Genomic DNA, 113,740 nt, shown 5'->3' on the forward strand with positions numbered 1-113,740 from the left:
CGATGCTGGAAAGCGTGGCCGCGCATTACAGCTTCGACATCGACCTCGCCTTCGAAGATCTGCCGGACCAAGCCCGCCAGGTGCTCCTGCATGGCTCGGGCAGCGAAGACATCCAATTCAGCTACCAGGCCGAAACGGCGACTGGCAAGAAGCGCAGCGTCAAGCGCTCCCATCCCTTCGAAGGCATCCTGCCCAATCTGGCCCGGCGCTTCCGCGAAACCGACTCCAGCGCCGTGCGCGAAGACCTGGCCCGCTACCAGGCCGCCAAGCCCTGCCCGCACTGCGAAGGCTCGCGCCTGCGCCGCGAGGCGCGCCACGTGGTCCTGCAGCCTGCCGATGCCGCGCCGGGCTTCAAGGGCCGGCCGATCTACGACGTCGAGCACGCCACGCTGCGCGAATGCCTGGAGTATTTCGAAGGCCTGCAGCTGAAGGGCGCCAAGGCCGAGATCGGCGGCAAGGTGATCCGCGAGATCGCCTCGCGCCTGCGCTTCCTGAACGACGTGGGCCTCAATTACCTGAGCCTGGACCGCAGCGCCGACACACTCTCTGGCGGCGAAGCCCAGCGCATCCGCCTGGCCTCGCAGATCGGCTCTGGCCTGACCGGCGTTATGTATGTGCTCGACGAGCCCTCCATCGGCCTGCACCAGCGCGACAACGACCGCCTGATCGCCACGCTGCGCCGGCTGCGCGACCTGGGCAACTCGGTGCTGGTGGTCGAGCATGATGAAGACGCGATCCGAGCGGCCGACCATGTGTTGGACCTCGGCCCCGGCGCCGGCGTGCATGGTGGCCGCATCATGGCCCAGGGCACGCCAGCCGAAGTGGCGGCCAATCCCGAGTCGCTGACCGGCCGCTACCTCAGCGGCGTGGAGCGCATCGAAGTGCCGGCCGAGCGACACAAACCAGCGGAGGATGCGGGCAGGCTCAAGATCGTCAACGCGCGCGGCAACAACCTGAAGGGCGTGACGGTCGAGATCCCCATTGGCGTCCTGACCTGCGTCACCGGCGTTTCGGGTTCGGGCAAGAGCACGCTGGTGAACGACACGCTTTACGCGGCCGTGGCCAAAAAGCTCTATCAAAGCCACCAGGACCCGGCGGCGCACGACGAGATCGAAGGCATGGACGCTTTCGACAAGGTCATCAACGTCGACCAGTCGCCGATCGGCCGCACGCCGCGCTCGAACCCCGCAACGTACACCGGCCTGTTCACGCCGATCCGCGAGCTCTTCGCCGAGATGCCCACTGCCCGTGAGCGCGGCTACGGCCCCGGCCGCTTCAGCTTCAATGTCGCTGGCGGCCGCTGCGAGGCCTGCCAGGGCGACGGCGTGATCAAGGTGGAGATGCACTTCCTGCCCGACGTCTACGTTCCCTGCGACACCTGTCACGGCGCGCGCTACAACCGCGAGACACTGGAGGTGCTCTACAAGGGCAAGAACATCACCCAGGTGCTCGGCCTGACGGTGGAAGACGCCTATGCCTTCTTCAGCGCCGTGCCAACGCTGGCGCGCAAGCTGCAGACGCTGCTGGATGTGGGCCTAGGCTACGTGAAGCTGGGGCAGAGCGCCACGACGCTGTCTGGCGGTGAGGCGCAGCGCGTGAAGCTGGCGCTGGAGCTCTCCAAGCGCGACACCGGCCGCACGCTCTACATCCTGGACGAGCCGACCACCGGCCTGCATTTCGCCGACATCGCGCTGCTGCTCAAAGTCCTGCATCAGCTGCGCGACGCGGGCAACACCATCGTCGTGATCGAGCACAACCTGGACGTGATCAAGACGGCCGACTGGCTGATCGACATGGGCCCGGAAGGCGGCTCGGGCGGGGGCCAGCTCTTGCTGGCCGGCACGCCGGAACAGTTGGCCGACCACGAAGGCAGCCATACCGGGCGCTATCTGAAGCCGCTGCTCGGACGCTGACGCCAGCGGGCAAAAACCCCTGGCTGCACACCGGACACGAGCGGACTAGACTGGCTGCCCGCCTTTCCCTTGCAGGAAACCAGACCATGGCCTCGACCCTTTCGGTGGACTACTACTTCGCGCCCAACTCGCCCTGGACCTACCTCGGCCATCAGCGCTTTACCGAGATCGCCAAACGCCACGGTGCGGTGGTGAGGATCCTGCCCTGCGACCTCGGCGGCAAGGTCTTTCCGGTGTCCGGCGGCCTGCCGCTGGCCAAGCGGGCGCCGCAGCGCCAGGCCTATCGCCTGGTCGAGCTGCAGCGCTTCAGCGAATGGCTGGACGTGCCCCTGACCTTGAAGCCGCGCTACTTTCCGGTGCAACCGGACGATGCGGCCAAGCTGATCATCGCGGTGGACCTGCTCGACGGCGCCGAGGCCGCCATGAAGCTCGCTGGCGCCATCCTGCGGGCTGTCTGGGTGGAAGAGCTCAACATCGCCGACGAGCGCGTGCTGGCCGATCTCGTGGCTCGGCAAGGCCTGGCACCGCGTCGTATCGAGGACGGCCATTCGCAGGCCGCGGCCGAGCGCTACGACCTCAACACGCAGCAAGCCATCGACGCCGGCGTGTTCGGCGCGCCAACCTATGCGGTCGAAGGCGAGCTGTTCTGGGGCCAGGACCGGCTTGATTTTCTCGAGCGCCGCTTGCAGCGCTCGCGCTGATTCGGCCCGGCCCACGCAGAACGCTGCTACGCTCTGCGGCCATGCCCCGCGTCATCTACATCGAAGACGACCGCCTCAATATGGTGCTGATGGAAGAGGTGTTCCGCCTGCTGCCACCCGAGCAGCAATGGCAGCTCGATTGCGCGGAGACCGGTGCCGAGGGCCTGGCGTTGCTGGCCGCCTCGGGGGCGGACCTGATGCTCGTGGACATGAACCTGCCGGACATGAATGGCCTGGAACTGCTCTCGGCGCTGCGCGCGAATGCCGCGCTGCCGCAGCCGCCCTGCATTGCCTTGTCGGCCGATGCGCTGGATGAGCACATCGCCGCCGCGCGAAAGGCCGGCTTTGTCGACTACTGGCTCAAGCCCATTGATGTCTTGAAGCTGCTCGCCGCCCTGCGTCGTCAACTCGGCCTGCCCTGAAGCAAAGGCCTCGTGCACAGGTTGATGGCGCAGGCATAAAAAAACCCGGCCGGGGCCGGGTTTGTTGCTGCGGCGGCGCGGCTGCGAGAGCCGCGCCAGCGCTTCACTTCAAGTGGCTGTTGATCAGCTTGGTCATCTCGAACATATCGGCCTTGGCCTTGCCGAAGATTTCCTTCAGCTTGGCATCGGCGACGATGATGCGCTTCTGCACCGCGTCTTGCAGCTTGTTCTTCTTGATGTACTCCCAGACCTTCTTGGTCACGTCGGTACGCGGCAGCGGTGCCGAGCCGACGATGGCGGCCAGTGCAGCGGAAGGCGTCATGGCCTTCATGAATGCTGCATTGGGAGTCCGCTTCTTCGCGGGAGCAGCGGCCTTCTTGGCGGGTGCAGCCTTCTTCGCAGGAGCTGCTTTCTTCGCCGGAGCGGCCTTCTTGGCCGGAGCCGCCTTCTTGGCCGCCGGAGCGGCTTTCTTAGCCGGTGCCGCCTTCTTGGCGGGGGCGGCCTTCTTCGCAGTTGCCATTTCGATTCTCTCCATCAAAGGTTGTTGATGTGCCGGGTCCGGGGGAAGGTCTTGACCCTTCGTTTCTCTCTAGCACCCTGCGCAGCGAATGGTACTGCGCACCTCTCGCATTGAGAAGGCTCTCATAGAGGAACTTTGCGACAAGACACGATGAAATCGGCCTTGTTTACCCTTGGTTGTCGCTCGCGTGCATCATTCGTGCGCGCTCTGGAGCAACTGCGGCCCGATGTCGGAGCGCGTGCGGCAACCACAGAGGGCCATCGCGATCTCGTATTCATCGCGCAAAAGCCGGATCGCATGCGCCGCTCCATGCGCGCCCGCAGCGGCCAGCGCGAACACATAGGGACGGCCCAGCAGCACCGCATCGGCGCCCAGCGCGAGCGCCTTCAGAACGTCGGTGCCGCGGCGGATGCCGCCGTCCACCAGCAGCGGCACCTCCGGCCCGAGCGCCGCACGCATGCGGCGCAAGAGCGCGGCGGAAGGCGGCAAGGCATCGAGCGTGCGGCCGCCATGGTTGGACACGACAAAGCCTGCAACGCCGAGCGACAGCGCCTGCCGCGCGTCATCCGGGTGGTGGACACCCTTGAGCAGCAGCGGCAGCTTGCTGTGCTCGCGCAGCCATTGCACCTCCGCCCAAGTAGCGGCGCGGGCCATCAGGCCATCGAACATCAGGCTCTGGCCGGGCTGCAGATCGATGGCCTTCTTCAAGCCGCCGAGATTGACCGCGCGCACATCGGCCGGCAATGCGAAGCCGGCGCGGCGCTCGCGGTCCCGCGCGCCATGCACCGGTGCATCGACCGTCAGCACCAGGGCTTCATAGCCTGCGCGCTCGACCCGCTTCAGCAACTCGCGCATGAAGTCGCGGTCGTCTCGCCAATAGAGCTGGAACCACAGCGGCCCGCGTTGCGGCTCGCCGGCGAAGGCAGCGGCAATCGACTCCATCGGCATGCTGGACTGTGCGCTGAGGATCATGCCGGCAGCTTGCGCGGCTGCTGCATGCGCCACGCCGAGCTCGCCATCGGCATGGGCCATGCGCTGATAGGCAATCGGCGCCAGCAGGATCGGATGCGGCAGTTCGCGGCCAAGCAGCGTGACCCGCGTGTGGCCGCCGCTCAAGTCGCGCAGCACGCGCGGCTGCAAATGAATGGCATCCCAGGCAGCGTGGTTGGCGCGCAGCGTCAGCTCGTCCGCCGCACCGCCGCTGAAGTAGGCCCAGGCCTGCTCGCTCATCCGCGCCTGCGCATGCGCCTCGAAGTCGGTGAGGTTTACGACGCCCGCGGGGATGGGCTCCAGGCCTTGCTGCATCGCGTCGGCCATCAGGTGTCGGCCCACATGCGCAGCAGGTTGTGATAAGTGCCGGCCAGACGTGTGGTGGCCTCGCTGTCGCCATGCTCGGTGCGCAGCTGCATCAGGGCCTGGTCGAGCTCGAACAGCAGGCGGCGCTGCTCGTCGCTTCGCACCATGCTCTCGATCCAGAAGAAGCTCGCCAGGCGCGCACCGCGCGTGACCGGCTCGACGCAATGCACGCTGGTGCCGGGGTAGAGCACCGCGTCGCCGGCCTCGAGCTTGATGCGCTGCTCGCCGAAGGTGTCTGCTATCACCAGCTCGCCGCCCTCGTATTCATCGGGCCCGGCCAGGAACACGGTGCAGGAAACGTCGGTGCGCACGCGCTGCATGCCGCCGGGGATGTAGCGGATCGCCTGGTCCACGTGCTTGCCATAGCGGTTGTTCGCGCCGGCATAGCGGTTGAACATCGGCGGCAACACGCGCTTGGGCAGGGCCGCCGAGAAGAACAGCGTGCTGCGTTCCAGCGCGCCCAGCACCAGTTGCTGAAGCGTCTGGCTCTCGGCGCCGTCTCGCGGCAGCTGCTCATTGTGCTTGACCTGTGCGGCCTGGCTGCCGGCGGTCAAGGCGCCGTCGATCCAGCTGGCACCAGACAGCAGTTCGCGGGCCTGCCGCAGTTCGGCAGGGTTCAGGACTTGGGGAACTCGCAGCAGCATGGTTGCCACCTTAGCAAAGATTGGCCGGCACGCATTGATCCATCACAGCGTCAGCGTCCGGGCAGGCGACCCGAAAAGAAACGGCGCCGGCCGGAAGGTCCGACACGGCGCCCAACATCCCCTGAAGGACAGATCAGAACTTGAAGCTCGCAGTCAGCTGCAGCAGGCGGCCAGCACCCGGAATGTAGTGGCCGGTATAGAGCGAATCGGCGTAGAGCTTGTTGGTCACATTGCTCAGGTTGGCCTTGAAGACCAGCTTCTCCTGCACCATCGTGTACTCGGCCATCAGGTCACCGGTGATGAACTTGTCGGCGTAGAAGCCCGGGTTGCGATTGGGCTGCTGAGCGCTGCGGGCGTTCAGGCCGCCGCCCAGGCGCAGCTGCGGCGTGATCTGGTAGGTGGTCCAGAAGGTGCCGGAGTACTGCGGCGTAAGCGATGGGCGGGAGCCCTGGCCTTCAGCGCCGGGCGCCGCGATGTCGATCTTGGCGACCGGCATCCACATGAAGGACGAGAACACTTCCCAGCCCGGCGCGAGGCGGCCGGTGAAGTCGACTTCGAAGCCGGCAGCATGACGCTTGCCCGACAGCGTGACCAGGTCGACCAGTGGGTCGGTATTGCGCTCGTGCAGCTTGGTCGAGCGGAACAGGGCCAGGCGGGTGGTGAAGTTGCCATCCGAGGAATCGAGCTTGGCACCGAGTTCGATATTGACCGACTGTTCCGGCGGCGTGTTCTGGTTCGAAGCGCCGAGCGAGTAGGCATCGCCCGAGGTGTTGAAGGACGTGGCGCCGCCGAAGTGGAAGGACATCACGGCATTCGGCTGGAACAGCACGGCAGCGCGCTTGCTCCATTCCGAGACCTTCATGCGATAACTGGTCGTGGTGACCGGCGTGACCGCCGCATTGGGAATGCTGAAGGTGTTGTAGTCGCCCTTGAGCCAGTCGTAGCGCACGCCGGCCAGGACCTTCCATTGCGGTGCCAGCTGGATCAGGTCTTGCAGGTAAGCGCCGGCAGCGTTCGAGGTGTACTCGTTGGCGACGCGGAACTTGCGCAGGCTCTCGTCGATCGAGGCGCCGTCGCTCGGTTTGCCCACCGTGGTGCCCACCTTGGTCGGCGACACGCCGCCCTGGGCAGCGCTCAGCGCACCATAGACCTGCTTCTCTTCCTTCGAGTAGTCGACCCCGGCCTGCAGCGAGTGGCCGACACCCAGGGCATCGAACTTCGAGCTGAAGTCGCTCTGGGCCGACAGCGTCTGCAGGTCTTGCACCTTCAGCTGCGTGCCGCGCGTGATGACGGTGTTAGGGCCGAATGTCTCCAGCGAAACGCCCAGGCGGTCAGGCTGCGAAGTCGCGCCTGCGAATCGCACGGTGCCGGCGCGCTGGTCGCGGGTGTAGTCGGCCTTGCGAATCTTGGTGGTGACTTCGGTCCTGGGCGAGAAGCGGTGCGTGTGGCTCAGAAGAGCCCAGGCGGCACTGCCGGCATTGCGGTCACTGGCCATGCCGTAGAAGGCGCTCGGGTCCACCGGAATCGTCGTGGTCTCGCTGGTCGGCGCACTCAGCGTCGGCCGGATCCAGGGCATGCCGTAGTTCATGCCGTTGTCGTTGTCGAGGTAGTACAGCGTGGCGGCGAACTCGTCGACTTCGCCGATACCCAGGCGGTAGGTCGCGGCCAGGCCACGCTTGTCCAGCGAGCTGCCGGCGCCGTTGTTGTCGGCCTTGGTGACCATGGCGCCAATGCGCAGGGCCTCGCCATCGCCGGTCTTCATGTTGAAGTCGCCAACGACGCGGGCGTACTCATGGCTGCCCAGGGTGACATCGATCTGGTTTTCATTCAGCAGGCGAGGGCTCTTGCTGACCTGGTTGACCGCGCCGCCGGTGGAGCCGCGGCCGAACAGCATCGAGGCTGAGCCGCGCAGCAGTTCCAGGCGGTCGTAGAAGAAGGTGTCGCGCTCGTAGAAGGCCGGGTCGCGCATGCCGTCGATGAACACGTCGCCGGTCGCTTGCAGCGGAAAACCGCGCAGGCGGATGTCTTCTTCGCCGCCTTCGGCCGCCATGAACGTGATGCCGGCGGTGTTCTTCAGCACGTCCTTCATCGTGTCGAGGTTGCGGTCGTCGATCAGCTTCTCGGTCACGACCGTGATCGACTGAGGAATGTCGCGCAGTTCCTGCTTGCCCTTGCCGATCTGGGTCTCGGTGGCTTGATAGTCTTCCTTGCCGCTCTTCTCCACCGTGGCCTTGGCACGCACCACGGGCAGCGTGGTTTCAGCTGGCGTGGCCGGTGCGCTCGCTGGCTTGGAAGGTGCAGCCGGCGTCGTGGCCGTCTGGGCCAAGCTGGCCGAGGCCAGGCCGAAACCGGCGGCCAGCGCGCCCAGTGGCAGCAGCGCGTGCGGCATGGTCTTCTTGATCTTGTTGGACATGATGTCGGATCTCCTCAAATGAATTCAGGCAAAGCGCTGCCCAGGGTCGCCACACGGGCGGCCTTGTCAGCGGTGGATTACTGGGTCTGAGTGCGGCGGCGACTCAGCGCACGAGTTCGTAGGACAGCGGCGCGACCACTTCCCATTCGATCGGCTGACCGTTCTCGGTCTGCGGCACGAAGCGGGCGCTGCGCATGTCCTGCAGCGCCTGCTGATCGAGGCGGTCGAAGCCGCTGGATTTCTTCAAGCTGATTTCGCGCGGACGCCCGTTCACATCGACGATCACGCGCAGGTAGACGATGCCCTGCTCACCCAGCCTGCGCGACAGCGTCGGCACCAGCAGCCGCGGCTCGTTCAGGTAGCGCACCGCGCCGGCAGGAATGGTCTTGATGGCGGGCGGCGCGGGCGGCTGCGCGGGCGCTGTAACGGCGGTGGGCGCAGTCACTTGCGGCTGAATCGGCGCCGGCGGCGGTGGCGCCACGGTCACTTGCGGCGTGACAGCCGGCGCGGTGATCTGCACCTCGGGCACGGGCACGGTCAGGGCCGGAATCTGCATCTGCGGCAGCTGCGGCTGTGCCACCACGGCCACCTGCGGCTTGGGTAGCTCGCTGTCTGCAATCAGGCTGACCACGATGGGCTTGGCCTTCTGCACCACCTGGCTCACCAGCTCGTGCTGCAGCAATCCCCACAGGAAGAGCAGATGCAGCACCAGCACGCCCAGGGCCAGGCGGCGGCGTGGTGCCTCGGCGTAAGGCGCAGTGCCTGGAATGGCGGCACCGAAGTTGGCAGAGAGTGCGAGGGTCTGACTCATCACAAGGGTCAAGCTGGGTCGCGAGCGCATCGACTGGCCTCGCGTTGCCGAAGCTTAACACAAATGCGAACGATTCCTATTGCCATTCATATCTTGTCGCTTCGCGTCGCTTTCCTGCTCCAGCTCCCGATGCCGAGTGCCCGGGCGCGCCTGTATGCTCGGGCCATGAAGACCCTTGTGCGATGGTTCCTACTTGCCACGGCGCTGCTGCTGCTGGCGCACCTCTACCCGGGCGTCGAGGTCAAGAGCTTCGTCTCGGCGCTGATTGCGGCCCTGGTGCTGGGCCTCTTGAATACGCTGCTGCGGCCCATCCTCGTGCTGCTGACCCTGCCGGTCACGGTGCTGAGCCTGGGTCTCTTCCTGTTCGTGATCAACGCGCTGATGTTCTGGGCTGCGGCCAATCTGCTGGAAGGCTTTGCTGTCAGCGGCTTCTGGGCGGCGCTGATCGGCTCGCTGATCTACAGCCTGTGCGGCATGGTGATCGACGTGGCGATGGAGCGCCTGTTCCCGGCGGTTGAATAGCCTGGCTGTCAGGGCCGCTCGGCACCCGGCGGCACGCCGCGCGGGTACATCTCGGCCAGCAACTGGCGCTGCTCGTAGATCAAGGTGCGCAGACGCGCATCGATGACCGATGCTTCGATCTGGTCGGAGTCGCGGCTCCTTGACTGGCGCAGGCCGGAGCGCAGGCGGTCGATGGCGCCGCCCAAGTCACCCACGGCAGCCCGCGCCTCACCCTGCGCGCGCACCGCGCGCAGCGGCTGGTTCAAGCGCTCCCACAACTGCGCCAGCTGATTCCAGGCAGTGGCATCGCGGTTGTTGACGGCGACATAGGTTTGCAAGCCATCGGCAGCATCACGCGCCGTGGCCAGGTCGGGATCGGTCATCCCGATCTTGGCCCGCTCCAGCAGCATCACGCGGCTGCGCTCGCCATCGAGCTGACCCAGCGCCGTGAGTGCAGCTTGCGGACGACCGCGCGCCACCGCCAGTTCAGCGGCGAGATAGTGCAAGGCGCGCAAGCCGCGTGAGTCGGACCCCAGGCGCGCCAGCTCAAAGTAGGCAGCGCCCAAGGCGGCCTCGGCGCGATCAAAGTTGCGCATCTTTATCGAGGCCAGGGCGCTTGCATAGCGAGCGCCCAGCTGCTCGAAGCTCTTGCCATCGACCGTGCGCGCGCCGGCATCGAGGTTCTGCAGCTGCGCCCAGGATTCGGCACGCGGGTCCATCAGCACGCGCGAGCGCGCAGCCATCAGCACATGCTCGGCCGCACTGCGCGGCCGCTCCCAGCTGCCGGTGCCCAGGCGGGCGCGGGCATCGCCGATGCGCTCGCTGGTCAGCGGGTGGGTGCGCAGATAGGGATAGGCGCCGGAATCGTTCAGGTGATTGGCCTGCTCGAGCCGCTCGAACATCGCGTACATGCCGGTGCCGGCATAGCCCGCTTCCGTCAGCACGCCGAAGCCGACGCGGTCGGCCTCGCGCTCCATGTCGCGCGAGAAATTGAGGGAGGCCTGCTGGGCCGCCGCCTGGCCGCCGACCATGGCCGCGTTGGCCACGTCCGCGCTGCCGCCCTTCACTGCCACCAGCAGGCCCGCCAGCATCGCTGCCGTGGCGAGCAGGCTGTTGCGAGATTCCTGCGCCACAGAGCGCGCGATATGCCGCTGCGTGACGTGCGACAACTCATGCGCCAGCACCGAGGCAAGTTCATCGCGGGTGCCGGTCATCGCGATCAGGCCCAGATGCACACCGACATAGCCGCCGGGCAGTGCAAAGGCATTGACGCTGCGGTCCCGCACCAGGAAGGGCTCCCACGCGAAGCGCTCCTTGACGTCCTCACCCAGGTTGCCGGTTCGGGTTGCTGCGCCGACCAGCGGCTGCCAGAGATTGCTGATGTATTCGAACAGCAGCGGATCGTCGAGGTAGTCCGGGTCGAGCTTGATCGAGCGCATCACCTGGTCGCCGATACGGCGCTCGTTGCTGATGCTGAATTCGTCCGAGACCGCGTCGCCCAGCGAGGGCAGGTTGACCTGAGCGTGCAAGCGGGTTTGCGGGCCCAGCATCAGCAGCGCGCTGAGGCAAGCCACGGCCAGGCGGCTGGGTCGGTTCAGGGAACGGGACATGGCATCGGCACCGGGGAGCAAGGCCCCTATCATGGCAGAGACTGTGTCTCCGGATTGTTTCCAACCCATGAACTCGCCTCTGACCCATTTCGACGCTCAAGGCCAGGCCCATATGGTCGATGTGGCCGCCAAAGCCGAGACCCACCGGGTCGCGGTGGCGGCCGGCCGCATTCGCATGCTGCCGGCCACGCTGACGCTGATCCAGAGCGGCACGGCCAAGAAGGGCGACGTGCTGGGCGTGGCGCGCATCGCGGCCATCCAGGCAGCCAAGCGCACGGCGGAGCTGATTCCCCTGTGCCACCCATTGCCCATCACGCGGGTGGCCGTCGATTTCGAGATCGATGAACAAGCCCATGCCGTGAACTGCCGTGCCCAGGTCGAAACGCTGGGCCGCACCGGCGTCGAGATGGAAGCGCTCACCGCCGTGCACATCGGCCTGCTCACCATCTACGACATGTGCAAGGCCGCCGACCGCGGCATGGTCATGGAGCAGATCCGCGTGCTGGAAAAGCAGGGCGGCAAGTCGGGCGAGTGGCGCGCCGAGGTGTAGGCCCCGGCGCAGGCACACACACACTCGAGCGCTCAGCGCATTTCCTTGAAGCTGTAGACGCGGCTCGGTGGGTCGCACTGGAAGGGTCGCGCCGCCCCTTCGGCCAACGGCGCGGCGCACTCGGCCAGCCATTCCTCTGCCTGGGCATTGCGGAATTCTTTCAGGCGCTGCACCAGATAGCGGGCCCGGTCGTCGTCGCCGGTCGCATGCAGCGCCTGCGCCCAGGCCATCATCAGGCGCACATCGATCAGGTTATGCCCAGTGCGCCTGGCCGCATCCAGCGAAGCTTCGCTGACACCCAGGCTCGTTGCTGCCGCGTACTCGGCCTGAGGCGCGAAAAACAGGCTGGCCTGCCCGTCAGCAATGCGCTGCTGCAGCGGGCCGGCGTTTTCGGCCGGCGCATAGATGGCCACCACGGAGCGGTAGTCACGCAATGCAACAGCGCTCCCGAACACCATCAGCAGGCCGCCAAGCAAGAGTACATGGCTGCTGCGCGAGCCCTGTGACGACATGCTCGCCGGTGCCTGGGCCGGCATCAGGCACAGGCCAAAGGCATAGGCTGTCGGAAGCAGAAAGTAGGCATACCAGAGCGGGTACTCCAGCAGGCTGTGCAGGCCGATCATCAAGACCAGCATGAAGGCGCAACGCAGCATCGCCCCCTGCTCCCCGTGCTGGCGCTGCCCCGCCGCGAAGGCCCGCCAAAGCGACCAGAGCAGCAAGCCGAGCACTGCGCAAGCCAGCGGCACGCCCAGCTCGACGAGCAGCTGCATCACCAGGTTGTGCGTGTGATCGAAGAAGGCGATCGGACGGTCCGGGAACGGCGTCATCGTCCAGGCGAGATTGAACTCGCCCCAGCCCACGCCAGTGAGCGGATAGGCCAGGACCAGCGACCAGGCATTGCGCAACACGCCCAGGCGCGAGGGCGAGCCGGCACCTTCGGCGAGGCGCGACTCGGCGCCAAAGGCGTGGCCACCCGCATGGGCCCACGCGGCCATCAGCTCCCAGCTGGCCCACAGCATCAAGGGCGTGAGCAGCAGGGCGATGCGGCTGGTGCGGCTCAGCTTGCCGTCCAGCCAGTCCAGCAAACCCCAGAGCGCCAGCAGGCCGACGCCGATCATGCCGGTGCGGGAGGCCGTCAGCACCACGCAGAACACGAATGCGAAGAGAACCAGGGGCAGAAGCGCCATGCGCGAGCGGCGCCAGCTGCCATATCGTTCGGACAGGAACACGGCCGCGATGCAGGCCCACAGCAGCAGGCTGGCCAGATGGTTGGGCTGGCGCATATTGCCGACGGCACGGCCGGCAATGCCCGAGCGCGCGATCCAGCTGCCGTCCGCCCATTGCGGCGCGAACACCTGCACCAGTGACACCCCGACGCTGGCCAGGCCCGCCAGCAGCAGCGCCCAGGCCAGGCCCTCAAAGGCCCGCACCCTCAGTTCAGCGCTGGTGCCCGCCGCCGCCAGCAGGACCAGCAGCGCCGCGCCTACCAGCCCAAGTCCGCTCAGGGCCAGCGAGCTTGGCAAGCCGGTCCAGAACGGTGACGCGACGATGGCCGCCATCAGCAGGAACAAGGCCCAACCCGCTGCCGGCATGCGCGTCGCCAGGCGCTGCCCATTGGCCGCCAGCAGCGCCAGGACCACGCCCCAGGCGGCCAGCGAAGCCAGCTGATTGAACAGCGTGGCGGAAGGAGTGAGGTTGTAGGCCAGCAGGGGCGGGACGGCAGCGGCCAGCAAGATGACCAGCGCAGCCGGGTTCAAGGCATCAGGGCGTGTCGACGGTTGCATCCGGATCGCTTCAGCTCGGGGCGAAATGCTGAACTGTAGCGGCTGGGGCAGCATCACCATTGCCTATGGAACAAGCGGCTGGCTGTCGCACTGCTTGCCCGCCAGATCCTTGTCAAAATCGCCGAAATGGGTCACCAGGCGGCGCGCGCCGGATCCAGTCGCCAGGCCCAGGTCGGTGTGGGCATGCGGCGCGGCAATGTCAAAACCGGCAAGGCCCGTCAGGGTGGGGAAGACTGCCATCGCACTGACGGGCTCATGGCGGCGGCGCTCGAGCAGGTCCTTGCTGCCGGGCCGGTCGCGCTGCCAACGCTCAGACAACCACAGGAACATCGGCACACGGTAATTGACTGCAGCGGCAAAGCCATGGCCCGCCCGCTTGCAATTGCCGTCGTGGAGTGCCTCGCCGTGGTCGGCCGCATACATCAGGCTGGCGTGACCGCCGGTGCGCGCCAGCATCTCGATTGCCGCGTCGAGCACATGGTCGGTGTAGAGCACGCTGTTGTCGTAGGCATTGCGCATCTCCTCAACTTGCACGGGCCGCCAGATGTCGGGATTGTCCTGGTGAGACAAGGCCGGCTTGAACAGCTCAAAGGACAGTGGGTAGCGATGCGCGTAGTTCATGTGGCTACCCAGCGTGTGCAGCACTATGAACTGCTTGTCCTCGCCCTTGGCCAGGATTTTCTGCAGCAGAGGGAGCAGATCGCCATCCAGTGCACCAGCACCACGGTAGTCGACACCGTTCACGAAGTGCTGCTCATCGGCTTCTCGAGCCAGCACCGAGATCGGTGTTTCATGCGCACCCGCTGCGCCTTGCGTGCTGAGCCAGTAGGTCTTGAAGCCCGCCTGCTTGAAGGCACTCACCACGGACGCCTCGCTGGGTGGCGACAGCATCTGCTCTGGCGGGCGACGGGTGAGCATCAAGGGCACGGCCTCGCGCGTCGCGGAGGCACCGCTGACGGCGTCGTTGAACGTCACGATGCCGGCGCGTGCAGACAGCTTGGGCGTTGTGGCACGAGCAGCGCCGAACAGGTGCCAGCGATCCGGCCGGCCTGTTTCGCCGATGACGAGCACCACCAGCTGCCGCTGCGAGCTCTCCTGACCCGATCGCCAGCGAACGCCGAAGTCATGACGCGCTGCGGCTTCGCGGTGGGCCGCCAAGGCCTGCTGGTGCTCCCGGAAGTGCTGCCAACGCATCGGCAAACCCCAAGGAAAGCTTCGCTGCAAGTCCGGCACCAAGCCCGGGTTGAAGGTTGAAAGCGAATGCTGCAGATAGCCGTTGGGCAGCGCCGGCCTGATTGCCGTGTCTACCCTGTCGCTCGCCATGTCCAGAACGGCAAACAGCAACAACAGCATCATGCTGCCGCCCGTCAAAAGGAGGCGGGAGCGTCCCCGCCAGTACAGGTCAGCTCGATGGATCTGCCGGGCTGTCCAGGCGAGCGCTGCAAGCAGCAAGACCAGCCCAACCACCAGCGGCACTACCCAGGGGCCCAGCCAGCTGGAAGCCTCGGCGCCATCGGTGTCAGCAATCACACCGTACACGTGCGGGCCAGAGGGCAATCGGTACTGCAACAGGTAGAAAAACTCGAAAGGTGCGAGCGCGGCCGCGGGCACCAGGACCCACAGCGCCCGACGAACCCTGCCACACAACCCCAGCAAGAGGGCCAGCAGCAATCCATGCAGCAGCAAGGGCATCAATGCCATCCGCAAGGGTTCCTCGTGGCGGCCTGTCAGGACAAACCAGGAATCCAACAGGACCGGGATGCTAAGGAGCAGCAACAGCGCTCCCAGCAGCACTGCGGCAACAGCGCGCGTTGCCCTTGGCGGAAGCCGCAAATCGTTGTGGACAAGATCCATGGCGATGAAGAGACGCTGAAACGAGAAAAGGGGGCCGAAGCCCCCTCCCGATTCAAACAGCTTGCGCTGCCGAGATCTATGCCAGCTCAGGTGGTCGCCGAAGCTGCGTTGTTCTTCTTCAGCGCGTTCTGAACAGCCTCCGGCAAGCCCGACGAACCAGTGATGGCCCAAGCGACCGTTGCACCGCCCAGCGTGGGGGTCAGCTTGATGGTGGCGTCTGCGGAATTACCCATGGCATTGGCCGGAATGGTGGCGGTGATTTCGGCGCTGGTGGCGTCGACAGCGATGCCGCTGACCAACGATGTGGCGGTCCACGAAGGAATGCCGGCGGCCGAGTCATTGCAGGCAGCCAGCGTGCCCTTTTCCTGGGCGCAGATCGTGACTGCAGTCTTGACCGAATTCAGGCTGGCCAGGGCCGATGCGGCCTTGGACTTGGCCGTGTAGTCCTTGTACTGGGGAATGGCCACGGCGGCCAGGATGCCGATGATCGCAACGACGATCATCAGTTCGATCAGGGTGAAACCTTGTTGGATACGCTTCATGAGGAACTCCTACAGCAGGGATTGAGGGATAGAGACACTCCCAATGAATGCAGTTGCCGTGCCAGCCCCATGTCGGCCTGGATTCGTGAGCCTGGTCACGAACCGCCGCTTTCGCCGAGCCACGGGCTGACGGAAATTGTCATCAGCGCTGCCGCATTTGGGCTCACGGCACGTCAGCTGACATTTTTTGTCAGCCTGCAGGGCCCGGCTCTGAAATGAAAACGGCCGCCAGATCGGCGGCCGCGAGGCAGTTGGACCGAGGGTAATCACCAGGTCATCAACTGACCTGCGCTCAGGGCCCGGATGTGGTGAGGGCTTGCCTGAGCGCCGATCTCGCTCATCACGGCGTCCAGCTCGCCGGGCTTGATATGCGTGATGTGCACTTCGACGCTGCCGGCCAGCTGCGCCAGCTCGCGGCCCAGCTCCTGCGGGCAGAGATGCTGGCTGATGCGGGCCAGCTCGGATTCGTCGTCGCCGAAGGCGGTCTCGATCACCAGGTGCGCCAGCTTCATGGTGGCCAGGCGCTTCCACAGGGCCGCGTTGGGGCCGGTGTCGCCAGTAAAGACCCAATGGCTGCCCGACCCGTTGTCGACCGCAAAGCCGCAGGCCGGCACCGTGTGCTCGGCCTTCAGCACTTCGACCTCGCGGCCGGGGCCCAGGGTCAGCCGCTCGCCGATCTGGAAGGGATGAAAGCTCAGGACCGGCGCGTCGGGGCTGGGCAGGCGGCTGAAGTCAGGCCAGATCACGCCGTTGAAAATGTGACGGCGCAGCGCCTCGATGGTCTCGGGCAAGGCATGGACCTGAATCGGCGGCCGCCCGGCCTGGGCGCGCAGCCGCAGCACCGTGTCGGCCAGCAGGCCGATGGCCAGCACATGGTCCAGGTGCGAATGGCTGATCAGGATGTGGTCGATGCCGGCCAGCTCCTGCACCGTGAGGTCGCCCACGCCGGTGCCGGCGTCGATCAGGACGTCATCGTCAAGCAGGAAGGCTGTGGTCTTGTAACCAGCAGCGATGGCGCCGGAGCAGCCGAGAACGCGAATAGTCATGGATGAGGCTTGCGAGCTCCGCGTCCAGGGATTGGCACACGGGCAACAGGCCTTGAATTTACGCGCTGCAAGCGGCGCCGCCCACGCCCTAGTTCACACCGAATGAGCTGATGAACGAGGGCCGCGCGGTGCGGCACCCGCTCACGTGACTTGCTTCACGCGCTCTGGACGAACTGCATCCGGGTGCCGGCCAGCTCGATCACGTCGCCGCTTCGCAGCGCCACGGACTCGGCGGTCAGCGGTGCGCCATTGACGCTGGGGCGCTGGGCGCCTTCCACATGGGCGAACACATAGCCCGACGGACGCTTGGTGATCGACGCCACCTGCACGCCGGGCTTGCCCACCGTGGTGACGACCTTGGTCAGGCTGACTTCACGGCCGGCAGCCGCGCCAGTCAGCACCTTGATCACCGCCGGCACGGTACTGCTGGCCGGGGCCGACAGAGCGCCGAAGCTGGACGGCAGGCCGAAGCCGGTGGGCGCGTTCGCTCCCGGCTTCAGGATCATGGTCTTTTCGTAGTCGGCGCTGTCTTCGACCAGGTACTTGATCTTGTACTTGCCCACTTCGACGATGTCGTTGTTGGCCAGCAGCTGCTTCTTGATCGCCTTGCCGTTGATGTAGGTGCCGTTGGTCGAATTGAGGTCTTCGATGAAGACATCCGCACCCACCATCTGCAACACCGCATGCTCGCCGCTGACGGCGAGGTTGTCGATGACGATGTCGTTGTAGGGCCGACGCCCAAGCGTGGTCTTGTCCTTGGTGATCTGCACCTCCTTGATCACCACTCCGTCGAGCGAAACAACCAGCTTGCCCATTGTTGACCCCATAGTTATCTGCGGCGGACCGACGCCATTGCAGGGATGCTGCTACCGAAGCGCGAGACTTCAGCGTCGGCCAAATGGCCACCAGGTACGACCCGAGGGCCGAGCCCGGCCTTCGGCGCGGACCAAAACGACCGCAATATTATCCTTGCCGCCCATGTCATTGGCGGCATCGATCAGTGCCTGCGCCGCTTCCGACAGAGAAGGGTGGCTAATCAACAACTGTGCCAGCGCATCGTCGTCGAGCATATCGGACAGACCGTCCGAGCACATCAGGTAAACATCACCTGGTTGCACTTCATGCTGGTGCAGCTCCAGCATCACCGCATCTTCGACGCCGACGGCCCGGGTGACCAGATTCTTGTTGCTGGAGAAGACCGCCTCTTCGGGGGTCAGCAGGCCGGCATCGAGCTGCTCCTGCAGCAAGGAATGGTCGCGGGTGATCTGGCTGAACTGGCCATTGCGCAGGCGGTAGGCACGCGAATCGCCGACATGGCCCAGCAGCAGGCCCTCCTCGCGGAACACCGCCAGCACCAGGGTGGTGCCCATGCCGGCATAACGCGGGTTGGTATTGGCGGCATTGAAGATGGCGCGGTTGGCGTTGTCCACGCAGATGTCCATCGCGCGGCGCACATCGGTCGGCGCCACGCTGCTGCCCGATTCCTTCAGCCAGCGGCCCAGCTCGGCCTTGATGAAGGAGGTCAGCATGGAGCTGGCCACCTCACCGGCGTTGTAGCCGCCCATGCCGTCAGCCAGCACCGCCAGGCCCACGGCCTCGTCCATGGCCACCGAATCCTCGTTGTTGTCGCGCGCGCGGCCGACGTCAGTGGCGCTGAAGAACTCCAGGGTCATGGGCGTGAGCGGGCGCGGGTTGAGGTGAGATTGAGAATCGGCAAAGTTCAGGGATTCTGCCCTGGATCGGTCACATTCAGGCGCTGCGTTTGTGCGAAAGGATCCACGGTTTGCGCCGCGGCTTGCACTGAAGCAGGCTCGGCGACGGGCTCGGCTGGCAACTGCGGGAGCACCGCTTCCAGGTCCTGCGCCAGCTGCTCACCGCTGGCATAGCGCAGCTCGGGCCGCTTCTCGAGCGCCAAGGCCAGCACCAGGGCCAGCGACTCGGGCAGCTCCTTGCGGTGGTGGCGGGCGTCGGGGGCCGGCTCGTTGGCGATCCGGTACATCAGCTTGGCCATCGACTCCGACTGATGCGGCAGCTGGCCGGTCAGGAGCTGATAAAGCAGGGCACCGAGCGAATAGAGGTCGCTGCGGCCATCGACCTTCAGGCCCGCCAGCTGCTCTGGCGACATGAAGGACGGCGTTCCCAGCACCAGGCCGGTCCGGGTGCGGCTGCCGTCGGCAATGCGGGCGATGCCGAAGTCCATGATCTTCACGGCCGCGCTGGCGCGGTCCAGCATCACGTTGGCAGGCTTGATGTCGCGGTGCACCACGCCCTGGCTGTGGGCATAGGCCAGCGCACGGGCCAGGCGAATGCCCAGCTCCACGGTCTCGCGCAGGGGCAGCAGGTGGCCGGCGCGGGTGAAGTGGCTCAGGTCCTCGCCCGAGACCAGCTCCATGGCGATGAAGGCGTCCTGCTCGGCCTCGCCGGCATCGATTACCCGCAGGATGTCGGGATGCTGCAGATGGCCGGCGGCGCGGGCCTCGCGCATGAAGCGCTGGCGCACCTCGGCCAGGTCTTCGGAGGCGAACTCGCGCTGCAGTGCCAGGCGCTTGATGGCCAGCGTCTCGCCGCTTTGCTTGTCGGTGGCGCGGTAGACGACGGCCATTGCGCCGCGGCCTATCTCCTCGCCAATCTCGTAGCGCTGCAAGCCGGCCGGGGCGGCGCGCTCGGCTTCGCTGGCCTCGTTGCCAGCACCGCCCAATACGCGTTTCCAGAATCCGCCTCCGCTCATGCCCGCTCCCTAGGACTTGCGCCGTGCCAGCAGCTTACCAACCAACAGCACCAGCAGCGCGCCACCCACCGCACAAGCGTAGTGGAGGGCCGGCAGCACATCGGGTGCGCCGCCAGGCTTGGCCGCTGGCACGGTGGGCACCCAGGCCAGCAAGGCCGGATCGTCGATGGCCATACCACCAGCGATCCAGCCCAGCAGCATGCCGCCCAGCGTGATCACGAAAGGGAAGCGGTCCATCAGCTTGATCACCAGCTGGCTGCCGCCCACGATGATGGGAATGGACACCAGCAGGCCGAAGATCACCAGCGGCATCTGATGCTCGCCGCCGGCGCTTTCGGCCGCGCCGGCAATGGCCACGACATTGTCCAGGCTCATCACGAAGTCGGCCACGATGACGGTCTTGACGGCCGACCAGAGCTTGTCGCTGGCCTCGATGCCGGCATGCTCGTCATCGTCTTCGGGCACCAGCAGCTTGATGCCTATCCACAGCAGCAGCGCCGCGCCGATCAGCTTGAGGAAGGCGATCTTCAGCAGCGTCAGCGCAAAGAAGATCAGCACCACGCGCAGCAGGATCGCGCCGACGGTGCCCCAAAGGATGCCCTTGCGCCGCTGCGCATCCGGCAGCTTGCGGCAGGCCAGCGCAATCACCACGGCGTTGTCGCCACCCAGGAGGATGTCGATCATGATGATCTGGCCGACTGCCAGCCAGAACTCGGGGCTCAGGAAGTTGTCCATTGCTGATTCGTGTTTTGCCGGGCAACCCAGGTGCGGCCCACTATAGCGAAGGCCTCGCTGGATGCCGGCAGAAAAGAGAAAGGGGCCTTGCGGCCCCCTCGGTCTTGGCTGGTGCCAGAGCTTGCCTTACAGCAGGCCCTTGAGCAGCTTGCCCATCTCGGACGGATTGCGCGTGACCGTGAAGCCGCACTCTTCCATGATGGCGAGCTTGGCATCTGCCGTGTCGGCGCCGCCCGAGATCAGCGCGCCGGCGTGGCCCATGCGCTTGCCCGGAGGGGCGGTGACGCCAGCGATGAAGCCGACGACCGGCTTCTTCATGTTCAGCTTGCACCAACGGGCGGCCTCCGCCTCGTCCGGGCCGCCGATTTCGCCGATCATGATGACGGCGTCGGTGTCCGGATCGTCGTTGAAGGCCTTCATCACGTCGATGTGCTTCAGACCATTGATCGGGTCGCCACCGATGCCGACGGCCGACGATTGGCCCAGACCGATTTCGGTCAGCTGTGCCACGGCTTCATAGGTCAGCGTTCCCGAGCGCGAGACCACGCCGATGCGGCCCTTGCGGTGGATGTGGCCAGGCATGATGCCGATCTTGATTTCATCGGGCGTGATCAGGCCGGGGCAGTTGGGGCCCAGCAGCAGCGTGCGCTTGCCGCCGGCGGCTTCCTTGGCCTTCATCTTGTTGCGCACTTCCAGCATGTCCTTGACCGGGATGCCTTCGGTGATGCAGATGGCCAGGTCCAGGTCGGCTTCAACAGCTTCCCAGATCGCGGCAGCGGCGCCAGCGGGCGGCACGTAGATCACGGAAACGGTGGCGCCGGTCTGGCCGGCAGCTTCCTTGACGGTGGCGAAGATTGGGATGTCCGAGAACTTCTCGCCCGCCTTCTTGGGGTTCACGCCGGCGACGAAGGCGTTCTTGCCGTTCGCGTAGGCCTGGCAGCCCAGGGTGTGGAACTGACCGGTCTTGCCCGTGATGCCCTGGGTGATGACCTTGGTGTCTTTGTTGATGTAGATCGACATGGTTTCTTTTCCTTGCTGGGCTTAGGCAACGGCGGCAACGATCTTCGTCGCGGCTTCGGCCATCGAATCGGCGGCGATGATGGGCAGGCCGGATTCGGCCAGCATCTTCTTGCCCAGTTCTTCGTTGGTGCCCTTCATGCGGACGACCAGCGGCACAGACAGATTCACGGCCTTGCAGGCGGTGATCACGCCTTCGGCGATGGTGTCGCACTTCATGATGCCGCCGAAGATGTTCACGAGGATGCCCTTGACGGACTCGTTCTTCAGCATGATCTTGAAGGCCTCGGTGACCTTCTCGGCCGTGGCGCCACCGCCGACGTCCAGGAAGTTGGCCGGCTCGCCACCGAACAGCTTGATGGTGTCCATCGTGGCCATGGCCAGACCGGCGCCGTTCACGAGGCAGCCGATGTTGCCGTCCAGGCTGATGTAGGCCAGGTCGAACTTGGAGGCTTCGACTTCTGCCGGATCTTCTTCGTCCAGGTCGCGGTAGGCGACGATTTCCGGGTGACGGAACAGCGCGTTGGCGTCGAAGTTGAACTTCGCGTCCAGGGCCATCAGGTTGCCCTTGGAATCGCAGTTCAGCGGGTTGATTTCAACCAGCGACGCGTCCGTGTCCATGTAGCACTTGTAGAGCTTGGCGAAGATGTCGACGGCCTGGTCGATGGAGGCGCCGGTGAGGCCGATGGCCGCGGCGATCTTCTTGCTCTGATCGGCGGTCAGACCCACCAGCGGGTCGATCATCTCGGTGATGATTTTCTCGGGGGTCGAGTGGGCGACCTCTTCGATGTCCATGCCGCCCTCGCTGGAAGCGATGAAGGCCACCTTCTGGGTGCCGCGGTCGGTGACCAGCGAGACGTAGAGCTCGTTCTTGATGTCGGCGCCGTCTTCGATGTAGAGGCGGCGGACCTTCTGGCCTTCAGCGCCGGTCTGATGCGTGATCAGCTGCATGCCGAGGATCTTTTCGGCCAGGGCCTTCACGTCGTCCAGGGTCTTGGCGACCTTGACGCCACCGCCCTTGCCGCGACCGCCTGCATGGATCTGAGCCTTGACCACCCAGACCGGGCCGCCCAGCTTTTGCGCGGCTTCCACCGCTTCTTGCACGGTGAAGGCGGGAATGCCGCGCGGCACCGGCACACCGAACTGGCGCAGGATTTCCTTGCCCTGGTATTCATGAATCTTCATAGGGGTCTCGCTTAGAGGGAAAGATAGTCTTCAGGAAGTGCTTGCAGGCGCCACGGCCGGAGCGGCCGCGCGGGCCTCCCCTTGGCGGTACCAGCGCGGGTAATGGGCTTGCACGACTTCGCCATCGCGCCTCAGCGCATGGCAACGGTCGAGTTGGAAAGGGGGCTGGCCGTCGTCGCTGCCTTCCCGCGTGTCGATGACAACGCCGGCAAAGGCCTGGATCACGGCGGTAGGCAGGATCTGGCACAGCTCGGTCAGATGGGTGCAGCCTTGCACCCCGGAGAGCTGCTGCTTGACTGCGGCGCGGAAGCCCTTCAACAGGTTCAGGCCCTTCAGGCGTGCGTAGGCGTTGCCGTGACGGTCGCAATGTCCGGGGTAAGGCATTGCATGGGTGACCGAGCCGGCATCGATGATGTTCAGGTGCTTGTCGACGACGAGGTGCAAGAGCATGTCGTGAACCGGCTCGCCGGCCTTGCGAATGCCGGCCGAGAGCTGCATGTCGCGTGTCTTGATGTCGCGCAGTTCGGCTTCCACGTCGAACAGCCCGTCCTCGCGTGCATAGACCTGCACCAGCGTGGCGCGGCTGTGCATCAAACGACGCTCGGCAGAGGGGGCGTTCGGGGACATCGAGAGGTATTTGCAGGGTTCGCGACAAGACCGCGGGGCACGATGGAACATCGGTTGCCGCGGAGTTTGCGCAAGCCGGCAATGTAGCATGCTGCGCCGCATCAAGGCTTTCGCGGAACTGTCGGCGCGCCCCGTATTGGTGCCTGAAGCGGCCGCTCGGCGCTGCCTTTCCCTTGCTCTATCGAGCTGCCTTGAGCCAGGTCAGGACTCAGTCTCCGACTTGAGCGCGCGGCGGATCGTCTCGGGTGAGAAGCCCCGGGCCGCCAGAAACCTGCTCTGCCTGGCCCGGTCAGCCTGCGCCAGTGGCGCTGGCTCGCCGAACTTGCGGCGGCGCACTTCGCGTGCCCTGTCCAGCTCGCCCTCACGCAGGGCCTGCGCCTGCTCGGGCGAAAGAGCCAGCCCATGCTGGGCGAGCTCCTGCTTGATGCGCAGCCCGCCAAAGCGCTGCGAACGAACATGAACTCGCGATTCGATGAAGCGCTCTTCGTTCAGATAGCCTTGGCTTTGCAGCCAGACCAGCAGCTGCTCAACCTCGGCCGCGACCTCGGCCGCGTTCACCGCCGATTCTTCGTTGGGCTCGGCGAATGCCTCCCGCCTGGCCGCCGCTTCACCAGCTTGAGCAAGGGCAGCTGCTCGGTCACGATCCCGTGCAATACGCAGCAGCTTGCGCCGCAGCTCGGCGCTGCTGTGCTCGCGTTGAGCCAGCAGCGCGATCGCGCGGGCCTTCAGTGACAGCGGCTTGCCGGCCGCCATCGGCGCTTACTCCGCCCCGGGAACGCTGTTGATCAGTGCGATGCCGACCGACTCGCGGATCTTGTTCTCGATCTCGACGGCCACGTCGGGGTTCTCGCGCAGGAACTCGCGGGCGTTGTCCTTGCCCTGGCCGATCTTCTCGCCGTTGTAGGCGTACCAGGAGCCGGACTTCTCGACCACCTTGGCGTTCACACCCATATCGATGATTTCGCCCTCGCGGCTGATGCCTTCGCCATAGAGGATGTCGAACTCCGCCGTCTTGAACGGGGGCGAGACCTTGTTCTTGACGACCTTGACCTTGGTTTCAGAGCCAATGACTTCTTCGCCCTTCTTGATCGAGCCGATACGGCGGATGTCGAGGCGCACCGAGGCGTAGAACTTCAGGGCGTTGCCACCGGTGGTGGTTTCGGGGCTGCCGAACATCACGCCAATCTTCATGCGGATCTGGTTGATGAAGATGACCATGCAGTTGGTCTTCTTGATCGTGGCAGTGAGCTTGCGCAGAGCCTGGCTCATCAGGCGGGCTTGCAGGCCAGGCAGGCTGTCGCCCATTTCGCCTTCGAGTTCGGCCTTGGGCGTAAGCGCAGCGACCGAGTCGACCACGATCAGGTCCACCGAGCCGGAGCGCACCAGGGCGTCGACGATTTCGAGGGCCTGCTCGCCGGTGTCGGGCTGGCTGATCAGCAGCTCTTGCAAGTTGACGCCCAGCTTTTGCGCGTACTGGATGTCCAGCGCATGCTCGGCGTCGATGAAGGCGCAGGTGCCGGCGAGCTTTTGCATTTCGGCGATGACCTGAAGCGTGAGCGTGGTCTTGCCGGAGGACTCGGGGCCGTAGATTTCGACCACGCGGCCGCGCGGCAGGCCGCCAACGCCCAGGGCGATGTCCAGGCCCAGCGAGCCGGTGGAGACGACCTGGATGTCTTCGATCACCTCGCCTTCACCCAGGCGCATGATCGAACCCTTGCCGAACTGCTTTTCGATCTGGGCCAGTGCGGCTTGCAGAGCCTTGGCTTTTTCGGTGTTGAGGGCTTTGACCGGTGCGTCCATGTTTTCTCCTGTTGGGGGCTGAAGGCATTATCAGCCGAAATCTGTATATCCGTACAGTAGTTTAACCAGGGTCTGCTGCCAAGGTTTGTCAGCATGTATTGCTCCCTAGAATGGGGGAAACACGGAGACAGCCCATGCGGATACTGATCGCTGAAGACGACCAAGTGCTGGCCGATGGCCTGCTGCGCTCACTGCGCGCCTCGGGCTATGCGGTAGACCAGGTCGGCAGCGGCAGCGAAGCCGACGCCGCGCTGGCCTCCCATGAGTTCGACCTGCTGATCCTGGACCTGGGCCTGCCCAAGCTGCATGGGCTGGAGGTGCTGCGCAAGTTGCGCGGCCGTGGCTCCAGTGTGCCGGTGCTGATACTGACAGCGGCCGACAGCGTGGAGCAGCGCGTCAAAGGCCTGGACCTGGGCGCCGACGACTACATGGCCAAGCCCTTCTCGCTGCAGGAGCTGGAAGCGCGGGTGCGCGCCCTCACGCGTCGTGGCCTGGGCAGTGCATCCACGGTCATCAAGCACGGCCCCTTGTCCTTCGATGCCACGGGCCGCGTGGCCTACATCAACGAACAGATGATCGAACTGTCGGCGCGCGAGCTTTCGCTGCTCGAAGTGCTCTTGCAGCGCGCCGGCAGACTGGTCAGCAAGGACCAGCTGGTGGAGCGCCTCTGCGAATGGGGCGAAGAGGTCAGCAACAACGCGATCGAGGTCTACATCCACCGGCTGCGCAAGAAGATCGAGCAGGGGCCGATCCGCATCGCCACCGTGCGCGGCCTCGGCTATTGCCTCGAAAAGATCCCCGGCTGAATGATTGAACGGGACTCTCCGATGGCTGGCAGCAGCCATCGACCCTTCGTCCAATGAGCGCCGCACCACAGCCCCGCTCGCTGTTCGGCGAGATCCTGGATTGGATGCTTGCGCCGCTCCTGCTGATCTGGCCGATCAGCGTGGCCTTGACCTGGCTGGTGGCCCAGGGCATTTCCGCCCGGCCCTACGACCGCGAGCTCGGCGAGATGGCGCGCAACCTTGGCCTGCAGGTGGCCACCGAGTCGGCGCGCGGCACGCAGAACAAGGCTCGCTATGCCCTCTCCGCGGAAGCCGCCGCGCTCTTGCGGGCAGACGAAAGCGACACCGTCTACTACCAGGTGCTAGGCCTGCGTGGCGAGTACCTGAGCGGCGACCAGGCCTTGCCGGTGCCTCAGGCCGACGCGAGCATCCAGCCCTGGGACCTGCAGTTCCGCGACGACGAGATCAGCGGCGAGAGCGTGCGCGTGGCCTATCTCTGGGTCGCGCCAGAAGGCCAGACCGGCGCCAACCGGACGATGCTGGTCCAGGTGGCCGAGACGCTGGGAAAGCGCTCGCGGCTGACCAACGAGATCATCAAGGGCGTGATCCTGCCGCAGTTCGTGATCCTGCCGCTGGCGGTGCTGCTGGTGTGGCTGGCCCTGGCGCGCGGTATCGCGCCGCTGAATGAATTGCAGCGCCGCATCCGCCGCCGCGAAAGCTCGGACCTGAGTCCCATCGACGAAGGCCGCGTGCCCGATGAAGTGGCGCCACTGGTGCGCGCCATCAACGACCTGCTGGCGCGGCTTGACCAGTCAATCAGCAGCCAGAAGCACTTCCTCGCCGATGCCGCGCACCAGTTGAAGACACCGCTGGCCGGCCTGCGCACGCAAGCCGAGTTCGCGCAGCGCGAGATCGATGAAGGCCGCAGTTCGCCGTCCGAATTGAAGCGTTCGCTGCAGCAGATCGCGCTCTCCAGCCAGCGCGCCGCCCACATGGTCAACCAGCTGCTGGCCATGGCGCGCGCCGAAGACAAGGAACATGCCGCGCGCCGCAGCATGGTCAATCTCTCAGGCCTGGCCATTGAAACAGTGCGCGACTTCGTGCCCCGCGCGATGGAGAAGCGCATCGACCTCGGCTATGAAGGCGCGGAGATCGCCGCCAGCCAGTTGCGCGTGCTGGGCCATCCCCTGCTGATCCGGGAGCTGATACGCAATCTGGTGGACAACGCCCTGCTCTACACGCCAAACGGCGGCACGGTGACGGTGCGCGTCGTGGAAGACCCGTTCGGCCAGGTCGTCGTGCTGCAGGTGGAAGACTCCGGCCCCGGCATTCCCGAAAGCGAGCGCGAGAAGGTATTCCAGCCCTTCTACCGGGCGCTTGGCACCGAGGTGGATGGCTCGGGCCTGGGCCTGGCCATCGTGCGCGAGATCGCGCAACAGCATGGCACCGAGGTGACGCTGGACGACACCCGCGAACGCCGCCCCTCGCCCGGCCACGAAACGCCCGGCGCCCGCTTCACGATCCGCTTCCAGGCCCAGTCGCAGCAGGCCTTGTCGCCGCCCGCTCAGGAGTGACTCGGGAACAGCTCAGGAATGGTGCGATGCGCGGCGGCTGCGGCCAATGCCCATCAGCAGGCCCAGGCTGATGCCCAGCATCACCATGGCCGTGCCGCCATAGCTGATGAAGGGCAAGGGCACGCCCACCACGGGCAGGATGCCGCTGACCATGCCCATGTTGACGAATACATAGGTGAAGAAGCTCAGGGTGATGGCGCCCGCCAGCAGTCTTGAGAACATGGTTGGCGCCTCGCTGGCAATGACGAGCCCGCGCAGGATCAGCGCGGTGAAGCCGATCAGCAGGCCCAGTGCGCCGATCAGGCCGAACTCCTCGCCATAGGCGGCGAACACAAAGTCGGTGGTGCGCTCGGGGATGAATTCCAGATGGGTCTGCGTCCCCTTCATGAAGCCCTTGCCGGTCACGCCGCCGGAGCCGATGGCGATCTCGCCCTGGATGATGTGGAAGCCCTTGCCCAGCGGGTCCTTGCTCGGGTCCAGCAGGGTGCAGACGCGGTTCTTCTGGTACTCGCGCAGCACCGGCCATTTGACCTCGGGCTGGCAGATCGCGTCCTCGCTCATCACCAGGGCCGTGATGGCAAGCGCGCCCGCCACCACGGCCGGCACGATCAGCTTCCAGGACAGGCCGGCGAAGAAGATCACATAGAGGCCGGCGGCCAGCACGAGGATCGACGTGCCCAGGTCTGGCTGCTTGGCCACGAGCCCGACAGGAATGGCCAGCAGGATGAAGGCGGCTACGAAGTCCGGCAACCGTAACTGACCCTCGCGCTTCTGGAACCACCAGGCCAGCATCAACGGCACGGCGATCTTCAGGAGCTCGGAGGGCTGGATCTGCGTGACGCCGATATTGAGCCAGCGGGTCGCGCCCTTCTTGCTGATGCCGAACAGCGCCACCGCGATCAGCAGCGCCACGCCGAAGACGTACAGCGGCACCGCCAGCCGCGCCACCTTCTGCGGCGGCGCCTGCGCCACGACGAACATCACGCCCAGCGCCAGCAACATGTTGCGGGCGTGGTCGACGAAGCGCGTGCCGTGGTCATAGCCGGCCGAATACATGCACAGCAGGCCCAGCGCCATCAGCCAGAACATGGCCAGCAGCAGCGGCACGTCGAAGCCGGCAAACAGGGGCCGCATCCGGCGCAAGAGGCTGGGCTTGCTCAGTACTGCGTTCATCTTGAGGCTCCCGATGCCGCCGAACTGGCCACAGAGGCTGTCGATGCCGGCGCACTGGCGGCGGCCGGGGCGCCCGATGAACCAGGCAAAGGCACATCGACCGCGCGGCGCGGCGTGCCGACCGGTGCGTAAGTCTTGGCCTGCTGGGTCAGCGCGATGTCTTCCTCGCTCGGGTACTGGCCCAGCAGCATGTAGTCGAACACGCGGCGGGCGATCGGCGCGGCGCCGCTGGAACCCCAGCCGGCGTTCTCGACGATCAGGGCCAGCGCGATCGTCGGCGCTTCCACCGGCGCAAAGGCGACGTAGAGCGAATGGTCGCGCTTGCGCTCGTCGGCCTTGATGTCCTTGTACTTCTCGCCGGCCTTCAGGCCCACGGCCTGGGCCGTCCCTGTCTTGCCGCCGCTGGTGTAGGGCGCGCCGAGGAAGACCTGGCGCGAGGTGCCTTCAAGCGTCACGCCGTTCATGGCATTGCGGATCACTTCCACATGCTCGGGCTTCAGCGGCAGCGGCGGCAGCGCGTCGCTGGCCATGCGGCGCTGCTTGTGCTGCACCACGTCCTCGATCTCGCGCACCAGGCGCGGCTTGAAGCGCTGGCCGCCCGAGGCGATGGTGGAGTAGGCGTTGGCCATCTGCAGCATGGTGAAGTTGTTGTAGCCCTGGCCGATGCCCAGCGAGATCGTCTCACCGGCAAACCACTTCTGGTTGGCCGGGTTCTTGGCGAAGTAGCGGCGCTTCCAGTCCTGCGAGGGCAGCACGCCGGTGACCTCGCCCTGCACGTCAATGTCGGTCTTGCGGCCGAGACCGAAAGGCTCCAGCTGGTCGTGGATCAGGTCCACGCCCATCTCGTTGGCCAGGCTGTAGAAGTAGACGTTGGACGAGCTGACGATGGCCAGGCGCATGTCCTTGGGGCCGGCCCGGTCGGTCTCGGGGCTGCCGAACACCTTGTTGCCAAAGGTGTAGTTCAGGTTGTCCATGATGACCACATTGGCTGCCCGCTTGCCGCTGTTCAAGGCCGCCATCGCCATCAGCGGCTTGAAGGTCGAGCCGGGCGGATAGGTGCCGCGCAGCGCCCGGTTCAGGAGCGGCTTGTCGGGGTTCTCGTTGAGCTCGCGCCAGCTGTCGGCATCGATGCCGTCGACGAAGAGATTGGGGTCGAAGGTTGGCTTGGAAACAAAGGCCAGCACCTCGCCATTGCGCGGGTCGATGGCCACGAGCGCGCCACGCCGGTCCTTGAACAGCTCTTCCACCAGCGCCTGCAGCCGGATGTCGATGGACAGCACCAGCGTATTGCCCGGCGTGGGCGGCCGGTGCGCCAGGCGCCGCACGGCCTTGCCGCCGGCGCTGGTCTCGACCTGCTCGAAGCCGGTCACGCCATGCAGCTCGCGCTCGTAGGCCTGCTCCAGGCCCAGCTTGCCGATGTACTCGGTGCCGCGGTAGTTGGCGATGTCTTCCTCGGGCCAGTCGTCCTGTGCCTTCTTCTCGGCCTGGTTGATGCGGCCGATATAGCCGATCAGGTGGCTGCCGATCTCGCCCAGCGGATAGTTGCGGAACAGCCGCGCCTTGATCTCGACACCGGGAAAGCGGAAGCGTTGCGCGGCAAAGCGCGCCACCTCCGCATCGCTCAGCTTGGTGCGGATCGGCAGCGACTCGAAGTTCTTGCTTTCCTCGATCAGTCGCTTGAAGCGCTTGCGGTCGCGCGGCTGGATCTCGATCACGCCGGCCAGCTCGTCGATGGTCTTTTCCAGGTCCACCACCTTGCTGGGTGTGATCTCCAGCGTGTAGGCCGAATAGTTGCTGGCCAGCACGATACCGTTGCGGTCCTTGATCAGGCCGCGGTTGGGCACGATAGGCACCACGGTCACGCGGTTCGATTCGGCGCGCTCCAGCAGCGCGCTGTGCTGCGCCACCTGCAGCCAGAGCAGGCGCGCCAGCAGCAAGAGGAAGCAGAAGAGCACGAAGGCGCCGGCCGCCAGCACGCGCAAGCGGAAGCGGCTCAGCTCCTGGTGGAGATTCGTAATCAGGGTCACGGGCTAGGCCAGCCTCACAGCGGACGGTGGGCGTCGGGATCGGGCGGCCGGCGCTGCGGCGCGAGCAGGAGGGTCGTGGCAATGGGCCACAGCGCCGTCTCGATCAGCGGCGCGAAGATCAGCGTCCAGCCCGGCCACATGCCACCCACCATCAGGCGCACGATCAGGGAGACCGCATGCGCGCCGATGAAAAGCGGCAGCACATGCAGGGCCTGCTCGCGCAGCTTGAACCACAGCAAGCGGCGATGCAGGGCCACGGCGCCAAAGCTGAGCATGCTGTAGGCCAGCGCGTGCTGACCCAGCAAGGCGCCATGGTGCACGTCCACCAGCAGTCCGAAGCTGAAGGCCCAGCCCACGCCCACGCGGCGCGGCTGGTGCACATTCCAGAACACCAGCACCAGGGCCAGCAGGTCGGGCATTGCGGCCACGCGGCCGATGGGCACCATGTCGAAGATCAGCGCCAACAAGAGGCTCATGGCGATGAACAGAGGGTTGACCGGCAGGAGCAGCTGGCCGGTGCCGCGCGGCATGATCATCGTTCGCCCCCTTGCGCGGGCTTGCTCGCTGCGGCGGCGCGTGCTTCGGCGGCCTTGGCCTTGGCATCGCTCTTGATTTCCGCCTTGCGCTGGGCGGCGCTCGCTGCCTCGGCCGAATTGGCTGCCGCGGCTTCGCTGCGCGCGGCTTCGTGCAGGGCCAAGGGCTCCAGCACCAAGACATGGCGGGCCGCGTCCGGCGACGAGGTCGGCTTCAGGCTGACGCGAGCAAAACTGGTATCGCCACGGCGCTCGACGGTGGCCACGGTGGCCACCGGCAGGCCGGGCGGGTAGACGCCGTCCAGGCCCGAGGTGGAGAGCAGGTCGCCTTCCTTGATGTCGGCATTGGCGGCCATGAAGCGCAGTTCCATCGGACCTTCGCTGCGCTCGCCGCCAAAGGCAACGCCACGCTGCTGCGTGCGGTTGTTGAGCACGGGAATGGCAGCGTCCTTGTCGCCCAGCAGGGTCACCTCGCTTGAGAGCAGGTAGACCCGGGTGACCTGACCCAGTACGCCGGCATCGTTGATGACCGGTGCGCCGGCGCGCACGCCATGGCGGCTGCCGTGGTCGATGACGACGCGGCGCGAGTACGGATCAGCCGCTTCATAAAGCACCTCCGCCGCCATCGATGGCACGGATTGCGCTGCCTGGATCTTCAGGAGCGCACGCAGGCGGTCGTTCTCGGCCTGCAACTGGCTGGCACGCGAAAGCTTCTCGGCCTGCAGTACCAGCTGTCGCCTGGCCTGGTTCTCGGCCTCGGTGGCTCGCTCCATGCCGCGCAGATAGTCGCCACCAGCTTCCCAGGCATCCACCGGGGCCAGCAAGGCGCGCTGCATCGGATGCAGGGCCGTGGCCAGCACCATGCGCAAAGGTTGGGTCAGCTTGAAGCGCGCATCGGCCACCATCAGGAAGATGGCCAGCGCCGCGTAGACCGCCAGCTTGCTGGCGGCCGACAGACCCTGTCGGAACAAGGGCGGCGGGTTGCGATCTAGGGTACCGAGGCTCATGGGCGCCAAACGGAGAAAAGCCGGCCCGTCGTACAACGTGCCGGCTTGCTCGGGAACATGGAGGGGATTACTCGGAGGCGAAGATCAGGCCCAGGCGCTCCATGCGCTCCAGCGCCATGCCGCAACCGCGCACCACGCAGGTCAGCGGGTCTTCGGCCACCAGCACCGGCAGGCCGGTTTCCTCGGCCAGCAGGCGGTCCAGGTCGCGCAGCAGCGCGCCACCACCGGTCAGCATCATGCCGCGTTCGGCGATGTCCGCGCCCAGCTCGGGCGGCGTCTGCTCCAGCGCGTTCTTCACGGCCGAGACGATCTGGTTCAGCGGGTCGGTCAGGGCTTCAAGGATCTCGTTGGACGAGATGGTGAAGCTGCGCGGCACGCCTTCGCTGAGGTTGCGGCCCTTGACTTCCATTTCCTTGACTTCGGAGCCGGGGAAGGCCGAGCCGATGTTCTTCTTGATTGCTTCAGCCGTGGGCTCGCCGATCAACATGCCGTAGTTGCGACGGATGTAGTTGATGATGGCTTCGTCGAACTTGTCGCCGCCAACGCGGACCGAGCCCTTGTAGACCATGCCGCCCAGCGAGATCACGCCGACCTCGGTGGTGCCGCCGCCGATGTCGATGACCATCGAGCCCGAGGCTTCGGAGACCGGCAGGCCGGCACCGATGGCCGCGGCCATCGGCTCTTCGATCAGGTGCACTTCGGAGGCGCCAGCGCCGAGGGCGGCATCCCGAATGGCGCGCTTCTCGACCTGGGTAGAGCCGCAGGGCACGCAGATGATGATGCGAGGCGAGGGGCGCAGCAGCTTGGTGTCGTGCACCATCTTGATGAACTGCTTGATCATCTGCTCTGTGATCACGAAGTCGGCGATCACGCCGTCCTTCATTGGGCGGATCGCCTCGATATTGCCGGGCACCTTGCCCAGCATGGCCTTGGCCTCGCGGCCGACGGCCTGGATGGTCTTCTTGCCGTTGGAACCGCCTTCATGACGGATGGCGACGACCGAGGGCTCGTCGAGCACGATGCCTTTGCCGCGGACGTAAATCAGCGTGTTGGCGGTACCCAGGTCAATGGCGAGGTCGGTGGAAAAGTAGCGGCGCAGGGAGGCGAACATGGTGTGTTTGGATGCCAACGCGGCGCATCTGTCGCTGTGGCGGCAGAGGTCGCGCTGCTGGCTGGGCGCATTGTTGGGTCGAGAAACGGCGGTCGTTTGGCATGAGGCCCACCCTGAGGTTGACCTTCACGCCAGGCGGCCGCGGGCGGTGTTCGCACCATATGCAACGAGGCTGCCTGAACCTTGCCGGTAGGGCAGCCCCGTAGCTATGGAGATAAGCGGAGATAATACCCGATCACCCCCTAAATTACGCATGAGGGAAGGCCCTTGGGGCTCTTCTTTCGCAGGCTTTGGAGCCCCCACCCGATGGCCCTGACATCCGACGACGTGAGCCGCATCGCCCATCTGGCGCGGCTGGAACTTTCCCCGGCCGAAGCGGCCGCGCTGCTCCCGCAGCTCAATGGCTTTTTCTCCATCGTCGAGCAGATGAGCGCGGTGGACACCAGCGGCGTCGAGCCGCTCTACACCCCCCTCTCGGCCGTGCAGGACGTGCACCTGCGCCTGCGCGACGACAAGGTATCGGAGAGTAACCAGCGCGAGCTGAATCAGAGAAGCGCACCGGCGGTCGAGGACGGCCTGTTCCTGGTGCCCAAGGTCATCGAATAACAAGAGCGAGCGGATCTTCTCCATGAAACCATTGCATGAACTGGGCGTGGCCGAGCTGGGTCAGGCCCTGCGCCAGCGCCAGACCTCCAGCCGCGAAGTGACGCAGGCCCTGCTGGCTCGCGTCCAGGCCCACGAATCGCTGGGCGCTTTCCTCCATGTGGACGCCGATGCCGCCCTGGCCCGTGCCGATGCGGCGGACGCCCGCCTCGCGGCCGGTCAAGGTTCACAACCCGGCGGCGCCCTGATCGGCATTCCGCTGGCCCACAAGGACATCTACGTCACGGCCGACATGCCGACGACGGCCGGTTCCAAGATCCTGGCGAACTACCGCAGCCCCTTCGACGCCACCGTCGTGGCCCGGCTGAACGAAGCCGGCACCGTGGCCCTGGGCAAGCTGAACTGCGACGAATTCGCCATGGGCTCGGCCAACGAGAACTCGGCCTATGGCCCGGCGCACAACCCCTGGGATGCCGGCCGCGTGCCCGGCGGCTCCTCCGGCGGCTCTGCCACGGCTGTCGCGGCGCGCCTGGTGCCCGCCAGCACCGGCACCGACACCGGCGGCTCGATCCGCCAGCCAGCCAGCTTCACCGGCATCACCGGCATCAAGCCGACCTACGGCGTGTGCTCACGCTACGGCATGATCGCCTTCGCCTCCAGCCTGGACCAGGCCGGTCCGATGGCCCGTTCGGCCGAAGACTGCTCGCTGCTGCTGTCTGCCATGAGCGGCTTTGACGAGCGCGACGCCACCAGCGTGCAGCAGCCGCCGCAGGATTTCCATGCCCAGATGCTGCAGGCACGCGATGGCGCCACGGCTGCTCAGCCCTTGAAGGGCCTGCGCATCGGCGTCGCTGCTGAATTCTTCCCGCAAGGCTTGTCGGCCGACGTGAACAGCGCCGTTCGCCAAGGCCTGGCGGAGCTGGAAAAGCTCGGCGCCACCCTGGTGGACGTGAGCCTGCCACGCACCGAACTGGCCATTCCCGTGTACTACATCATTGCCCCGGCCGAGGCGAGCTCCAACCTCAGCCGCTTCGACGGCGTGCGCTTCGGCCACCGTGCCGAGAAGTACACCGACCTGCTGGACATGTACAAGAAGACCCGCGCCGAAGGCTTCGGCCCCGAGGTCAAGCGCCGCATCATGATCGGCAGCTATGTGCTCTCGCACGGCTACTACGACGCCTATTACCTGCAGGCCCAGAAGCTGCGCCGCATGATCGCGGACGACTTCCAGCAAGCCTTCGCGCAGTGCGACGTGATTGCCGGCCCGGTGGCGCCGAGCGTGGCCTGGAAGGCGGGCGAGGGCTCGGACGATCCGGTCAAGGCCTACCTCGCCGACATCTTCACCCTGCCCGGCTCGCTGGCTGGCCTGCCCGGCATGAGCGTGCCGGTGGGCTTTGGCGAAGGCGGCATGCCCGTCGGTCTTCAATTGATCGGCAACTACTTCAAGGAAGGCCAGCTCCTGCACACGGCCCACGCCTTGCAGCAGGCCACCGACTGGCACCAGAAGGCACCGGCAGGATTCTGACGTATGTTGACCCCCACGCTCACTTTGTTCGCTGCCCCCCACGGGGGCGCCAGCCTCCTTGAGGCGGCTCGGCGGAGGCTGATCTCGCAATGACGACAAAACCCAAACTCATCCGTGGCTACGAGGTCGTGATCGGCCTCGAGAACCACGTCCAGCTCTCGACCCAGTCGAAGATCTTCAGCGGCAGCTCCACGGCCTTCGGCGCCGAGCCGAACACGCAGGCCTCGCCCGTGGACCTGGCCCTGCCCGGCACGCTTCCGGTGCTGAACCGCGCGGCCGTCGAGCGGGCCATCCGCTTCGGCCTGGCCGTGGGCGCCAAGGTCGCGCCACTGTCGATCTTTGCGCGCAAGAACTACTTCTACCCGGACCTGCCCAAGGGCTACCAGATCAGCCAGTTCGAGATCCCGGTGGTGCAGGGCGGCCAGGTGGAGTTCTTTGTCGGCGATGTGAAGCACAAGGTCAACCTGACCCGTGCCCACCTGGAAGAGGACGCGGGAAAAAGCCTGCACGAGGACTATCACGGCCAGAGCGGCATTGACCTGAACCGCGCCGGCACACCGCTGCTGGAGATCGTCTCCGAACCCGACATGCGCTCGGGCGCCGAGGCCGCCGAATACGCCAAGACCCTGCATGCGCTGGTGATGTGGCTCGGCATCTGCGACGGCAACATGCAGGAAGGCTCATTCCGCTGCGACGTCAACGTCTCGGTGCGCAAGCCCGGCGAGCCCTATGGCACACGCCGCGAGATCAAGAACCTCAACAGCTTCCGCTACCTGCTGCAGGCGGTGGACTACGAGGTGAACTGGCAGATCGACCAGATCGAGGACGGTCTCAAGATCCAGCAGGCCACGGTGCTGTTCAACCCGGACACCGGCGAGACCCGCGCAATGCGCAGCAAGGAAGACTCGGCCGACTACCGCTACTTCCCCGACCCCGATCTGCCGCCGCTGGTGATCGCGCCGGAATGGGTGGAGCGCGTGAAGGGCGAGATGCCCGAGCTGCCCGCCGTGATGGCGGCGCGTTTCCAGTCGGCCGACGGCCTGCCGGAATACGACGCGACCATGATGACGCAGAGCCTGGCGACGGCGCGCTATTACGAGGCCGCCAAGGCCGCGGGTGCCGCGCCCAAGCTGGTGGCCAACTGGGTGATGGGCGAGATCAGCAAGCGACTCAACAGCGAGGGACTGGCCATCGACGCTGCGCCGGTCGGTGCCGAGTTGCTCGCGAAACTGATCGCCCGCATCACCGACGGCACGATCTCGAACAACTCCGCCAAGCAGGTCTTCGATGCGCTGTGGGCCGGCGAAGGCTCGGATGTCGACGCGATCATTGCCGCCAAGGACCTGAAGCAGTCCAACGACACCGGCGAGATCGAACGCATCCTCGACGAAGTCCTGGCCGCCAACCAGAAGTCGGTGGAAGAGTTCCGCTCTGGCAAGGAGAAAGCCTTCAACGCCCTGGTCGGCCAGGCGATGAAGGCGACCAAGGGCAAGGCCAATCCGACCGTCGTCAACGAGCTTCTGAAGAAGAAGTTGGGCGGTTGAAAGAAGCAGGCGAGCTGGTCTGGCTGCATGTCGACGAGACCTGCGTCGTCGTCGACAAACCAGCCGGCCTGCTCTCCGTCCCTGGTCGCGGTGAAGACAAGCAGGACTGCGCCGCCGCGCGCGTGCAGGCCCGCTATCCGGATGCACTGATCGTCCACCGGCTCGATCAGCCCACCTCCGGCCTCCTGCTGTTCGCCCGTGGCGCCGAAATGCAGCGCGCTTTCAGCTACGAATTCATGCAGCGGCGGGTGCACAAGCGCTATGTCGCCGTCGTCGAGGGCTTGCTGCCCCTCGACGGCAACTGGCACGAGATCGAACTGCCGCTGATTGCCGATTGGCCGAACCGACCGAAGCAGAAGATCGACCACGCAGCCGGCAAGCCGGCGCTGACCCGCTGGCGCGCGCTCTCGCACGAGGGGCAGCGAACCCGCGTGGCGCTGGAGCCCGTCACCGGGCGATCGCACCAGTTGCGCGTGCACCTGATGGCTATCGGCCACCCGATAGCGGGCGACGCGCTGTATGGCAATGAATCCGGCGCCGAGCGGCTGCTCCTGCACGCCTGCGAACTGTCGGTGGGCGCACTGACCATCAAAAGCCCGGTGCCGTTCTGAGTACCATGCGCGCAATGAACAGCAAGCAGCACCTCTTCATCGTCACCGGCAGCTCGCGCGGCATGGGCGCCGCCATCGCCCGCCGACTCACCGGCCCGGAGCACCGCGTGATCGGTATTGCCCGCCTGGCAGGGCCCGAGGTGTCCGGTCTGGAGCCCTGGCAGCAGGACCTGTCCCACCCCTTGGAAGCCGCGGAGCGGCTCCAGGACTGGCTGGGAAAGCAGAGCCCGTTTGCCAGCGCGACCCTGATCAACAACGCCGGCGTGATCTCGCGGCCCGGTCCCATCGACCAGGCCTCGCTGGCCGAGCTGTCGAATGCCATCCGTGTCGGGCTGGAGTCGGTGCTGCTGCTGTCTGCCGCCTTCCTGCAGGCCACGCGCGCCTGGGGCGTGCCCTTGAAGATCCTCAACATCAGCTCGGGCCTGGGCCGCCGCGCCATGGCCGGCAGCGCGCCCTATTGCGCCGCCAAGGCCGGCATGGACAACCTCTCGGCCTCGATGGCACTCGACGAAGCAGAACGCGCGAACGGCGCACGCATCGTCTCGTTGGCGCCGGGCGTGATCGACACCGACATGCAGATCCAGCTGCGCACGGCCGACCCGGCGGGCTTCCCCGAGCAGCAGCGTTTTATCGACTTCAAGGCCAGCGGCGCCTTGATGAGCCCCGACGAGGCGGCGGGCAAGGTCATTGCCTATCTGCGCCGCCCTGACTTTGGCAGCCAGCCCATCGCCGACGTGCGCCAGGCTTGAAATCGTCTACCCTCACCCCAATTTCGTACTCTGCCCCGTTCTCGGGGCGACTTCCGGAGATCCAGTTGAACTTTCTGAACAAGCTCGTGCTGAGCGCAATCATCGTGGGCCTGAGCCTCGGCAGCGTTGGCGCTGACGCCAAGCGCATCGGCGGCGGCGGCATGAAGCGCACCGTGCCGCAGCAGACGGCACCGGCTGCCCCGGCCAAACCTGCCCCGACGCAGAACGCGGCAGCGCCCGCCGCGCCGGCTCCTGCTGCAGCGCCCGCCCCGGCTCCCAAGCGCTCGTGGATGGGTCCGCTCGCCGGCCTCGCCGCTGGCCTGGGCCTGGCGGCGCTGGCCAGCCACTTCGGCTTCGGCGCCGCCATGGCCAACATCATGACCATGGTCCTGATCGGCCTGGTCGCCATGCTGGTGATCGGCTTCCTGGTGCGGCGCTTCGGCGCTGCCAAGCAAGCGCAGCAACCCGCCTTCGCCGGTGGCAACGCTGGCGGCAATGGCAGCGGCTATGCACCGGTGCAACGCCTGGATCCGCAGCCCTTCGCGGGCTCTGGCGCAGCAGCGGCGGCAGCACCGGAGGCCGCAGCTGCCGCCACGGCTGCCGTCTCGAGCGAAGACGCCGAGTTCGCCCAACTGGCCAAAAAGGTTTTCATTCGCCTCCAGGCCGCCAATGACAGCGGCGACCAGGCCGACCTGCGCCGCTTCACCACGCCCGAGATGTATGCCTCGATCCAGCAGGAGCTGCTGGACCGCAAGGGGGCCACGCAGCAGACCGAAGTGCTGCAGCTCGACGCGACGGTGATCGACCGCGCCGAAGAGCAGGGCAACCAGGTCGTCAGCGTGCGCTTCTGGGGCCTGGTGCGCGAGCGCAGCGAAGACGCGGCGAGCGGCTTCGATGAAGTCTGGCATCTGGCACGCCCGCTGGACGGCAGCCGCGAATGGGCGATTGCGGGCATCCAGCCCACGAACTGACGATTGAAGCCATGCCCCGCCCTGGGGCATGACCTATGAGGGGCCATGCTGACCGCGGTCAGAATGGCCCCTCGTCATTTCTGCTGTACGGGAGTTCAAGATGCAACGATCACTGTCTTCCCTGCGCCTGGCGGCGCTGCTGCTGGCCTTGGCCGGCGCCGGCCTGGTCCAGGCCCAGGACAAGCCTGCTGCCGCCGTGCTCGCGCCCAATGCCAACCTGGTCGTCCAGGGCATTCCGGCCGTGCCCCAAAGCCTCGCCGATGCCGTCGCCGCCTATGCCGATTTCCGTGGCCATGGCTTTGTCAGCTGGCATCCGACCCAGCGCGAAATGCTGGTCTCGCACCGCAAGGCCGGCGCCAATACCAGCCAGCTCTATCGCCTTGCCAGCCCGATGGGCGAGCTGGAGCAGCTGACCGACTCGCAAGACCCGGTCGGCGGCGCCACCTACGAGCCCAAGCATGGCCGCTACATCGTGTTTGCCCGCGCCACCGGCGGCAATGAAGTGGCACAGCTCTACCGCCTGGACGGCAAGGGCAAGGAGCCGGTGCTGCTGACCGACCCCGACCAGCGCCATGCGCTGAACGGCTGGCTGCACAACAGCAGCCAGTTGCTCTTCACTTCGGTGCCGCTGGACCGCACCGCGCAGGGCGGTTCGCGCGCCCAGGTGATGACGCAGCTGTGGATCATGGACCCCGAGAAACCTGAAGCGAAGCGCAAGCTGACCGAGTTCCCCGGCGGTGGCTGGGGCGTGGGCTCGATCTCCTGGGACGACAAGCAGGTGGCGCTGACCGAGTACGTGTCGGCCGCCGAGTCGCGCATCTGGATCATGGACCTGGCCACCGGCGAGAAGCGCCAGGTCTTGCCGGCCGCCGGCCAGACCGAGCGCGCGAGCTATTCGCCAGCCGGTTTTACGCACGACAACAAGCAGCTGTTCATCACCACGACCAAGTTCAGCGAGTTCCGCGAGTTCGGCCGCATGACGCTGGCAGACGGCAAGCTGGAGCGCCTGGACAGCGGCCTGCCCTGGGACCTGAGCGGCGGCACCATCACCGAGGATGGCAAGACGCTGGCGCTGCAGTTCAATATCGATGGCCGCGACGAGCTGCGCTTCTTCGATGCCAAGAGCTTCAAGCCGCTGCCCGCGCCCAGGCTGCCGGCCGGCTCTGTGGGCAACGCGCGCTATGACAAGCAGCGCAACGAGCTGATGTTCTCGCTGGACAGCGCGCAAGGCCCGGGCCAGATCTTCTCGGTCGACAAGGCCGGCAAGGTTCAGCAATGGACCAAGGCCTACGCGCCACCCAGCATCGACACCGCCAAGTTCGGCGACCAGCAGATCGTGCGCTGGAAGAGCTTCGACGGCCGCCAGATCTCCGGCCTGATCAACCTGCCGCCGGCCGACAAATTCCCGGGCAAGCGCCCCGTGCTGATCAACATCCATGGCGGGCCGGAAGGCCAGTCGACGATGGGCTTCATCGGTCGCAACAACTACTTCGTGCAGGAGATGGGCATCGCCATGATCCAGCCGAACGTGCGCGGCTCGACCGGCTATGGCAAGACCTTCCTGGACCTGGACAACGGCTTCAAGCGCGAGGACTCGGTCAAGGACATCGGCGCGCTGCTGGACTGGATCGCCACGCAGCCCAACCTCGATGCCAGCCGCGTGATGGTGGTGGGCGGCAGCTACGGCGGCTACATGGTGCTGGCCGTGTCGACGAACTATTCGGAGCGCATCGTCGGCGCGATCGACATCGTCGGCATCTCGCACTTCGTCACTTTCCTGAACAACACCGAGAGCTACCGCCGCGACCTGCGTCGCGTCGAGTACGGTGATGAGCGCGACCCGGCGATGAAGGAGTTCCTCGACAAGATCTCGCCGCTGACCAATGCCGCCAAGATCAAGAAGCCGCTGTTCGTCGTCCAGGGCAAGAACGACCCGCGCGTGCCGTACACCGAGGCCGAGCAGATCGTGGCCAAGGTGCGTGAGCAGGGCACGCCGGTCTGGTACCTGCGCGCCGAGAACGAGGGCCATGGCTTCCAGCGCAAGGAAAACCAGGACTACCTGTTCTATTCGATGATCGGCTTCATGCAGCAGAACCTCTTGAAGCGCTGAGCGCAGCGTGCTTCAAGAGAAAAGGCCCGCTTGCAGCGGGCCTTCTTCTTGAGCCCCGCGGTCTCAGTTCGACGCGGCCGAGGCGGAAGGAATGCTGCCAAGCGGCGCGCCGGCCCACAGGCGCTTGAGACGCGCCAATTCCTGGTCGTAGAGCTTGTTGACGCGCACCAGCTCGGCCTTCTGGTTCTCGATCAGGACGCGCTGCGCTTCGGCCGCAGCGTCGTTGGCATCGAGCTGTTGCTTGAGCTTGGGCGGCAGGGGCTTGCCGACGTAGAACTCGGCCTCGTCGGTCAGCGGCTTGCGGTCGGTGGCCAGGTCCTGCAGCCGGCGCTCCGAGGTGCGCATGGCGGTTCTCACGTCGTCCAGCGCGGCGTCGCGGGCGCGCTTGTGTGCAGCCTCGTTGGGAAAGCGCAATTTCAGATTGCGGTCACGCCGCACCGCGTCGGCCTGGGCCGAGCGCTCGACCGCCAGCTTGCGGTCCTGCTCTTCCTTGGCAGCCCGCTCTTCCAGCGAGAGCGTGGGTGGCAGCACACTGCGCAGCGAGCCGTCGGCATTGAGCACGCGCTGCTCGCGGGTCATGCATTCAGCAATCGGGCGGTCGCCGGTCAGCTTGCGGCCGTCTGGCGTGGTGCAGGTGTAGATGGCCTTGCCACCCCCGGCGGGCGCCTGCGCATGGGCGCAGGGCAGCGCAACAGCGAGGGCGACCAGCGGCAGGAGAGCGGGCAAATGGCGCATCAGACCCCGTAGCGTTGGCGGTAGGCCAGCACGGCCGCGGCATGCGACTGCACATCCGGGTTGCTGGTATTGCGGAGATAGTCGAGCAGGTCGGCCAGGCCGGCGATGGCCACCACCGGCAGGTTCAGGTTCTTGGTGACGTATTGCACGGCGCTCCACTCCATGTCGACGCCGTTCTCGGCCGCCTTTTCCTGGCGGTCCAGCGCGATGGTCACGCCGCAGGGCGTGGCACCGGCGGCGGAGATCATGGCGATGGACTCGCGCACCGAGGTGCCGGCCGAGATCACGTCGTCGATGATGAGAACGCGGCCCGCCACCTTGGCGCCGACAAGCGTGCCGCCTTCGCCGTGGTCCTTGGCTTCCTTGCGGTTGTAGGCAAAGGGTTTGTTGTGGCCGAGGCGCGCCAGCTCGATGGACACGGCTGCCGCCAGCGTGATGCCCTTGTAGGCGGGGCCGAAGATCATGTCGAACTGCAGACCCGAGGCCAGCAGCGTCTTCGCATAGAACTCGGCCAGGCGGGCCAGCTTGGCGCCGTCGTCGAACAGGCCGGCATTGAAGAAGTAGGGGCTCAGGCGGCCGGCCTTGGTCTTGAACTCGCCGAAACGCAGCACGCCGGCGTCCACCGCGAAGGCGACAAATTCCTGGGCGAGCGAGGCGGAGGCGGCAGCAGTCATTGCAAGGCGGGCACGAATGGGGTCGGCGCATTGTAGGCAGAAGGCCGGGCCGCAGAAAAAAAGCCCGCCCCGGCGGGGGCGGGCCAATTCAGCGTGCGGAACCCGGGCTCAGAACAGCGCCTTGAACTGCACGCCGTAGCTCCGCGGCTCGTTGATGAAGCCCGTCAGGTTGTTGAAGGCGATCGCTCCGTTGACCACGACCTTGTTCGTGATGTTGCGGCCGAAGGCGGCGACTTCATACTTGCCGTTGTCCCAGTTGTAGCCGACGCGCAGCCCGCCTTCGAGCAGCGGCTTGCCGACGAATTCGACCGATCGCATCAGGAAGAAGTTGATCTTGGAGCGATAGGCCCAGTCGGTATAGACGAAGTACTCGCTGCCGTCCGACATCGGGATGCTGAAGCGGGCGGTCACGTTGGCAATCCACTTGGGCGCGTTGGGCATCGGGTTGTTGTAGAGGCTGTAGCGGCCCTGCGAGTCCGCCGTGCCGATGGGCACGGCACCGCTGCCGGCCCGCACGTCGTACAGGCTGGCATCCTTCAGCTTCGTGTCGTTGTAGCTGGCGCCCAGGGTGAGCATCAGCTGATCGGTGGGCAGCAGGTCCAGGTTCACCTCGAAGCCCTGGCCCGTGGCCTTGCTGGCATTCAGCAGCGTGTTGGTGTTGCTGGTCGAACCCACGGCGGTCAGCTGCTGGTCCTTGACGCGGTACGAGAACGCGCTGGCCGACAGGCGGGCGCGCCGCTCCCAGAAGTCGCTCTTGACACCGAATTCCATGGACAGCACGTTCTCCGGACGGGCCTGACTTTGCGGACCGAAGGCACTGGCCGGATAAATCGAAGCGGCGCGGAAGCCGGTGGCAGCGCGGGCGTACAGATTGGTCTGCTTGTCCAGGGCATATGTGCCTGACAGGTCCCAGTTGACCTTGTTGTCATCGGTCTTTGCACTGGTGCCGGCCGTGGCGTTCACCGCGCCGGCCAGGATCGCGAGCGACTTCTTGTCCTGCGTGTAGCGCAGGCCGGCTCGCAGCTTGAAGTCGGCCGTCACGTCGTAGTTGACCGAGCCGAACACGGCATAGGCCCGGTTGGTCTGGCTCGTCAGGACGCGACCGTCGGGCAGCGGCACGAAGTAGTCGATCTGGTCCATCGTGTAGCGCTCGTCGAACAGGTACACGCCGCCCTGCCAGCGCAGCGGGCCGCGACCGTTGGACTCGAGACGGAACTCCTGGGTCAGCTGGCGGTGGTCCGTCAGCGCATCAGATGTCTCGACCGGGAAAAACACGTCGCCTTCCTTGGCATAGGGCGGCAACTGGAAGTTCGGGCCCAGGTGCACGTTGTAGCCACCGTCCACATCGGCGCGGCTGAACGGCTGGACGGTCTCGATGGCGCTGATCGAATGCAGCGTCACGTCGCCCAGATTGAGCTTGAGCTTGATGCTGCCGCCGGTGGCATGCAGGCGTTGCTCGTTCTTGCCGTCGATATACATCTTGGCGGGATCAAAGCCGTCCACCAGCTCATTCGTGCCGGGCTTGATGATGCTGGCACGGAACATGCGCGGGCTGCCATCGAGCTCGCGGTTGTGGATGTTGAACAGGACGCTGAAATCCTTGCTGGGCGCATAGAGCGCCTGGATGCGCACGGCGCGGTCGTCAAAACCTTCGGTTTCAGGCGTGACGGCATTGGGTACCTGGTTCTTGACCCAGTTGTCGCGGTGCTGAACCTGGGCCGAAATGCGCGCCGCCCAATCGCCCCCCAGGGGCAGATTGAATGCGCCTTCGACGCTGGTGCTGCCATGCGAACCATAAGACGCGCTGAGATAGCCATCCTGCTTCTTGGAGGGCAGGACCGAGTCGAACTTGACCACGCCGGCAGGCGTGTTGCGCCCAAACAGCGTCCCCTGCGGGCCGGCCACCACCTCGACCGCGCGCAGGTCGAAGACCGGGAAGCCCTTCAGGATGGGGTTTTCCTGCACCACGTCGTCGTAGATCAGCGAGACCGGCTGCGACGCATTCAGGCGGAAGTCGGTGTTGCCGTAGCCGCGAATGTAGAAGCGCGGGAAGGCGCGGCCATAGGACGATTCGATGTTCAGGCTGGGCACGCGGCCGGACAGGAAGCGCAGGTCCTCCCCGCCAGAGGCCAGCACTTCCAGCTTCTCGCCGCTGAGCGTCGAGACAGCATTGGGCACGTCCTTGATGTTCTCGACCCGGCGCTCGGCGGTGATCACCACGGTCTCGAGCTGGTTTTTCTCGGCCGGTTTTGCCTCCTGGGCCAGGGCGGCAGAGAGAGGCCAGGCCGTCAGGGCCAGGCCGATGGCCAAGTTCAGTGCTTGAGGCTTGCGGGGATGCTGCATGAGGTACTCCTTGGGGATACAAACGAAACCCGACGAATCTAGCGCTTGCGCTCTGGTCTCGTCACCTCGGAAGGCCGGCTGTTTCAAGCGCTGTGCCGGTCGCGCAACAGGGGCTGGACAGCGCTGCCACAATGCGCGCGCAGCAACGCTTGAGTCGCACCGATGAAACTGATCACCGCCAACCTGAACGGCATCCGCTCTGCCTCGACCAAGGGCTTCTTCGACTGGGCCCCGTCCCAGCGGGCCGACGCCATTGGCGTGCAAGAGGTCAAGGCCCAGGCCGATGTGGTCGACGGCCAGTTCGACAGCATCGGCAAGCTGCAGGGCCACTTCCATTACGCCGAGAAGAAGGGCTACTCGGGTGTGGGCCTGTACACCAGGGACGAGCCCAGCGAGCTGATCATCGGCTTCGGCTCGCCCGAGTTCGACGCCGAAGGGCGCTGGGTCGAGAAGCGCTTCGACAAGCCCGGCCGCAAGCTCAGCCTCATCTCCTGCTACTTCCCCAGCGGCAGCAGCGGCGAGGACCGCCAGCAAGCCAAGTTCCGCTTTCTGGCCCTGATGTACCCGCACCTGATGGCCCTGAAGGCTGAGCGCGAGTTCATCCTCGTCGGCGACATCAACATCGCCCACCAGCAGGCCGACCTGAAGAACTGGCGCAGCAATCAGAAGAACTCCGGCTTCCTGCCCGAGGAGCGCGCCTGGCTGACCCAGCTGTTCGGCGAGGGGGGCCTGGTGGACGTCTATCGCCAGCTGGAGCCCGACACGACGGACGATTGCTACACCTGGTGGAGCAACCGCGGCCAGGCCTACGCGAACAACGTGGGCTGGCGGCTGGACTACCACTTCGCCACGCCCGCGCTCGCCGCCCTTGCCAAGCGCTGCGCGATCTACAAGGAGCAGAAGTTCAGCGACCATGCGCCGCTGACGATCGATTACGACTTCAAGCTCTGAACAGCAAAAAAGAACTGAATGGCAACCTCCCCCTGGACGCCCCTGCTGGAAGAGCTCAAGCGCGCGCTCGCGGCTCATGATCGCGCTTCGACCAACGCTGCCGTACAGAAGCTGCTGGACCAGCGCGCGCCGCTCGGCCAGCAGTGGCGCTCGGTCTGCGAGCTGATGCGCATCAGCGGCGAGTACACGCTGGCCCATCGCGCCATGGACAGCTTTATCGCAGCCGTCGGCAGCTCGCCGCAGGCGCTCTATTCCAAGGTGGTGCTGTTGACCCAGACCGGGCGCATGCGCGAGGCCTACGACTGCATCGCCAAGCTTCCGGCCGACGTGCCCGACCGCGCAGGCCATGCCTATGTGCTGGGCAATGTCGCAATGACCTTGGGCCGCGTCGAAGAGGCGCGAGAACGGCTCGAGACTGCCGTCAAGTACCGCCCGGGTTGGGGCCCCGCATGGCTGACGCTGGTTTCCGCGGTCAACCTTGCCAATGATCCGCTGGGCGAGCAGTTGCTGGCCGACGGACCAGCGGCTGAGAAGCAGGGTCCGGCCGACCTGGCCCGCTATTTCTATGCCTTGGGCAAGCTGCATGTCGACCGCAAGGACCCGGACGCGGCCTTCGCCGCCTACGACCGCGGTGCCAAGCTCCTGAAACAGGAGACGCCCTACAGCCGCACCGGCAACAAGAACATTGCCACGTCGGCAATGAGCGGCTATCCCGACGGCATGATCGAAAGGTTCAATGCCCGGAAGCAGCGCGACACCAGCCGACCGATCTTCGTCACCGGCCTGCCGCGCTCGGGCACAACGCTGATCGAGCACATCCTGGCCAGCCACAGCGAGGTGGCCGACGGCGCCGAGCTGAACATCGTTCAGCATCTGGCGGTACAGGCGGGCGGCGTTTCCGGTGAAGCGCTGGAGAGCTACTTTGCCAAGGGTGGCTCGCCCGATGCACTGGCCCAGCTCTATCTGCATCTGCTGGAGGAACGCTTTGGCCCGAACGGACGCATCGTCGACAAGACCATCGACGCCGGCCGATTCTTCGGCCTGGTAGCCACGGCGCTGCCGGATGCGCCGCTGATCTGGATGCGCCGCGACCCGCTGGACAGCGCCTGGTCCTGCCTGCGCACCTTCTTCATCCATGGCGTCGGCTGGAGCTACGACCTGGCCGACATCGCCCACCATTTCCAGATCGAGGATGCCTTGCTGGCCTTCTGGAAGGCCCGCCTGGGCGAGCGCCTGCTGGTGGTGCCCTATGCAGAGTTCGTCGAAGCGCCGGAAACCTGGACCCGGACCTTGCTTGCACATTGCGGGCTGGAGGAAGAGTCGGCCGTACACCGCTCGCACACGACGGATCGGGTGGTGCTGACAGCCAGCGCCTTGCAGGTGCGCAAGCCCATCAACCGTGATGGCCTGAACGTCGCGGCGCCCTATAGAAGGCACCTGCAACCCTTTGTCGATCTCTACTATGGCGAGGGTCAGGTCGTGCCTGGCACCCGCTAGAAAGCGGTAAATCCCTATCCTGGTTTTCCTGCCCCGCGAACACGGGGGAGCATGCGCACCGCACAAATGTGCGCGCTGCTAATCTGTCCTCCTGCCCAAACCAGGATGAACGTCATGCGTCTGAAAGCCATCAAATCCGCCCTCGCCACCGCTGCGGCGCTCACCGCCACCTGCGCCAGCGCCACCACGATCAACTTGGTCGACCTGGGCGGCGTGACCGGCTCGGTCGCCGAGAAGGACTTCAAGCTCGCGGCCCAGTTCTGGGGCAACATGTTCACCAACTCCGCGACGATCAACCTGGGCGTGAAGTTCGGTACGTTGGGTGCCGGCATCATCGGTTCGACCGGCAGCACCCGCCAGGACCTCAGCGTTGCCACCTGGGAGTCGCTGGTCAACGCGACCAAGAGCAGCTCCTACATCGACCAGAATGCCATCCTGCCGACCCTCACGACCGGCGGTGTCAGCGGCATCACCCAGGGCACGGTCAGTGCAGCCAACCAGAACAACAGCGCCTTGACCTCGCAGTTGCTGGACGGCACCCAAACAGCTTCGCGGGTGCTGTATGCCAACACCTCGCTGATCAAGGCGCTCGGCGGTTCGGTGGCGGACCCAACCGCCCTTGACGGTTCGGTGACCTTCAGCAGCGCCTTCGCCTTCGACTACGACCCGTATGACGGCATCACCGCCGGCACCATGGACTTCCTGGGCGTGGCGATCCATGAAATCGGCCATGCACTCGGCTTTGTTTCCGGTGTCGACCTCTTTGACGTCTACAGCTATGGAGCTGGCCCTGGCCGCGGCTTGCTGGGCTACGACCTGAACGACACGTCGATCTTCAGCGCGTTGGACATGTTCCGCTACAGCGCTCCCGGCACGCTGGACTTCCACACCGGCGGCACCAAGTACTTCTCGATCGACGGCGGCGCCACAGCCCTGTTCGGCAACACCATGTCCACCGGCCGGTACAACGGCGACGGCAAGCAAGCTTCGCACTTCAAGGACACGGTCGGCTGCACCGGCCAGCTGGGCATCATGGACCCGACCTTCTGCTACGGCCAGATGGGCGAAGTGACGGGCCTGGATATGGCAGCCTTCGACGCCATGGGCTGGAACCTCAGCGTCAACGCGATGACCATGGGCACCCTGAGAACCGCCGACATCTACGTGCCCGAACCCGCCACCTACGCACTGATGTTCGCGGCCCTTGGCATGATGGGCGCCGTCACCCGCAAGCGCAAATCAGCGCAGGGCAGCAGCGACAAGGCCTGAGGCCTGCCGCGCCGGCACCGCTCGGCGCAGCTCTGCTGACAGCCTCGAAAGGCCCGCATCGCGCGGGCCTTTTCCATTGTGGCTTGGCCTGGCTTCGGCTCCGGCAGCAGCCGCCTGGAAGTGCCGCGCCCGCTGCGTTGACCGCCGGCTTCAGCCCGCGCCAATGAGGCTGGCGATCTTCTCGTCGGTCAGCCGCATCGGCAGTGCCTGCAGCGGCAGGAGCGCGGCCACCGCATAGGCATCGCGGGCGCAGTCGCGCAGGAGCGGGCTCATGCGCGGCTCGCCCATCGCATCGGTCAGCGTGGCCACCTGGGGGCAATGTGCCTTGTCGCCATTGCGCACCACGAGGCCGATCTCGCCCGACGCCAGGCGCACGATGCTGCCGGGCGGAAAGATGCCGAATGACTTGATCAAGGCTGCCGCCAAGGGGCTGGCAGCAGCCATCTGGTGCAGCTCGCGGCCGGCCTGCATGGCACTCATGGCCGGCCGGTTGGCACGGCTGCTCAGGCGAGCGGTGTAGATATCGGCATAGCGCAAGAGCTCGGCCAGCGGTTCGACCTCCCTGAGCTTGTGCGGATAGCCCGAACCATCGGGCAGCTCATGGTGCTGCCGGATGGCGACCAGCCAATCCTGGTCATCGATGCCGGCCTCGGCCAGCATCTCGGCACTGCGCAGCGGATGCTCGTTGATCGCCTCGCGCTGCATTGCGGTCAGCGGCGAGACCTGCGTGGCCAGCTTGGCCTGCAGGTCGAGCATGCCGACGTTCATCGTCAGGGCGGCCTGGAAGGCGCGGCGCTGCTCGGTCGGGCTCCAGCCCAGCAGCCGCGCTGCGGCATGGCAGGCGGTGGCCGCCTGGATGGAGTGGCGCACGCCGTAGTGGCCTTCGCTCTGGCGCACGATCTGCGACAAGGCCACCTCGGGCGAAGCGTCGATCAGTGAAAGCAGGAGGTCGGTGCTGCCATGGACCGCAGCCGCCATCTGCGCAGGTGCGGCGCCCAGGGCCAGGCGCACATCATGGCCGACCCGCTCCCACTCGGCAGGCAAGCGGGCCAGGCGCTGTTCGGGGTCCAGACGGCGGGTTGGCTGGATGGCTGCGGCGAGCTCCTCCACCTCGACCACGGCGCCTCTCTTGAGCAGGGCCTCGAGCTGTTCATCGTCGGCGATGACCTGGCCACGGGCCAGCAGCAGCAAGCGGCCGGCATCGCGCACGCTGAATGCCAGCGGCTGACCGAGCACGATGCGTTCCCTGACGGAGATGAGTGAGCAGACGCGCATTGACAGCGTTAATGCGGCACGGCTGCCGGCAGATTGCGACCGGGCGGACTCTAACCGCAGCATTCGCGCGCCACTCGGCAATGAGCGCCGCATCCCTCTTTTGGCGGGCGCTATGCGCGCACTATTTCGCGGGCGAAGGCTTGCGGCGGGGCGCGGGGCGCAGCGCCTGGAGCTGCAACTCCAGCATGCCGGCCAGTGTCGCCCTCAGGCTGGCTGCCCGTTCGCTGGCCGGCAGCAGGTCGTCGAACTGCCCGGCCAGCGCCAAATGGGCAAAGCCATGCACGACCGACCAAACCATCAGCAAGGCCTGGAACTGCTGCGGCGACAGGTTGGCGCCCGCGGGCAGGCCATACAGACGACGCATGCCATCCTCCAGCACGCCGAAGGCTGCCCGGCCGCTGCGCTCCAGGGCTTCGTCCTTGTAGCCTTCGCAGCGGAACATCAGCCCGAAGCGGCCGGGATGCTGGAGCGCGAAATCCACATAGCCCAGGCCCTGCTCGCGCAGCTGCGCCACCGGGTCCGGGCCACCGCGCTGGTCGCCCGCCTTCAGTGCCACGCTCAGGCCATCGAAGGCCAGGGTCGCCACGGCGACCAGCAGCCCCTGTGCATCGCCGAAATGATGGGCCGGCGCCGCCGGCGACACGCCCGAGCGGCGCGCCACCTCGCGCAGCGAGAAGCCCTCGAGCCCACGCTCGGCCAGCACGGTCTCGGCGGCGGCGATCAGCGCCTCGCGCAAGGCACCGTGGTGATAGGCGTCGCGCGGCGCCTGCGTGGCCTGGCGAGAGGGTTCGGGCTTGCTCATGGAAGGGCACTCGACTTTTGAAACTTGACAGCGTTCAGATCATAGGCGAAGATTTATCTGAACATTGTTTAGATCTCGATCCACAACACCCGAGGAACTCGGCATGCCCCCACTTCCGATCACTCCCGACGCGCTGTTCTCCGCCGGCAGCGCCCTGGCCATGTCCGGCTGGCTGGCCCTGGCGCTGTCGCCCGCGGGCAGGTCTTGGGCGCCTGCCGTGCGCCGCTATGCCGGGCGCGTCGTGCCGCTGCTGCTGGCGGTGGCCTATGTAGCGCTGTTCGCCAGCAATGGCATGGGCGATGGCGGCTACGACTCGGTGGCCGCAGTGCAGCGCCTGCTCGCCCAGCCCGCCTTGCTGGTGGCCGGTTGGCTGCATTACCTGGCTTTCGACCTGTTTGTCGGCAGCTGGATCGCCGAGCATGCGGGCGCCTTGGGCCTGCCGCACTGGCTGGTGCTGCCCTTGCTGGCGCTGACCTTCCTGTTCGGCCCGGCCGGGCTGCTGGCATTCGCCCTGTTGCGCAAGTTCTGGCGTCAGCGCCCGGCACAGGCGATGGCTCTTTGAGGAACAAGGCACATGAACCACAAGCTCAATCCATCGATCATGCAAGCGGCTCGCCTGGCGGAGTCCTCGGCCATCTCGAGCCTCTGGCAGGAGTTGCTGCACCGCGAGCGACGCCTGGCCCTCTTCGGTGCGCTGCTGCTCGCCCTCATCCTGCCGATGGCCATCGCCTGGGGCCTGGACGATCGCATGCTGCGCGGCGCCAACATCTGGATCAAACCGATCAAGTTCGCCCTCTCGATTGCCCTGCTGGCCTTCACCACCGCCTGGTTCGTCGGTCATCTGCCAGCGGCACGCCGCCAGGGCCAGGCGGTGCGCCGCATCGTCTGGCTGCTGATCGCCAGCGGCGGCTTCGAGTTCGTCTACATCACCCTGCAGGCGGCGCTGGGGCAGGCCTCGCACTACAACGTTGGCGACCTCTGGCACGGCGTGATGTACACACTGATGGGCCTGGGCGCGCTCTTGCTGACAGCCACCCAGCCGATGCTGGCCTGGCAGCTCTGGCACCACCCGGACCCGCAGCAGGCGCCAGTGCATCGACTGGCCATGCTGCTCGGCCTGCTGCTGACCTTTGTGTTCGGCGCCGGTGTGGGCATCCTGCTTGGCAATCAGCAACCGCCGAGCGGCGGCGCAAGCCTGCCACTGCTGGGCTGGGCCCTGGGCGGCGGCGACTTGCGACCGGCGCACTTCCTGGGCATCCATGCCGAGCAATTGCTGCCGCTGGCAGCCCTGGCCCTGCCCAGGCGCGGCTGGCTGATCGGCTTCACGGCGATCTACAGCCTGGCCTTTCTAGCCTTGCTGATCCGGGGGCTCGCCTGAAGCGGCGGTTCATGGCAAGCGCAAGCTTCGCCATGCGCGGCAGCGACCAGCTCTTCCAGCACGCCACAGCCATGGTGGGCATGGTCTGAATCGCAGCGGGCCTTCAAGGCGGCCAGCTGCCTTTCAAGCGCCTTCATGCTGGCCAGGCGGGCGCGCACCTTGGCCAACTGCGCATCGACGAGGCCGTCCACGGCCGCCAGCGTCTGTGCGGCACCGTCATCGAGTGCGGCCAGTAGCAGCCCAACGTCGGCCAGGCTCATGTCCAGGGCCCGGCAGTGCCTGATGAAGGCCAGGCGCTCGAGTTGCGGCTGGCCATAGTCGCGGTAGCCATTGGCTTCGCGCGCCGGCGCCTGCAGCAGGCCGCTCTTCTCGTAGAAGCGTATGGTTTCAATGTCGACGCCGGTGGCCTGGCTCAGTTCGCCTATGCGCATGGATGCACTCCTGCAGGGTCTGGTCAGTATCGCTTGACTCTGGAGTTGCTACAGGCTTTCCAATGCCGACATTCGCAACAAAGCAAAGCCAGGAACCATGAGCGACGCCTGCTCCCACGATCACGACCATGGTCATGATCACGCCCACCTCTCAGCCGCCGACTCGCCGCGCTACCGGCGCGTGCTCTGGGCGGCCTTGGTAATCAACCTGGCGATGTTCTTGGTCGAGCTGCTGGGCGGATGGAGTTCGCGCTCGGTCTCGCTGCTGGCCGACTCGGTGGACTTCTTTGGCGACGCGGCCAACTACGGCATCGCACTGGCGGTGATGGGCTTGTCCCTGCGTTGGCGCGCCGGCTCGGCGCTGATCAAGGGGCTCAGCATGGGTGCATTCGGCCTCTTCGTGCTGGGCCGAGCGGCCTGGTCGTTCTGGCAGGGTGACGTGCCGGAGCCCCTCACCATGGGTGTGATCGGCACGCTGGCGCTGATGGCCAACCTCGCCGTGGCCTGGATGCTCTACGCCTGGCGCGAGGGCGACGCCAACATGCGCTCGGTATGGCTGTGCACGCGCAACGACGCCATCGGCAACTTGGTCGTGATGGCTGCGGCGCTGGGCGTGTTCGGCACTGACAGCGCCTGGCCCGACCTGGCGGTGGCTGGCGTGATGGCGCTGCTGGCCCTCAGCGCGGCGCGTTCGGTGATTGGCCAGGCGCGCGCTGAGCTGGACAAGGCCTGGTAAGGGCCGGCGCTCAACTTTCAGGACGGTGGAGGCGCCATTCCTGCGTCCGACCGCCATGGCCATGGGCGGCGGCGCGCACATCGTTCACGTGGACATGGCTCTCGGTGGCAAGGGCATGGTCGGTGTCGGCCCTTCAGGCGGCGCTGTTCGGCACCGGGGCAGGGCCTGCGCGACGCTGCAGCGGAGCTGGCCAATCACCGCCTGATCGACAACACCGCCAGTCCCATCCTCAACCAATGGCAGCTCGGCAGCGGCCGAGAAGCCAGCGAGCTGAGCGTGCGCGGCCACACGCGCGCAGACAACAGTGGCGTGGTGCTCTCACTAGTGCAACACGGCGCAGGCATCGGTCGCCTCATCGGCATCGTGGCGGATCCGCTGGCAGCGGCGGGCGCATTGGTGCGGGTGCTGCCCGAGTTGGCCGCCCAGGCAGCGATGCCGGTCTATGCGGTGATGCTGCAGGAGCGTCACCGCCTGCCCGAGCTGCGCGCCTGCATCGAGCACTGGGCCGAGTGGGTGGCACGCGTCTGAGCAGCTGACACGCGTCAGTGGTCGGGGCAGCGGTAGCGCTCGATCTCCAGGGCCCGCGAGGCGCCGATCAAGGCCGGCGAGACCGCCGCATTGATCAGGAGGCAAGGGATCTGTGCCAGGTAGCTCTGGAAGCGGCCCTTGCCCTCGAAGCGCTCGCGAAATCGCGAGGCCCGCAGCTCGGGCAAAAGGCGCGGCGCAATGCCGCCGCCGATATAGACACCACCACGCGCGCCCAGCGTCAAGGCCACATTGCCAGCGAAGCTGCCGAGGAAGCGGCAGAACAGGTCGATGGCTTCCTCGCAATGCGGGTCACCGGCCTGGCGCGCCTTTTCAACGATCTCGGACGGGTCCAGATGCGAGCCCACCTGCGCTGACAGCGCCGTCACCGCCTCATAGAGATTCACCAGGCCGGGTCCGGACAGCACGCGTTCGGCCGAAACATGACCAAAGCGCTTGCGCAGGTGCTCGATCACGGCGGCCTCGCGCTCATCGTTGGCCGCCAGCGTGCAGTGCCCGCCTTCGCCAGCCACCGGCAGATAGCCACCGCCAGGCGCCGGCAGAAGCCCTGAGACCCCAAGGCCAGTGCCCGGCCCGAGCACCGCCATCGCCTCACCCGTACTGGCCACACCGCCGCCGATGGGCAAGAGGTCCTGCGGGCCCAGCGCGGGCAGCGACAGCGCCAATGCGGTGAAGTCGTTCACCACCGCCAGCTGCTCGACGGCGAGCTCGCGCTTGAGTTGCGAGATCGAGAATGACCAGTGATGGTTGGTCATCTTCACCTCATCGCCGGTGACCGGATTGGCGATGCCGATGCCGCAGGCGCGCGGACCTTCTTGCTTGCCATGCTCGCTGAGATAACTCTGAATCGCAGCGGCCAGGGAACCATGATCGGCACAGCGGTAGCGGGCGATGTCGGTGAGCGGCGCACCGGGGCTGCTGGCCCAGGCCAATCGGGCATTGGTGCCGCCGATGTCGCCGAGAAGGCGCGGATAGGTCTGCTGAGCTTGAAGCATGGATGGTCCGGTTCGAATGCTGCTGGCATAGTATTGAAAGCGCTTTCACGAATCAAGCGCTGATTTACCCGAAGCGCTTGCTGCTTGATGGATACGCCATTGACCGCGACTCGTCGAGCCACTATTCTCGCGCCAAGAAAGCGCTTTCATAGATCGGGAAAATTCGACATGGAGCGCCCTGTTCAAGCATCTCGCGGACAGAACTCGCGAGCAACCTCTATCGCATGACTCAAGCAGCCGCTTCTTCAACAGCCCTTCTCCAATGGTTTCTCACTGCCATGGCGAGCGACGGCGCCGCGGCCCAGCGGCTCGCACCGCAGCATGAACTCCCTCTGCAGCCGGCCGCTGCACTGATGGCCAGCCCCGAGGCCGCTGGCCTGTCGCGGCTGATGGTCAACAGCGAGCGGCGCTTCCAGCGCATCGAGGGTTTCGGCGGCGCCTTCACCGAATCGGCAGCAAGCGTCTGGCAGCAGTTGCCGCCGGCTGAAGCCGATGCACTGCTGCGGGCGTACTTCGACAGCGCCGCCGGCCACGGCTACTCCTTGTGCCGGGTGCACATGAACAGCTGCGACTTCTCGCTGGGCAACTATGCGCATGCCGAGGTGCCGGGCGACGAAGCGCTGCTGCACTTCAACATCGACCGCGACCGCAGGGCGCTACTGCCGATGATCAAGGCGGCGCAGGCGGTGGCCAACCAGCCCATCCAGCTGCTGGTCTCGCCCTGGAGCCCGCCGCCCTGGATGAAGAGCAATGGCGAGATGAACAACGGCGGCAAGCTGCTGCCTCGGTACGCCAGCGCCTGGGCCCAGTGCTATGTGCGCTTCATCCAGGCCTACGAGGCCGAAGGCGTGCCGGTCTGGGGCGTCACGGTGCAGAACGAACCCGAGGCCGTGCAACGCTGGGATTCCTGCATCTACACAGCCGAGGAAGAGCGCGATTTCGTACGCGACCATCTGGGCCCGGCATTGCATGCCGCGGGCCTGGCGCGCGTGCGCATCATCATCTGGGATCACAACCGCGACCAGATGGTGCAGCGCGCCGATACGGTCTACGCCGACCCAGATGCCTCGCGCTATGTCTGGGGCTGCGGCTTCCACTGGTATGGCGAAGATCACTTCGACCATGTGCAGCTGGTGCACGACGCCTGGCCCGACAAGCAACTGCTGTTCACCGAAGGCTGCCAGGAAGGCGGACCGCATGTCGGCTCCCATGTGCCGGCCGAGCGCTACGCCCGCAACATCATCAACGACCTGAACCGCTGGACCGTCGGCTGGATCGACTGGAACCTGCTGCTCGATGAAACCGGCGGCCCCAACCATGTCGGCAATCTTTGCAGCGCACCCATGTTGGCGGACCGGGCAAGCGGTGACTTGATGCCGCAGAGCTCCTTCGACTATCTCGGCCATTTCGCCCGCTTCATCAAGCCTGGCGCCGAGCGCGTGCTGTGCGCGGCAAGCAAGCAGGACCTTGAGTGCACGGCCGCCGTGAACCCCAATGGTCGCGTGGCGCTGGTGGTGCTCAATCGCAGCGAGGTCGCGCACCGGTTTGTCCTGTGCGTGGATGGGCAAGCCTGCCTGGCCGAGCTGCCGCCACGCGCCATCGCCACGTTCCTGCGATGACAAGCGACTCGTCGATCAGCCGCCGCGCGCTGCTGGCCAGTGCCCTGCCACTCGCAGCGTCAGCCCATGCCAGCGAGGGGCAGACGCTGACCATCGCGGCCTTTCCGCTGGTCGACGAGATCGTCCGCGCTGCCATCCCCGCGTGGCAGAAGCGGCATCCCGAGGTGGAGCTGCGCATCCTGAGCCGCCAGTACAGCGACCATCACACGGCGATGACCACGGCCTTGTCCACTGCCGTGGCGCTGCCCGATGTGATGGCGCTCGAGTCCAGCTTCGTCGGCCGCTTCGCGCAGGGCGGCGGGCTGGAAGATCTGCGGCAGGCACCCTACGGCGTGGAGCGCTTCCGCGAACGCCTGGTGCCCTTTGCCTACGACCAGGCCATCGCCCGCAACGGCGCCGTGGTGGCGATGCCGGCGGACATCGGCCCCGGCACCTTGATCTACCGCCACGACATCCTCGCCAAGGCCGGTGTGCAGGAGGCCGAGCTGACCGGCAAGTGGGAAGACTATGTCGCGGCTGGCGCGCGCATCAAGGCCCGCACCGGCGCCTACCTGATCGCGCATGTGCAGGAGATCAAGGACATCATCATCCGCGGCGGCCTGAACGCGGGCGAAGGCCTGTACTTCGACACGCAATCGCGTGTGCTGGTGAACTCGCCACGCTTCGAGCGCGCCTTCGAGATCGCGCTGCTCGCCCGCAGGCAGGGCCTCGATGCGCGCGTCTCGGCCTGGTCGAACGACTGGGCAGAAGGCTTCAAGCGCGGGCGCCTGGCCACTGAGCTCTCGGGTGCATGGGTCGTGGGCCAGCTCAACAGCTTCATCGCACCCAGCACCAGCGGCCTGTGGCGCGCGGCACCCTTGCCCGAGAACGGCGCGGCGGCCTATGGCGGCGCCTTCTACGCGATGCCGCGCCGCGCGGCGCCCGAACGCAAGGCGCTGGCCTGGGAGTTCATGCAGCTGATGACGCTGGACCCTCGCTTGCAATTGCAGGCCTTCAAGGACTACGACGCATTCCCCGCGCTGCTGTCCACGCATGAGGACCCCTTCTTCGACCAGCCGCTGCCCTTTCTCGGCGGCCAGCGGGCACGCCAGCTCTGGCGCGAGGCGGCACGGCGCATCACGGCCTTGCCGGTGCACAAGCAGAACCAGTTCGCCGAAGAGGTGGTGCAGACCGAGCTCGACAAGGTCCTGCTCCGCGACAAGCCGATACGCGCGGCGCTGGCCGATGCAGAACAGCTGCTGCAGCGAAGAGCGCTGCGCTGAGAACACAATCAACTGGAGACAAGAAGACATGAACTCGAGAATTTCCCAACGCTGGCGCTGGGCGCCCCTGCTCGCAGCCTTGAGCCTGTGCGCCTGTGGTGGCGCAGGCGGTGCTTCGGGCGGGTCAACGCCAGCACCGACGCCCACACCCACGCCCACGCCGCCCGGCGACACCCTGGGCATTCCGGCGGGCTATCAATTGGTCTGGTCCGACGAGTTCGATGTCGCCGGCCTGCCTGACACGAGCAAGTGGGCCTACGACGTCGGCATGAACAAGCAGGGCTGGCACAACAACGAGAAGCAGTACTACAGCGGCCCGCGCGCGCAGAACGCCGAGCAGCGCGGCGGCAACCTGGTCATTACTGCGCGCAAGGAGCAGATGAGCTCCGCCGCGGATTGGGGCGGCCAGAGCTACACCTCGACACGCCTGATCACCGCCGGCAAGGCCGACTGGACTTACGGCTATTTCGAGATCCGCGCCAAGCTGCCCTGCGGCAAGGGCACCTGGCCGGCGATCTGGATGCTGGGCAGCACCGGCGGCTGGCCGGCCGGCGGCGAGCTGGACATCATGGAGCAGGTCGGCAGCAACCCGACCCGCGTCTTCTCGACCACGCACACCACCTCGGGCAGCGGCGGCAATGGCTCGGGCGCAGCCACGGTGGTGGCCGACCCCTGCACGGCTTTCCATACCTACCAGATGGAGTGGAACGCACAGCAGATCCGCTTCGGCATCGATGGCAAGAGCCACTTCACCTACAAGAACGCCGGCACGGGCAAGGCGCAGTGGCCGTTCGACGCGCCGCAGTTCCTGATCCTCAACATCGCCATCGGCGGCGACCTGGGCGGGCCCATCGACGATGCGATCTTCCCGGTGACCATGGAGGTCGACTACGTGCGGGTGTACCAGGCGCCCAAGCAGTGATGAACCAGCGCGGCGGCTGCCTTCAGCGGCCGCGCTGCGCTTTCACGTGGCGCATGATGTTGACGAAGCTGTCGACCCAGAAGCGCTCGGGATGGCGCGCCAGATGGCGCAGCAAGGCTTCGTGCGCCTGCTTCGAGACGCTCAGGTGATCACCCCCGACGCCATGGAAAGTCAGGCTCACCATGGTGCCACGCGCGGCGGCCTGCTCCACCAACGCAATCAGCTGCTCCCCGCTGGCCGCGGCCGGGTCTGCCGTCTCCACGTCTTCAGGATCGAGGGTCGCCATGTCCTGGACCACTCCGCCGCCGCGCGACTTGATACCGACAAAGACGCCACGCACCAAGGGCAGGTAGGGCTGACCTGCAGCGAGCAGGTCGCCACAAGGCACGGTGAAGGTGCGCTCGCTGCGGCCATCAATCGCCTGCAGGAAAACATTGGCCAGCAGCAGCTCTTCCCGCTGCGCTGCGGGGCTGATCTTGTCCAGATCGTGGTGCAGCGGCACCCAGTCACGCCCCGGCCCGCTGCGCGAGCAGGGGTGGTAGAGCGTGTGGTTGCCGAGCTCGTGGCCGCGCGCGGCGGCGGTCCGCCACTCGGGCAGGCGCTTGGCCACGGCCTCACTCGCCATCGTCAGGTAGAACGTGGCCTTCAGCCCATGGGCGTCGAGTGCCGGCAGGGCATGGTCTAGCTGGGAATTCAGTGCGTCGTCATAGGACAGGCTGACGGCCGCCTTCGCGCCTTTCGGCCAAGTGAAGGGCTTGCCTGAATCAGCCGCGGCGGGCTGCGCGGCCAGCGTCGCTGCGATGAAGAGCCCGAGGCAGCCGGAGCGCATCACGCCTCAATCCAGCGTGGCCGCGCAATGCCTGGCAATGAACTCGGCATGAGCCGGCATCGCATTCGCGCACTTGGCGACCACCTGGCGCACATTGTTCACATGCGCCAGTACTTCTTCTTCAGACGGCTGATCGGCAAACGGGTGGTGGCCACGCGGCATCAGGCCCTGGCCGACCATCACCTGGATCCAGCTTGTCTCCACAAACAGTTCCACGCCATCACGGTAGGTGCGGCCGTTGGCGGCGAACAGGTCCATCTTGCGCTGCAGGCCCTCCGGAATTTCCATCGTCCGGCAGTAGTTCCAGAACGGCGAATCGTCGCGGCGTGTCAGCTTGTAGTGCAGGATCAGGAAGTCGCGGATGCGCTCGAACTCGACGCTGGTCAGGGCGTTGTATTCGGCGATGTCCGCCGGCTCGAAACCCTGGCGCGGGAAGAAGTCGAGGATGCGCGCCACCGACATGTGGATCAGGTGGATGCTGGTCGACTCCAGAGGCTCCAGGAAGCCGCTGGACAAGCCCACGGCCACGCAGTTGCGGTCCCAGAATTTCTTCGCGCGGCCGGTGCGGAACGAGAGATGGCGCGGCGCGGCGGTGGCGGCCCCATCCAGGTTGTTCATCAGAATGGACTCGGCCTCTTGCTTGTCCATGTACTGGCTGCTGTAGACATGGCCATTGCCGATGCGGTGCTGCAGCGGGATGCGCCATTGCCAGCCCGCCGAATGCGCGGTGGAGCGCGTCATCGGCAAGAGTGGCGCGACCGATTCGCAGGGGACGGCGATGGCCCGGTCGCAAGGCAGCCACTGCGACCAGTCCTCGTAGCCGACCTGCAAGGACTGCTGGATCAGGAGGCCCCGCATGCCGGAGCAGTCGATGAAGAAGTCGCCGGCGACCCGCTCGCCGCTCTCCATCACCACCGCCTCGATGAAGCCATCGGCGTCGCGCAGCAGCACCTGCTGCACCTTGCCCTCGAGGCGCCTGACACCGCGCTGCTCGGCAAAGCCGCGCAGGAACTTGGCGTACAGGCCCGCATCGAAGTGATAGGCATGAGCAATGTCGCCCAGCGGCGAGCCGGCCATGTCGGCACGTGCCCGCATGAACTTGGCCTGGCGCGGTGCCACTGTGTTGATTGAGTATTCGCCGAGCGGCTCGGCCCGGCCCGCCTGGGCCGCACGCAACCAGAAGTGATAGAAGGGCAGCGCCTCGTCGGCGCCGCCGATCTTGCCGAAGCCGTGGATGTAGCGCTCACCGACCGCGCCCCAGTTCACGAACTCAATGCCCAGCTTGAAGCTGCCACGCGTCGCGCGCAGGAATTCGTCTTCGTCGATGCCCAGCGCCCGGTTGTACTCGGTGAGGTTCGGAATCGAGGCCTCGCCGACACCGATGATGCCGATCTCGTCGGACTCGATCAGCCGGATCGAATAGGTCGGGCCCAGCGCCTTGGCAAATGCAGCGGCCGTCATCCAGCCAGCCGTGCCGCCGCCGACGATGACGATGTTGCGGATGGTGTTCATGGACTTGATTCTCCGAGCTAAAAGAAAGGCCGGGCTGCTGATAAACCATCAGCAACACCGGCCAAGAGGAGACATTCATGGCCTGGCCGCCCGCACGCGACCAGGCTCCACCCCGTCAGAACTTGTAATTGACGCCCAGCAAGGTGGTGCGGCCGTAGTAGCGGATGTAGTTCGGCAGCAGCTGCGAAGCATCCGGCGCGTTGGCGCCCACCGACTTGCGATTCATCGTCGGCTTGTCACCCACATTGCCCATCTGCAGGAGGATGGACAGGCCCTTGTAGGCGCCCTCCTCGAACGCATAACCGAGCTGAATGTCGACCACCTTGTCGGCCGCCTGTTGCAGGGTCGTGTTGTTCAGGAAGATGTCGCGGGTCGTGGCCGTGAACGGCGAGCGGTAGCGCTGGCTGATACGGGCCGAGATGCCGTGGTCCTCATAGTAGAAGGTCACGCTGTTGGAGCGGCCGGAGAGGCCGTTCAGCGGCACATTGCGCTCGGTGCTGACCGTCGGGTCCGGGTTCTGGTCCTTGATCGAGCTGCTCAGCTTGGAGCCGCTGAACACGAGGCCGAAGCCGCTCAGGCTTGGGTGCAGCAGGCTGCCTTCCAGCGACGTGGCGAACTCGATGCCCTCGACCTTGCCGCCTGTACCGTTGAGCGGCTGGATCATCGGGGCGATGAGCTTGGGCGTCACGCCGACGGGCGGTGTGGACGGGAAGCCCACGGTGCTGACCGCTGTCAGCTGGTTGTAGATGTAGCTGAGCAGGTTCTTGCGGAAGGCTGCCATCGACACATAGCTGCGCTTGCCGAAGTAGCGCTCGACCGAGAGGTCGATGCCCGCTGCACGCCAGGGCTTCAGGGCCGGGTTGCCGGCATAAGCCGTTGTCCATTCGCCAGCATGCGGCGTACCGGCCGGGTCAAGCAGCACCGTCGGCGTGCTGGTGCCGGCGCGCATGTCGACGATGTTCGGGCGCACGATGGTCGTGGCCAGGCCGAAGCGGGCAATCCAGTTGTTCTTGAAGTCGAATACCAGGTTCAGGCTGGGCAGCGTGTCGGTGTAGCTGGTGCCGCCGGTGCGCTTGAACAGGAGCTTGGGATCGGGCTTCTCGTCTTCGCCGCGGTATTCCCAGCCCTGCGAATCCTGCTTGGCATGGACGACCTGCAGGCCGACATTGCCGCGCATGGAGATGCCGGCGAATTCGCTGTCGATGTCGAACTTGGCAAAGCCGGTGCTGACCTTCTCGTTGACGTTCGAGTTGTTGGCCACCCACTTGCTGAACTGCCCCTCTTCCAGGGTCACCGTGCCGCTGGCGACCAGTGCGGGCACATCAACGCGCAGCAACTGCGGAATGCCCGCCCAGCTCATGTCGAAGGGCGCGCGGACCACCGAGTTCGGTATCGTGCGGATGTAGTTGCCGCCCGAGTCCTTGGACATCAGGATGCGGTCTTCGTTCTTGGCCACGTCCTTGCCGCGCTGCGTGAAGTTGACGCCGCCGGTGAAGCCGCTGAAGAAGCCGTCCATCTCGCGCTTGAGCGCGAGGCGGATCGTCTTGATCTCGTCCTTGATTTCCGGATGGCGGATCGCGCCGATCCAGGCCTCGTTGGGCACCCAGTCCATGCCGGCCACGTCGCCGAAGGCGAGGTTGGCGGGGTTGGACAGATAGCCCGCCTGCACCGGCGTGAAGGTCTGCGGGTCGCCGTTGGTCGGCACGTTCCAGTTGTACGCGCCGAAGGTCCACTGCTTGCTGCCGTGGTTGTACGGGCCGCCGTAGGCCTCGACATAGCGCTCGTTGCGCTTGTCACGCGAGTAGCTCAGATCGGCCACGCCCTTCCACTTGTCGGCCAGCTTCAGCTCGGTGTTCCAGCCGACTGCGACGATGTCGTCGGTACGGCGGGTGTCCATATTGCCGATGTTGGCAACCAGCTGCGACGTGGTGGCGCTGGTGGCGTAGGTGTTCTGGCCGATCTGCGTGGTGCCGACATTGGACAGCGCAGGCGCGATGCCGGCCGACCAATTGCCGAACAGGCTCTGCGCAAACTTGCCGCCCACCTCATGCGTCTTGAACTTCGAGTAGTAGAGGTCCAGCTGGTTGTGCATGTCCTCGTTGGGCTTGTGCTCCAAGACGATCATCAGGCCGTCGCGCACGTTCTTCTTGGTTGCCGTGGTGGCGGTCCAGAACATCGGCAGCATGGCCTGGCCGGTGCCCACCTTGGAAGCCACATTGCCGGACAGCGGCAGGCCGAAGGGCGTGTAGTCGCCGTATTCGACCAGCTCGGTCTGCTTGGTCTGCGATGGCGAATCCAGGCGTGCAAAGCCGACCGCCAGGCCAATCGTGTTGTTGGCGAACTGGTCGACATAGGAGAAGCTGAAGCGCTTGCCGGTCTCGCTGGTCACGCCGGGCACCATGGTGCCGTTGGAGTTGCGTTCGCCGCGCAGGTTCACCGCCATCTGGCGGCCGCGCAGGTTCAGCGGGCTCAGGGTGCGGATGTCCACGGTGCCCGAGAGCCCCTGGCCGATCAGGCCGGCATCAGGCGTCTTGTAGACCGTGGCGGAGCCGGCCAGTTCAGACGGGAACTGGTCGAACTCGACCGCCCGGCTGTCATTGGAGCTGACCATCTCGCGGCCGTTCAGGAGCACGCCGGAGAACTCGGGCGACAGGCCGCGGATCGAGATCACGTTGACCCGGCCGTCCGGGCCCCGCTGGCCGGTCAGGCCGGGCAGGCGCGCCAGCGATTCGGCGATGCTGGCGTCGGGCAGCTTGCCCAGGTCTTCCGCCGAGATGACTTCGATGATGGAGTCGGACGTGCGCTTCTGCGCCACGGACGACTCGATGCTGCGACGGATACCCGTCACCACCACGGTTTCGATCTGCTTGACTTCGGGCGTCGTCGAGCTGGCCTGCTGGGCCTCGGCCGGCGCGGCCGCAATGAAAAGCAGGGCACAGGCGGCAGCCACGGGCTGGCGCTGCAAGCTGCGGCCATGCCGCAGGCGGTGATGGTGAGCGGGTTTCATATGTCTCCTTATCGTTTGATCAACTTGCTGGCTCTTGGTCCGTCTCTGGCGGTCGGACCGGTCATTCGCTAGGCAGGTATCAGCAGGGTGCAGCTTCGGTCGGCTGCATCATGAAAGCGCTTTCACAATTTAGCTGTTACGGACACCGAACTCATACTGATTAACCCTAGCGAGTGTTTTTGCGCCACAAAACGGGTGGCGCGACCGGGGAACTCAATGCAGGCCCTGGCCCGCGCTGTCGAAGCCCAGCGCGTGCTGGGCGTCGGCGGTGATGGCCACCGTGGCACCGCTCTGCAGCGCAGCACGGTCGGCCGGCAGCTTGGCGGTGAGCAGGGCATCCAGACCCTCGACACGCAGGTGGGCAATCAGCACGTCACCCAGGTATTCGGCCAGTACGACGGTGGCAGGCACGCCTTGCCCCGCCACCTGCAGATGCTCGGGACGAAGGCCGAGGCGCTGGGTCGACGGTCCGAAGGTCTCGCCACCCAGGTCGCGCCAGAGCTGCAGATGCGCGGCGCTGGCGCCTGCCGCGGGCCGGTCGATGAAATTGATGCGCGGCGCGCCGATGAAGCCGGCCACGAACTCGTTGGCAGGTCGCTGGTAGAGGTCGGTCGGGCTGCCAAGCTGCTCGATGCGGCCCTTGTTGAACACGGCGATGCGGTCGCCCATGGTCATGGCCTCGACCTGGTCGTGGGTCACGTAGATCATCGTCGTGCCCAATTGCTGGTGCAGCCGCGTGAGCTCGATGCGCATGTCCACGCGCAGGGCCGCATCCAGGTTGGACAGCGGCTCGTCGAACAGGAAGACCTTGGGCTTGCGCACGATGGCGCGGCCAATGGCCACGCGCTGGCGCTGGCCGCCCGAGAGCTCCTTCGGGTAGCGGGCCAGCAACTCGGTGATGCGCAGGATCTCCGCCGTCTTGCGCACCTGCTCTTCGCGGGCAGACTTGCCCACGCCGGCCATCTTCAGTGCAAAGCCCATGTTCTCGGCCACCGTCATGTGCGGGTAGAGCGCATAGCTCTGGAACACCATGGCGGCGCCCCGGTCTGCCGGGCGCAGCTCGTTGGCACGCTGGCCATCGATGGCGATCTCGCCACCACTGATCTCTTCCAGGCCGGCGATCATGCGCAGCGTCGTGGACTTGCCGCAGCCCGAGGGGCCGACAAAGACCATGAACTCGCCGTCGCGGATCTCGAGGTCCAGCCCCTGGATCACCTCGGTTTCGCCGTAGCGCTTGCGCAGGCCCCGCAGGGTCACTTGTCCCATTCTGCTTGTCCTTGTGATCAGCGCTGAGCCCGCTGTTGTTGCAGGAAGTCGCGGTACCAGCGTGCGCTGTCCTTGAGCGTGCGGGCCTGGGTCGCGTAGTCCACGTGGACGATGCCGAAGCGCTTCTCGTAGCCCGAGGCCCACTCGAAGTTGTCCATCAGGCTCCAGACCATGTAGCCGCCCATGCGCACGCCCTGCTTCATCGCTGCGTCGACTGCGGCAATATGGGTGGCGATGTAGCGGGTGCGGCCGGCGTCATGCACGCGGCCGTCGGCATTCAGTTCATCCTTGAAGGCACCGCCGTTCTCGGTGACGAAAAGCGGTGGCACCGGATAGTCGCGGTGCAGGCGCAGGAGCAGCTCGGTCAGGCCTTCCGGATAGACCTCCCAGCCCATGTCGGTCACTTCGCGGCCGCTGCTGCGCACGTCCCAGGGCTCGCCGGCGCTGATCACGGAACGCGAGTAGTAGTTGACGCCCAGAAAGTCCATCGGCGTGGTGATGACCTCCATGTCGCCGGGCTGCACCTGTGGTGCGTCGGCGCCGAGGTCGTCCAGCACGTCCTGCGGGTAGCGGCCCTTGAACAGCGGGTCCATGTACCAGCGAACGACGCGGCCATCGTCCAGCACGGCCTTCGCGCGGTCGGCCGCCGAGTCCGTTGCCACATGCATCGGCGAGAGATTGAGCACCAGCCCCAGTTGGGCCTTGCAGCCCTGTGCGCGCAAGGCCTGCAGTGCTAGGCCATGGCTCAGGAGCAGGTGGTGCGACACCTGGGCGGCAAGCTTGCGGTCCTTCAGGCCTGGCGCAAAGATGCCGACCTCATGGCCCAGCTGCGCCATCACCCAGGGCTCGTTGTGCGTGGCGATGGACACCACGCGGTCGCCCAGCCGCTCCGCCATGCCGCAGGCGTATTCGACAAAGCGATGCACCGTGTCGCGATTGCCCCAGCCGCCGCCGTCCTGCAGCGCCTGCGGCAGGTCCCAGTGGTTGAGCGTCAGGTAGGGCTTGATGCCCCGCGCCAGCAGGCCATCCACCAGCTTTTCGTAGAACGCGAGGCCCGCTTCGTTCCATTCACCGCTGCCTGTCGGGCGCACGCGCGGCCAGGAGACCGAGAAGCGATAGGCGTCGACGCCCAGGCCAGCAATCATGTCCAGGTCTTCTTCCCAGCGCTTGTAGTGCTCGCAGGCCACATCGCCGTTGCTCGCATCGGCGATGGCGCCGCTCTGGCGGCAGAAGCTGTCCCAGATCGACAGGCCCTTGCCATCAGCGGTGGAGGCGCCTTCGATCTGGAAGGCGCTGGTCGCGACGCCCCAGACAAAGTCGGTGGGGAAGGCCGCCTGCGCGGCCAATGGGTCGTAGTGGGTCATGGCATCAAGGTTCAGGAGAGGGCTACTTGACCGCGCCAACGGTCAGGCCCGAGATCAGCTGCTTGGAACACAGCACGAAGAGCACGATCAGCGGCAGCGTCGCCAGGGCAGAGCCGGCCATCAGCGCACCCCATTCGGTATCCACCGGGCTTTGCAGGCTGCGCAGCGCCAGTGGCAGCGTGTACATGTCGGGCGAGCGCATCACCACCAGCGGCCCGATGAAGTTGTTCCAGGAGGCGATGAAGGCAATCAGGCCCAAGGTGCCCAGCGCCGGCTTCAGGAGCGGCAGGACGATGCGGGCATAGATGCCCAGCTCGCTGCAGCCATCCATGCGCGCCGCCTCCACGAGCTCGCGCGGAATCGACGAGCTGACGAACTGGCGCATCAGGAAGATGCCGAAAGCACTCGCCGCGCCGGGAATGTAGAGCGCGCGCGGCTGGTCGATCCAGCCCAGCAGGTCCATGATCATGAAGCTGGGGATCATGTTCATGAAGCTGGGCAAGAGCATGGTGCCCATCACCAGCGCGAACAGCGCCTTCTTGTAGCGGAACTCGAACATCGCAAAGGCATAGCCGCCCATCGAGCAGAACAGGAGCGTGAGCGCCGTCGAGGCCAGGCCGACGTAGAGGCTCCAGCCCAGGTTGCGCCAGAAGGGCAGGCGCTTGGTCAGGATGGCGATGTTGTTCATCAGGTCGTCGCCGAACCACAGTGGCGGCGGCAGGCTGAAGATCTCGCTGCGCGAATGCGTGGCGAAGACGAACATGAAATAGAAGGGCGCCAGCATCAGCAAGGCGCCGATGCCAACGAGAACATAGGCGGCCCAAGGCGCCATGCGATTCACGCGCTGGGCTTGCATCGTGTGGTTCATGCCGATCAGCCTCCGCGGGGGCGGAAAGCCCGGTTGGTGGCCCAGGTGAGCAGGGCCACGACGATGAAGAGCAGCCACGACATCGCACTGGCCGCGCCGAAGTCGTTGAAATCGAAGGCGGTGCGGTAGAGGTAGACCGCCGTGCTCATGCCGGCCTGGTCAGAGCCGCCCTTGCCGCCGGTGAGGATGAAGGGCTCCTCGAACAGCTGCAGGCCGCCGATCACGCTCAAGGTCACACCGAAATAGATCATCGGCTTCAGGCTCGGCAGCGTGATGTAGAAGAACTGCTTGATACGGCTGGCGCCGTCCATGGTGGCGGCCTCGTACAGGTCGGGCGGTATGGTCTGCAGCGCGGCGAGGTAGAGCACGATGTTGAAGCCGACGTAGCGCCAGAACACGATCAGGGAAATGGCGGGCTTCAAGGCATCCGGATCATTCAGCCAGTCGACGGCATGCGCGGGCAGCAGCCAGCTGATGCCCGGTATTTCGCGCAGCACCGCCAGCACGATATTGATCAGGCCGTAGTCGGTCGAGAAGAGCGAGCTGAACAGGATGGCGATGGCCACGGACGAAGTGATGTAGGGCAGGAAGTAGGCACCGACCACCGGGTTGCGCCAGCGCTGAAAGGCAAGGTTGATGAAGCAGGCAAGCGCAATGGCGACCAGGTGCTGCGGCAGACCCGAGACCACGGCCAGCCAGCCGGTGTTCTGCAAGGATTTCCAGAACCATTCGTCCTGCAGCGCGAAAGCGAAGTTGTCAAAGCCCACGAAGTGCATCGCCGCCAGGCCGCTGGTCGGCTCCCAGCTCTGGAACGCGAGGTAGAGCGAGAAGCACAGCGGGAACAGGCCGAACACCAGGAACAGCAACAGGAACGGCGCCAGCAACAGGTACGGCGCGTGGCGGGGTGAGAGGCTGGGCAGTTTCATGACGTGCTCTTCTCAGCGACGGGCGCGCAGCTGCAGCAGGCGCTGCGCATCGGCCAGGGCCGTGGCAATGTCCTTGCCGCGCTCCAGCACCTTGTCGAGCTCGGTGTCGATTACCTCGCGGGCGAATGCATCCTGCTTGTGAACGCGAACGGCTTTCACATGGCTCGCCGCCTCGCGCCAATCGCGGCGCGCGGTCTGGCCACCGAGGAAGGCGATAGGCTCGTCAAGGAAGGGGTCGGCATGTGTTTCCAGCAATGCCGGGAACGCGTCCTGCGATTTGAACGCGGCGAGCTGCTGCTGGCGGTCCATCGTCATCATCTGAATGAACTCCCACGCCAGGGCTCGATTCGCCTGTTCCCCTTGGCGCGGCATCGCGAAGAAGGTGCCGCCATAGGCGGCGAAGGCACCTTCCGGCAATTGCGCTGCGCGCCACATGCCGCGCGTGCTCGGCGCCAGCCAGTTGTTCAGGTGACCGGCCAGCCAGGCGCCGGAGATCTGCGTGGCGATGCCTCCGCGCTTGAAGCCTTCGGCCCAGTCGGAGGACCAGGCCGTCACGCGCGCATCGAGCTGCTGGCGGCGCACCGCGCGGGCCAGCTCGAAGGAGCGCACGAATCGCGGCGAGGTGACCAAGGGCTTCGAGTCCTTGTCGAAGTAGATGCCCTCGCCCGGCTGGATGCCGGTGCGTATCAGGATGTCCTTCATGTCACGTGCATGGGCCATCAGGTAGGCACCCGTGGCAGCCTTGAGCTTCACGCCAGCCTGCACATAGCCTTCCCAGCTGCGCGTGATGTCGGCCTCGGTCAGGCCCGCCTTGGCCAGCAGGTCCTGGCGATAGAGCAAGGTGCCTGGGCCGATGTCGGTGGGCACGGCCAGCACGGCGCCGGTGGGCGTGCTGGCCTGCTGGAACGCATAGGGCACGAAGCGCGACTCGAAGCGGCGCACGTCATAGGGCGCAGGCGTCAGGTCCAGCAGACCTGCGCCCTGCGCAAAGCGGCCGAGGTAGCCTACTTCGAGCGCCATCACGTCCGGCAGATGGACGGCCGTGGAGAGCGCCGTGATCATGGCCGTGTGATGGTCATTGAGCTCGCGGCTCACCACCTTCACCTCGACGTCGGGATGCAGCCGCTTCCAGGCCGGCAGCGCGGCACGCACGATCTCGTCCACCGCCGGGAACGCGGCGACGGTGAGCGTGCGCTGGGCTGCCGCCGGAGCGGCCAGCGCAAGACCCAGGCTCAAACCCAGGCCACAGCGCAGAGAAGCGCTCCACAAACTCCTGACCACCAACCTCATGCCTTGTCTCCGGCGTGTCGCAGCAAGTCCTGCCCTGGGGCAGAGTCTGCAGGATCACGACTCTATGTCTTCTTTATGAAAGCGCTTTCATAATAGGTCGCAGCGGTTCGGGGTGTCAATCGAGGGTAAATGCCGAGCTGTTGCGCAAGCCGCGACAGCGGCCCGGCTTCAGGGCTGCAGCGGGCGCGCCGAAGAGCGCACGATCAATCGCGGCTCGGGCAGCACGGCTGTGGGCTTTTGCCCGGCCAGCATCTGCAGGAGCGACTGCGCCGCCAGCCGACCCAGTTCATGGGCGGCCTGGTGGATGGTGGTCAGCGGCGGCACCGAGTGCGCGGCGCCGGCCAGGTCGTCGAAGCCGACCAGCGAGACGTCCTCCGGCACGCGCAGGCCGCGCCGGTAGAGCGCCAGCGAGGCGCCGAATGCCATCTGGTCATTGGCCGCAAAGATTGCGGTGAAAGGCTCGCGGCTGTCGATCAGCCGCTCCACCGCCATCAGGCCGCTCTCTTCATGGAACTTGCCCGGCAGCACCAGACTCGCCTTGTAGCGAACGCCGGCTGCTTCAAGCGCCGCGCGGTAGCCACGCAGGCGCTCCTGTGCATCGGGGTGCACCGGGTCGCCGGCGATGAAGGCGATCTGTCGGTGGCCCAGGCTCAGCAGGTGATGCGTGGCCAGGCGCGCGCCTTCGAAGTCATTGAAGTCCAGCGAATACAGGCCCGGCGCCTTGATGCTGCGGCCGGTCACCACCACTGGCTGTTCCTTGGCCAGCTTGCGCAGGGCTTCGTCGCTCAGGCGGCCGGTCAGCACGATGATGCCGTCCACGCGGCGCGAGCGCAGCACGTCGATGCAGCGCTGCTCTTCCTTGGCATTCCAGTGGCCGCTGACGAACAGCGGGCTGTAGCCCACCTGGCTCAGCTCTTCCTCGATGCCGCGCAGGGCTACGCCGTAGAACGGGCTGTCGATGGCCTGCGTCACAACACCGGCGCTGAGCGTGCGCCCGCCCGCGAGGCCGCGAGCAATCGGATTGGGCACGAAGCCCAGCTCGGCAATCGCCCGGTCCACCGCGTCGCGCTTTTCCTGGCTCACCACGGCCGTGCCATTGAGGATGCGTGACACCGTGCTCGGCGAAACCCCGCAAGCCTCGGCCACCATGCCCAGCGTCACCTTCGCGCCCGAGGCTTTCGCTGCAGCGGCAATGGACTTGGTGGCGCTCTTGGGGCTCTTCATTGGCTGATGCTGCTCGGCTGCTCGGTAGTAGGGCGGCCTAGTTTAGGGGCAAGTCCGGATCGCACAGCTCAGGCACCATTGGGCTGCTCAACGTGGCGACCGCTTCACGCGGATCAGCATCCACGCCCCTCACTCCAGGCCATCCTCCACCGGCAGCTGCTCCGCACGCCAGCGCAGCATGCCGCCGGTGAGGTTGGCCACACGGCTGAGGCCGGCCTTGCGCAAAAGAACGGTGGCTTGCGCCGAGCGTGCGCCGGAGCGGCAGATGGCCACCAGCGGCCGCTCGCGGTCGAGCTCGCCCATGCGTGCCGCCAGCTCTTTCAGTGGTAGCAGCTTGGCGCCAGGAATGTGGCCCAGCGCGTCGCTGAACTCCTGCGGCTCACGCACATCGAGCAGCTGGATCTGCTGCTGATTCGTGGCATCGGCCAGGCGCTCGGCCAGCACGCCCGGCTGGATTTCCCAGATGCCGCTGAAGGCCAGAGTCAGCGGCGCCCAGTGGCCTTCGTCATCGGCCAGCGCCGTGCCGCCCTCGGGCTGGCCGCAGCGCAGGTTGGCGGGCACGGCGATGTCCATCAGCTTCGGATGCGGCAAGCCCAGGTGGTTCATGTAGCCGGTGAAGTCACCTTCGTTCACATCACCACCCAGGCGCGGGTTGTAGCGGCGCTCCTCGGCCACGCTGGTCACGGTCAGGCCACGGTAGTCATGGCCCGGATAGAGCAGGCAGGTCGCCGGCAGCGACAGCAATTGCTCATGCACCGAGCGGTAGAGCAGGCCCGGGCTGCCCTGCTGGAAGTCGGTGCGGCCGCAGCCGCGTATCAAGAGTGCATCACCGGTGAAGGCCATGCTCTGGTCGTCCAGCACATAGCTGAGGCAACCGCTGGTGTGGCCCGGTGTGGCGCGAACCTCCAGGTAGCGCTTGCCGAAGCCCACCCTGTCGCCATGGCGCAGCAGCCGGTCGGCCCCGCTGGCGCCTGCTGCTTCCGACAAGAGGATCTGGCTGCCGCTGCGCTCCTTCAGGAGCCAGGCGCCGGTCACATGGTCGGCATGCACATGGGTGTCCAGTGTGGCCACCAGGCGCAGGCCCAGCTCGCGCAGCAGTGCCAGGTCGCGGCGCTCATGCTCGAACACCGGGTCGATGATGAGCGCTTCGCCGGAGGCACTGTCACCCAGCAGGTAGGTGTAGGTGGACGAAGTCGGGTCGAAGAGTTGGCGAAAGATCAGCATGGCAGGGCTCCATCGCGCCTCAGGCACGCGGCTTGGCAATCACGAAGTCGTACAGAAACATGCCGGCCAGCATGGCGGGCACGAAGACCAGCGCCGGGCCGAAACCCACGCTCAAGGCCACCACGGCCGGGCCCGGGCACAGGCCGGCAATGCCCCAGCCGGCACCGAACAGCAGGCCGCCACCCAGCAGCTTGGCATCGATGTGGGTGGCCGTGGGCAGCTCGATCCGTTCGCCGGTCCAGGAAAGGCTGCGGCGCCTGGCGACCGCATAGGCGACGAGGCCCACGCCAATGGCCCCTGCCATCACCAGCGCGAGGCTCGGATCCCAGGCGCCCAACGGGTCGAGAAAATTCTTGACCTTGGCCGGGTTGCTCATGCCGCTGGCGATCAGGCCATGGCCGAAGATCAGGCCGCTGGCGAAGGCGAGCGCGAAGCGTTTCGTGTTCATGCGGATGCCCCTCCTCAAAGCAAGTGCCTCAGCACGAAGACGGTGGCAAAACCTGCCCCCATGAAGGTCAGCACATTGGCCAACGAACGCAGCGAAAGCCGGCTCAGCCCGCAGACCCCATGGCCGCTGGTGCAGCCGTTGCCCATTCGCACACCGATGCCGACGAGCAAGCCGGCCAGCACCAGGCCGAGCGTGCCGACATCGATGCTGGCCGCCGGCAGCTCTGCAAAGACCCGCCACAACCAGGGCGCGGCAATGAGGCCTGCCAGAAAGGCGAGGCGCGTGCCTTCGCCACTGAGGCTACCTTTGCGCAGCGCTTGCAAGGGGCCCGCCAGAATGCCGGCGATGCCGGCCACGCGGCCGTTGCCCAGCAAGTAGATCGCAGCGGCCAGCCCGATCAGGCTGCCGCCGATCAGCGCATGCACAGGGGTGAACTGAGTCCAGGCAATATTCATGGAGATAGGGCTCCTCGGGATGACCGGCGGCGCATCTTAGCCCCGGCCCTCCCTACAATTTATGCCATGCCGCTGTACCCGCCGAACCCGGACCTGCCCTTGCTGGAAGCTCGCCTGGGCAAGGCCTCAGCCGGCGAGCGGCCGGGTGCGCTGGCCGCGCTGGCCTGGGCCCTGCGTCAACGTGACAGCGCACGCGCCCAGGGCCTGATCGATGAAGCCCAGGCCCTGCTGGACGGGCAGGCGGCGCCGGCATCGCCGGCGTCCCAGCGCCTGCGCATCCGCCTGGCCTTGAGCGCCAGCGAGATTGCCGCCCTGCTGTGCAATTTCGAAGTGGCCGAGGAGCGGCTCGCCCTGGCGCGCGCCTTGCTGGCCGAGCAGCCCGACCCGCTGGCCAGTGGCGATGCGCTGCTGGCCGAAGCCGCCGTGGCCAAGGCCCGCGGCCAGCGTGAGCGCGAGCTGGAAGCCTACAGCCGTGCCGCTGCCGTCTATGCCGAGGCCCGCCTGCTGGAGCGGCAGGCCCAGGCCGAGGCCTGGGTGGCCTACGAGAACACATTCAGCGAGCCCAAGGCGGCCACGGCGCCCGCGCTGCCCGCCGACCCGGCCTGCGACGCCTTGTGGAGCGCGGCCCGTGGCCTACGGCTGTCGCGGCGCGAGCCCGCCGAGGCGGCCTCGCTCTTTCTGCATGCCAGCGAACAGGCCCAGCGCGTGGGCATGTTGCGCCTGGCGATGATCTGCGTGATCAACGCGGGCACGGCCTTGCAAGGACTCGGCGAAGTGGACGATGCCGTGGCCTGCTTCGACCTCGCGGAGCGCGTGGCCCACCAGACCGGCTGGCCCGCCTTGCTGGGCGCCAGCCAGACGCGCCTGGCGGCGCTGTTCAATGAGCTGGGCCGCGAGGAAGAGGCCCATGCCCTCGCCGGCGCTGCGCTGCGCTCGCTGGCCGCCACGCCGGGCGGCATCAACCGCGCGAATGCCTGTTCGGAACTCTCGCGCAGCCTGCTGCTGCTGGGCCGGGGCGTGGAGGCCGTGCCGCCGATGGCCGAGGCGATCCGCATGTACCGTGAGGCCCGCTCGACCGACAACCTGGCGCTGTGCCTGATCCACCAGGGCCGGGCGCTCGCCGCAGCGGGTCAGCCCGAGGCGGCGCTGCTGGCGGTCGAGGAATGCCAGGCGCTGATCCAGGCGCATGGCTTCAGCACGCTGCAGGTCGCCCTTTACGAGGCGCTGGCCGAGATCCACCGCCGCCATGTGTTGCCGCCACCGGCCGGCCTGATCGCCACGACGCCGGCATTGCATTACGCGCAAGCCGCCCTGCACGAGGGTTTCAAGATCGCGGGCTGGAAGCCACCCGCCCACCTCTATGCGCTGCTGGCCGAGGACTGCGCCGCCGCAAAGGATTGGGCCTCTGCCTACGGACACGCGCGCCGGGCCATCGAGCTGATGCAGGTGCGTCCACCGAGCACGCCGATGCGCAGCCTGCCCACCAGCGATGCCGCGGGCCTGTGGCGCCCGGCCTTCGCCATGCCGCTCGTGGAGGGCGACAAGAGCATGGCGCTGCAACTGACGCCCAAGGAGCGCGAGGTGCTGCAGCTGCTGGCCTTGAACTACTCGAACAAGGAAATCGCCACCGCCTTGTCGATAGGCGACGAGACGGTCAAATGGCATCTGAAGAAGGTCTACGCCAAGCTCGACGCCGGTTCGCGCAAGCATGCGGTCACCCGGGCGCGGGCTCTGGGTCTGATCGACGTCCGCGCCTGAGCGCTGCGATCAGAGGCCGGCGACGCCGGCAATGCCAGCCACGAAGCGCGGCCACAGCGGCTCGGGCAGATCGTGGCCCATGCCGTCGACCAGGTCCAGCGTCGAGCCGGCGATGCGGCGCTGCAGGTCGGGGGCGGCGGCCGGCGGCACCAGCGGGTCGGCCTTGCCGTGGATGATGTGGGTGGGTGCGCGGATCTGGCTCACGAGCTTGGCGCGCTGGCTGTCTGCCACCACGGCGGCCAGCTGCCGGGCCACGCCGCGCGGGTGGTGGCTGCGCTTCACCTGGCATGCCACGCGCTCGCGCAGCTCGGCCGGTTCGGCCGGGTAGGCCGGGCTGCCAATCAGTCGGTAGATGCCCAGCAGGTGGTCGACCACGCAGTCGACGTCGTTTGGCCTCGCCGGTCGGGACAGCAGGGCCGCGCGCAATTTCAGCGAAGGCCCGGGCAGCCGCCGCGCGCCGCTCGTGGTCATCATCAAGCTGAGGCTCCTGACGCGCTCCGGCGCGAGCAGTGCCAGGTGTTGCGCAATCATGCCGCCCATCGAGGCGCCCAGCACATGGCACTCGCGCACTTGCAGCGCATCGAGCAGACCCAGCGCATCGCGCGCCATGTCCTGCAGCATGTAGGCCGGCTGCGGCGTTGGCAGGTGCAGTGCATAAAGCATTGCGGCCAGGCCGAGATTGGGCAGGCCCTGCTCGTCCAGATGGCTGGACAGGCCGATGTCCCGATTGTCGAAGCGGATGACGCGAAAACCACGCGCGATCAGCTGCTGAACCAGACCATCGGGCCAGGCGGTCAACTGCATGCCCAGGCCCATTATCATCAGCAGCGGCTGGCCATTGCGCGGGCCTTCGTCTATCACTTCGAACTGCAGGCCGTTGCTGGCGAGTTTCATGGGCGGGGTTCCGATGCAGCGGGTTGAGCGAGTTTGACGATTGGCAGGTAGGCGGCCGAGATGCGCTCCAGCACGCCCTCGCGGCGTATGCGCGAGAGGCCTGCGTTGAACTGCTCGCACAGCGCCAAGTCCTTGAAGGCCACGCGGTAGGCCACCGGCTTGAACAAGGGCATGAAGTCCACCGGGAAGGGCCTCTCCTTGAAGCGGCTCTCGGCCAGGCGCTTGAGCTGGTGTTCAAAGATGTGGCGCTCCGCCACGATCACGTCGGCCTGGCCGCCGAACAGCATGCGCAGCTGCGAGAGCTGGTCGGCCTGCTCCATATAGCGCGGGTTGTTCTTGACGGTGGCGGCGTACTCCGGCCCCAGGTGATGGGTGGCCAGCTGGTAGGCCACGACACGCAGCTCGGCCAGGTCGGTCAGGCGCAGTCCCTTGGGGTAGCGGCCCTTGGGCGTGATCGCGAAGTCCTGGTAGTGGATGTAGACATCCGAGAAGCAGGCATCGGGCCCATCCTGCGGCGAGAGCGTGGCGGCGGCTTCCACTTCGCCGTTGCGCAATGCAAGCATCTTGCGGGCGGAGGGCATGAAGACCGGCCGGACCGTGTGGCCCACGGCCTGCAGGGCGGCCCGGATGATGTCGACCTCGATGCCGGTGCCGTCCTGCGCATCGGCAAAAGGCGCTACCGAATGGCCAAAAGCCACGCGCACCTCCGCCGCCTGAGCCGGCAGGACCAGCAGCAAACCCAAAAGCCCTGCGCACAAACCCCGCATCGGCACCTCCCGTGCTGCGAGCATACTGGCTCACAGATTGAATGTGAGGACGCCCGCATGAGGACTTTCCTGATCGCCTTGATGTGCCTGGCCGCTGGGCCTGCGCTGGCCGAACCTTCGCTGATCGTGCTGGCCCGGCATGCCGAGCGGGCCGAGGACGGCACGAAAGACCCATCGATCTCGGCAGCCGGCCAGGCGCGCGCGCAAGCACTGGCCGAGGCCTTGAAGTCGGCCGGCGTGCGCCACGTGATCACCACACATTACCGCCGCACCCAGCAGACGGCCGGGCCGCTGCTGACGGCGCAGGGCTTGAGCCCCAAGGTGTTCACCATCAAGCCAGGCGCGATGCCTGTGCATCTGCAGGAAGTCGCGGCTGCCGTACGCGAGCTCGACGGCACCGTGCTCATCGTCGGCCACAGCAACACGCTGGCGCCGCTGGTCAATGCCCTGGGCGGACCGGTGGTGCAGGAGCTGTGCGAAACCTCGTTCAGCCATCTCTTCCTGATGACGCCAGCGGCCGAGGGGCGCCGCCTGGTGCAGGCTCGCTATGGCGCTGTCGACCCGGCGCCGGAAGGTGCATGCCAGTAAAGCGAAGCGCTCAGTGCGGCTCGATGTCGAGGAACTGCCAGAACTCGTAGCGGAACAGCGGTCGGCGGTAGCCCACGACCCAGGGCTGCATCAGGTCCGGAATGATGCGGTGCACATGGGTCTTCAAGGGCATATAGGCCAGCTGCAGGCGCTTGACCTGCAGGAACAGGGCCTCACGCTCGGGGCCATCGGGCAGCAACTGCAGGCGCTCGTAGGCCCTGTCGAAGTCCGGCTGCTCGAAGCGCGACATATTGCGGTTGCCGATCTGCCGGCTGTACAGGCGCTGGATGCAGGCCGCACCATCGGCCTGCACCGCGGTATCAGCGAGGAACCACATCATCAGCTTGCCGGCGCGCGCCGATTTGAGGTTCTCCGGCCACTTGGCGGTGACGAACTTCAGCTTCACGTGGATGCGCGCAAAGCTGAGCTTCCATAGCTCGTCGTAGGAGCGTGACAGGGAGTCCGGCTGGGTAGCGAATGCTATCTCCAGCGGCTTGCCGTCCGGCAGCTCGCGCCAGCCGTCGCCATCGACGTCCTTGTAGCCATAGAGGTCGAGCAGGGCATTGGCCCGCGCCACGTCGAAGTCCGACATCTCGCTCTTGTAGGCCGGGTCGTAGCCACTGGTGTAAGGCATGACCTGCGACTGCGCCGGCACCGCCTGGCCGCGGCGCTGCAGGCGGATCTCGCGCTCCACGTCCCAGGCCAGCGATATCGCGCGGCGCAGTGCCACCTTCTCGGGCGTGTAGCCGCCCACCACCGGGTCCTGCATGTTGAAGAAGGTGAACACCGCATCCGCCGCCAGCGTGCGCGTCAGCTTGATGCCGCGCTTGGCCAGGTTGGGCGCCACCGTGCCATGTGGCAGCGCCACATTGACGAACTCGGGCGGCACACGGTCCATGAAGTCCTGCTCGCCATTGAGGAAGCTGAGCCAGCGCGGCTGCGACTCCTCGATGATGGCCAGCTCGACCCGGTCCACCATCGGCAGCCTGCGGCCGCGCAGCTTGGCAGCGATCACCTGACCTTCCACGTCATCCTTGGCCGGCTCGCTTTCGTAATAACGCTCACGGTAGCCGGGATTCTTTTCCAGCACGATCAAGGAGCTGCGTCGCCAGCGTGTGAGGCGAAACGGGCCGGTGCCCACCGGGTGCGCCATGATGTCCGTGCCATACGCCTCGACCACCTCGCGGGCCAGTGCGCCCATGCGGTCGTTCTGCGCCAAGGTCTGCACCAGGCGCGGCCGGGGTTGGGCCAGGCGGATTTCCAGCGTGTGGTCGTCGATGGCGCGCAAGCCTTCGATGGGCCGGTCGTAGTTGAAGGGTTTCTTCAGCTGCTGCGCTTCGCTGCGCAGCTCGCTCAGGCCGATGATGTTCAGCTCCTCGATGGCCGCCCAGCTGGGGCTCTTCACCGCCGGGTCGGCCATGCGCTTCCAGCTGTAGACATAGTCGGCCGCCACCAGCTCGCGCCGCCGGCCCTTGAAGACCGGATCATCCGCAAAGAAGGTGCCCGGCCGCAGCCGGATGCGAAAGACGCGGAAGTCGGCCGACACCTCGGGCAGCGCCTGCGCCGTCAGCGGCACGATGCGCGGCGGCATCGCCAGCGGGTCGTAGCCGTAGGGCGCTTCGAAGATGTGGCTGGTGACGGTCAGCGAATAGAGGTCGGTCAGTTGCGCCGGATCGAAGCCGGTCTCCGCCACGACAAAGGCATAGCGCAAAACCTTGGCTTGCGCAGCTGCCGCCTTCGCTGGCGCCATCCCAGGCATCAGGCCCGCAGCCATGGAGGCTTGCAGCAGGCGGCGGCGCTTCACGGCCATGTTCAGGAGCCCTTGCCGGTCTTCTTTGCCAGCAGCTCGGTGTCGATGTCGACGAACTGCCAGAAGTCGCGCCGGAACAGATTGCGGTTGTAGCCGACGAGCCAGGGCTGGGCCATGTCGGTGAAGATGCGGTGCACATGCACCTTGTAGGGCATGTAGGCCACCAGGAGGCGCTGCGCCTCGCGCATCGCGGCCTGGCGTTCGGGGCCGTCGGGCAACTGCTGCTGGCGCTGGTAGATCTCGTTGAAGGCCTTGAGGTTGAAGCGCGCATGGTTGGACTGCGCCGCGTTGGGCCCGTAGCCCAGGCCGAGGAAGTCGTCGCCGTCTGGCGTCGAGGCGCTCCAGCCGAAGCCCCACATCATCAGCTTGCCGGCGCGCGAGGCCTTGTTGTTCTCGGGCCATTGGGCAATCGTGAACTTGATGCGGATGTTCAGGGCATCCATGTTCTTCTGCCACTGCTCGATCAGGGCGCGGCTCTGGCTGTCGGACTGCGTGGCGTACTCCAGCTCCAGCGGGCTGCCGTCGGGCAGGTCGCGCCAGCCGTCGCCGTTCTTGTCGACATAGCCGTGCATGTCCAGCAGCGCGCGGGCCTTGGCGCGGTTGAACTCGCTCATCTCGCTCTTGAAGCCAGGCTCGTAGCCGAAGGTGTTGGGGCCGATCACGCCCTGACCCGGCACGCCCTGGCCGCGTCTCACAAGCGTGATCTCACGGTCCAGATCAACGCCCAGGGAGATGGCCCGGCGCAGCGCCACCTTGTCTGGCGTGTAGCCACCGACGACGGGGTGCTCCATGGCGAAGTACGACATCCAGGAGTCGGCGCGGGCATAGCGGATCATCTGCACGCCCTGCTTGGCCAGGTTGGGCGCAAGCTGGTTGTGCGGCATGGCGACGCTGGCAAAGTCCGGAGGAACCTCGTCGACGAAGTCGGCCTCGCCGCCCAGGAAGCTCAGCCAGCGCGGCTGGTTCTGCTCGATCACCGAGATCTCGACCCGGTCCACCAGCGGAATGCGCCGGCCCTTGAGCTTGGCAGCCTGCGCCTGCAGGCGCGCATCGTCGGCGGGCGGCTGCTCGTCGTAGAACACTTCGCGGTAGTTCGGGTTCTTCTCGAACACCATGCGCGAGCTGCGCCGCCACTCGGCCAGGCGCCAGGGGCCGGTGCCCACCGGGTGCTGCATGATCTTGTCGCCGTAGTGCTCCACCACCTCGCGCGCCACGGCGCCCATCAGCGGGTCGGCGAACTGGTAGACGAAGCGTGGGTTGCCGATCCTGGTGCGCACCTGGAAGGTGTAGCGGTCCAAGGCCTTCAGGCCCTCGATCGGATGGTCGTAGTCAAATGGCTTCTTGGTCTTCAGCGCCTCGGCACGCAGCTCGTTCAGGCCCAGGATGCCGACCGGCTCCAGCTGGTAGAGATTGGGGCTCTTCCAGCGCGGGTCGAAATGGCGCTTGATCGTGTAGATGTAGTCGGCCGCGATCAGCTCGCGCTTCTTGCCGCCAAAGGCTTCATCGTCGACAAAGAGAATGCCCGGCTTCAACCTGAAGGTCAGGGTCTTGAAGTCGGCCGAAATCTCGGGCATCGCCGCCGTGGTGCCGGGCCGCAATTGCGTGGGCCGGGCCAGGTAGGCGAACTGCAAGGGCGTCTCGAACATGCCGGAGGTCACGATGCGCGAATACAGGTCGCTGACCTGGGCCGGGTCAAAGCCGGTTTCTGCCACGCGGATCGCATAGCGCAAGACCTTCCTGGGCTCGGGCTTGCTTTGCTGGGCCTGCGCCGCGGCCAGGGGCAGGCATGCCAGCAGCACGCAGACCAGGCGATGTCGAAGCGTCTCAAACGTCACGGCATTCATCTCATCGAGGCTAGGGGAAGCGCGCAGTCTAAGGCGAGCAAACGCCCCACCATCGGCATGGCCTCTTGCCAGTTCGGCATGGGTCCGGGAAAGCCCGGAGTTTGCGCGGGTGAACCCTAGGAGGCGCTGCACTAGACTGCGCCAGATTCGAGACGGGCCCCGCCCACCGCGCTGGTGGCGGGGCCTGCCTTTCCCGCTACCCCTGGAGGCTGTACAGCAATGGCGGCATACCTGATACGGCGCCTGTGGCAAATGATTCCGACCCTGCTCGGCGTCGTGCTGCTGGTGTTCTTCCTGTTCAAGTTCTTCGGCGACGACCCGGCCGAAATCCTCGGTGGCCAGAACGCCAGCGCGGCGCAGATCGAAGCGATCCGTGAACAGCTCGGCCTCAACAAGCCGGTCTGGGAACAGCTGCGCATCTACCTCACGCAGATCGTGACGTTCGACTGGGGCAAGAGCTGGGCGACCAGCGAATCGGTCGCGAACCTGTTCAAGACCCGCCTGCCCGCCACCCTGACCGTGACCCTGCCCATCCTCTTCCTGGAGGTGGTGCTCGCGATCCCGTTCGCGATGGCCGTGGCCTACCGGCGCGGCAGCCTGACCGACCGCGCCGTGATGGTCATCACCACGGTTGCACTGTCGGTGTCGCTGCTGGTCTATGTGATCCTGGCCCAGTACTTCTTTGCCTTCCGCCTGGGCTGGTTCCCGGTGCAGGGCTGGAGCGACAGCGTCTGGACCAATCTGACGACGTACGCACCGCTGCCGATCCTGATCGTGGTGACGGTGGCGCTGGCGCCGCAGATCCGGCTCTACCGCAGCTTCTTCCTCGACGAGATCGGCCACGACTACGTGCGCACCGCGCGCGCCAAGGGCCTGAGCGAGCGCGTGGTGCTGCTGAAGCATGTGCTGCGCAATGCCTTGATCCCGATCCTCACCAACATCACGGTGCTGGTGCCCGGCGTGCTGGTGGGCAGCTTCCTGATCGAGGTGTTCTTCTCCATCCCGGGCCTGGGCCGCGAGATCCTGCTGGCGGTCAATCGCAATGACTATCCGGTGATCCAGGCCTTTGCCATCTACCTGGCCATGCTGACGATGAGTGTGAACCTCCTGACCGACCTGCTCTATCGCCTCGTCGATCCACGGGTGGTCCTCAAATGAGCGCGGTCCTCACAACGAATGCGAAGCCGGAACGCTCGCGCGGCGTCTGGCATGCGGCCGGACGCCGCCTGCGGGCCGACAAGGTGGGCATGGTGGCCATGGCCATCGTGGTGTGCTTCCTGATCCTGGTGCTCGCCACAGGCCTGGGCTGGATTGCATCGGACTGGCAGGAAGAGAAGGGTGTGCCCAACGCGCCACCCACGCTGATGGGCCCGGCGCCGCCGGAGGCCACCGGCGTGATCGTTTCGCCCAAGGGCCCGAACGTGGACCTGAGCGACATCGACCCGCTGGCGCCCAAGTACAAGGAGTGGGCCGAGCGGGCCAGCCAGTTCAAGACCACGGAAGTGGTCAAGGCCGAGACCCTGCCCTTGGGTGGCGACCGCCTGGGCCGCCATGTGCTCGCCAAGGTGCTCAAGGGTGCCGAGGTGTCCATCATGGTGGGCCTGCTCGCCGCGCTGGTGGCCACGCTGATCGGCACCGTGCTGGGCTCGATCTCGGGCTTCTTCGGCGGACGCATTGGCGACTTCATGGAGTGGGTCTACAACGTCTTCACGGCGATGCCCAACATCCTCCTGATCTTCTCCTTCGCGGTGATCTTCGGGCGGGGCGTCGGCTCGGTGGTGATGATCCTGGGCCTGACCGGCTGGACCGGCACCTACCGCCTGGTGCGTGCCGAATTCATCAAGCACCGTGGCCGCGAGTACGTGCGCTCGGCCGAGGCGATTGGCGCCTCCAGGTTCTCGCGCATGTTCAAGCACATCCTGCCCAATGTCTCGCATGTGGCGCTGGTGCAGCTGTCGCTGAGCGTGGTGAGCTTCCTCAAGAGCGAAGTGATCCTCTCCTACCTTGGCCTGGGCGTGGGCGTGGACCAGGTCTCCTGGGGCACGATGCTGTCGGAAGCGCAGGGTGAACTGATACTCGGCTATTGGTGGCAGCTCGCCGCCGTGGCCAGCTTCATGGCTGTTTTCGTGACCGCCTTCGCGCTGTTCACCGATGCCTTGCGCGATGCGCTGGATCCGAAGCTGCGAGGCCTGGAATGAGCGAGATGCTGCTATCCATACAAGACCTCAAGGTCGCGTTCCGCATGGGCCGCGTCGACGGCCAGATGCAGCGCCAGCAGGCGGTCAAGGGCGTCAGCTTCGACATCCCGGAGAACTCGACCGTCGCCCTGGTTGGCGAGTCGGGCTCGGGCAAGAGCGTGACGGCGATGTCCATCTTGAACCTCCTGCCCAGCAATGCCGAGCGCAGCGGTGCGATCCTGTTCCAGGGCCGCGATCTGCTGCAGGCAAGTCAGCGCGACTTGCAGTCGGTGCGTGGCCGCGAAATCGCCTGCGTGTTCCAGGATCCGATGAGCTCCCTGAACCCGGTGTTCGACGTGGCCACGCAGATCTGCGAGCCCTTGATGAAGCACCTGGGCATGAGCCGCCGGCAAGCGCTGGTGCGCGCCGAGGAGCTGCTGAACGAAGTCGGCATCCCCGAACCCAAGCGCCGGCTCAAGGCTTATCCGCATGAGATGTCGGGCGGCCAGCAGCAGCGCGTGATGATTGCCGTGGCACTCGCCTGTGGCCCAAAGCTGCTGATCGCCGATGAGCCCACCACGGCGCTCGACGTGACCATCCAGCGCCAGGTGATGGAGCTGCTGGCCCGGCTGAAGGAAAGCCACCACATGAGCCTGCTCTTCATCTCGCACGACCTCGGCGTTGTTGGCGAGATGTCGGACCAGGTCGTGGTGATGCGCCATGGCGAGGTGCGCGAGAAGGCGCCTGTGGCGCGCATCTTCGGCGCACCGCAAGACAGCTACACCAAGGCCTTGCTGGCCTGCCGCCCAAGCTTGACCGAGAACCCCGCGCGGCTGCTGGTGATCGACGATCACATCGCCGGTCGAAGCGCTCAGAGCGCGGCCAAGCCCAAGGACCCGGATGCACCGGTGATTCTGGAGGCGCGCGGCCTGAAGAAGAGCTTCTTCTTCAAGACCGGCCTGTTCGGCAAGACCGAATTCAAGGCCGTGAAGGAAGTGAGCTTCAAGCTGAGGAAGGGCCACACGCTGGGCGTGGTCGGCGAGTCGGGTTCGGGCAAGACGACGATGGGCCTGACCCTCTTGCGCCTGCATGAACCGAGCGGCGGCGAGGTGCTGTTCGAGGGTCGCGACCTGCTCAAGCTCAGCGGCAACGAGTGGCAGAAGATGCGCCGCCGCATCCAGGTGGTGTTCCAGAACCCCTATGCCTCCCTGAACCCGCGCTTCACCATCAGCCAGACCCTGGTCGAGCCGATGGAGATCCACAAGATCGGCGCCAATCACGCTGAGCGACTGGCCACGGCCAGCGCGCTCTTGAAGAAGGTGGGCTTGGACGACTCGGCGCTCGCCAAGTACCCGCACGAGTTCTCCGGCGGCCAGCGCCAGCGCATCGCCATCGCGCGCTGCCTGACCCTGCAGCCCGAGGTGTTGGTGCTGGACGAAGCGGTCTCGGCGCTCGACGTCTCGGTCCAGGCCCAGGTGCTCAATCTCCTGAAAGACCTGCAAGACGAGTTCGGCCTCAGCTACATCTTCATCAGTCACGACCTTGCCGTGGTGAAGTTCATCTCCGACGAAGTGCTGGTGATGCAGAACGGCGACGTGGTCGAGCAGAACCACACTCAGGCGCTGCTGGCCGCGCCGCAGCAGGAGTACACGCGCAAATTGTTGGGCGCCGTGCCGAGGGGCTATCAGGGGGCGCTGGCCACGAGCTGAAACCAGCGCTTGCAATTGCGGGCAGGTGAAATTAAAGTGATATCACCTTTTAGAGGAGATATCACGATGAGCAACACCACAAGCGGCCGCCGCGAGACCGCAGCTCTTACGGCCAATGGTTATTCGGCCCTGCTGGTCGCCCTGGCGCTGGCCGTTGCCGGCGGCCTGCTGATGTACCGTGGCATCGGCAACCCGATGCCCATGCTGATCGCCATCCTGTTGATCGCCGCTGCAGTGCTGACGGTGGCTGGCCTCTACATGCTGCAACCCGGCGAAGCCAGCATCCTGACGCTGTTCGGCCACTACAGCGGCACCGACCGCAAGGACGGCCTGCGCTGGGCCAACCCGCTGGCGATGAAGCGCAAGATATCGCTGCGCGCGCGCAACCTGAATGCAGCGACGCTGAAGGTCAACGACAAGCGCGGCAACCCGGTCGAGATCGCGGCTGCGCTGGTCTGGCGTGTCGAGGACACGGCACGTGCCGTGTTCGAGGTCGACGACTTCGAGACCTATGTGCGCATCCAGGCCGAGACCGCGATCCGCCACCTCGCCTCGCAATTTGCCTATGACGAAGGCGACGACACCAACAGCGGCGAAACCACGTTGCGCGCCGGCCAGGACGAGGTGGTGCGCGAACTGGTCAAGGAGCTGCAGGACCGCTGTGCCGAAGCCGGCGTGACCGTGGTCGACGCCAAGATCACCCACCTCGCCTATGCGCCCGAGATCGCCCAGGTGATGCTGCGGCGCCAGCAGGCCGAAGCCATCATCAGCGCCCGCAAGAAGATCGTGCAGGGTGCGGTCAGCATGGTCGAGGAGGCGCTCAAAGGCCTGTCCGAGCGCGACATCGTCGTGCTGGACGACGAGCGCAAGGCCGCCATGGTGTCCAACCTGCTCGTGGTGCTGTGCTCCGACAAGGAGACGCAGCCCATCGTCAACGCCGGCACGCTCTATAACTGAGTCGGGGGGTCAGGTCATGCGCAGGGTTCTTGTCTTGATACTGATCGCTGTCGCGGCCGACGTCGCCGCCTGAAAAGAAGCCATGGCCAGCCCCGACAAGAAAAGCTTCGCCCTGCGCCTGGACCCCGCCCTGTGGGCCGAGATCGAGCGCCTGGCCGCGCAAGAGCTGCGTTCGGCCAATGCCCAGATCGAGTACCTGCTGCGCGAGGCGCTGGCCCGGCGTGGCATCAAGCCCGAGCTGAACCCGGCCAAGCGCGGCCGGCCGCCGAAGGAAGACGGTGAATCCCCCTGATATGCAACGGGGCTTACGACTTCGCACGGTCGTGCTAAAGTCTTCGCCATGGAAGCCGCCAAGACCGAACGCAGCGAACTGACCCAGAGTGCCATCGTCGATGCCGCGCTGGAGATGGCCGCGCTCGACGGGCTGGACAGCCTGAGCATCGGCGAGGTCGCCAAGAGGCTGAACCTGTCCAAAAGCGGCGTGTTCTCGCGCGTTGGCTCCCGTGAAGGCCTGCAGCGCGCGGTGATGGCGGAGTTCGAGCGCCGTTTCCAGCAGGACGTGCTCTTGCCGGCCCTGCGCGAGCCTCGCGGCCTGCCGCGGCTGGACACGATGATGAAAGCCTGGCTGGAGCGCGTCTGCCGCGCCGGCCCGCGGGGCAGCTGCCTCTATGTGGCCGGTGCCTTCGAGTTCGATGACCGCGACGGCCCGATGCGCGAGCTGCTGCTCGAAGGCGTGCAGCGCTGGCGCAGCGTCTTGCGCCGCAGCATCCTGCAGGCCAAGGACTGCGGCCACCTGAAGGCAGACACCGAAGTCGAGCAGCTGGTGTTCGAGCTCGACGCCCTGTTCACGGGCCTGCTGCGCGAGGCCCGTTTCCTGCGCAACCCCGAAGTCATGGCGCGCGGCCTGGCCGCCTATGAGCGCCTGATCTCCCACTACCGTCCCACCGGCGCCTGAGTTCCATGAAGACCCAGGGCGCGTTCCTGCTCGATGTCTTTTCGCACGGTCGTGCGCAAACACCGAGTCAAGCCTAAGGAGGCTGTCATGTTGATTCCGCTGCTGTTCCTCGTCGTCATCGCCACGCTTGCCCGCGGTGCCCTGGCCCTGCGCCGCCTCTGGCACGCATTGCCTCGCGACAACCACGACTTTGCCCTGGAGGAGCTGCGATGAGCCCCGGCGCGGCCAAGGCCAATCCGGCCAGCCTGTTCTACGCCGGCGGCGCCACGGCCGCCTTGCTGCGCCAGGGTTTGCGGCTGGCCCAGGCCATGGGCCCGCGGCTGGGTGGCGCGCTGGCGCTGCGCTTGTTCTGCAGCCCGCTGCCGCCCAAGTTCCTGGGCCGGCTCGCCCTGCCAGCTCCCTGGCTGGCCGAGGACTGGGCCTTCGAAGGCAGCCATCTGCGCGCCTGGCGCCATGCCGACGCGTCCGTTGACAGGCCGCGGGTGCTGCTCGTCCATGGCTGGGGCGGTCGGGCGGCCCAGATGAAATCGCTCGCCGACGCACTCTGGCAGCAAGGTTTCGACCCGGTGCTGCTGGACATGCCGGCCCATGGCCACAGCGGCGGCTGGAGCAGCCATCTGCCGCAATGGCGGCGAGCGCTCTTCGTCGCAGCTTCGCGGCTCGGCCCACTGCACGGCATCGTGGCGCATTCGCTGGGCGCGGTCGCCACACTCAGCGCTGCGGCGCGCGGCCTGCCTGTCAGGCGCCTGGCGCTGCTGGCCACCTCAGCGCCGCCAGCCACGGTGCTGGGCTGGTTCGGCCACGCATTCGGCCTCGGCGAGAAAAGTCGCCATGATTTGCGCAAACGTCTGGAGCACTTGAGCGATGGTCCGCTGGAACAGTTCGAACCGGCCTGGCTGGGCGCTCACCTGCAGCAGGCGGTGCTGCTGATCCATGACGAGCAGGACCGCGCAGCACCACTGGCGCATGCGCGTGCGCTGGACGAAGCCTTGCCTCAGGCGAGCTTGCTGCTCAGCAGCGGCCTCGGCCATCGCAGGGTTCTGGACCATATTTCACATCTGGCGGCGGTATGTGCACATCTTCGGGGATAGCCCGGGTCGGGGTGCGGGCGGGCTTCACTACACTCGCCCGTGTCCGCAGCAGCAATAAAGCTCCAAAAAACCAAGCAGACCCCGGTTGGATTGGCGACGTGCCTGAAGCGCAAAGCAAGCAGGCCGATAGCCCGTTCGATGAGCATGGCCCTTCCAGTGTCAGCCCCCACCGTCACGAACCGTCGGCCATCGCCGCGGAGGCCCGCCCATGCCTTGGCGGGTTTGTGCTGCGCGCTGCTGGTGCTGGGTTGCCAGCCGAGCACCGACAAGCCGGCTGAGCCGGCAGCCAGCGCGAGCGCTGCTTCGCTTGTCGGCAGCGACAAGCAGCTCGATGAAGCGGTGGACCGTATCGAGCGCAGCGCGCGCGCGCGTCCGCGCGAACACCTGAAAGAACTCGCCCTCCTGCAGGCCAAGACGGCGCCGGGCAGTGACGAGCGCCTGCACCTGCTGGGGCTGCGCGGCGAAGTGGCCGGCCTTTCCATCGATCGCGCCAGCATCGAGCAGGTCGTGAACGAGCTGGACCAGTGGCCCAACGCCAAGTCAGCCGCCGCGGCCAAGGTCGTGGCCGCCACCACCCTGGCCCGATTCCATCGCGAGCGCGGCGACCTGCGCGAAGCGGTCAAGGTCCTGCGCCAGGCGCCGGCCGAGGGCGTCGCCGCCGCCCCCATGCTCCTGCAGCTGCGCTACCAGCAGCTGCGCTCCTTCGCCGAATCTGACGCCGGCAACCTCGACGCCTCGGTGATGGCCGCAGACAAGGCCTTGAAGCTGGCCGAGCGCAGCGGCCAGATCTGGCGCAAGGTCCTCGTGCTGGCCGACATCGCCAGCCTCTACATGCGCTCGCAGCAGCCGGAGCGCGGCAAGCAGACCATCGAGGAAGCCGTGCGGCTCGCCGAGAGCGACCCGGCTCCGGATCCGATGACCCTGAACCAGGTCCAGACCGCTCGCGCCATCGTCTACAGCCTGGTCGACGACCTCGTCACGGCCCGCAAGTCCTTCGAGAAAGCGCTGGAGTATTCGACGCAGGCCGGTGCGCCCGGTGTGATCGCGCTCAACCTGGCAAACCTGGCAGACATCCACCTGCGCCAGAACCAGTTCGCCCGCGCCCTGGAGCTGGCCACGCAAGCACTGCAGCTCGCGCGTGAGGCCCACCAGCTGAGCGCCGAGTCGCTGTCGCTGCACAACAGCGGCATCGCCAAGATCGCGCTGAAGCGGGTCGAGGAAGGCAAGCAGGAAGTGCGGCAATCCATCACCATGGACGAGCAGCAGGGCGCGATCTCGATCGCTGCCGACGGCTGGGCCGAGCTGGGCACCTATCTCGAGAAGGCCGGCGACTGGGCCGGGGCCATCGATGCCCATCATCGCTATCGGGAGCTGATTGACCGCGTACTGCGCGAGGAATCACGCAAGACCGTGCTGGAGCAGCAGGAGCGCTACGACGCCGAGCAGCGCGGCAAGGAAATCGAGCTGCTCAATCGCGGCAACAGCCTGAAGGCCGAGCAGATCCGCGCCCGCGACCTGCAACTCAAGCTGTGGGCCGCGCTGGGCGGCTGCATCGTGCTCTCCGCCGCCCTGCTGGGCCTGGCCTACCAGCGCATCCGCAAGACCAACCAGGCGCTGGCCACCAGCAACGAGAGCCTGAAGATCCAGAGCGAACGCGACCCGCTGACCGGCCTGGCCAATCGCCGCCACTTCCAGGCCGCCATCAAGCGCCTGGCTTCCAAGGGCGGTTTGTCGGGCACCGTGTTCCTGATCGACATCGACCATTTCAAGCGCATCAACGACCAGCATGGCCACGCCGCCGGCGACTCGGTGCTGATCGAGGTGGCCCGCCGCCTGCGCGCCGCTCTGCGCGAAGACGATCTGGTGGTGCGTTGGGGTGGCGAGGAATTCCTGATCGTCGTCGAGACGCGTGACCCGGCCACGGCCCAGCACCTCGCCCAGCGCCTGCTGGACCTGATCGCACAACCGGCGGTCCAGCACGGCAACCTGCGCGTGCCGGTCACCGCCTCCATCGGCTTCGGCAGCTTCCCGCTGGCGCCCAATGAATTGCTGGTGGACTGGGAGCGCGCCATCGACCTGGTCGACACGGTCATGTACATGGCCAAGGCCCATGGCCGCAACCGCGCCTATGGGATCGAACGGATGGACGTGACAGACGAAGCCGCGCTGCAGACGATCTCCACCCGCATGGAAGCGGCCTGGCATGAGGGCCAGGTCGGGCTGAGCGTGCTGCAAGGTCCGCCCGGGGAGAGCCGGCTATGAGGCGCACCTGCGCGCGCGCGCTGCTGCCGCTGGTGGCAGCCCTGCTGCTGAGCCCGTCCGCGGCACAGCAGCCGACCACGGCCCAAGAGCTGGACAGCCAGCTGATGGCACTGATCCGCGAAGGGCTGGACCGCCCCGACAAGGCACTTGGCCGCCTGGAGGAGCTGCGCAAGGACGGCACCCTGCCCGCCGCGCTCGACTATGCCGAAACGCGGGTGCTGCTGGATGCCGGCCGGCTTGAGGCCGCCGACCAGAGCGCCAAGCGCCTGGCTGGCTTGCCGGCCCAGGCAGGACGCCTGCAAGTGCTGCGCGCGCTGATCGATGACCGCCGTGGCAATGCCGAGGCCTCGCTCGCCAGCGCCACCAAGGCCGTGGAGTTGCTGGGCCCGGGCTGCCCGGTGAATGAGGAGCGCGCCGCCATTGAGCGCGGCGCCTGCGACTACCGGCCGCTGTGGTCGGCCCTGCGCCTGCTCGAAGCCGCCAAGCGAGGCGGCGGTGCCTTGACGCAGGCCGTGGAACTGTCCAAACGCGCGCTCAATCTGGCGCAGGCGGGCCCGGACCTGAGCATGGTGGTCTTGAGCGCCGGCTCGCTGGCCCTGCTGTACCAGTCGCTCGATCAGCCCGAGCCCATGCAGCAGGCGCTGGACCGAATGACGGCAGCGGCCGAGGGCGATGCCCAGCGCATGTTCCAGGCCATGACCTACCAGGCGGTGCTGGCCGGGCGGGGCGGCAACAAGCAGGCGCAATTGCAGTTCCAGCTGCGCGGCCTCGAATTTGCCCAGCAGGCCGGTGCGGTCCGTCAGGTCGCACATGCCCAGGCCAATCTGAGCGACTACTACATGCACCGCGGTGAGCCGGCACGGGCGCTGGCCATGGCCCGCACGGCATTGCCGGTGGTGCTGAGCTTCAAGGACCGCAGCATGGAGCGGCTCCTGCGCCACAACATGTCGGTCGCCCTGATCCGCCTGCATCAGCTGGAGGCCGCCAAGCGCGAGATGGCGCAGGTAGAAGTCCTGCGCCAGACCCAGCCCGATCTGGCCGGCCGAGCGCGCGAGTTGCGCGAGCTGGGCGAGGCGATGGCCGAATCGGGTCAGCCCCGCGAAGCAATTGCCGTCTTCCACGAGGAACGTGCGCTGACCAGCAAGGCCAACGAGCGTGCCCGCGAAGCCGCCCTTGAAGCGCTGCGCCTGAAGTACGACAGCGCCCGGGGCGAGCGCGATCTGGAGTTGCTGCAACGCGACCGCAGCCTGAAGGACCAGGAACTCGCCAACAGCCGACTGGCCCAGCAGGTGGGCATCGCCGTCGGCGTGCTGCTGGCCTTGCTGGTGGTGCTGGGCGGCGTGATGGTGCGCCGCGTCCAGGTGGCCAACAAGAACCTCAAGGCCAACGAAGCGCTGCTGCGCGCCCAGAGCGAACGCGACCCACTGACCGAGCTGGCCAACCGCCGCCACTTCCTGGCCGTGATGGAGCAGCAGGCGGCCAACCAGTTCGACGGCGCCCTGCTGATGGTCGACATCGACCACTTCAAGCACGTGAACGACCGCCATGGCCACGCGGCCGGCGACATCGTCATCTGCGAGGTGGCCCGTCGCATCTCGCATGCCGTGCGCCAGCAGGACCTGGTCGTGCGCTGGGGCGGTGAAGAGTTCCTTGTGTTCGCGCCCGGTGTGGCCCAGTCGCAATTGCACGGCCTGGCCGAGCGCATCCTGTTCAGCGTCGGCGCCGAACCGGTGACGACCGAAGACGGGCCGCTGTCCATCACCGTCTCGATCGGTTTCGCCCATTTCCCCTTGCCGCCGATGCGCCTGGCCCTGCACTGGGAGCAGGCGGTCAACTGGGCCGACATGGCGCTCTACACCGCCAAGTCGCAAGGCCGCAACCGCGCCATGGGCATCGCCACCGTGGACGCCAAGGACAGCGACACGCTGCAGCAGATCGAGGCCGACTTTGACGCCGCCTGCTCCTCGCAGCGGGTCAGCCTGCAGCAGATCCTCGGCCCGCAGCGCGAGGGCTGATGTTCAGCCCGGCCAACTCCTGGCGCGACTATTCGCGCCGGCTCCTGCGTGAGGATTTCAGCGCCGCCCTGGTGGTCAGCGTGCTGCTGATTCCGCAAAGCCTGGCCTATGCGCTGCTGGCCGGCCTGCCGCCGCAAGTGGGGCTCTACGCCAGCCTCTTGCCGCTGCTGGCCTATGCCTTCTTTGGATCAAGCCCGGTGCTGGGCATCGGCCCGGTGGCCGTGCTGGCGCTGATGATTTCGCAGGCGCTCGGCGCCTTGCCGGCTGGCGTGAGTCCTGCCGAAGGTGCCCTGGTGCTGGCGGTGGAAGTGGGGCTCCTGATGCTGCTGGCAGCAGCACTGAGGCTGGATGCCCTGGCCTCGCTGCTGAGCGTGCCCGTGCTGCATGGCTTCGAGACCGGAGCGACGCTGTCGATCGCACTGTCGCAACTGCCGCCACTGCTGGGCAGCCCGGGAACCGCGCAGCTCCTGCAGATCGAACCAACGACCACCCTGTTCGGCGTCGCTGCGCTGACCCTGCTGGTGCTCGCGCGCCGTTCCTTGAGCGGCCAGGCGGCCCGGTTTGCGCCATTGGTCATCCTCCTGCTGGCGCTGGGCCTGGCCTGGGGCTTCGAGGTGCAGGGCCGGGGCGTGGCCGTGGTGGGCATCCTGCCGCCGCTGCATCTGGGCCTGGCCTTGCCGCGGCTGGACGGCGAGATCTGGAGCGCCTTGCTGCCGCATGCCTTGTTGCTGGCGCTGATGGCCTATGTCTCCAGCCTGGTGGTGGCTGAATCGCTGGCGCGCCGTCGTGGCGAGCGCGTGGACGCGCGGCGCGAATTGCTGGGCCTGGGCGCGGCCAACCTGGTGGCCGGCTGCAGCGGTGCGATGCCAGTGGCCAGCAGCTTCTCGCGCAGCGTCCTGATGCACGACGCCGGCAGCCGCTCCCGCATGACCGGCGTCTTCGTGGCCGTCCTGATGGGTCTGGCCGCCTGGCTCCTGGCCGAGCCACTGGCCTGGATGCCCAAGGGCGTGCTCGCCGCCACCATCCTGGTCGCCGTGCTTTCCGGCCTGCGGCTTCAGCCCTACCGCGAGGCCTGGCGTTTCTCGCGGCCCGAAGCCTTGCTGATGCTGCTGGTGACACTGACCGTGCTCGCCTGGAGCCTGGCGGCAGCGCTGGCACTCGGCGTGGCCGGCTCGATTGCCTTGCTGCTGCAACGCACGGCCCGCCCGCATGTGGCCTTGATCGGCCGCGTCCCCGGCACCGAACACTATCGCAATGTCGACCGGCACCAGGTCGAATGCCGGGCCGATGTGCTGGGCCTGCGCATCGACGAGAGCCTGGTCTTCACCAACGCGCGCAGCCTGACGGACGTGGTGCAGCTGCATGTCGACCATCATCCCGGCACGCGCCGGGTGGTGCTCCTGATGTCGCCGGTCAACAGCATCGACTTCTCCGGCCTCGAAGCGCTGCGGGAACTGCAGACGGCCTTGCAGCGCCAGCGGGTGCAGCTCGATCTGTCCGAGGTCAAGGGCCCGGTGCTGGACCGCCTGCGCGCTGGCGGCTGGCAGCAATGGTTCAAGGGCCAGGTCTTTCTCAGCCATCACCAGGGCATGAGCGGCGACTGAGAGCCTCCGGGCCAGGCGGCCGACAACGGCACATTGCCGTCTTTCATGATGGCTCGAAGATCAGGCCGCTTGGGCACTCTGTTGCGTTCGTGTCCCCCGGCCTTCGGCCTCCTCCTCTACCTCACTCCACAGAGCGCCCAACCGTCCTGATCCGCACCGCGCGTCGCCTTTGTCGAGGCACATGCCCGCTGGCGGCCTGCTCATCGACCAATCCAAACACCAGAACACGAACGGCCGCAACATGCCGAGAGCTGCCCACCCAGATCGGCGATGAACAACAAAAAGCCGCCCCGAGGGGCGGCTTTCAGCATGTCAAGGCAGCACCCGGAGGTGCCGCTCTTCAGGCTTCTACTTAGAACTCGTAGCGAGCAGTCAGGCGCACATAACGCGGTGCCTGGAAGCGGCTCGGGCTCAGGTAGTTCTGGTTCAGACGGTACGGAGCGGTAATGCCAGTGGCCTGGTCATAGTCGCGCGTTTCGTTCAGTTCCAGAGCGGTCTGCGAGTTGAACACGTTGAACACGTCAGCCTGCAGCGTCAGCTTGTCGGAAGCCCACTTCGGGGTGTACGACAGTTGCAGGTCGATCTGCGTGGACCACGGCGTACGGCCGGCGCTACCGCGCGGGATCAGGGCGACTTCCGTCGCGCTCTTGCGGCAGTAGTACGACGACGGGCTGGACTTCCAGGTTTCGTCATAGTCCGGCACCGTGTTCGGCACGAAACCGATACAGCTGTACGGACGGCCCGACGAAATCGAGGCGTTCAGGCCGGCGCGGAACTCGTCGGTCAGCGCGTAGTTGCCGTAGATCTTGACGACGTGGCGGCGGTCATTCGGCAGGTAGCCATAGGCACCGTCGGTGAACGAGCCGAAGTCAAAGTCTTGCGTCAGGCCAGCGTCTTCCTGGTTCAGCGTCGACTGCACATAGCCTTCGGCCGTGCCCTTGCTCTTCGACCACACGTAGGACATGTTCACGCCCCACTTGCCGTCAAAGGGCTTTTCCAGGCTCAGTTCGAGAGCGGAGTACTTACGCTCGTACTTGGCGAGGTTGAAGTACTTGGCCGGGATGTTGACAACGGTGTAGGTGCCGTTGTTTTCCAGGTCCATGGCGACGCTCACGTCCTTGCCAGGATTGACCATCAGGCAGGGTGCCAGCGTATGCGAGTCGAAGTTCGTCTTGCCGTTGTCGGCGGCCCAGTTGACCATCGGATAGTGGCCGCAGAAGTCGTCCATGCCGTCCTGGATGACGCGGTACGTACCCTTCACGCCAGCGGTCCAGCCCTTGGCCACGACCTTCTGGATACCGAGGATCCATTCGTCCTGGCTCATCGGGTTCAGGTTGGTCGCGGCAATGGTGCGCGGATCCGGTTGACGGCCGTCGGAGTTGACGACGGTGGAGCCGATCTGGGTCAGGCCCGTCGGAGCGCCCGTCTTGGCATCGCGGCCGGTGTAGCGGTACATCGCTTCCGTGCTCGACTCGCCGCGCGTTGCGCGGATGTTGGTGTTCGAGGCAACAGGAATGAAGTAGCGGCCAGCGTTACCGTACAGCTTGATCGACGAGTCACCTGCCATGTTCCAGGCGAAGCCCAGACGCGGAGCGATCAGGTTGGTGGCCTTGATGAAGCTGACGCCGGCGCTGTTGTGGTTGTCGAAGGACTCGGAACGCAGGCCACCGTACAGCAGCAGGTTGCGGCTGGCTTGCCAGCTGTCTTCCACGTAGGCCGTGTTGTTGGTCAGGTCGTACTCGCCGCTGGTCTGGTCCGACGTACGCAGGCGAACGTAAGGCGTGTTGCCTGGCAGTGCCACGCCATAAACCGTGCCGCCGGCAGCCGGCGTCACGAAATAGCGCCAGTACTGGCCGCCCGAGTAGCTCGAGCCACCGGCTTGCGACGACGTGAACTTCACGTTGTCCAGACCGGCACGGATCGTGTGCGAGCCCAGGTTGTATTCGATGTCGAAACGCGACGAGACGCGCAGGTCGCGGTCAGGCTTGGCGTTCGGGTCACGACCCGGCGTGCCGGGGAAGGGCTCGACCCAGCAGCCCAGGGCCACCAGAGCGCCGACTTCGTAGACGGTCGGGCACTCGGCGCCGCCGGTACGGGCACCGCTGTACACACCCAGGTAGTCGCTGACGCGACCGTACAGGGCCGACACCGTCAGGTTGTCGGTCATGTAGCCGGTGTAGCGCAGGATGCCGACGTCGCCGCCGCCCTTGAGCTGGCTCTTGGCACCCACACCGTCATGCGACGGGCTGTAGTTGACCGAGTTCTTGTAGTCCGTGTAGTCGACGGAGCTCTTGGTGTCGATCGCGGTCAGCTCGAAGCGGTGGTCGTCGCTCGGCGTGAAGTCGACCTTGACCATGCCGCGCGGGCGGGTGTTCTCGGTAACGGTGCTCTGCGTCGTGCCGTAGGTGTCATTCTTGATCGAACGACCTTCGACCAGGCCGAAGATGAACAGCTTGTCCTTGATGATCGGACCGCCGGCATACACGTTCAGGTTCGTCGAGGAACGGGTGTTCTGCGACTGGAACAGGTAGTAGGCATTCGGACGATCAGCTTCCTTGTCGCGCACGTCGGTGCCGCTGGAGCGCAGGGCCGAAGGCTCCATGTACAGCGAGCCGCCAACCTTCCATTCGTTGGTACCGCGCTTGGAGACCTGGTTGATCACGCCACCCAGCGAACGGCCGAACTCGGCGCCGTAGCCGCCGGACTTGACCTGCAGCTGAGCAATCGCGTCGAACGGCAGTTGCGCGTAGGACGTGAAGTTGCGGATGTTGGTAACGTCCAGGCCGTTGATGAAGTAGCCGTTTTCAGCCACCGACGCGCCATTGAACGAGGGCAGCGTGCCGTCGCCGATGCCGGCGTCGCCAGCGACCACGCCCGGAGCCAGCAGGGCCACCGAGTTGACCGCGCGTGCCACCGGCAGCGCTTCGACCTGCTTGGCCGAGAAGACCGTGTTGGTTTCGACGCTGGAGACGTCGATGGTGGTGCGGCGGGCCGAGCCGACGATGTCCACGCGTTCCAGCGCTTCAGCGTCGAGCTTGACTTCGGTACCGGTACCGATGTTCACCGTGACTTCACGGGTCTTGCCGCCGGAGACGATCTGGTAACGGCCAGGAGGCAGCTTGCCGAAGTTGAACGCGCCGGACTTTTCCACCGTCGTTTGACGACGCAGACCGGTTTCCATGTTGACGATGGAGACCGTGGCACCCGCCGTGGCGCTACCGAAAATTGCGCCTTCAGCGCTCTGGGCATATGCCACGCTGGCCATGCACAGGCTGGCTGCCGCCGCCAAGATCGACTGGCGCATCACCACCGTCGACCGCTTTGCTTGTTTCATAGAGGATCTCTCCAGGAAGAAAAAAGGTGTGCCCCTGTGACTAGGTTCATGTCCCATAAGTCACAGACACGCGAGCGGCGATTTTTTGCGAAGTGCGGCCCGACCCCCCTAAGGGTGAATCCCAATAACAACGACTGGTCGTGACGCGGCCACAACACCCCCCCGTGTTCCGCGGCTTGCCAAGGGTCAAGCTGGGCTATAGACGTGTCGCCGAGGTGTCATACCCCCCCGCAGGGCCCCTTTCTATGGGGCGCCCAGGGGCAAGGCACGCAGTCGGCGCTCGATTTCTTCCATCATCTGGCGGTAGGCCGGGGCGCCGGGGCCGCCATAGCGGCTGCGAAAGTCGCGTTCATGAAGAAATTCAGGCAGGTCATCTACATGGGGGAATAGTTGTTCCTCCACAACGCCTTGGGCCAGAGTCTGCAGCCATTCGCGGGGTCTTTGCCGGGCCCATTGGCCAAAACGGCTGCCGGCGCGGTCGGCGGCGATGTCGTTGAAGCTGAAACCGCTGCCGTCCCGGGCATCGGCCAGCTCCTTCTGCACACCGATGGCGTCGGCCAGCGGGCCGCCCGCCTCGGAGGCCAGCGCCGCCGAGATCAGGAAATGCTGTCCGAAGTCCTGGCGCCGGGCAAAGCCCAACCAGGCCGGGTGCGCCGCCGGCCAGTCGTCGGCCTTCGGAAACAGCGTGGCGGGGCCTCGGCCCGAGGCATGCAGGGCCAATGCCACCAGCAGGGCGCGCGCTTCGAGGGAGGCGCTCGCGTCGTCGCTGCTGCGGCTCAGGGCGAGCTCGGCCAACGGCTTGAACACCTCGACACCGGCCAGTTGCTCCAGGCCGGCCGCCGCCGCGAGGCGCCGCTGCAGCGCCTGCCAATAGACCCGGGCACGCTGCTGCTCGGCCACGGGCAACAGGCTGCCCACCGCTCGGCGAGCGCTGTCCGCCTGCCAGACATAGACCAGCAGCGCCCGCTGGTGCTGAAACTCGATGCGCTGGACCAGGTCACCGGCGAGCTCGAAACCTGCGGTGGCGCTGTAGCGGTCCAGCAGGCGCTGACCCATCCAGCGCAACACAGGCCGCGGCAGGGGCAGCCGCCCCAGCTGGCCGCCGGCAATGTCGGGCAGGCCCGGCCCCTCGACCAGGCGCAGCTCCAGGTTCAGCCAGAGGGGCAGCAACGGGACACGCCGACTGGCCCGCACCGTCATCGTTCCCTGGCTCACCTTCAGCTGGCTGGCTGCCACGCCACCATGGCGCGCCAGGTAGTTGAGGATCAGGTCCAGCTCACGTTCGCTGGCGTAAACCACCCGCGGACGGCCCACCGGGCCCGAACGCGGGTCGGCGCGTCGCAACAGGGCGCGGGCTGCGTCCAGGTCGGCGGCCGATGTGGGCGGGCGAGCGTTCAGCACCGGCGAGGTCTGCACGGCCAGCACCAGGGATAGCAGCAGAGCCAGCAGCAGCAGGATCAGAAGACGGCGGCTCCAACGCCCCAGGAATCGAACAGCAGCCACTTCAAGCCCTTGTGCAAGATCAGCCCCAATCGGCCAGCGGCGATTGTGCGGTAGCGGGGGCTGGACAATGGCAGGTCATGACCGCCCCGAGCCCTGATGCCGCCAACCCGATCTGGCCACCCGACGCCGAGCGGATGCGCCAGCTTTTCGCACCCGAGCGCCTGCGCCGCGGCGCACTGCTGGGTGAGCGCCTGATCGAGCTGAAGCTGGACGAAGACGGTGCCATGGCGCGGCTCTCCGGCGCGGGCGGACAGGTCTTCGAGCTGACGCTGCAGGGCGTGACCGGTCGTGATGGCCGGCCACACTACAGCGCCCTGTGCACATGCAAGCAGAGGCATTTCTGCGAGCACGCCGCCGCCGTGATCCTGAGCCTGCCCCGCCATGCTGCGGTCGATGCCGGCAGCGATGCCTTGGTGCAATGGGCCGGCGCGCTGCGCAGTCAGGCCAGCCGCAGCACCTTGAGAGAACTGCCCAGGCTGGCCGATGCCGATGCCGGCCGCCTGCTGGACCTGCTGATGGACGACGGCTTGGGCGCCGAGGTGCAAGCCGTCTTCCGCCCCCGGCTGACCCTACGCACCCTGGGCCGGGGCGACGGGCTGCTGGGTATGGCGCGCGACGGCGCCATCGGGCCCCGGGGCGACAGCGTCAGCCTCGCCTGGGTGGACTGGACCTACCGCGGCGCCGCCGGCTTTGCCTGGCAGACGCCCGCACCCCGCAGCCTGCTCAACAGCCGGGCACCCGCGCGACAGCAGGTCGCCGGCCGCTGGCTGCAGCGCGACCTGGCCGCCGAGGCCGATGCGCGGGACCAGCTCTGGGACCTCGGGCTGATGCCGGTCGACGCCACTCGGCTGCAATGGCGCGACCCCGACGCCGCCGCCTGCCCGGCCGCCCCCTGGACCTTGGCGCAGGAGGCCCAGTTCGGCGAGTTTTGCGTCAGTCAGTTGCCCAAGCTGCGTGAGCTGGGCTGGCAGGTCGACGTGCAGCCCGGATTTGCCCACCTGCCGGCGCGGGCCGAAGTCTGCAGCGCCCGGCTGGAACGTCTGGCCGGTTCCGGCAGGCGTGGCTCCTGGTTGCTCAGCCTGGGTCTGGAGATTGATGGCGAGAACCTGGACCTGGCGCCGCTGATCGCCGACCTCTTGCGCCGCGATGGCCGCTGGCTGCGTGCCGAGGTGATTGCCAGCATCGATGACGATGCCGAAGTGATCCTGCATGCGCCGGGCGGCCGCCGGATCGCGGTGCGTGCGGCGCCGCTGAAAGCCGTCATTGGCGCGATGGTGGAGCTGCTGGTCGAGATCCAGGACGCCGGCCCCATTGCCCTGAGTGACTGGGAGGCCGGAAGGCTGGAGGCCTTGGACGACCGCAGTGGCTGGCAGTTCCATGGCGACGCCGATCTGCGCCTGCTGGCCCGGCGCCTTCGCCTGGCCGGCGAGCCGCGGTTGGTTGAACCACCTGCCGGCCTTGGCCTGGACCTGCGCCCCTACCAGCGCACCGGCCTGGCCTGGCTGCAATACCTGCGCGAACAGAACCTGGCCGGCATCCTGGCCGACGACATGGGCCTGGGCAAGACCGCCCAGACATTGGCACATCTGTTGATCGAGAAGCAGGCCGGCCGCCTGGACCGCCCGGCGCTAGCCGTGCTGCCGACGTCCTTGCTGTTCAACTGGCGGGCGGAGGCGGCAAGGGTCGCGCCAGACCTGCGGCTCTTGACGCTGCACGGCCCGGCGCGCCAGGCCAATTTCGCCCGTCTGGCGGAGTTCGACCTGGTGCTGACGAGCTATCCCTTGCTGTGGCGCGACATCGACATCCTCTCGGGCCAGCCCTGGCATCTGCTGGTGCTGGATGAAGCCCAGCAGGTCAAGAACGCCGGCAGCCTGGCGGCCAAGGCGCTCCGCCGGCTCAAGGCCCGGCACCGGCTGAGCCTGACCGGGACGCCGATCGAGAACCATCTGGGTGAGCTCTGGGCACAGTTTGACTTCCTGATGCCGGGTTTTCTTGGAGATTCACGCACATTTGCCCGACGTTGGCGCAAGCCCATCGAGGAAAACGGCGAAACGCTGCGTGCCGAACTGCTCTCCCAGCGGGTGCGCCCTTTCATCCTGCGTCGGCTGAAAGACCAGGTGGCGGCCGAGCTCCCACCGCTCACCGAGGTGCTGCGCCGCGTGCCTTTGCAGGGTCGGCAGCGGGAACTCTATGAAAGCGTGCGGGTGGCCGCGGACAAGCAGGTGAAGCGTGTGCTGGAGCGCCAGGGGTTCGATGGCGCCCGCATCGCCGTCCTGGACGCACTCTTGAAGCTGCGCCAGGTTTGCTGCGACCCCCGCCTCCTGCCTGGCGAAGCAGGCAAGGACAACCAGGGCCGGGCCAAGCTGGACTGGCTGGCCGAAACCCTGCCGGGCCTTGTGGAAGAGGGCCGCCGGGTGCTGGTGTTCTCGCAGTTCACCGGCATGCTGGACCTGCTCACGGAAGAGCTGACCCAGCTCGGGCTGGCCCATTTGCAGCTGACCGGCGCCACGCCGGCGGGCGCGCGTGGCGAGTTGGTCCGGCGTTTCCAAGCCGGCGAATCACCGCTGTTCTTGATCAGCCTCAAGGCCGGCGGCGTCGGCCTCAATCTGACTGCGGCGGACACGGTGATCCATGTCGACCCCTGGTGGAACCCGGCCGTCGAGGAACAAGCGTCCTCACGGGCGCACCGGATCGGCCAGGACCGGCCGGTCTTTGTCTACAAACTGGTGGTGGAGGGCAGCATCGAGGAGCGGATGCTGGAACTGCAGGCGCGCAAGAGGGCGCTGTCAGAGGCCGTGCTGGGCAGTGATGAGGCCGCGGCGGCCAAGTTCTCGGCAGCGGATCTGGACCTGCTGCTGGCCCCGTTGGGTGGGGCCTGAAATGGCTCAGCGCACCGTGGTGGTGCGCTGATGGTGGCTGGGGCTTAGCGCTTGCGGTCGCAGCGTTGGGCCAGGGCCAGGCTGCGGCGGTCGCAACCGAAATGGCCGGATTCGAAGGCTTCGTGCTTGCGGCCCTTGTCGCTCTGCCACTCGGGCATCGGGATGCGGCGCGGTTGCTGTTCGGTCGTGCGTTGCTGAGACTTCATCATGGCTGTATGCCCCGTTGACTCAACCCGGGTCCCTCTGAGCGGGGCCCCTTGCCGGGCTGTTGAGGGGGACAACGCAGGCAATTTGAGGCCGGTTGACAGTCCAGCAACATTTGCTGACCAAGCGGCCTGACTCGCTCGGGCTGCGGCTACATTTGGCCCCACGATGAGCCCCGCAACTACCGCTGCCACCCCGCTGGTGGCCTGCCTGTGCGCCAGCTGGTGTCGCGTCTGCGACAGCTACCACGACGTCTTTGCCCAGCTGCGCGAGCGCCATCCGGGGGTCCGCTTCGTCTGGGTGGACATCGAGGACGACGAGGAACTGGTCGGCGACCTGGAGGTCGAGACCTTCCCGACCCTGCTGGTGGGCCAGGGCGCCCTCCTGCAATTCATCGGCCCGATCACGCCGCAGCTGGCAACGGCCGAACGCCTGCTGGCCAGCATGGCAGGCGCCGGCCCGGCCAAGGCGTCGCCAGCCGCCATGTCCTTGCTGGCTCGACTCCAGCACAGCTGCTGACCGGGCGCACCGTGGCGGGCGACAATGGCGCTCTCCTTCACCAGCCTTCGGTACCCGCTGCCATGACGGTTCAACTCACAAAGTCCGCCCCCTCCGCTGCCATCGCCATTACCGTGGTCGATCGCGCCGCCTTCAAGGAACTGGCTCCGAAACTGCCGGCCGCCACCCGCAACTGGCTGGCCGCGGTCGGATTTGATGGCAAGCCCGACAGCCACGCCCTCATCCCCGATGCCGAAGGCAAGCTGGGCCAGGTGTTCGCCGGCGTCGAGCGCGCAGCCAGCCCCTGGGCGCTGGCTGCACTGCCGCAAACGCTGCCGCAAGGCGCCTATCAACTGAGCGACGCCGGCCTGCAAGTGCCGGCCGAGCAGGCCGCGCTCTCGTGGGAGCTGGGCGCCTATCAGTTCGACGTCTACAAGCCGCGCCGCCGCCCAGCAGCGACGCTGCAACTGCTCTCCTCGCCCGAAGCCCAGCGGGGCCTCGCGATGGCGCATGTGATTGCCGCCACCCGCGACCTGGTCAACACGCCGGCCGAGCACATGGGCCCGGATGAGCTGGCGCAGGCCGCCAAGCATGTGGCCAAGCAGCATGGCGCGAAGTTCTCGGCCATCGTCGGTGAGGATCTGCTGAAGAAGAACTTCCCGGCCATCCACGCCGTGGGCCGCGCAAGCACCCGTGCGCCGCGCCTGATCGAATTGAACTGGGGCAGCAGCAAGCATCCGAAGCTCACCATCGTCGGCAAGGGCGTCTGCTTCGACACCGGCGGCCTGGACATGAAGAGTGCCGACGGCATGCGCCAGATGAAGAAGGACATGGGCGGCGCCGCCAACGCGCTGGGCCTGGCCTCGCTGGTGATGGCGCTCAAGCTGCCGGTGAACCTGCAGCTGCTGATCCCCGCGGTCGAGAACTCGGTGGCCGGCAACGCCTACCGCCCCGGCGACGTGATCAAGACCCGCCAGGGCCTGCAGATCGAGATCGGCAACACCGACGCCGAAGGCCGCGTGATCCTTTGCGACGCCCTGGCCTACGCCAGCGAGTCCAAGCCCGAGCTGATCATCGACCTGGCTACCCTGACCGGCGCCGCCCGCATCGCGCTGGGCGCGCAATTGCCGGCTCTGTTTGCCAAGCACATGGATACCGCCCGCGACCTGGTGGACCTGGGCCTGAAGCTGGACGACCCGCTGTGGCACATGCCGCTGTGGGCGCCCTACAAGGAAGGCATTGCCAGCAGCATCGGCGACATCGTCAACACCGGGCGCAATGCGCTGGGTGGCGCGATCAATGCCGCGCTGTTCCTCGAGTACTTCGTGCCAGAGTACCAGGACTGGCTGCATGTGGACCTGTTCGCCTGGAACGACGTGGCCCGCGCCGGCCGCCCGGTCGGCGGCGAAGCGCAGACGATACGGACGCTGCTCGCCTACCTCGAAGAGCGCTTCTCCCCGACCTAACTCTTCAGTATCAGCTCCGCCGCGCGCTCGGCAATCATCAGCGTCGGCGAGTTGGTGTTGCCGCTGGTGATGGTCGGCATCACGCTGGCATCGACCACGCGCAGGCCGGCCACGCCGCGCACACGCAGCTCGCTGTCCACCACGGCCGATTCATCTTCCGCCCGACCCATCTTGCAGGTGCCGACCGGATGGAAGATCGTGGTGGCGATGTCGCCAGCCAGGCGCGCCAGCTCCTCGTCCGTCTGGAACTGCGAGCCCGGCTTGAACTCCTCGGGCTTGTAGCGGGCCAGCGCAGGCTGCGACACGATGCGGCGCGTCAGGCGCAGGCTCTCCGCCGCAATGCGGCGGTCCTCCTCGGTGCTCAGGTAGTTCGGCGCAATCGCTGGCGCCACGCTCGCGTCGGCAGACGTGATGTTGACCGTGCCGCGGCTCGTCGGGTTCAGATTGCAGACGCTGGCGGTGAAGGCACTGAAGGCATGCAGCGGCTCGCCGAAGGCATCGAGCGAAAGCGGCTGCACGTGGTATTCGAGATCAGGCCAGGCCTTGTCTGCGCTGCTCCTGGCAAACGCGCCGAGCTGCGAGGGTGCCATGCTCATCGGCCCGCTGCGCTTGAGCGCGTATTCGAGGCCGATCATCGCCTTGCCCCACCAGTTGCCGGCCAGCTTGTTCAGCGTCTTCGCGCCCTGGACCTTGAAGACCGCGCGGATCTGCAGATGGTCTTGCAGATTGGCACCGACGCCGCTCATCTCCGCTTGCACCTCGACGCCATGCTTCCGCAGCAGCGCGCCGGGCCCAATGCCGGAGACCTGCAGGAGCTGCGGTGAGCCGATGGCACCCGCCGCGAGCAAGACCTCGCCGCCCTGCTTCAGCATGACCTGCTCGACGCCATGCGGCGTGTGCACTTCGGCACCGGTGCAGCGCAATTGGCCATCGACGCGATCAAACAGCAGGCGCTGCACACGCGCGCCGGTCCAGAGTTCGAAGTTGGGCCGGCCGTAGCAGGCCGGACGCAGAAAGGCCTTGGCCGTGTTCCAGCGCAGGCCTTTGCGCTGGTTGACTTCGAAGTAGCCGACGCCTTCGTTGTTGCCGGCGTTGAAGTCTTCGGTGGCCGGGATGCCGGCCTCGGTCGCAGCCTGGGCAAAGGCATCGAGGATGTCCCAGCGCAGGCGCTGGCGTTCGACCCGCCATTCGCCGCCATGGCCATGCGCCGACTGGAAGGCAGGGCTGGCGCCTGGCCCATCCAGACGCCAGTGGTCCTCATGCTTCTTGAAGAAGGGCAGCACCGAATCCCAGCGCCAGCGCGCATCACCGACGGCAGCGGCCCAGTCGTCGTAGTCGCGCGACTGGCCGCGCATGTAGATCATGCCGTTGATGCTGGAGCAGCCGCCCAGCACCTTGCCGCGCGGGTAGCGCAGCGAGCGGCCGTTCAGGCCCGCATCGGGCTCGGTCTTGTAGAGCCAGTCGGTGCGCGGATTGCCGATGCAGTAGAGATAGCCGACCGGGATGTGAATCCAGTGATAGTCGTCGCGCCCCCCGGCCTCCAGCAGCAGGACCCGCCGGCGCGGGTCTGCCGACAGCCGGTTGGCCAAAAGGCTGCCGGCCGTGCCGGCGCCGATGATGATGTGGTCGTAGAGATTCATGATGCCGCCATGCTGGCCGAGCAGCCAGCGAGCGGCAAGCGGCCTATCACCGAGTCGAGAGCGTCGGCGTTGTGCCGGCGCCAAGCTTGTACCAGTCGAGCCTGCGCGTCAGCGTCATGACAGCCGCCAGCAGGGCAAACAGCAGGAGCAAGCCGATCACCAGTGCAGCCTGCTCCAGGCGCAAGAGCACGAACAGCGCGGCGGAGCCATAGGCGAGTCCGAAGCTCAGGTGCTCCGACAAGTCAGGAGAAGCAGGAAGAACAGGCTCAAGGCCAGGCCCACGGTGATGAAGGTCAGCGCAATGAAGAGCACGCCCTACTTGATCGCGCGGTCGTTCATCACGAAGGGGTTGACCGGGTCGAACAGCGCCAGGTCGGGTGGCGCTTGCTGCAGGCGCTGGCGGGCTTCGGTCAGCCAGCTGAAATGCTCGACGTCCAGGCCCACGCGGCGCAAGGAAAACCGCATGGTGTCGGCAATCGCCGGGGCATCCTCCAGCAATAGAACACGGGACCCAGCTCAGTGGCCCGCGGCCGAGCTCAGGATGGGGAACAGCTTCTGCAGACCGTCGGCCAGCAACTCCACGGCCAGGGCCGCGAGGATCAGGCCCATCAAGCGGGTCATGATGTTGATGCCGGTCTGGCCCAGCACCTTGGCGATGCGGCCGGAAGCCGAGAAGACTGCGAAAGTCACCAGCCCGACGACCACGCCATAGCCCACCAGCACGCCAAGCTGCCACCACTGCTGGGTCTGCTTGGAATAGATCACCATGGTCGAGATCGTGGCCGGGCCTGTCAGCAGCGGGATGGTCAGCGGCACGACGGCGATGCTGGCGCCGGCATCGACCTTGTGCGCGCCCTCGCTCACGTCTTCCTTGCGGCCTTCGGCCGGCTGCGCATTCAGCATCTGCAGGGAGCTGATCAAGAGCAGCGTGCCGCCGCCAACCTGGAAGCTGGCCAGCGAGATGCCGAAGAACTCGATGATCTTCATGCCGAAGAGCGCGCTCAAGGCGATCACCACGAAAGCGGTGAACGAGCTGACCACGATGGTGCGGCGGCGCTGCTCGCGCGTGAAGTTCTGCGTGAAATGGATGAAGAAGGGCACCACCCCGACAGGGTTGACGATGACCAGCAGGGCGACGAGGGGCTTGAAATCCATGCGGCAATTGTCAGTGCAGCCAGAGACGCATCGGCCGGGTTCTATCCCTGAGTCGCCAGCCGGCGCAGATAGGCCAGCCCTGGAGCCGCTCTCGGCCCGTACCAGCTCAGCAGTTCACCATCCACCAGGCGCACGCGGGCATTCGGGCACAGGACCTGCACCTCGGCCAGGTGGGAGGCGTCGAAGCGATAGGGCTCCGAGCTCAGGAGCAGCTCGTCAATCCCGGCCAGCCAGGGCTCATCGCCATTCAAGGCCGGATAGCGGGCCGCGCCATGCTCGCCGCCCTCGACAGGCGGCCAGGTCTGCCAGCCGACCTGGGCCAGCATGCGGGCGATATAGGTGTCGCGGGCCACGGTCATCCAGGGCGCTCGCCAGATCAGATAAAGCACCCGGCGCGCCGGCCAGGGGCGCGCTGCACAGGCGGCCAGCTCGTTCTCCAGAGCCCTCCGCAAGGCCGCCGCCCGATCAGCCACGCCCGGCAAGTGGCCGAACAGGGCCAGCATCTGGTCCAGCAGGGCGAGGTTGTCCTGCGGCGCGTTCGGATGGGTCACGACGATATTGGGCACGAACTCGCGCAGCGCCGTGACTGTTTCCAGCCGGTTTTCATCCACATTGACCAGCACATGGCTGGGCGCCAGGCGGCGCAGCTTGGCCAGGTTCACATCCTTGGTGCCCCCAATCTTGGGGATGCTCGCCACGGCCGCGGCCGGGTGGATGCAAAAGCCGGTGCGAGCCACCAGCCAGGGCGCCAGGCCGAGCGCCACCAGCAGTTCGGTCAGCGAGGGCACCAGGCTGGCAATGCGGATTTCGGGGGGCTGGGTCATGGGCCGCGCATCTTAGCCAGCAGGCCCGCACTGCGGGATCGGCCCGACCGGGTTATCTCTAGGCACGAAAAACAACACTCGCCGTGGGCGTTGTATGGATCGCTGGACCCCTCACCCATAATCGGCTACCTGTGTCTGGACGCCGCACCTTCGCTTGAATGGTTCACGTGGGTTGAAAGTCCGCATGGTTTTTTTGGTATTGAAAGGGCTTCCCCATGGGAAACAAGCTTTATGTGGGCAATCTGGCCTACAGCGTGCGTGACGAATCGCTGCAAGAAGCATTCGGTCAATTTGGCACTGTGACCTCTGCAAAGGTCATGATGGACCGCGACACCGGCCGTTCGAAGGGCTTCGGCTTCGTCGAAATGGGTTCGGATGCCGAGGCTCAATCGGCAATCAACGGCATGAATGGCCAGGCCCTGGAAGGCCGCGCCATCGTCGTGAACGAAGCACGTCCTCGTGAAGAGCGTCCGGGCGGCTTCGGCGGCGGCGGCCGTTCGGGCGGCGGCGGCTTCGGTGGCGGCGGTGGCCGTTCCGGCGGCGGCGGCTACGGTGGTGGCGGCGGTGGCGGCTACGGCGGTGGCGGCGGCTACGGCGGTGGCGGCGGTGGCCGTTCCGGCGGTGGCGGCTACGGCGGTGGCGGCGGTGGCCGTTCCGGCGGTGGCGGCGGCTACGGCGGCGGTGGCCGTTCCGGCGGCTACTGATACAGGCCGATCAACCCTCACGGGTTGATGCACAGGCAAGAAGGCGCTCCTCGGAGCGCCTTTGTCGTTTCTGGATCGCCCGCAGCCTCAGTTCGACCAGGCCCAGACCAGCTTGGCAAACAGCTGGCGCTGCCAGGGCTCGCGCGCAGACTCGCGCGCCTGGCTGGCACCGACGCTCAGGATGCGGCCATGGCCCACGCGACGCTGCAACACCAGCGAGTCGCTGCCACCCTGCTCGTCCAGCGCCGCCAGCACCCCCTCGGCGCGCCGCCCCGCATGGCTGCGCTGACTGATCAGGCGCAAGGAATCGCGGGCATCGAAGTGAACGACGGCCAGGGTCTGGCTGTTGCGCTCGCTCAGGCTGCGTTGCCCGGCCGGGTTGTTGACCCAGCCCTGCCCCAGCTGCTGCTCCAGCTCCAGCCACCACGATTGCGGCAAGGCAAACCGGAACTTGGCCTGCATCACGAGGTTCATGCCGCTGCCCAGGCGATCCGCCTCGACATCCAGCCGACGCCCCCACTGCAGCTCGGCATGCAGCAGGCTCAGCCAAGGCGCCGGATTGGACTCCAGCCCGATGTTCACGGTGCGCGGCGCATGCAGCGCACCGCCTGAGCGCGCCCGCTGCTGTCCCAGGCCCAGATGACCCCAGACACCCGTGTTGCGCGCCGTGGCGAACCAGAAACCCGGCTCCAGCAGGCGTTCGATCACCTCACCACCGCGCTGTTGCGCGCCATCGGCCAGCGCCTCGGTCTGCGCGAGTTTCAACTGCGCTTCCAGCTCGAACAGCGGCAGGCCCGCCATCTCGCTCGCGCCCAAGCGGCGCGCCAGTTCGCTTGAAGCACGCCGGATGCCGGCCTGCGGCACGAAGCCGTTGTCATTGGCAAAGCGTGGCGTGATCTCTTCCAGGTGCAGCTGGTTGATCCATTCGGCAGAGCGGTGCTGCCAGGCCAGCCAGAGCTTGTGACCGCTTTCACTGGCGCTGCGCACGGCCCGGCCTTCGCCGTCAAACGCGGCCGTGCTGGCGGACTGCAGCCAATGGCCCCGCAAGAGATCGGACTCGCCCGTCCGCCAGCTGAAGTCGCTGCCGACGACACGATTGAACGCGCCGCCGCCATAGCCGCGCTCGGAGGCGAGCAAGCCCAGGCTGGCATTGCCGAGCTGTTGTCGCCCGCGAACAAAGCTCGCCTGTGAATGGCCGCGGTAGGCATGGGCAGCGGTGGCATAGGCCGCCGGGCGCAGCACATCGCCACCGCCGGCATCGCGCAGGCTCAGGCCCACAGCATCGGCCGAGGCGCCCCGCCAGGTGGCGCGCAAGCCCCAGTCAGGGTCACTGATGGTGCGCGAATAGAACGCCGCCAGGCCATGCGCCTGGCCCGACTCGTCCGGCTGGCTCTGGCCGACCACGTCGGTGCTCTCCAGGAAGAAGGGCCGCTTCTCCTGCTGGAACAGCGCGAAGCGGGTGTTGGCGGCCATCTGCGGCGCGTCGGATTCGATCTGCGAGAAGTCCGGGTTCAGCGTCGCATCGATCACCCAGTCGGCGCGCGGCCGCCACTTCAGCTCGGCTCCCAGCGTGGCCTTGCCGCTGCCTTCAGCGCGGCGCCAGGTCAGCTCGGGCCGAATGCTCAGGAAGCTGCGCTCGCGCACCTGCTCGACCAGGTCGCCCAGACCTTCCAGCGCTTGCAGCTCGGCGATGAAGTTCAGGGCGTCCTTGGTCAGCGTTGGCGGGCTGACCATCAGATTCGCGTCCTCACGCGGCACGCTGCGCGTGAGCATCACGCGCCAGGGCTCGCCCCCGCTGTGCGGGAAGCGCAAGGCCGCCAGGGGCCAACGCAGCTCGACGCTGTAGCCATCGGGCAAGCTTTGCACCGCCGCCTGCACATCGAAGTCGGGCGCCATGTCGTCGCTGTCGTCATCGGCGATGAACACACCATCCGCCAGCGAACCCGACGCGCCCACGCGCACGAACTGCGCCGCGCGCCGTCGCCCGACCGGGTCGATGACGACCGAGACATAGTCCTGCTCGAGCCCGACTTCATCGCGCCGGCTCAGCGGCGCGCGGATGCGCCCGGGCTCCGGGTCGTAGGCACGGATTGCAAAAGTGAGCGCATGCTCGTCGGCAATCACTTGCACGGTCGTGCGCCAGCGGGCCGGCTGCCGGTCTTCGGGCAGGAACTGCACAAAGCGCTCGTAGACCGGCGCCGCGCGCCAAAGCGGCTCGTCCAGCCGGCCGTCGATCTGCAGCGCGGCCTGGCCGGCCTGGCGCAGCGCGCGTATCGAGGCGGCCGCCGGCTCGGGATCGGCCGCCCATGCGCTGCCGCCCAGCCCCATCACGAGGGCCGTGGAAAAAAACTTGTTCATGATTCAGGAAACCAAGAGAGTGGCCCGCGCCGCTTGCGTGCGCCGGGCCAGGTTCGGGGTCGGCCGCGCTGCCTTCAGCAACAGGCGGGGCCGGACTCGCGGATTCGTCGGGGAGCGGACGAATCCTCAGCAGGGATGCAGAACCTTGATCATCTGGGCCTCCTTGCGCCGCCATGGCCGGCGCTTCTCTTGAATGGCGCGCAGTGTAGCCAGCCCGCGACGGGCCTGCCAAGGGTCATGGTTACGGCATTTTTCTTACTCGCCCTGACGGCGCTTGCGCGGCCGGCCGGCCAGCGCCTTGTCGAACAGCCAGTTGGGCAAGAGACGCATCAGCTTGGCGACCACGCCCATCTGCCATGGGATCGTTCGGTAGCTCGCGCCGGCCTCGATGGCCGCGAAGGCACGTGCAGCGAAGTCTTCGGGCTGCATCAGGAAGGGCATGCCGTAGCGGTTCTTGCGGGTCAGCGGTGTGTCGATATACCCGGGCAGGATCGTCACGACCTGCACGCCTTGCGGCCGGCATTCGCCGCGCAGACTTTCGCAATAGCTGATGACGGCAGCCTTGCTGGAGCAATAGCCCGCATGGCCCGGCAGGCCACGTATGCCGGCCACGCTGGCGATGCCGACCAGGGTTCCCGAGCACCGCTTGTTCATCGGGCCGATGAAGGGCTGGAAGGTCGCGGCCAGGCCGATGTTGTTGGTTTCATAGATGGCGCGCATCACTTCGATGTCCTCGAACTCCGCGCTGTCCATGCCGATGCTGATGCCGGCATTGGCGATCACCACATCGGGCAAGCCTTGATTGGCGATGCAGGTGCGGCCGGCGGCAGTGATCTCGGCGATGTCGCGCACGTCGGCGCCATAGACGGCGAAGCGCTCCGGTGCCAGGCCCTGCTCGCGCGCCCAGGCCTGAAGCTCGGCCGAGCGGCGGGCCACCAGCGCCAGCCGCCAACCCGCCCGGTAGTAGTGCAGGGCCAGGGCCTGGCCGATGCCGCTGGAAGCGCCGGTAATGAAGACGAGTCTTGCCGTCATGCCATCAGTCCTGCTTGCGCGCGCCAGGCGGATCAAGGCGTGCCGTGCTGCGCCCCTTGAAGGTCAGCCGGCCCTTGAGGTTGTCGTATTCGAAGTTGTGCAACTGCAGCTCGGTGTTGCCGTAGTTGACGCGCACCGGCAGGTGCGAGCGCAGCCGCTCGGTATGCAGGAAGGCGTGCAGGAACTCGCCACGCACTTCCAGGCCGGCACGCTGCTGGCCGGCCGCCATGCGCTGCAGGGTCACGTCGCCGAGCAACTGCATTTCGCTGCCGTCGGCGTTGCCGATGGCGCGCTTGGCCGAGGCCACGGTGATGCTGCCGTCCTGGCCGATCGAGCGCAGACGCACGCCGTCAATCTCGACCGTGTCGGTGTCAGGGTAGTGGCGCATCTCGCGGCCTTCGACCTCGACGCGCATCGCGCCCTTGGGGTCGAAGCGCTGCAGGCCGAAGCCCTGCATCGAGTAGTCGGGCTCATGCTTCAGCGGCGCCTCCGTCTGCGCATCTTCAGGCTGCGGCGAATTCTTGATCAGCCAGGAAGTGCCCGCCGCCAGGAACACCAGCAGCAGCAAGGGCAGATAGGCCGACAGCACCGATTGCAGCCGCCACACCCAGGGCTTGTTGCTGACCGGCCGACGCGGCCCGGCCGCCGGAGCCAGGCGGGCGGCCGGATTCAAGCCTTGCCCCCGTCCAGCGTTTCCAGATGGCTGTTCAAGAGCCCGGCATAGCGGCCGTTGGCCATCAGGAGCAGGTCGCAGAATTCGCGCGCGGCGCCATGGCCACCGGGCGCTGCAGTCACGTGATGAGCAAGGGCAATGACCTCGGCATGGGCCTGGGCCGGGGCGCAGGCAAAGCCGGCGCGTGTCATCAAGGGCAGGTCGGGCCAGTCGTCGCCCATCGCCGCGACTTCATTCCATTGCAGGCCCAGCGCCTGCAGAACCGGCAGCGCGGCAGCGAGCTTGTCCTTGGCGCCATAGACCGCATGCTTCAGGCCCAGGTCCGCCACGCGGCGGCGCACCGCCGGCGAATCGCGCCCAGTGATGACGATGGGCACGATGCCACCTTCGGCCAGCAGCTTGAGGCCGTGGCCGTCCAGCGTGGCAAAGGCCTTGAAGGCTTCGCCTTCTTCACCGATATAGATGCGGCCATCGGTCAGCACGCCGTCCACGTCGAAGATGGCGGCTTTCAAGCCAAGGCCTGGGCCTTGGGCCTTGAGCAGCAGTTCGGGCGGGAAAACAAGAGCAGCTTTCATACGAGTTGACCCCGCGCCCGCACGGCCGCCCGAAGGGCGCGGCGGCCCCCTTGAGGGGTTGCGACCAAAGGGAGACTGGGGGCCATCAAATTACCTTCGCACTCATCAGGTCGTTGATGCTGATCGCGCCCTGCAGCGTGTTCTGCTCATCGACCACCAGCACCAGCGTGATGCGGGCGGTTTCCATCAGCTCGGCGGCGTCGACGGCAAGAGCCTCCGCGCGGATGGTGCGCGGGCCCTTCTTCATCACGTCAGTGGCCTGCAGCAAGCGCAGGTCGCGGCCGCTTTCAACCAGGCGGCGCAGGTCGCCGTCGGTGAAGATGCCCAGCACCTTGTCGGCCGCGTCGACGATGACAGCAGCGCCCAGCGCCTTGGCCGACATCTCGCGCATCATCTCGGTGAAGCCGGCATCCAGCCCCACGCGCGGCAGTGCGTCACCGCTTCGCATCAGGTCGCGCACATGGGTGAGCAGCTTGCGGCCCAGCGCACCACCGGGGTGGGAACGGGCGAAGTCTTCCTCGCGGAAACCGCGCGCGTCGAGCAGGGCCACGGCCAGCGCATCGCCCAATGCCATCTGCGCCGTCGTGCTGGCGGTGGGCGCGAGCTTCAAGGGGCAGGCTTCTTCGGCGACGGCGCTGTCCAGCACCACGTCGGCATGGTTGGCCAGGCTCGATTCGGCACGGCCGGTCATGGCGATGATGGGCACGCCCAGGCGGCGCAGCACCGGCAGGATGGCATTGAGCTCGTCACTCTCGCCCGAGTTGGAGAGGGCCAGCACCACATCGCGCGTGGTCACCATGCCCAGGTCGCCATGAGCGGCTTCGCCCGGATGGACGAACATCGCCGGCGTGCCGGTGGAGGCCAGCGTGGCGGCGATCTTGCGGCCCACATGGCCGCTCTTGCCCATGCCCATCACCACGACCCGGCCCTTGCAGTCGAGCACGAGGCGGGCGGCGCGGGCGAACTCATCGCCCAGACGCGGGCCCAGTTCGGTCAATGCGCGGGCCTCGATCTGCAGGGCCTGGCGGGCCATTGCGACCGCTCGTGCGGCGTCGAAATTGGCAGCTTCAGTCATGGCCGGCAGTGTAGCCGCCGGGGCTGCTGGCCGGGTTTGCAGCAAGGCGGGCTTCAGCTCGGGCCGCTACGATGCGCCGCGCCATGAACGCTGCCTCTTCCACCCCTTCTACCGCTGCCACCCCTTCCGCGTTTTCGCTCAAGCCCGCATGGCTGATTGCCGGCCTGGGCCTGCTGGCCCTGCTCGCCTGGGATGCCGGCGGCCTCGACCTCGCCGTCATCCGTCCCTGGGCTGGCAGCGACGGCTTCCCCTGGCGCGAGCATTGGCTGACGCGTGACGTGTTCCATCAAGGCGGCCGCGCGCTGGCCGGCCTGGTGATTGCCTTCATGGTCGTGCTCAATCTGTGGCGCGGTCTCCTGCCGGCCATGACACGCCGAGAACGGCTCTGGTGGCTGGGCACTTCGCTGGTGTGCCTGCTCCTGATCCCGCTGCTTAAACGCCAGAGCCTGAGCAGCTGCC

102 protein-coding genes (2 of these 102 cut by a window edge) are annotated in these 113,740 nt (G+C 66.5%); 42 read left to right on the plus strand and 60 right to left on the minus strand.

Annotation, left to right across the window (positions count from 1 at the left end):
• The 3 genes from uvrA to ABT392_RS18425 form a co-directional block, all read left to right on the plus strand.
• Positions 1–1,913, plus strand: the 3' portion of a protein-coding gene (gene uvrA / locus ABT392_RS18415) for an excinuclease ABC subunit UvrA (protein WP_395384988.1). It extends 991 nt beyond the left edge of the window; only the last 1,913 of its 2,904 coding nucleotides appear in the window; the start codon falls outside the window, past its left edge; its stop codon occupies positions 1,911–1,913.
• Positions 1,914–1,999: 86 nt separating this feature from the next.
• Entirely contained in the window at positions 2,000–2,614 is a 615-nt protein-coding gene (locus ABT392_RS18420; RefSeq protein ID WP_395384987.1) for a 2-hydroxychromene-2-carboxylate isomerase, read from the plus strand.
• Between the two features lie 41 nt (positions 2,615–2,655).
• Positions 2,656–3,036: a response regulator gene (locus ABT392_RS18425; RefSeq protein ID WP_334279583.1), complete on the plus strand. Its 381-nt coding sequence runs from the start codon at positions 2,656–2,658 to the stop codon at positions 3,034–3,036.
• Positions 3,037–3,139: 103 nt separating this feature from the next.
• Here ABT392_RS18425 and ABT392_RS18430 read toward each other — a convergent pair whose 3' ends face one another.
• The 5 genes from ABT392_RS18430 to ABT392_RS18450 form a co-directional block, all read right to left on the minus strand.
• Positions 3,140–3,556 (minus strand): SWIB/MDM2 domain-containing protein, encoded by a 417-nt coding sequence (locus ABT392_RS18430; protein ID WP_282827914.1) that lies wholly within the window; start codon positions 3,554–3,556, stop codon positions 3,140–3,142.
• A 192-nt stretch (positions 3,557–3,748) separates the two neighbouring features.
• On the minus strand, positions 3,749–4,861 hold the full coding sequence (locus ABT392_RS18435) for an alpha-hydroxy acid oxidase (RefSeq protein ID WP_395386810.1): 1,113 nt from the start codon (positions 4,859–4,861) through the stop codon (positions 3,749–3,751).
• An 11-nt stretch (positions 4,862–4,872) separates the two neighbouring features.
• Positions 4,873–5,556, minus strand: a complete 684-nt coding sequence (locus ABT392_RS18440) for a Fe2+-dependent dioxygenase (protein ID WP_395384986.1) — start codon at positions 5,554–5,556, stop codon at positions 4,873–4,875.
• Positions 5,557–5,689: 133 nt separating this feature from the next.
• The gene (locus tag ABT392_RS18445) at positions 5,690–7,969 is read right to left on the minus strand and encodes a TonB-dependent receptor (RefSeq protein WP_395384985.1); all 2,280 of its coding nucleotides are present in this window, start codon (positions 7,967–7,969) and stop codon (positions 5,690–5,692) included.
• Between the two features lie 103 nt (positions 7,970–8,072).
• Positions 8,073–8,780, minus strand: a complete 708-nt coding sequence (locus tag ABT392_RS18450; protein WP_395384984.1) for an energy transducer TonB — start codon at positions 8,778–8,780, stop codon at positions 8,073–8,075.
• 165 nt (positions 8,781–8,945) lie between these two features.
• Between ABT392_RS18450 and ABT392_RS18455 the strand changes: the two genes are divergently transcribed.
• Positions 8,946–9,302, plus strand: coding sequence for a phage holin family protein (locus tag ABT392_RS18455; RefSeq protein ID WP_334279587.1), 357 nt, complete (start codon positions 8,946–8,948; stop codon positions 9,300–9,302).
• Positions 9,303–9,310: 8 nt separating this feature from the next.
• Here ABT392_RS18455 and ABT392_RS18460 read toward each other — a convergent pair whose 3' ends face one another.
• Positions 9,311–10,891 (minus strand): M48 family metalloprotease, encoded by a 1,581-nt coding sequence (locus ABT392_RS18460; RefSeq protein WP_334279588.1) that lies wholly within the window; start codon positions 10,889–10,891, stop codon positions 9,311–9,313.
• A 67-nt stretch (positions 10,892–10,958) separates the two neighbouring features.
• Here ABT392_RS18460 and moaC point away from each other — a divergent pair, with 67 nt between their 5' ends.
• Positions 10,959–11,441 (plus strand): cyclic pyranopterin monophosphate synthase MoaC, encoded by a 483-nt coding sequence (moaC, locus tag ABT392_RS18465; RefSeq protein ID WP_334279589.1) that lies wholly within the window; start codon positions 10,959–10,961, stop codon positions 11,439–11,441.
• Positions 11,442–11,473: 32 nt separating this feature from the next.
• On the opposite strand, the gene ABT392_RS18470 is transcribed toward moaC, so the two are convergent.
• The 13 genes from ABT392_RS18470 to recA form a co-directional block, all read right to left on the minus strand.
• On the minus strand, positions 11,474–13,225 hold the full coding sequence (locus ABT392_RS18470; protein ID WP_395384983.1) for a PglL family O-oligosaccharyltransferase: 1,752 nt from the start codon (positions 13,223–13,225) through the stop codon (positions 11,474–11,476).
• A 63-nt stretch (positions 13,226–13,288) separates the two neighbouring features.
• Positions 13,289–15,250 carry a phosphoethanolamine transferase gene (locus tag ABT392_RS18475; RefSeq protein WP_395384982.1) on the minus strand — a complete coding sequence of 654 codons (1,962 nt, stop codon included), beginning with the start codon at positions 15,248–15,250 and terminating at the stop codon, positions 13,289–13,291.
• Complete coding sequence (locus tag ABT392_RS18480) at positions 15,166–15,621, minus strand: pilin (RefSeq protein ID WP_395384981.1); 456 nt, start codon at positions 15,619–15,621, stop codon at positions 15,166–15,168. Before ABT392_RS18480 ends, ABT392_RS18475 begins: the two co-directional genes overlap by 85 nt.
• Before the next feature lie 266 nt (positions 15,622–15,887).
• Positions 15,888–16,667, minus strand: coding sequence for a 3',5'-cyclic-nucleotide phosphodiesterase (locus tag ABT392_RS18485; RefSeq protein ID WP_334279593.1), 780 nt, complete (start codon positions 16,665–16,667; stop codon positions 15,888–15,890).
• A gap of 155 nt (positions 16,668–16,822) precedes the next feature.
• Positions 16,823–17,482 (minus strand): FHA domain-containing protein, encoded by a 660-nt coding sequence (locus ABT392_RS18490; RefSeq protein ID WP_334279594.1) that lies wholly within the window; start codon positions 17,480–17,482, stop codon positions 16,823–16,825.
• 69 nt (positions 17,483–17,551) lie between these two features.
• Positions 17,552–18,340 carry a Stp1/IreP family PP2C-type Ser/Thr phosphatase gene (locus ABT392_RS18495; protein WP_334279595.1) on the minus strand — a complete coding sequence of 263 codons (789 nt, stop codon included), beginning with the start codon at positions 18,338–18,340 and terminating at the stop codon, positions 17,552–17,554.
• Between the two features lie 47 nt (positions 18,341–18,387).
• On the minus strand, positions 18,388–19,395 hold the full coding sequence (locus ABT392_RS18500; protein WP_334279596.1) for a serine/threonine-protein kinase: 1,008 nt from the start codon (positions 19,393–19,395) through the stop codon (positions 18,388–18,390).
• A gap of 9 nt (positions 19,396–19,404) precedes the next feature.
• Positions 19,405–20,130, minus strand: a complete 726-nt coding sequence (locus tag ABT392_RS18505) for a TerC family protein (protein WP_334279597.1) — start codon at positions 20,128–20,130, stop codon at positions 19,405–19,407.
• Between the two features lie 126 nt (positions 20,131–20,256).
• A complete protein-coding gene (sucD, locus tag ABT392_RS18510; protein ID WP_334279598.1) occupies positions 20,257–21,150 on the minus strand; it encodes a succinate--CoA ligase subunit alpha in 894 nt (297 codons plus the stop codon).
• Positions 21,151–21,171: 21 nt separating this feature from the next.
• Entirely contained in the window at positions 21,172–22,332 is a 1,161-nt protein-coding gene (gene sucC, locus ABT392_RS18515) for an ADP-forming succinate--CoA ligase subunit beta (protein WP_334279599.1), read from the minus strand.
• Positions 22,333–22,362: 30 nt separating this feature from the next.
• On the minus strand, positions 22,363–22,959 hold the full coding sequence (locus tag ABT392_RS18520) for a DUF2889 domain-containing protein (protein ID WP_334279600.1): 597 nt from the start codon (positions 22,957–22,959) through the stop codon (positions 22,363–22,365).
• Positions 22,960–23,160: 201 nt separating this feature from the next.
• A complete protein-coding gene (locus tag ABT392_RS18525) occupies positions 23,161–23,712 on the minus strand; it encodes a regulatory protein RecX (RefSeq protein WP_334279601.1) in 552 nt (183 codons plus the stop codon).
• 6 nt (positions 23,713–23,718) lie between these two features.
• Positions 23,719–24,759: a recombinase RecA gene (gene recA / locus ABT392_RS18530; protein WP_334279602.1), complete on the minus strand. Its 1,041-nt coding sequence runs from the start codon at positions 24,757–24,759 to the stop codon at positions 23,719–23,721.
• A gap of 134 nt (positions 24,760–24,893) precedes the next feature.
• Here recA and ABT392_RS18535 point away from each other — a divergent pair, with 134 nt between their 5' ends.
• Together ABT392_RS18535 and ABT392_RS18540 are read left to right on the plus strand one after the other, a co-directional pair.
• On the plus strand, positions 24,894–25,565 hold the full coding sequence (locus ABT392_RS18535) for a response regulator (RefSeq protein WP_282827846.1): 672 nt from the start codon (positions 24,894–24,896) through the stop codon (positions 25,563–25,565).
• A gap of 53 nt (positions 25,566–25,618) precedes the next feature.
• Complete coding sequence (locus ABT392_RS18540; RefSeq protein WP_395384979.1) at positions 25,619–27,118, plus strand: sensor histidine kinase; 1,500 nt, start codon at positions 25,619–25,621, stop codon at positions 27,116–27,118.
• Positions 27,119–27,130: 12 nt separating this feature from the next.
• On the opposite strand, the gene rodA is transcribed toward ABT392_RS18540, so the two are convergent.
• From rodA to ABT392_RS18565, 5 genes are all read right to left on the minus strand, one after another.
• Positions 27,131–28,291 (minus strand): rod shape-determining protein RodA, encoded by a 1,161-nt coding sequence (gene rodA, locus ABT392_RS18545; protein ID WP_334279604.1) that lies wholly within the window; start codon positions 28,289–28,291, stop codon positions 27,131–27,133.
• Entirely contained in the window at positions 28,288–30,318 is a 2,031-nt protein-coding gene (mrdA, locus tag ABT392_RS18550; RefSeq protein WP_395384978.1) for a penicillin-binding protein 2, read from the minus strand. Before mrdA ends, rodA begins: the two co-directional genes overlap by 4 nt.
• A 14-nt stretch (positions 30,319–30,332) precedes the next feature.
• Entirely contained in the window at positions 30,333–30,854 is a 522-nt protein-coding gene (mreD, locus tag ABT392_RS18555; RefSeq protein ID WP_334279606.1) for a rod shape-determining protein MreD, read from the minus strand.
• Positions 30,851–31,858, minus strand: a complete 1,008-nt coding sequence (gene mreC / locus ABT392_RS18560; protein ID WP_334279607.1) for a rod shape-determining protein MreC — start codon at positions 31,856–31,858, stop codon at positions 30,851–30,853. The genes mreD and mreC overlap by 4 nt, the downstream gene beginning before the upstream one ends.
• A gap of 67 nt (positions 31,859–31,925) precedes the next feature.
• Entirely contained in the window at positions 31,926–32,969 is a 1,044-nt protein-coding gene (locus tag ABT392_RS18565) for a rod shape-determining protein (RefSeq protein WP_334279608.1), read from the minus strand.
• A gap of 306 nt (positions 32,970–33,275) precedes the next feature.
• On the opposite strand from ABT392_RS18565, the gene gatC reads away from it, so the two are divergent.
• The 7 genes from gatC (at position 33,276) to ABT392_RS18600 (ending at position 41,082) form a co-directional block, all read left to right on the plus strand.
• Entirely contained in the window at positions 33,276–33,575 is a 300-nt protein-coding gene (gene gatC, locus ABT392_RS18570) for an Asp-tRNA(Asn)/Glu-tRNA(Gln) amidotransferase subunit GatC (protein ID WP_334279609.1), read from the plus strand.
• Between the two features lie 22 nt (positions 33,576–33,597).
• Complete coding sequence (gene gatA, locus ABT392_RS18575) at positions 33,598–35,097, plus strand: Asp-tRNA(Asn)/Glu-tRNA(Gln) amidotransferase subunit GatA (protein ID WP_334279610.1); 1,500 nt, start codon at positions 33,598–33,600, stop codon at positions 35,095–35,097.
• A gap of 89 nt (positions 35,098–35,186) precedes the next feature.
• The gene (gene gatB / locus ABT392_RS18580; RefSeq protein ID WP_395384977.1) at positions 35,187–36,641 is read left to right on the plus strand and encodes an Asp-tRNA(Asn)/Glu-tRNA(Gln) amidotransferase subunit GatB; all 1,455 of its coding nucleotides are present in this window, start codon (positions 35,187–35,189) and stop codon (positions 36,639–36,641) included.
• Positions 36,638–37,252 carry an RluA family pseudouridine synthase gene (locus ABT392_RS18585; protein WP_395384976.1) on the plus strand — a complete coding sequence of 205 codons (615 nt, stop codon included), beginning with the start codon at positions 36,638–36,640 and terminating at the stop codon, positions 37,250–37,252. The genes gatB and ABT392_RS18585 overlap by 4 nt, the downstream gene beginning before the upstream one ends.
• Positions 37,253–37,266: 14 nt before the next feature.
• Positions 37,267–38,001, plus strand: a complete 735-nt coding sequence (locus ABT392_RS18590; RefSeq protein ID WP_334279613.1) for an SDR family NAD(P)-dependent oxidoreductase — start codon at positions 37,267–37,269, stop codon at positions 37,999–38,001.
• 65 nt (positions 38,002–38,066) lie between these two features.
• Positions 38,067–38,972 (plus strand): Tim44 domain-containing protein, encoded by a 906-nt coding sequence (locus tag ABT392_RS18595; protein WP_334279614.1) that lies wholly within the window; start codon positions 38,067–38,069, stop codon positions 38,970–38,972.
• Positions 38,973–39,072: 100 nt separating this feature from the next.
• Entirely contained in the window at positions 39,073–41,082 is a 2,010-nt protein-coding gene (locus ABT392_RS18600) for a S9 family peptidase (protein ID WP_395384975.1), read from the plus strand.
• 63 nt (positions 41,083–41,145) lie between these two features.
• Here ABT392_RS18600 and ABT392_RS18605 read toward each other — a convergent pair whose 3' ends face one another.
• The 3 genes from ABT392_RS18605 to ABT392_RS18615 form a co-directional block, all read right to left on the minus strand.
• Positions 41,146–41,817: a hypothetical protein gene (locus ABT392_RS18605; protein WP_334279617.1), complete on the minus strand. Its 672-nt coding sequence runs from the start codon at positions 41,815–41,817 to the stop codon at positions 41,146–41,148.
• Positions 41,817–42,491, minus strand: coding sequence for an orotate phosphoribosyltransferase (pyrE, locus tag ABT392_RS18610; RefSeq protein ID WP_395384974.1), 675 nt, complete (start codon positions 42,489–42,491; stop codon positions 41,817–41,819). The genes ABT392_RS18605 and pyrE overlap by 1 nt, the downstream gene beginning before the upstream one ends.
• A gap of 108 nt (positions 42,492–42,599) precedes the next feature.
• Complete coding sequence (locus ABT392_RS18615; RefSeq protein ID WP_395384973.1) at positions 42,600–44,834, minus strand: TonB-dependent receptor; 2,235 nt, start codon at positions 44,832–44,834, stop codon at positions 42,600–42,602.
• 162 nt (positions 44,835–44,996) lie between these two features.
• Between ABT392_RS18615 and ABT392_RS18620 the strand changes: the two genes are divergently transcribed.
• From ABT392_RS18620 to ABT392_RS18630, 3 genes are all read left to right on the plus strand, one after another.
• On the plus strand, positions 44,997–45,785 hold the full coding sequence (locus ABT392_RS18620) for an exodeoxyribonuclease III (protein WP_395384972.1): 789 nt from the start codon (positions 44,997–44,999) through the stop codon (positions 45,783–45,785).
• A gap of 18 nt (positions 45,786–45,803) precedes the next feature.
• On the plus strand, positions 45,804–47,282 hold the full coding sequence (locus tag ABT392_RS18625) for a tetratricopeptide repeat-containing sulfotransferase family protein (protein ID WP_395384971.1): 1,479 nt from the start codon (positions 45,804–45,806) through the stop codon (positions 47,280–47,282).
• A 114-nt stretch (positions 47,283–47,396) separates the two neighbouring features.
• Positions 47,397–48,551 (plus strand): NF038122 family metalloprotease, encoded by a 1,155-nt coding sequence (locus ABT392_RS18630; protein ID WP_334279622.1) that lies wholly within the window; start codon positions 47,397–47,399, stop codon positions 48,549–48,551.
• Between the two features lie 150 nt (positions 48,552–48,701).
• Here ABT392_RS18630 and ABT392_RS18635 read toward each other — a convergent pair whose 3' ends face one another.
• Together ABT392_RS18635 and ABT392_RS18640 are read right to left on the minus strand one after the other, a co-directional pair.
• Positions 48,702–49,826 carry an HD-GYP domain-containing protein gene (locus ABT392_RS18635; protein ID WP_334279623.1) on the minus strand — a complete coding sequence of 375 codons (1,125 nt, stop codon included), beginning with the start codon at positions 49,824–49,826 and terminating at the stop codon, positions 48,702–48,704.
• A gap of 121 nt (positions 49,827–49,947) precedes the next feature.
• Complete coding sequence (locus tag ABT392_RS18640) at positions 49,948–50,628, minus strand: TetR/AcrR family transcriptional regulator (RefSeq protein WP_395384970.1); 681 nt, start codon at positions 50,626–50,628, stop codon at positions 49,948–49,950.
• Between the two features lie 103 nt (positions 50,629–50,731).
• On the opposite strand from ABT392_RS18640, the gene ABT392_RS18645 reads away from it, so the two are divergent.
• Together ABT392_RS18645 and ABT392_RS18650 are read left to right on the plus strand one after the other, a co-directional pair.
• Positions 50,732–51,190 (plus strand): ABA4-like family protein, encoded by a 459-nt coding sequence (locus ABT392_RS18645; RefSeq protein WP_395384969.1) that lies wholly within the window; start codon positions 50,732–50,734, stop codon positions 51,188–51,190.
• 12 nt (positions 51,191–51,202) lie between these two features.
• The gene (locus ABT392_RS18650; protein ID WP_395384968.1) at positions 51,203–52,006 is read left to right on the plus strand and encodes a hypothetical protein; all 804 of its coding nucleotides are present in this window, start codon (positions 51,203–51,205) and stop codon (positions 52,004–52,006) included.
• Here ABT392_RS18650 and ABT392_RS18655 read toward each other — a convergent pair.
• The gene (locus ABT392_RS18655) at positions 51,961–52,437 is read right to left on the minus strand and encodes a Cd(II)/Pb(II)-responsive transcriptional regulator (protein ID WP_395384967.1); all 477 of its coding nucleotides are present in this window, start codon (positions 52,435–52,437) and stop codon (positions 51,961–51,963) included. The two genes, ABT392_RS18650 and ABT392_RS18655, sit on opposite strands and share 46 nt — an antisense overlap.
• 97 nt (positions 52,438–52,534) lie before the next feature.
• On the opposite strand from ABT392_RS18655, the gene ABT392_RS18660 reads away from it, so the two are divergent.
• Together ABT392_RS18660 and ABT392_RS18665 are read left to right on the plus strand one after the other, a co-directional pair.
• Positions 52,535–53,173, plus strand: a complete 639-nt coding sequence (locus ABT392_RS18660; protein WP_395384966.1) for a cation efflux transmembrane domain-containing protein — start codon at positions 52,535–52,537, stop codon at positions 53,171–53,173.
• 186 nt (positions 53,174–53,359) lie between these two features.
• On the plus strand, positions 53,360–53,701 hold the full coding sequence (locus tag ABT392_RS18665; protein ID WP_464970986.1) for a LysR substrate-binding domain-containing protein: 342 nt from the start codon (positions 53,360–53,362) through the stop codon (positions 53,699–53,701).
• A 14-nt stretch (positions 53,702–53,715) separates the two neighbouring features.
• Here the strand turns inward: ABT392_RS18665 and ABT392_RS18670 are convergent, their stop codons facing one another.
• Positions 53,716–54,714, minus strand: coding sequence for a glucokinase (locus tag ABT392_RS18670; RefSeq protein ID WP_464970839.1), 999 nt, complete (start codon positions 54,712–54,714; stop codon positions 53,716–53,718).
• Between the two features lie 278 nt (positions 54,715–54,992).
• Here ABT392_RS18670 and ABT392_RS18675 point away from each other — a divergent pair, with 278 nt between their 5' ends.
• Genes ABT392_RS18675 through ABT392_RS18685 form a run of 3 tightly spaced genes read left to right on the plus strand, consistent with a single transcriptional unit; the run spans position 54,993 to position 58,517 of the window.
• Positions 54,993–56,333, plus strand: a complete 1,341-nt coding sequence (locus ABT392_RS18675) for a glycoside hydrolase family 30 protein (protein WP_334279630.1) — start codon at positions 54,993–54,995, stop codon at positions 56,331–56,333.
• Positions 56,330–57,595, plus strand: a complete 1,266-nt coding sequence (locus tag ABT392_RS18680; RefSeq protein WP_334279631.1) for an ABC transporter substrate-binding protein — start codon at positions 56,330–56,332, stop codon at positions 57,593–57,595. Before ABT392_RS18675 ends, ABT392_RS18680 begins: the two co-directional genes overlap by 4 nt.
• 28 nt (positions 57,596–57,623) lie before the next feature.
• Positions 57,624–58,517: a glycoside hydrolase family 16 protein gene (locus ABT392_RS18685; protein WP_334279632.1), complete on the plus strand. Its 894-nt coding sequence runs from the start codon at positions 57,624–57,626 to the stop codon at positions 58,515–58,517.
• A 22-nt stretch (positions 58,518–58,539) separates the two neighbouring features.
• Here the strand turns inward: ABT392_RS18685 and ABT392_RS18690 are convergent, their stop codons facing one another.
• The 12 genes from ABT392_RS18690 to ABT392_RS18745 all read right to left on the minus strand — a co-directional run bounded on the left by ABT392_RS18690 (position 58,540) and on the right by ABT392_RS18745 (position 72,930).
• Positions 58,540–59,346, minus strand: coding sequence for a polysaccharide deacetylase family protein (locus ABT392_RS18690; RefSeq protein WP_334279633.1), 807 nt, complete (start codon positions 59,344–59,346; stop codon positions 58,540–58,542).
• Positions 59,347–59,352: 6 nt separating this feature from the next.
• On the minus strand, positions 59,353–60,858 hold the full coding sequence (locus tag ABT392_RS18695; RefSeq protein ID WP_334279634.1) for a tryptophan halogenase family protein: 1,506 nt from the start codon (positions 60,856–60,858) through the stop codon (positions 59,353–59,355).
• A 115-nt stretch (positions 60,859–60,973) separates the two neighbouring features.
• Positions 60,974–63,865, minus strand: coding sequence for a TonB-dependent receptor (locus tag ABT392_RS18700; RefSeq protein WP_334279635.1), 2,892 nt, complete (start codon positions 63,863–63,865; stop codon positions 60,974–60,976).
• A gap of 213 nt (positions 63,866–64,078) precedes the next feature.
• Positions 64,079–65,131 (minus strand): ABC transporter ATP-binding protein, encoded by a 1,053-nt coding sequence (locus ABT392_RS18705; RefSeq protein WP_395384964.1) that lies wholly within the window; start codon positions 65,129–65,131, stop codon positions 64,079–64,081.
• 17 nt (positions 65,132–65,148) lie between these two features.
• The gene (locus ABT392_RS18710) at positions 65,149–66,495 is read right to left on the minus strand and encodes a GH1 family beta-glucosidase (RefSeq protein WP_395384963.1); all 1,347 of its coding nucleotides are present in this window, start codon (positions 66,493–66,495) and stop codon (positions 65,149–65,151) included.
• Positions 66,496–66,517: 22 nt separating this feature from the next.
• A complete protein-coding gene (locus tag ABT392_RS18715) occupies positions 66,518–67,363 on the minus strand; it encodes a carbohydrate ABC transporter permease (protein WP_334279638.1) in 846 nt (281 codons plus the stop codon).
• 5 nt (positions 67,364–67,368) lie between these two features.
• Positions 67,369–68,289, minus strand: a complete 921-nt coding sequence (locus ABT392_RS18720; protein ID WP_334279639.1) for a carbohydrate ABC transporter permease — start codon at positions 68,287–68,289, stop codon at positions 67,369–67,371.
• A 12-nt stretch (positions 68,290–68,301) separates the two neighbouring features.
• Positions 68,302–69,579 carry an ABC transporter substrate-binding protein gene (locus ABT392_RS18725; protein ID WP_334279640.1) on the minus strand — a complete coding sequence of 426 codons (1,278 nt, stop codon included), beginning with the start codon at positions 69,577–69,579 and terminating at the stop codon, positions 68,302–68,304.
• Positions 69,580–69,747: 168 nt separating this feature from the next.
• A complete protein-coding gene (locus ABT392_RS18730; RefSeq protein WP_334279641.1) occupies positions 69,748–70,803 on the minus strand; it encodes a LacI family DNA-binding transcriptional regulator in 1,056 nt (351 codons plus the stop codon).
• A gap of 129 nt (positions 70,804–70,932) precedes the next feature.
• Positions 70,933–72,024 carry a rhodanese-like domain-containing protein gene (locus ABT392_RS18735; RefSeq protein ID WP_334279737.1) on the minus strand — a complete coding sequence of 364 codons (1,092 nt, stop codon included), beginning with the start codon at positions 72,022–72,024 and terminating at the stop codon, positions 70,933–70,935.
• 22 nt (positions 72,025–72,046) lie between these two features.
• Positions 72,047–72,475 carry a DUF6691 family protein gene (locus tag ABT392_RS18740; RefSeq protein ID WP_395384962.1) on the minus strand — a complete coding sequence of 143 codons (429 nt, stop codon included), beginning with the start codon at positions 72,473–72,475 and terminating at the stop codon, positions 72,047–72,049.
• Positions 72,476–72,489: 14 nt separating this feature from the next.
• On the minus strand, positions 72,490–72,930 hold the full coding sequence (locus ABT392_RS18745) for a YeeE/YedE family protein (protein WP_334279643.1): 441 nt from the start codon (positions 72,928–72,930) through the stop codon (positions 72,490–72,492).
• Between the two features lie 66 nt (positions 72,931–72,996).
• On the opposite strand from ABT392_RS18745, the gene ABT392_RS18750 reads away from it, so the two are divergent.
• Positions 72,997–74,688 (plus strand): helix-turn-helix domain-containing protein, encoded by a 1,692-nt coding sequence (locus ABT392_RS18750; protein ID WP_395384961.1) that lies wholly within the window; start codon positions 72,997–72,999, stop codon positions 74,686–74,688.
• Between the two features lie 9 nt (positions 74,689–74,697).
• On the opposite strand, the gene ABT392_RS18755 is transcribed toward ABT392_RS18750, so the two are convergent.
• Together ABT392_RS18755 and ABT392_RS18760 are read right to left on the minus strand one after the other, a co-directional pair.
• Entirely contained in the window at positions 74,698–75,582 is an 885-nt protein-coding gene (locus ABT392_RS18755; protein ID WP_395384960.1) for an alpha/beta fold hydrolase, read from the minus strand.
• Complete coding sequence (locus ABT392_RS18760; RefSeq protein WP_395384959.1) at positions 75,579–76,319, minus strand: substrate-binding periplasmic protein; 741 nt, start codon at positions 76,317–76,319, stop codon at positions 75,579–75,581. Before ABT392_RS18760 ends, ABT392_RS18755 begins: the two co-directional genes overlap by 4 nt.
• A gap of 87 nt (positions 76,320–76,406) precedes the next feature.
• Between ABT392_RS18760 and ABT392_RS18765 the strand changes: the two genes are divergently transcribed.
• Positions 76,407–76,937, plus strand: coding sequence for a histidine phosphatase family protein (locus tag ABT392_RS18765; RefSeq protein WP_395384958.1), 531 nt, complete (start codon positions 76,407–76,409; stop codon positions 76,935–76,937).
• Positions 76,938–76,947: 10 nt separating this feature from the next.
• Here ABT392_RS18765 and ABT392_RS18770 read toward each other — a convergent pair whose 3' ends face one another.
• Together ABT392_RS18770 and ABT392_RS18775 are read right to left on the minus strand one after the other, a co-directional pair.
• Positions 76,948–78,747, minus strand: coding sequence for an ABC transporter substrate-binding protein (locus ABT392_RS18770; RefSeq protein WP_395384957.1), 1,800 nt, complete (start codon positions 78,745–78,747; stop codon positions 76,948–76,950).
• A gap of 2 nt (positions 78,748–78,749) precedes the next feature.
• The gene (locus ABT392_RS18775; RefSeq protein WP_334279649.1) at positions 78,750–80,591 is read right to left on the minus strand and encodes an ABC transporter substrate-binding protein; all 1,842 of its coding nucleotides are present in this window, start codon (positions 80,589–80,591) and stop codon (positions 78,750–78,752) included.
• 219 nt (positions 80,592–80,810) lie between these two features.
• On the opposite strand from ABT392_RS18775, the gene ABT392_RS18780 reads away from it, so the two are divergent.
• From ABT392_RS18780 to ABT392_RS18830, 11 genes are all read left to right on the plus strand, one after another.
• Positions 80,811–81,749, plus strand: coding sequence for an ABC transporter permease (locus ABT392_RS18780; protein WP_334279650.1), 939 nt, complete (start codon positions 80,811–80,813; stop codon positions 81,747–81,749).
• Positions 81,746–82,789 (plus strand): ABC transporter permease, encoded by a 1,044-nt coding sequence (locus ABT392_RS18785; protein ID WP_334279651.1) that lies wholly within the window; start codon positions 81,746–81,748, stop codon positions 82,787–82,789. Before ABT392_RS18780 ends, ABT392_RS18785 begins: the two co-directional genes overlap by 4 nt.
• 5 nt (positions 82,790–82,794) lie before the next feature.
• Entirely contained in the window at positions 82,795–84,477 is a 1,683-nt protein-coding gene (locus ABT392_RS18790; RefSeq protein ID WP_395384956.1) for an ABC transporter ATP-binding protein, read from the plus strand.
• A gap of 66 nt (positions 84,478–84,543) precedes the next feature.
• Entirely contained in the window at positions 84,544–85,434 is an 891-nt protein-coding gene (locus ABT392_RS18795; protein ID WP_334279653.1) for an SPFH domain-containing protein, read from the plus strand.
• Between the two features lie 82 nt (positions 85,435–85,516).
• Positions 85,517–85,726: a type II toxin-antitoxin system antitoxin gene (locus tag ABT392_RS18800; RefSeq protein ID WP_334279654.1), complete on the plus strand. Its 210-nt coding sequence runs from the start codon at positions 85,517–85,519 to the stop codon at positions 85,724–85,726.
• Positions 85,727–85,774: 48 nt separating this feature from the next.
• Entirely contained in the window at positions 85,775–86,389 is a 615-nt protein-coding gene (locus ABT392_RS18805; protein ID WP_395384955.1) for a TetR/AcrR family transcriptional regulator, read from the plus strand.
• 87 nt (positions 86,390–86,476) lie between these two features.
• The gene (locus tag ABT392_RS18810; RefSeq protein WP_334279656.1) at positions 86,477–86,602 is read left to right on the plus strand and encodes a hypothetical protein; all 126 of its coding nucleotides are present in this window, start codon (positions 86,477–86,479) and stop codon (positions 86,600–86,602) included.
• Positions 86,599–87,480: an alpha/beta hydrolase gene (locus ABT392_RS18815; protein WP_334279657.1), complete on the plus strand. Its 882-nt coding sequence runs from the start codon at positions 86,599–86,601 to the stop codon at positions 87,478–87,480. The genes ABT392_RS18810 and ABT392_RS18815 overlap by 4 nt, the downstream gene beginning before the upstream one ends.
• Positions 87,481–87,618: 138 nt before the next feature.
• Positions 87,619–89,742 carry a diguanylate cyclase domain-containing protein gene (locus tag ABT392_RS18820; protein ID WP_395384954.1) on the plus strand — a complete coding sequence of 708 codons (2,124 nt, stop codon included), beginning with the start codon at positions 87,619–87,621 and terminating at the stop codon, positions 89,740–89,742.
• Positions 89,739–91,757, plus strand: a complete 2,019-nt coding sequence (locus tag ABT392_RS18825) for a GGDEF domain-containing protein (RefSeq protein ID WP_334279659.1) — start codon at positions 89,739–89,741, stop codon at positions 91,755–91,757. The genes ABT392_RS18820 and ABT392_RS18825 overlap by 4 nt, the downstream gene beginning before the upstream one ends.
• Positions 91,757–93,361 carry a SulP family inorganic anion transporter gene (locus ABT392_RS18830; protein WP_395384953.1) on the plus strand — a complete coding sequence of 535 codons (1,605 nt, stop codon included), beginning with the start codon at positions 91,757–91,759 and terminating at the stop codon, positions 93,359–93,361. The genes ABT392_RS18825 and ABT392_RS18830 overlap by 1 nt, the downstream gene beginning before the upstream one ends.
• Before the next feature lie 352 nt (positions 93,362–93,713).
• Here the strand turns inward: ABT392_RS18830 and ABT392_RS18835 are convergent, their stop codons facing one another.
• Both ABT392_RS18835 and ABT392_RS18840 read right to left on the minus strand, forming a co-directional pair.
• Positions 93,714–96,695, minus strand: a complete 2,982-nt coding sequence (locus tag ABT392_RS18835; protein ID WP_334279661.1) for a TonB-dependent receptor — start codon at positions 96,693–96,695, stop codon at positions 93,714–93,716.
• Between the two features lie 243 nt (positions 96,696–96,938).
• The gene (locus ABT392_RS18840; RefSeq protein ID WP_395384952.1) at positions 96,939–98,198 is read right to left on the minus strand and encodes a hypothetical protein; all 1,260 of its coding nucleotides are present in this window, start codon (positions 98,196–98,198) and stop codon (positions 96,939–96,941) included.
• A 77-nt stretch (positions 98,199–98,275) separates the two neighbouring features.
• Here ABT392_RS18840 and ABT392_RS18845 point away from each other — a divergent pair, with 77 nt between their 5' ends.
• Positions 98,276–101,077 carry a DEAD/DEAH box helicase gene (locus ABT392_RS18845; protein WP_395384951.1) on the plus strand — a complete coding sequence of 934 codons (2,802 nt, stop codon included), beginning with the start codon at positions 98,276–98,278 and terminating at the stop codon, positions 101,075–101,077.
• A 44-nt stretch (positions 101,078–101,121) separates the two neighbouring features.
• Here ABT392_RS18845 and ABT392_RS18850 read toward each other — a convergent pair whose 3' ends face one another.
• Positions 101,122–101,286: a hypothetical protein gene (locus tag ABT392_RS18850; protein WP_464970840.1), complete on the minus strand. Its 165-nt coding sequence runs from the start codon at positions 101,284–101,286 to the stop codon at positions 101,122–101,124.
• A 163-nt stretch (positions 101,287–101,449) separates the two neighbouring features.
• Between ABT392_RS18850 and ABT392_RS18855 the strand changes: the two genes are divergently transcribed.
• Both ABT392_RS18855 and ABT392_RS18860 read left to right on the plus strand, forming a co-directional pair.
• Positions 101,450–101,800: a thioredoxin family protein gene (locus ABT392_RS18855; protein WP_395384950.1), complete on the plus strand. Its 351-nt coding sequence runs from the start codon at positions 101,450–101,452 to the stop codon at positions 101,798–101,800.
• A gap of 62 nt (positions 101,801–101,862) precedes the next feature.
• Positions 101,863–103,245 (plus strand): leucyl aminopeptidase family protein, encoded by a 1,383-nt coding sequence (locus tag ABT392_RS18860; protein WP_395384949.1) that lies wholly within the window; start codon positions 101,863–101,865, stop codon positions 103,243–103,245.
• On the opposite strand, the gene ABT392_RS18865 is transcribed toward ABT392_RS18860, so the two are convergent.
• The 5 genes from ABT392_RS18865 to ABT392_RS18885 form a co-directional block, all read right to left on the minus strand.
• Positions 103,242–104,885, minus strand: coding sequence for a GMC family oxidoreductase (locus tag ABT392_RS18865; RefSeq protein ID WP_395384948.1), 1,644 nt, complete (start codon positions 104,883–104,885; stop codon positions 103,242–103,244). The genes ABT392_RS18860 and ABT392_RS18865 overlap by 4 nt on opposite strands.
• 46 nt (positions 104,886–104,931) lie before the next feature.
• On the minus strand, positions 104,932–105,126 hold the full coding sequence (locus ABT392_RS18870; RefSeq protein WP_395384947.1) for an inner membrane CreD family protein: 195 nt from the start codon (positions 105,124–105,126) through the stop codon (positions 104,932–104,934).
• Between the two features lie 74 nt (positions 105,127–105,200).
• Positions 105,201–105,350 (minus strand): hypothetical protein, encoded by a 150-nt coding sequence (locus ABT392_RS18875; protein WP_395384946.1) that lies wholly within the window; start codon positions 105,348–105,350, stop codon positions 105,201–105,203.
• 51 nt (positions 105,351–105,401) lie between these two features.
• Positions 105,402–106,040, minus strand: coding sequence for a MarC family protein (locus ABT392_RS18880; protein ID WP_334279668.1), 639 nt, complete (start codon positions 106,038–106,040; stop codon positions 105,402–105,404).
• Positions 106,041–106,081: 41 nt separating this feature from the next.
• Positions 106,082–106,864, minus strand: coding sequence for a helical backbone metal receptor (locus tag ABT392_RS18885; protein WP_464970841.1), 783 nt, complete (start codon positions 106,862–106,864; stop codon positions 106,082–106,084).
• Between the two features lie 215 nt (positions 106,865–107,079).
• Between ABT392_RS18885 and ABT392_RS18890 the strand changes: the two genes are divergently transcribed.
• Positions 107,080–107,568 (plus strand): RNA recognition motif domain-containing protein, encoded by a 489-nt coding sequence (locus ABT392_RS18890; RefSeq protein WP_395384944.1) that lies wholly within the window; start codon positions 107,080–107,082, stop codon positions 107,566–107,568.
• A gap of 87 nt (positions 107,569–107,655) precedes the next feature.
• Here ABT392_RS18890 and ABT392_RS18895 read toward each other — a convergent pair whose 3' ends face one another.
• The 5 genes from ABT392_RS18895 to ABT392_RS18915 all read right to left on the minus strand — a co-directional run bounded on the left by ABT392_RS18895 (position 107,656) and on the right by ABT392_RS18915 (position 113,281).
• Complete coding sequence (locus ABT392_RS18895) at positions 107,656–109,926, minus strand: carbohydrate binding family 9 domain-containing protein (RefSeq protein ID WP_395384943.1); 2,271 nt, start codon at positions 109,924–109,926, stop codon at positions 107,656–107,658.
• Positions 109,927–110,181: 255 nt separating this feature from the next.
• On the minus strand, positions 110,182–110,958 hold the full coding sequence (locus tag ABT392_RS18900) for an SDR family oxidoreductase (protein WP_334279672.1): 777 nt from the start codon (positions 110,956–110,958) through the stop codon (positions 110,182–110,184).
• Positions 110,959–110,962: 4 nt separating this feature from the next.
• Entirely contained in the window at positions 110,963–111,631 is a 669-nt protein-coding gene (lptC, locus tag ABT392_RS18905) for an LPS export ABC transporter periplasmic protein LptC (protein WP_334279673.1), read from the minus strand.
• On the minus strand, positions 111,628–112,206 hold the full coding sequence (locus ABT392_RS18910) for a KdsC family phosphatase (RefSeq protein ID WP_334279674.1): 579 nt from the start codon (positions 112,204–112,206) through the stop codon (positions 111,628–111,630). Before ABT392_RS18910 ends, lptC begins: the two co-directional genes overlap by 4 nt.
• A gap of 85 nt (positions 112,207–112,291) precedes the next feature.
• Positions 112,292–113,281, minus strand: coding sequence for a KpsF/GutQ family sugar-phosphate isomerase (locus tag ABT392_RS18915; RefSeq protein ID WP_395384942.1), 990 nt, complete (start codon positions 113,279–113,281; stop codon positions 112,292–112,294).
• An 83-nt stretch (positions 113,282–113,364) separates the two neighbouring features.
• On the opposite strand from ABT392_RS18915, the gene ABT392_RS18920 reads away from it, so the two are divergent.
• On the plus strand, positions 113,365–113,740 hold the 5' portion of the coding sequence (locus ABT392_RS18920; protein WP_395384941.1) for a phosphatase PAP2 family protein. It continues 332 nt past the right edge of the window; 376 of the gene's 708 nt are visible here — the first part of the coding sequence; its start codon is at positions 113,365–113,367; the stop codon falls past the right edge of the window.

This window comes from Paucibacter sp. JuS9, assembly GCF_044043925.2.
GTDB lineage: Bacteria > Pseudomonadota > Gammaproteobacteria > Burkholderiales > Burkholderiaceae_C > JAUASW01.

Coding starts and splice junctions, on each gene's coding strand:
- ABT392_RS18690 (WP_334279633.1), bottom strand. CDS start 59,346: ATGCGCTCCGGCTGCCTCGGGCTCTTCATCGCAGCGACGCTGGCCGCG.
- gatA (WP_334279610.1), top strand. CDS start 33,598: ATGAAACCATTGCATGAACTGGGCGTGGCCGAGCTGGGTCAGGCCCTG.
- ABT392_RS18450 (WP_395384984.1), bottom strand. CDS start 8,780: ATGAGTCAGACCCTCGCACTCTCTGCCAACTTCGGTGCCGCCATTCCA.
- ABT392_RS18640 (WP_395384970.1), bottom strand. CDS start 50,628: ATGAGCAAGCCCGAACCCTCTCGCCAGGCCACGCAGGCGCCGCGCGAC.
- ABT392_RS18780 (WP_334279650.1), top strand. CDS start 80,811: ATGGCGGCATACCTGATACGGCGCCTGTGGCAAATGATTCCGACCCTG.
- ABT392_RS18900 (WP_334279672.1), bottom strand. CDS start 110,958: ATGACGGCAAGACTCGTCTTCATTACCGGCGCTTCCAGCGGCATCGGC.
- ABT392_RS18875 (WP_395384946.1), bottom strand. CDS start 105,350: ATGCGGTTTTCCTTGCGCCGCGTGGGCCTGGACGTCGAGCATTTCAGC.
- ABT392_RS18590 (WP_334279613.1), top strand. CDS start 37,267: ATGAACAGCAAGCAGCACCTCTTCATCGTCACCGGCAGCTCGCGCGGC.
- ABT392_RS18745 (WP_334279643.1), bottom strand. CDS start 72,930: ATGAATATTGCCTGGACTCAGTTCACCCCTGTGCATGCGCTGATCGGC.
- ABT392_RS18725 (WP_334279640.1), bottom strand. CDS start 69,579: ATGAGGTTGGTGGTCAGGAGTTTGTGGAGCGCTTCTCTGCGCTGTGGC.
- ABT392_RS18495 (WP_334279595.1), bottom strand. CDS start 18,340: ATGACCCTGGAGTTCTTCAGCGCCACTGACGTCGGCCGCGCGCGCGAC.
- ABT392_RS18800 (WP_334279654.1), top strand. CDS start 85,517: ATGGCCAGCCCCGACAAGAAAAGCTTCGCCCTGCGCCTGGACCCCGCC.
- ABT392_RS18825 (WP_334279659.1), top strand. CDS start 89,739: ATGAGGCGCACCTGCGCGCGCGCGCTGCTGCCGCTGGTGGCAGCCCTG.
- ABT392_RS18435 (WP_395386810.1), bottom strand. CDS start 4,861: ATGCAGCAAGGCCTGGAGCCCATCCCCGCGGGCGTCGTAAACCTCACC.
- ABT392_RS18490 (WP_334279594.1), bottom strand. CDS start 17,482: ATGGGCAAGCTGGTTGTTTCGCTCGACGGAGTGGTGATCAAGGAGGTG.
- ABT392_RS18775 (WP_334279649.1), bottom strand. CDS start 80,591: ATGAATGCCGTGACGTTTGAGACGCTTCGACATCGCCTGGTCTGCGTG.
- ABT392_RS18520 (WP_334279600.1), bottom strand. CDS start 22,959: ATGTCCCCGAACGCCCCCTCTGCCGAGCGTCGTTTGATGCACAGCCGC.
- ABT392_RS18615 (WP_395384973.1), bottom strand. CDS start 44,834: ATGCAGCATCCCCGCAAGCCTCAAGCACTGAACTTGGCCATCGGCCTG.
- moaC (WP_334279589.1), top strand. CDS start 10,959: ATGAACTCGCCTCTGACCCATTTCGACGCTCAAGGCCAGGCCCATATG.
- ABT392_RS18785 (WP_334279651.1), top strand. CDS start 81,746: ATGAGCGCGGTCCTCACAACGAATGCGAAGCCGGAACGCTCGCGCGGC.
- ABT392_RS18890 (WP_395384944.1), top strand. CDS start 107,080: ATGGGAAACAAGCTTTATGTGGGCAATCTGGCCTACAGCGTGCGTGAC.
- ABT392_RS18620 (WP_395384972.1), top strand. CDS start 44,997: ATGAAACTGATCACCGCCAACCTGAACGGCATCCGCTCTGCCTCGACC.
- ABT392_RS18565 (WP_334279608.1), bottom strand. CDS start 32,969: ATGTTCGCCTCCCTGCGCCGCTACTTTTCCACCGACCTCGCCATTGAC.
- sucC (WP_334279599.1), bottom strand. CDS start 22,332: ATGAAGATTCATGAATACCAGGGCAAGGAAATCCTGCGCCAGTTCGGT.
- ABT392_RS18480 (WP_395384981.1), bottom strand. CDS start 15,621: ATGAAGCGTATCCAACAAGGTTTCACCCTGATCGAACTGATGATCGTC.
- ABT392_RS18710 (WP_395384963.1), bottom strand. CDS start 66,495: ATGACCCACTACGACCCATTGGCCGCGCAGGCGGCCTTCCCCACCGAC.
- ABT392_RS18525 (WP_334279601.1), bottom strand. CDS start 23,712: ATGGCGGCCGGCAAGCCGCTGTCACTGAAGGCCCGCGCGATCGCGCTG.
- sucD (WP_334279598.1), bottom strand. CDS start 21,150: ATGTCGATCTACATCAACAAAGACACCAAGGTCATCACCCAGGGCATC.
- ABT392_RS18445 (WP_395384985.1), bottom strand. CDS start 7,969: ATGTCCAACAAGATCAAGAAGACCATGCCGCACGCGCTGCTGCCACTG.
- ABT392_RS18485 (WP_334279593.1), bottom strand. CDS start 16,667: ATGACTATTCGCGTTCTCGGCTGCTCCGGCGCCATCGCTGCTGGTTAC.
- ABT392_RS18855 (WP_395384950.1), top strand. CDS start 101,450: ATGAGCCCCGCAACTACCGCTGCCACCCCGCTGGTGGCCTGCCTGTGC.
- ABT392_RS18755 (WP_395384960.1), bottom strand. CDS start 75,582: ATGAAACTCGCCAGCAACGGCCTGCAGTTCGAAGTGATAGACGAAGGC.
- ABT392_RS18765 (WP_395384958.1), top strand. CDS start 76,407: ATGAGGACTTTCCTGATCGCCTTGATGTGCCTGGCCGCTGGGCCTGCG.
- ABT392_RS18535 (WP_282827846.1), top strand. CDS start 24,894: ATGCGGATACTGATCGCTGAAGACGACCAAGTGCTGGCCGATGGCCTG.
- ABT392_RS18885 (WP_464970841.1), bottom strand. CDS start 106,864: ATGACCCAGCCCCCCGAAATCCGCATTGCCAGCCTGGTGCCCTCGCTG.
- ABT392_RS18700 (WP_334279635.1), bottom strand. CDS start 63,865: ATGAAACCCGCTCACCATCACCGCCTGCGGCATGGCCGCAGCTTGCAG.
- rodA (WP_334279604.1), bottom strand. CDS start 28,291: ATGAACGCAGTACTGAGCAAGCCCAGCCTCTTGCGCCGGATGCGGCCC.
- ABT392_RS18715 (WP_334279638.1), bottom strand. CDS start 67,363: ATGAACCACACGATGCAAGCCCAGCGCGTGAATCGCATGGCGCCTTGG.
- ABT392_RS18460 (WP_334279588.1), bottom strand. CDS start 10,891: ATGTCCCGTTCCCTGAACCGACCCAGCCGCCTGGCCGTGGCTTGCCTC.
- ABT392_RS18915 (WP_395384942.1), bottom strand. CDS start 113,281: ATGACTGAAGCTGCCAATTTCGACGCCGCACGAGCGGTCGCAATGGCC.
- ABT392_RS18645 (WP_395384969.1), top strand. CDS start 50,732: ATGCCCCCACTTCCGATCACTCCCGACGCGCTGTTCTCCGCCGGCAGC.
- ABT392_RS18500 (WP_334279596.1), bottom strand. CDS start 19,395: ATGAGCGGAGGCGGATTCTGGAAACGCGTATTGGGCGGTGCTGGCAAC.
- recA (WP_334279602.1), bottom strand. CDS start 24,759: ATGGACGCACCGGTCAAAGCCCTCAACACCGAAAAAGCCAAGGCTCTG.
- ABT392_RS18605 (WP_334279617.1), bottom strand. CDS start 41,817: ATGCGCCATTTGCCCGCTCTCCTGCCGCTGGTCGCCCTCGCTGTTGCG.
- mreD (WP_334279606.1), bottom strand. CDS start 30,854: ATGATCATGCCGCGCGGCACCGGCCAGCTGCTCCTGCCGGTCAACCCT.
- ABT392_RS18680 (WP_334279631.1), top strand. CDS start 56,330: ATGACAAGCGACTCGTCGATCAGCCGCCGCGCGCTGCTGGCCAGTGCC.
- gatB (WP_395384977.1), top strand. CDS start 35,187: ATGACGACAAAACCCAAACTCATCCGTGGCTACGAGGTCGTGATCGGC.
- ABT392_RS18750 (WP_395384961.1), top strand. CDS start 72,997: ATGCCGCTGTACCCGCCGAACCCGGACCTGCCCTTGCTGGAAGCTCGC.
- ABT392_RS18820 (WP_395384954.1), top strand. CDS start 87,619: ATGAGCATGGCCCTTCCAGTGTCAGCCCCCACCGTCACGAACCGTCGG.
- ABT392_RS18705 (WP_395384964.1), bottom strand. CDS start 65,131: ATGGGACAAGTGACCCTGCGGGGCCTGCGCAAGCGCTACGGCGAAACC.
- pyrE (WP_395384974.1), bottom strand. CDS start 42,491: ATGACTGCTGCCGCCTCCGCCTCGCTCGCCCAGGAATTTGTCGCCTTC.
- ABT392_RS18670 (WP_464970839.1), bottom strand. CDS start 54,714: ATGCTTCAAGCTCAGCAGACCTATCCGCGCCTTCTCGGCGACATCGGC.
- ABT392_RS18660 (WP_395384966.1), top strand. CDS start 52,535: ATGAGCGACGCCTGCTCCCACGATCACGACCATGGTCATGATCACGCC.
- ABT392_RS18655 (WP_395384967.1), bottom strand. CDS start 52,437: ATGCGCATAGGCGAACTGAGCCAGGCCACCGGCGTCGACATTGAAACC.
- ABT392_RS18790 (WP_395384956.1), top strand. CDS start 82,795: ATGCTGCTATCCATACAAGACCTCAAGGTCGCGTTCCGCATGGGCCGC.
- ABT392_RS18865 (WP_395384948.1), bottom strand. CDS start 104,885: ATGAATCTCTACGACCACATCATCATCGGCGCCGGCACGGCCGGCAGC.
- ABT392_RS18635 (WP_334279623.1), bottom strand. CDS start 49,826: ATGCGCGTCTGCTCACTCATCTCCGTCAGGGAACGCATCGTGCTCGGT.
- ABT392_RS18850 (WP_464970840.1), bottom strand. CDS start 101,286: ATGATGAAGTCTCAGCAACGCACGACCGAACAGCAACCGCGCCGCATC.
- ABT392_RS18630 (WP_334279622.1), top strand. CDS start 47,397: ATGCGTCTGAAAGCCATCAAATCCGCCCTCGCCACCGCTGCGGCGCTC.
- ABT392_RS18430 (WP_282827914.1), bottom strand. CDS start 3,556: ATGGCAACTGCGAAGAAGGCCGCCCCCGCCAAGAAGGCGGCACCGGCT.
- ABT392_RS18805 (WP_395384955.1), top strand. CDS start 85,775: ATGGAAGCCGCCAAGACCGAACGCAGCGAACTGACCCAGAGTGCCATC.
- ABT392_RS18695 (WP_334279634.1), bottom strand. CDS start 60,858: ATGAACACCATCCGCAACATCGTCATCGTCGGCGGCGGCACGGCTGGC.
- ABT392_RS18675 (WP_334279630.1), top strand. CDS start 54,993: ATGGCGAGCGACGGCGCCGCGGCCCAGCGGCTCGCACCGCAGCATGAA.
- ABT392_RS18420 (WP_395384987.1), top strand. CDS start 2,000: ATGGCCTCGACCCTTTCGGTGGACTACTACTTCGCGCCCAACTCGCCC.
- ABT392_RS18770 (WP_395384957.1), bottom strand. CDS start 78,747: ATGGCCGTGAAGCGCCGCCGCCTGCTGCAAGCCTCCATGGCTGCGGGC.
- ABT392_RS18625 (WP_395384971.1), top strand. CDS start 45,804: ATGGCAACCTCCCCCTGGACGCCCCTGCTGGAAGAGCTCAAGCGCGCG.
- ABT392_RS18810 (WP_334279656.1), top strand. CDS start 86,477: ATGTTGATTCCGCTGCTGTTCCTCGTCGTCATCGCCACGCTTGCCCGC.
- ABT392_RS18895 (WP_395384943.1), bottom strand. CDS start 109,926: ATGAACAAGTTTTTTTCCACGGCCCTCGTGATGGGGCTGGGCGGCAGC.
- ABT392_RS18860 (WP_395384949.1), top strand. CDS start 101,863: ATGACGGTTCAACTCACAAAGTCCGCCCCCTCCGCTGCCATCGCCATT.
- ABT392_RS18910 (WP_334279674.1), bottom strand. CDS start 112,206: ATGAAAGCTGCTCTTGTTTTCCCGCCCGAACTGCTGCTCAAGGCCCAA.
- ABT392_RS18835 (WP_334279661.1), bottom strand. CDS start 96,695: ATGAAACAAGCAAAGCGGTCGACGGTGGTGATGCGCCAGTCGATCTTG.
- ABT392_RS18730 (WP_334279641.1), bottom strand. CDS start 70,803: ATGAAGAGCCCCAAGAGCGCCACCAAGTCCATTGCCGCTGCAGCGAAA.
- ABT392_RS18830 (WP_395384953.1), top strand. CDS start 91,757: ATGTTCAGCCCGGCCAACTCCTGGCGCGACTATTCGCGCCGGCTCCTG.
- ABT392_RS18425 (WP_334279583.1), top strand. CDS start 2,656: ATGCCCCGCGTCATCTACATCGAAGACGACCGCCTCAATATGGTGCTG.
- ABT392_RS18440 (WP_395384986.1), bottom strand. CDS start 5,556: ATGCTGCTGCGAGTTCCCCAAGTCCTGAACCCTGCCGAACTGCGGCAG.
- ABT392_RS18740 (WP_395384962.1), bottom strand. CDS start 72,475: ATGAACACGAAACGCTTCGCGCTCGCCTTCGCCAGCGGCCTGATCTTC.
- ABT392_RS18815 (WP_334279657.1), top strand. CDS start 86,599: ATGAGCCCCGGCGCGGCCAAGGCCAATCCGGCCAGCCTGTTCTACGCC.
- ABT392_RS18845 (WP_395384951.1), top strand. CDS start 98,276: ATGACCGCCCCGAGCCCTGATGCCGCCAACCCGATCTGGCCACCCGAC.
- ABT392_RS18600 (WP_395384975.1), top strand. CDS start 39,073: ATGCAACGATCACTGTCTTCCCTGCGCCTGGCGGCGCTGCTGCTGGCC.
- ABT392_RS18650 (WP_395384968.1), top strand. CDS start 51,203: ATGAACCACAAGCTCAATCCATCGATCATGCAAGCGGCTCGCCTGGCG.
- ABT392_RS18455 (WP_334279587.1), top strand. CDS start 8,946: ATGAAGACCCTTGTGCGATGGTTCCTACTTGCCACGGCGCTGCTGCTG.
- mreC (WP_334279607.1), bottom strand. CDS start 31,858: ATGAGCCTCGGTACCCTAGATCGCAACCCGCCGCCCTTGTTCCGACAG.
- ABT392_RS18685 (WP_334279632.1), top strand. CDS start 57,624: ATGAACTCGAGAATTTCCCAACGCTGGCGCTGGGCGCCCCTGCTCGCA.
- ABT392_RS18795 (WP_334279653.1), top strand. CDS start 84,544: ATGAGCAACACCACAAGCGGCCGCCGCGAGACCGCAGCTCTTACGGCC.
- ABT392_RS18880 (WP_334279668.1), bottom strand. CDS start 106,040: ATGGATTTCAAGCCCCTCGTCGCCCTGCTGGTCATCGTCAACCCTGTC.
- gatC (WP_334279609.1), top strand. CDS start 33,276: ATGGCCCTGACATCCGACGACGTGAGCCGCATCGCCCATCTGGCGCGG.
- ABT392_RS18470 (WP_395384983.1), bottom strand. CDS start 13,225: ATGCAACCGTCGACACGCCCTGATGCCTTGAACCCGGCTGCGCTGGTC.
- ABT392_RS18505 (WP_334279597.1), bottom strand. CDS start 20,130: ATGGACAACTTCCTGAGCCCCGAGTTCTGGCTGGCAGTCGGCCAGATC.
- ABT392_RS18720 (WP_334279639.1), bottom strand. CDS start 68,289: ATGAAACTGCCCAGCCTCTCACCCCGCCACGCGCCGTACCTGTTGCTG.
- ABT392_RS18540 (WP_395384979.1), top strand. CDS start 25,619: ATGAGCGCCGCACCACAGCCCCGCTCGCTGTTCGGCGAGATCCTGGAT.